This window comes from Paenarthrobacter sp. CAP02 (assembly GCF_040137855.1).
Taxonomy (GTDB): domain Bacteria; phylum Actinomycetota; class Actinomycetes; order Actinomycetales; family Micrococcaceae; genus Arthrobacter.
Window position 1 is genome coordinate 1 of the sequence record NZ_JBEEII010000007.1, and the last position, 114577, is coordinate 114577.

Annotated in this window: 114 protein-coding genes and 1 tRNA gene (1 of these 115 cut by a window edge); 34 read left to right on the forward strand and 81 right to left on the reverse strand. The window is 62.4% G+C overall.

The genetic code is table 11. From position 1 onward, the window contains the following. Positions 1–241 precede the first annotated feature (241 nt). The 3 genes from groL to ABHM97_RS13180 form a co-directional block, all read right to left on the reverse strand. The gene (groL, locus tag ABHM97_RS13170; RefSeq protein ID WP_235517053.1) at positions 242–1855 is read right to left on the reverse strand and encodes a chaperonin GroEL; all 1614 of its coding nucleotides are present in this window, start codon (positions 1853–1855) and stop codon (positions 242–244) included. Positions 1856–1939: 84 nt separating this feature from the next. After that, positions 1940–2236 (reverse strand): co-chaperone GroES, encoded by a 297-nt coding sequence (gene groES / locus ABHM97_RS13175; protein ID WP_011775524.1) that lies wholly within the window; start codon positions 2234–2236, stop codon positions 1940–1942. A 192-nt stretch (positions 2237–2428) separates the two neighbouring features. Then, positions 2429–2791: a hypothetical protein gene (locus ABHM97_RS13180; RefSeq protein ID WP_235517056.1), complete on the reverse strand. Its 363-nt coding sequence runs from the start codon at positions 2789–2791 to the stop codon at positions 2429–2431. A gap of 67 nt (positions 2792–2858) precedes the next feature. Between ABHM97_RS13180 and ABHM97_RS13185 the strand changes: the two genes are divergently transcribed. Continuing rightward, the gene (locus tag ABHM97_RS13185) at positions 2859–4085 is read left to right on the forward strand and encodes a THUMP-like domain-containing protein (protein ID WP_349471094.1); all 1227 of its coding nucleotides are present in this window, start codon (positions 2859–2861) and stop codon (positions 4083–4085) included. 3 nt (positions 4086–4088) lie between these two features. On the opposite strand, the gene ABHM97_RS13190 is transcribed toward ABHM97_RS13185, so the two are convergent. From ABHM97_RS13190 to ABHM97_RS13200, 3 genes are read right to left on the reverse strand one after another with little or no spacing between them, the layout of a single operon-like run. Next, on the reverse strand, positions 4089–4901 hold the full coding sequence (locus ABHM97_RS13190) for a shikimate 5-dehydrogenase (protein WP_349471096.1): 813 nt from the start codon (positions 4899–4901) through the stop codon (positions 4089–4091). Positions 4902–4940: 39 nt separating this feature from the next. After that, positions 4941–5063, reverse strand: coding sequence for a type B 50S ribosomal protein L36 (ykgO, locus tag ABHM97_RS13195; protein ID WP_011775528.1), 123 nt, complete (start codon positions 5061–5063; stop codon positions 4941–4943). 29 nt (positions 5064–5092) lie between these two features. Then, positions 5093–6244, reverse strand: coding sequence for a GTP-binding protein (locus ABHM97_RS13200; RefSeq protein ID WP_349471098.1), 1152 nt, complete (start codon positions 6242–6244; stop codon positions 5093–5095). 182 nt (positions 6245–6426) lie between these two features. Here ABHM97_RS13200 and ABHM97_RS13205 point away from each other — a divergent pair, with 182 nt between their 5' ends. After that, positions 6427–7578 (forward strand): glutamate--cysteine ligase, encoded by a 1152-nt coding sequence (locus tag ABHM97_RS13205; protein ID WP_235517064.1) that lies wholly within the window; start codon positions 6427–6429, stop codon positions 7576–7578. Between the two features lie 59 nt (positions 7579–7637). Here the strand turns inward: ABHM97_RS13205 and tsaD are convergent, their stop codons facing one another. The 6 genes from tsaD to ABHM97_RS13235 form a co-directional block, all read right to left on the reverse strand. Next, positions 7638–8795, reverse strand: a complete 1158-nt coding sequence (tsaD, locus tag ABHM97_RS13210) for a tRNA (adenosine(37)-N6)-threonylcarbamoyltransferase complex transferase subunit TsaD (protein ID WP_349471101.1) — start codon at positions 8793–8795, stop codon at positions 7638–7640. Further along, complete coding sequence (rimI, locus tag ABHM97_RS13215; RefSeq protein ID WP_257371272.1) at positions 8792–9262, reverse strand: ribosomal protein S18-alanine N-acetyltransferase; 471 nt, start codon at positions 9260–9262, stop codon at positions 8792–8794. The genes tsaD and rimI overlap by 4 nt, the downstream gene beginning before the upstream one ends. A gap of 14 nt (positions 9263–9276) precedes the next feature. After that, a complete protein-coding gene (gene tsaB / locus ABHM97_RS13220) occupies positions 9277–9948 on the reverse strand; it encodes a tRNA (adenosine(37)-N6)-threonylcarbamoyltransferase complex dimerization subunit type 1 TsaB (protein ID WP_349471103.1) in 672 nt (223 codons plus the stop codon). After that, positions 9948–10532: a tRNA (adenosine(37)-N6)-threonylcarbamoyltransferase complex ATPase subunit type 1 TsaE gene (gene tsaE / locus ABHM97_RS13225; protein ID WP_349471105.1), complete on the reverse strand. Its 585-nt coding sequence runs from the start codon at positions 10530–10532 to the stop codon at positions 9948–9950. The genes tsaB and tsaE overlap by 1 nt, the downstream gene beginning before the upstream one ends. Next, the gene (alr, locus tag ABHM97_RS13230; protein ID WP_349471107.1) at positions 10529–11779 is read right to left on the reverse strand and encodes an alanine racemase; all 1251 of its coding nucleotides are present in this window, start codon (positions 11777–11779) and stop codon (positions 10529–10531) included. The genes tsaE and alr overlap by 4 nt, the downstream gene beginning before the upstream one ends. Positions 11780–11847: 68 nt before the next feature. Next, a complete protein-coding gene (locus ABHM97_RS13235; RefSeq protein ID WP_349471109.1) occupies positions 11848–12942 on the reverse strand; it encodes a carbohydrate kinase family protein in 1095 nt (364 codons plus the stop codon). A 46-nt stretch (positions 12943–12988) separates the two neighbouring features. On the opposite strand from ABHM97_RS13235, the gene ABHM97_RS13240 reads away from it, so the two are divergent. Next, complete coding sequence (locus ABHM97_RS13240; protein WP_349471111.1) at positions 12989–14368, forward strand: 6-phospho-beta-glucosidase; 1380 nt, start codon at positions 12989–12991, stop codon at positions 14366–14368. 30 nt (positions 14369–14398) lie between these two features. Here ABHM97_RS13240 and ABHM97_RS13245 read toward each other — a convergent pair whose 3' ends face one another. Further along, a complete protein-coding gene (locus tag ABHM97_RS13245; RefSeq protein ID WP_235518583.1) occupies positions 14399–14917 on the reverse strand; it encodes a GNAT family N-acetyltransferase in 519 nt (172 codons plus the stop codon). Between the two features lie 111 nt (positions 14918–15028). Here ABHM97_RS13245 and mshA point away from each other — a divergent pair, with 111 nt between their 5' ends. Beyond that, positions 15029–16273 carry a D-inositol-3-phosphate glycosyltransferase gene (gene mshA / locus ABHM97_RS13250; protein WP_235517083.1) on the forward strand — a complete coding sequence of 415 codons (1245 nt, stop codon included), beginning with the start codon at positions 15029–15031 and terminating at the stop codon, positions 16271–16273. A 100-nt stretch (positions 16274–16373) separates the two neighbouring features. After that, positions 16374–18062 carry a formate--tetrahydrofolate ligase gene (locus ABHM97_RS13255; protein WP_349471113.1) on the forward strand — a complete coding sequence of 563 codons (1689 nt, stop codon included), beginning with the start codon at positions 16374–16376 and terminating at the stop codon, positions 18060–18062. A gap of 84 nt (positions 18063–18146) precedes the next feature. Here ABHM97_RS13255 and ABHM97_RS13260 read toward each other — a convergent pair whose 3' ends face one another. The 8 genes from ABHM97_RS13260 to glmS all read right to left on the reverse strand — a co-directional run bounded on the left by ABHM97_RS13260 (position 18147) and on the right by glmS (position 30861). Then, a complete protein-coding gene (locus ABHM97_RS13260) occupies positions 18147–19232 on the reverse strand; it encodes an inositol-3-phosphate synthase (protein ID WP_235517087.1) in 1086 nt (361 codons plus the stop codon). A gap of 166 nt (positions 19233–19398) precedes the next feature. Further along, a complete protein-coding gene (gene mgrA / locus ABHM97_RS13265; RefSeq protein WP_349471115.1) occupies positions 19399–20436 on the reverse strand; it encodes an L-glyceraldehyde 3-phosphate reductase in 1038 nt (345 codons plus the stop codon). 81 nt (positions 20437–20517) lie between these two features. After that, a complete protein-coding gene (treZ, locus tag ABHM97_RS13270; protein WP_349471230.1) occupies positions 20518–22290 on the reverse strand; it encodes a malto-oligosyltrehalose trehalohydrolase in 1773 nt (590 codons plus the stop codon). A gap of 58 nt (positions 22291–22348) precedes the next feature. Next, positions 22349–24661: a malto-oligosyltrehalose synthase gene (gene treY, locus ABHM97_RS13275; RefSeq protein ID WP_349471117.1), complete on the reverse strand. Its 2313-nt coding sequence runs from the start codon at positions 24659–24661 to the stop codon at positions 22349–22351. Then, positions 24658–26964, reverse strand: a complete 2307-nt coding sequence (glgX, locus tag ABHM97_RS13280; protein WP_349471119.1) for a glycogen debranching protein GlgX — start codon at positions 26962–26964, stop codon at positions 24658–24660. The genes treY and glgX overlap by 4 nt, the downstream gene beginning before the upstream one ends. A 68-nt stretch (positions 26965–27032) precedes the next feature. Next, the gene (locus ABHM97_RS13285) at positions 27033–28610 is read right to left on the reverse strand and encodes an NAD(P)H-hydrate epimerase (RefSeq protein ID WP_349471120.1); all 1578 of its coding nucleotides are present in this window, start codon (positions 28608–28610) and stop codon (positions 27033–27035) included. Between the two features lie 18 nt (positions 28611–28628). Further along, positions 28629–28976, reverse strand: a complete 348-nt coding sequence (locus tag ABHM97_RS13290; protein ID WP_235517100.1) for a holo-ACP synthase — start codon at positions 28974–28976, stop codon at positions 28629–28631. 4 nt (positions 28977–28980) lie between these two features. After that, on the reverse strand, positions 28981–30861 hold the full coding sequence (gene glmS / locus ABHM97_RS13295; RefSeq protein WP_235517101.1) for a glutamine--fructose-6-phosphate transaminase (isomerizing): 1881 nt from the start codon (positions 30859–30861) through the stop codon (positions 28981–28983). A 139-nt stretch (positions 30862–31000) separates the two neighbouring features. Between glmS and coaA the strand changes: the two genes are divergently transcribed. After that, positions 31001–31972 carry a type I pantothenate kinase gene (gene coaA, locus ABHM97_RS13300; protein ID WP_211711187.1) on the forward strand — a complete coding sequence of 324 codons (972 nt, stop codon included), beginning with the start codon at positions 31001–31003 and terminating at the stop codon, positions 31970–31972. A 64-nt stretch (positions 31973–32036) separates the two neighbouring features. Next, complete coding sequence (locus ABHM97_RS13305; RefSeq protein ID WP_349471231.1) at positions 32037–32819, forward strand: M15 family metallopeptidase; 783 nt, start codon at positions 32037–32039, stop codon at positions 32817–32819. A gap of 65 nt (positions 32820–32884) precedes the next feature. Here the strand turns inward: ABHM97_RS13305 and glmM are convergent, their stop codons facing one another. From glmM to rplM, 3 genes are all read right to left on the reverse strand, one after another. Continuing rightward, positions 32885–34249, reverse strand: a complete 1365-nt coding sequence (gene glmM, locus ABHM97_RS13310; RefSeq protein ID WP_257371251.1) for a phosphoglucosamine mutase — start codon at positions 34247–34249, stop codon at positions 32885–32887. 149 nt (positions 34250–34398) lie between these two features. Beyond that, a complete protein-coding gene (rpsI, locus tag ABHM97_RS13315; protein WP_235517104.1) occupies positions 34399–34908 on the reverse strand; it encodes a 30S ribosomal protein S9 in 510 nt (169 codons plus the stop codon). A 38-nt stretch (positions 34909–34946) separates the two neighbouring features. Beyond that, positions 34947–35390 carry a 50S ribosomal protein L13 gene (gene rplM, locus ABHM97_RS13320; protein WP_011775554.1) on the reverse strand — a complete coding sequence of 148 codons (444 nt, stop codon included), beginning with the start codon at positions 35388–35390 and terminating at the stop codon, positions 34947–34949. 287 nt (positions 35391–35677) lie between these two features. Between rplM and ABHM97_RS13325 the strand changes: the two genes are divergently transcribed. From ABHM97_RS13325 to ABHM97_RS13365, 9 genes are all read left to right on the forward strand, one after another. After that, positions 35678–36322: a prepilin peptidase gene (locus ABHM97_RS13325; protein WP_349471121.1), complete on the forward strand. Its 645-nt coding sequence runs from the start codon at positions 35678–35680 to the stop codon at positions 36320–36322. Positions 36323–36645: 323 nt separating this feature from the next. After that, entirely contained in the window at positions 36646–36840 is a 195-nt protein-coding gene (locus tag ABHM97_RS13330; RefSeq protein ID WP_349471122.1) for a Flp family type IVb pilin, read from the forward strand. A gap of 95 nt (positions 36841–36935) precedes the next feature. Beyond that, on the forward strand, positions 36936–37343 hold the full coding sequence (locus tag ABHM97_RS13335) for a TadE/TadG family type IV pilus assembly protein (protein ID WP_257371257.1): 408 nt from the start codon (positions 36936–36938) through the stop codon (positions 37341–37343). A gap of 71 nt (positions 37344–37414) precedes the next feature. After that, on the forward strand, positions 37415–38377 hold the full coding sequence (locus tag ABHM97_RS13340) for a pilus assembly protein TadG-related protein (protein WP_349471123.1): 963 nt from the start codon (positions 37415–37417) through the stop codon (positions 38375–38377). 53 nt (positions 38378–38430) lie between these two features. Further along, complete coding sequence (gene cpaB / locus ABHM97_RS13345; RefSeq protein WP_349471124.1) at positions 38431–39198, forward strand: Flp pilus assembly protein CpaB; 768 nt, start codon at positions 38431–38433, stop codon at positions 39196–39198. Next, positions 39195–40394, forward strand: a complete 1200-nt coding sequence (locus ABHM97_RS13350; RefSeq protein ID WP_349471125.1) for a CpaE/TadZ family protein — start codon at positions 39195–39197, stop codon at positions 40392–40394. The genes cpaB and ABHM97_RS13350 overlap by 4 nt, the downstream gene beginning before the upstream one ends. Further along, positions 40391–41833: a TadA family conjugal transfer-associated ATPase gene (locus ABHM97_RS13355; protein ID WP_349471126.1), complete on the forward strand. Its 1443-nt coding sequence runs from the start codon at positions 40391–40393 to the stop codon at positions 41831–41833. Before ABHM97_RS13350 ends, ABHM97_RS13355 begins: the two co-directional genes overlap by 4 nt. 2 nt (positions 41834–41835) lie before the next feature. After that, on the forward strand, positions 41836–42774 hold the full coding sequence (locus ABHM97_RS13360; protein WP_257371265.1) for a type II secretion system F family protein: 939 nt from the start codon (positions 41836–41838) through the stop codon (positions 42772–42774). Positions 42775–42784: 10 nt separating this feature from the next. Further along, a complete protein-coding gene (locus tag ABHM97_RS13365; protein ID WP_349471127.1) occupies positions 42785–43663 on the forward strand; it encodes a type II secretion system F family protein in 879 nt (292 codons plus the stop codon). A gap of 123 nt (positions 43664–43786) precedes the next feature. Here ABHM97_RS13365 and ABHM97_RS13370 read toward each other — a convergent pair whose 3' ends face one another. From ABHM97_RS13370 to ABHM97_RS13405, 8 genes are all read right to left on the reverse strand, one after another. Further along, positions 43787–44677 carry a tRNA pseudouridine synthase A gene (locus tag ABHM97_RS13370; RefSeq protein WP_349471128.1) on the reverse strand — a complete coding sequence of 297 codons (891 nt, stop codon included), beginning with the start codon at positions 44675–44677 and terminating at the stop codon, positions 43787–43789. A gap of 32 nt (positions 44678–44709) precedes the next feature. After that, positions 44710–45270 carry a 50S ribosomal protein L17 gene (rplQ, locus tag ABHM97_RS13375; protein ID WP_349471129.1) on the reverse strand — a complete coding sequence of 187 codons (561 nt, stop codon included), beginning with the start codon at positions 45268–45270 and terminating at the stop codon, positions 44710–44712. Positions 45271–45336: 66 nt separating this feature from the next. After that, positions 45337–46347 (reverse strand): DNA-directed RNA polymerase subunit alpha, encoded by a 1011-nt coding sequence (locus ABHM97_RS13380; protein WP_011775567.1) that lies wholly within the window; start codon positions 46345–46347, stop codon positions 45337–45339. 147 nt (positions 46348–46494) lie between these two features. Continuing rightward, positions 46495–46896 carry a 30S ribosomal protein S11 gene (gene rpsK, locus ABHM97_RS13385; RefSeq protein WP_014922380.1) on the reverse strand — a complete coding sequence of 134 codons (402 nt, stop codon included), beginning with the start codon at positions 46894–46896 and terminating at the stop codon, positions 46495–46497. Between the two features lie 51 nt (positions 46897–46947). Then, complete coding sequence (gene rpsM / locus ABHM97_RS13390; RefSeq protein ID WP_011775569.1) at positions 46948–47325, reverse strand: 30S ribosomal protein S13; 378 nt, start codon at positions 47323–47325, stop codon at positions 46948–46950. Positions 47326–47521: 196 nt separating this feature from the next. Next, positions 47522–47635 carry a 50S ribosomal protein L36 gene (gene rpmJ, locus ABHM97_RS13395; protein WP_011775570.1) on the reverse strand — a complete coding sequence of 38 codons (114 nt, stop codon included), beginning with the start codon at positions 47633–47635 and terminating at the stop codon, positions 47522–47524. A gap of 70 nt (positions 47636–47705) precedes the next feature. After that, positions 47706–47927 carry a translation initiation factor IF-1 gene (infA, locus tag ABHM97_RS13400; protein WP_011775571.1) on the reverse strand — a complete coding sequence of 74 codons (222 nt, stop codon included), beginning with the start codon at positions 47925–47927 and terminating at the stop codon, positions 47706–47708. 193 nt (positions 47928–48120) lie between these two features. Continuing rightward, positions 48121–49134: a P1 family peptidase gene (locus tag ABHM97_RS13405; protein ID WP_349471130.1), complete on the reverse strand. Its 1014-nt coding sequence runs from the start codon at positions 49132–49134 to the stop codon at positions 48121–48123. Between the two features lie 241 nt (positions 49135–49375). On the opposite strand from ABHM97_RS13405, the gene ABHM97_RS13410 reads away from it, so the two are divergent. Genes ABHM97_RS13410 through ABHM97_RS13420 form a run of 3 tightly spaced genes read left to right on the forward strand, consistent with a single transcriptional unit; the run spans position 49376 to position 52667 of the window. Next, positions 49376–50365: a carbohydrate ABC transporter permease gene (locus tag ABHM97_RS13410; protein WP_349471131.1), complete on the forward strand. Its 990-nt coding sequence runs from the start codon at positions 49376–49378 to the stop codon at positions 50363–50365. After that, on the forward strand, positions 50362–51270 hold the full coding sequence (locus ABHM97_RS13415) for a carbohydrate ABC transporter permease (protein ID WP_349471132.1): 909 nt from the start codon (positions 50362–50364) through the stop codon (positions 51268–51270). Before ABHM97_RS13410 ends, ABHM97_RS13415 begins: the two co-directional genes overlap by 4 nt. 50 nt (positions 51271–51320) lie before the next feature. Beyond that, complete coding sequence (locus tag ABHM97_RS13420; protein ID WP_349471133.1) at positions 51321–52667, forward strand: ABC transporter substrate-binding protein; 1347 nt, start codon at positions 51321–51323, stop codon at positions 52665–52667. 61 nt (positions 52668–52728) lie between these two features. Here ABHM97_RS13420 and map read toward each other — a convergent pair whose 3' ends face one another. The 23 genes from map to rpsJ all read right to left on the reverse strand — a co-directional run bounded on the left by map (position 52729) and on the right by rpsJ (position 65621). Further along, entirely contained in the window at positions 52729–53556 is an 828-nt protein-coding gene (map, locus tag ABHM97_RS13425; protein WP_349471134.1) for a type I methionyl aminopeptidase, read from the reverse strand. A gap of 196 nt (positions 53557–53752) precedes the next feature. Beyond that, a complete protein-coding gene (locus ABHM97_RS13430) occupies positions 53753–54322 on the reverse strand; it encodes an adenylate kinase (RefSeq protein WP_235518597.1) in 570 nt (189 codons plus the stop codon). 5 nt (positions 54323–54327) lie between these two features. Next, positions 54328–55638, reverse strand: a complete 1311-nt coding sequence (gene secY, locus ABHM97_RS13435) for a preprotein translocase subunit SecY (protein WP_257370553.1) — start codon at positions 55636–55638, stop codon at positions 54328–54330. Between the two features lie 186 nt (positions 55639–55824). Beyond that, on the reverse strand, positions 55825–56307 hold the full coding sequence (gene rplO, locus ABHM97_RS13440) for a 50S ribosomal protein L15 (protein WP_211712130.1): 483 nt from the start codon (positions 56305–56307) through the stop codon (positions 55825–55827). Beyond that, a complete protein-coding gene (gene rpmD, locus ABHM97_RS13445; protein ID WP_026539814.1) occupies positions 56307–56513 on the reverse strand; it encodes a 50S ribosomal protein L30 in 207 nt (68 codons plus the stop codon). Before rpmD ends, rplO begins: the two co-directional genes overlap by 1 nt. Before the next feature lie 2 nt (positions 56514–56515). Then, the gene (rpsE, locus tag ABHM97_RS13450; protein WP_204814929.1) at positions 56516–57187 is read right to left on the reverse strand and encodes a 30S ribosomal protein S5; all 672 of its coding nucleotides are present in this window, start codon (positions 57185–57187) and stop codon (positions 56516–56518) included. Positions 57188–57216: 29 nt separating this feature from the next. Further along, complete coding sequence (rplR, locus tag ABHM97_RS13455) at positions 57217–57600, reverse strand: 50S ribosomal protein L18 (RefSeq protein WP_167263521.1); 384 nt, start codon at positions 57598–57600, stop codon at positions 57217–57219. A 3-nt stretch (positions 57601–57603) separates the two neighbouring features. Beyond that, entirely contained in the window at positions 57604–58140 is a 537-nt protein-coding gene (gene rplF, locus ABHM97_RS13460) for a 50S ribosomal protein L6 (RefSeq protein WP_018776680.1), read from the reverse strand. Between the two features lie 18 nt (positions 58141–58158). Beyond that, entirely contained in the window at positions 58159–58557 is a 399-nt protein-coding gene (gene rpsH, locus ABHM97_RS13465) for a 30S ribosomal protein S8 (protein ID WP_142938374.1), read from the reverse strand. Between the two features lie 78 nt (positions 58558–58635). Next, positions 58636–59214 carry a 50S ribosomal protein L5 gene (gene rplE, locus ABHM97_RS13470; RefSeq protein ID WP_235517123.1) on the reverse strand — a complete coding sequence of 193 codons (579 nt, stop codon included), beginning with the start codon at positions 59212–59214 and terminating at the stop codon, positions 58636–58638. After that, complete coding sequence (rplX, locus tag ABHM97_RS13475; RefSeq protein WP_141281625.1) at positions 59214–59573, reverse strand: 50S ribosomal protein L24; 360 nt, start codon at positions 59571–59573, stop codon at positions 59214–59216. Before rplX ends, rplE begins: the two co-directional genes overlap by 1 nt. Positions 59574–59576: 3 nt before the next feature. Beyond that, positions 59577–59945 (reverse strand): 50S ribosomal protein L14, encoded by a 369-nt coding sequence (rplN, locus tag ABHM97_RS13480; protein WP_003803789.1) that lies wholly within the window; start codon positions 59943–59945, stop codon positions 59577–59579. A 352-nt stretch (positions 59946–60297) separates the two neighbouring features. Beyond that, a complete protein-coding gene (gene rpsQ, locus ABHM97_RS13485; RefSeq protein ID WP_142938371.1) occupies positions 60298–60594 on the reverse strand; it encodes a 30S ribosomal protein S17 in 297 nt (98 codons plus the stop codon). Continuing rightward, a complete protein-coding gene (gene rpmC, locus ABHM97_RS13490) occupies positions 60591–60911 on the reverse strand; it encodes a 50S ribosomal protein L29 (RefSeq protein ID WP_021472413.1) in 321 nt (106 codons plus the stop codon). Before rpmC ends, rpsQ begins: the two co-directional genes overlap by 4 nt. A gap of 2 nt (positions 60912–60913) precedes the next feature. Then, the gene (gene rplP, locus ABHM97_RS13495; RefSeq protein WP_003803795.1) at positions 60914–61330 is read right to left on the reverse strand and encodes a 50S ribosomal protein L16; all 417 of its coding nucleotides are present in this window, start codon (positions 61328–61330) and stop codon (positions 60914–60916) included. Next, entirely contained in the window at positions 61331–62152 is an 822-nt protein-coding gene (rpsC, locus tag ABHM97_RS13500; protein ID WP_011775589.1) for a 30S ribosomal protein S3, read from the reverse strand. Beyond that, positions 62153–62518 carry a 50S ribosomal protein L22 gene (rplV, locus tag ABHM97_RS13505; protein ID WP_018776683.1) on the reverse strand — a complete coding sequence of 122 codons (366 nt, stop codon included), beginning with the start codon at positions 62516–62518 and terminating at the stop codon, positions 62153–62155. Positions 62519–62557: 39 nt separating this feature from the next. Beyond that, a complete protein-coding gene (gene rpsS / locus ABHM97_RS13510) occupies positions 62558–62839 on the reverse strand; it encodes a 30S ribosomal protein S19 (protein WP_011775591.1) in 282 nt (93 codons plus the stop codon). Positions 62840–62851: 12 nt separating this feature from the next. Then, positions 62852–63691: a 50S ribosomal protein L2 gene (rplB, locus tag ABHM97_RS13515; RefSeq protein WP_011775592.1), complete on the reverse strand. Its 840-nt coding sequence runs from the start codon at positions 63689–63691 to the stop codon at positions 62852–62854. Positions 63692–63720: 29 nt separating this feature from the next. Further along, positions 63721–64026 carry a 50S ribosomal protein L23 gene (gene rplW, locus ABHM97_RS13520; RefSeq protein ID WP_011775593.1) on the reverse strand — a complete coding sequence of 102 codons (306 nt, stop codon included), beginning with the start codon at positions 64024–64026 and terminating at the stop codon, positions 63721–63723. Beyond that, positions 64023–64640 (reverse strand): 50S ribosomal protein L4, encoded by a 618-nt coding sequence (gene rplD, locus ABHM97_RS13525; protein ID WP_235517124.1) that lies wholly within the window; start codon positions 64638–64640, stop codon positions 64023–64025. The genes rplW and rplD overlap by 4 nt, the downstream gene beginning before the upstream one ends. Positions 64641–64644: 4 nt before the next feature. Then, on the reverse strand, positions 64645–65295 hold the full coding sequence (rplC, locus tag ABHM97_RS13530) for a 50S ribosomal protein L3 (protein ID WP_211712127.1): 651 nt from the start codon (positions 65293–65295) through the stop codon (positions 64645–64647). Positions 65296–65312: 17 nt separating this feature from the next. Then, positions 65313–65621: a 30S ribosomal protein S10 gene (gene rpsJ, locus ABHM97_RS13535; protein WP_003803825.1), complete on the reverse strand. Its 309-nt coding sequence runs from the start codon at positions 65619–65621 to the stop codon at positions 65313–65315. Positions 65622–66004: 383 nt separating this feature from the next. Between rpsJ and ABHM97_RS13540 the strand changes: the two genes are divergently transcribed. Beyond that, positions 66005–67438 (forward strand): GH1 family beta-glucosidase, encoded by a 1434-nt coding sequence (locus tag ABHM97_RS13540; protein ID WP_349471135.1) that lies wholly within the window; start codon positions 66005–66007, stop codon positions 67436–67438. A 31-nt stretch (positions 67439–67469) separates the two neighbouring features. Here ABHM97_RS13540 and ABHM97_RS13545 read toward each other — a convergent pair whose 3' ends face one another. From ABHM97_RS13545 to rpoB, 8 genes are all read right to left on the reverse strand, one after another. Beyond that, the gene (locus tag ABHM97_RS13545) at positions 67470–67598 is read right to left on the reverse strand and encodes a hypothetical protein (RefSeq protein ID WP_255773628.1); all 129 of its coding nucleotides are present in this window, start codon (positions 67596–67598) and stop codon (positions 67470–67472) included. A 28-nt stretch (positions 67599–67626) separates the two neighbouring features. After that, positions 67627–71808, reverse strand: a complete 4182-nt coding sequence (locus ABHM97_RS13550) for a hypothetical protein (protein ID WP_349471136.1) — start codon at positions 71806–71808, stop codon at positions 67627–67629. Positions 71809–71962: 154 nt separating this feature from the next. Continuing rightward, entirely contained in the window at positions 71963–73153 is a 1191-nt protein-coding gene (gene tuf, locus ABHM97_RS13555; RefSeq protein WP_167263535.1) for an elongation factor Tu, read from the reverse strand. Positions 73154–73384: 231 nt separating this feature from the next. Continuing rightward, complete coding sequence (gene fusA, locus ABHM97_RS13560; protein WP_235517127.1) at positions 73385–75499, reverse strand: elongation factor G; 2115 nt, start codon at positions 75497–75499, stop codon at positions 73385–73387. A 69-nt stretch (positions 75500–75568) separates the two neighbouring features. Then, positions 75569–76039, reverse strand: coding sequence for a 30S ribosomal protein S7 (gene rpsG, locus ABHM97_RS13565; protein ID WP_003803829.1), 471 nt, complete (start codon positions 76037–76039; stop codon positions 75569–75571). A gap of 1 nt (position 76040) precedes the next feature. Beyond that, positions 76041–76415: a 30S ribosomal protein S12 gene (rpsL, locus tag ABHM97_RS13570; RefSeq protein WP_009358312.1), complete on the reverse strand. Its 375-nt coding sequence runs from the start codon at positions 76413–76415 to the stop codon at positions 76041–76043. A gap of 415 nt (positions 76416–76830) precedes the next feature. Then, positions 76831–80730: a DNA-directed RNA polymerase subunit beta' gene (locus tag ABHM97_RS13575; RefSeq protein ID WP_235517128.1), complete on the reverse strand. Its 3900-nt coding sequence runs from the start codon at positions 80728–80730 to the stop codon at positions 76831–76833. Between the two features lie 104 nt (positions 80731–80834). Further along, entirely contained in the window at positions 80835–84341 is a 3507-nt protein-coding gene (gene rpoB / locus ABHM97_RS13580; RefSeq protein ID WP_235517129.1) for a DNA-directed RNA polymerase subunit beta, read from the reverse strand. A 407-nt stretch (positions 84342–84748) separates the two neighbouring features. Between rpoB and ABHM97_RS13585 the strand changes: the two genes are divergently transcribed. Next, complete coding sequence (locus tag ABHM97_RS13585) at positions 84749–85948, forward strand: acetyl-CoA C-acetyltransferase (RefSeq protein WP_235517130.1); 1200 nt, start codon at positions 84749–84751, stop codon at positions 85946–85948. Between the two features lie 11 nt (positions 85949–85959). Further along, positions 85960–86442 (forward strand): aminoacyl-tRNA deacylase, encoded by a 483-nt coding sequence (locus ABHM97_RS13590; protein WP_235517131.1) that lies wholly within the window; start codon positions 85960–85962, stop codon positions 86440–86442. Between the two features lie 126 nt (positions 86443–86568). Here the strand turns inward: ABHM97_RS13590 and rplL are convergent, their stop codons facing one another. The 9 genes from rplL to ABHM97_RS13635 all read right to left on the reverse strand — a co-directional run bounded on the left by rplL (position 86569) and on the right by ABHM97_RS13635 (position 93084). Next, positions 86569–86946 carry a 50S ribosomal protein L7/L12 gene (gene rplL / locus ABHM97_RS13595; RefSeq protein ID WP_018776695.1) on the reverse strand — a complete coding sequence of 126 codons (378 nt, stop codon included), beginning with the start codon at positions 86944–86946 and terminating at the stop codon, positions 86569–86571. A 76-nt stretch (positions 86947–87022) separates the two neighbouring features. Then, on the reverse strand, positions 87023–87625 hold the full coding sequence (gene rplJ, locus ABHM97_RS13600; protein WP_235517132.1) for a 50S ribosomal protein L10: 603 nt from the start codon (positions 87623–87625) through the stop codon (positions 87023–87025). Between the two features lie 300 nt (positions 87626–87925). Further along, a complete protein-coding gene (locus ABHM97_RS13605) occupies positions 87926–89095 on the reverse strand; it encodes a GNAT family N-acetyltransferase (RefSeq protein ID WP_502921288.1) in 1170 nt (389 codons plus the stop codon). Then, positions 89074–90183, reverse strand: coding sequence for a GNAT family N-acetyltransferase (locus ABHM97_RS13610; protein ID WP_349471138.1), 1110 nt, complete (start codon positions 90181–90183; stop codon positions 89074–89076). Before ABHM97_RS13610 ends, ABHM97_RS13605 begins: the two co-directional genes overlap by 22 nt. Before the next feature lie 107 nt (positions 90184–90290). Next, positions 90291–90998 carry a 50S ribosomal protein L1 gene (gene rplA, locus ABHM97_RS13615; RefSeq protein ID WP_235517135.1) on the reverse strand — a complete coding sequence of 236 codons (708 nt, stop codon included), beginning with the start codon at positions 90996–90998 and terminating at the stop codon, positions 90291–90293. Between the two features lie 131 nt (positions 90999–91129). Then, positions 91130–91561, reverse strand: a complete 432-nt coding sequence (gene rplK, locus ABHM97_RS13620) for a 50S ribosomal protein L11 (RefSeq protein ID WP_011775609.1) — start codon at positions 91559–91561, stop codon at positions 91130–91132. Positions 91562–91691: 130 nt separating this feature from the next. Continuing rightward, positions 91692–92546, reverse strand: a complete 855-nt coding sequence (nusG, locus tag ABHM97_RS13625) for a transcription termination/antitermination protein NusG (RefSeq protein ID WP_349471139.1) — start codon at positions 92544–92546, stop codon at positions 91692–91694. A gap of 103 nt (positions 92547–92649) precedes the next feature. Then, positions 92650–92931, reverse strand: a complete 282-nt coding sequence (gene secE, locus ABHM97_RS13630) for a preprotein translocase subunit SecE (RefSeq protein WP_235517137.1) — start codon at positions 92929–92931, stop codon at positions 92650–92652. Positions 92932–93011: 80 nt separating this feature from the next. Next, positions 93012–93084: transfer RNA gene (locus ABHM97_RS13635), tRNA-Trp, on the reverse strand. 255 nt (positions 93085–93339) lie between these two features. Here ABHM97_RS13635 and ABHM97_RS13640 point away from each other — a divergent pair. Further along, on the forward strand, positions 93340–94569 hold the full coding sequence (locus tag ABHM97_RS13640) for a pyridoxal phosphate-dependent aminotransferase (protein ID WP_349471140.1): 1230 nt from the start codon (positions 93340–93342) through the stop codon (positions 94567–94569). A gap of 116 nt (positions 94570–94685) precedes the next feature. On the opposite strand, the gene ABHM97_RS13645 is transcribed toward ABHM97_RS13640, so the two are convergent. Next, positions 94686–95360, reverse strand: coding sequence for a LuxR C-terminal-related transcriptional regulator (locus tag ABHM97_RS13645; RefSeq protein WP_235517139.1), 675 nt, complete (start codon positions 95358–95360; stop codon positions 94686–94688). Next, positions 95357–96853, reverse strand: coding sequence for an ATP-binding protein (locus tag ABHM97_RS13650; protein WP_349471141.1), 1497 nt, complete (start codon positions 96851–96853; stop codon positions 95357–95359). The genes ABHM97_RS13645 and ABHM97_RS13650 overlap by 4 nt, the downstream gene beginning before the upstream one ends. Before the next feature lie 125 nt (positions 96854–96978). On the opposite strand from ABHM97_RS13650, the gene ABHM97_RS13655 reads away from it, so the two are divergent. The 5 genes from ABHM97_RS13655 (at position 96979) to ABHM97_RS13675 (ending at position 101118) form a co-directional block, all read left to right on the forward strand. Continuing rightward, the gene (locus ABHM97_RS13655) at positions 96979–98463 is read left to right on the forward strand and encodes a PspC domain-containing protein (protein ID WP_349471142.1); all 1485 of its coding nucleotides are present in this window, start codon (positions 96979–96981) and stop codon (positions 98461–98463) included. Between the two features lies 1 nt (position 98464). Further along, entirely contained in the window at positions 98465–98839 is a 375-nt protein-coding gene (locus ABHM97_RS13660) for a hypothetical protein (RefSeq protein ID WP_349471143.1), read from the forward strand. A gap of 48 nt (positions 98840–98887) precedes the next feature. Beyond that, positions 98888–99136, forward strand: coding sequence for a PspC domain-containing protein (locus ABHM97_RS13665; protein WP_235517143.1), 249 nt, complete (start codon positions 98888–98890; stop codon positions 99134–99136). Between the two features lie 189 nt (positions 99137–99325). Continuing rightward, positions 99326–100351, forward strand: coding sequence for a 6-phosphofructokinase (locus tag ABHM97_RS13670; protein ID WP_018776708.1), 1026 nt, complete (start codon positions 99326–99328; stop codon positions 100349–100351). A 17-nt stretch (positions 100352–100368) separates the two neighbouring features. Next, on the forward strand, positions 100369–101118 hold the full coding sequence (locus ABHM97_RS13675; RefSeq protein ID WP_257370567.1) for a GNAT family N-acetyltransferase: 750 nt from the start codon (positions 100369–100371) through the stop codon (positions 101116–101118). Between the two features lie 77 nt (positions 101119–101195). Here the strand turns inward: ABHM97_RS13675 and ABHM97_RS13680 are convergent, their stop codons facing one another. The 7 genes from ABHM97_RS13680 to ABHM97_RS13710 form a co-directional block, all read right to left on the reverse strand. Next, positions 101196–102704 (reverse strand): DHA2 family efflux MFS transporter permease subunit, encoded by a 1509-nt coding sequence (locus tag ABHM97_RS13680; protein ID WP_349471144.1) that lies wholly within the window; start codon positions 102702–102704, stop codon positions 101196–101198. Continuing rightward, positions 102688–103317 carry a PadR family transcriptional regulator gene (locus tag ABHM97_RS13685; protein WP_349471145.1) on the reverse strand — a complete coding sequence of 210 codons (630 nt, stop codon included), beginning with the start codon at positions 103315–103317 and terminating at the stop codon, positions 102688–102690. Before ABHM97_RS13685 ends, ABHM97_RS13680 begins: the two co-directional genes overlap by 17 nt. A 103-nt stretch (positions 103318–103420) precedes the next feature. Next, positions 103421–103831 (reverse strand): ankyrin repeat domain-containing protein, encoded by a 411-nt coding sequence (locus ABHM97_RS13690; protein WP_235517148.1) that lies wholly within the window; start codon positions 103829–103831, stop codon positions 103421–103423. Further along, positions 103828–104913 carry a CAF17-like 4Fe-4S cluster assembly/insertion protein YgfZ gene (gene ygfZ / locus ABHM97_RS13695; protein ID WP_349471146.1) on the reverse strand — a complete coding sequence of 362 codons (1086 nt, stop codon included), beginning with the start codon at positions 104911–104913 and terminating at the stop codon, positions 103828–103830. Before ygfZ ends, ABHM97_RS13690 begins: the two co-directional genes overlap by 4 nt. 22 nt (positions 104914–104935) lie before the next feature. Then, positions 104936–105658, reverse strand: coding sequence for a flavodoxin family protein (locus ABHM97_RS13700; protein WP_349471147.1), 723 nt, complete (start codon positions 105656–105658; stop codon positions 104936–104938). A gap of 67 nt (positions 105659–105725) precedes the next feature. Beyond that, the gene (locus tag ABHM97_RS13705) at positions 105726–106325 is read right to left on the reverse strand and encodes a nitrobindin family protein (RefSeq protein ID WP_235517151.1); all 600 of its coding nucleotides are present in this window, start codon (positions 106323–106325) and stop codon (positions 105726–105728) included. Positions 106326–106491: 166 nt separating this feature from the next. After that, positions 106492–107226, reverse strand: a complete 735-nt coding sequence (locus tag ABHM97_RS13710) for a permease (RefSeq protein ID WP_235517152.1) — start codon at positions 107224–107226, stop codon at positions 106492–106494. 261 nt (positions 107227–107487) lie between these two features. On the opposite strand from ABHM97_RS13710, the gene ABHM97_RS13715 reads away from it, so the two are divergent. From ABHM97_RS13715 to ABHM97_RS13740, 6 genes are all read left to right on the forward strand, one after another. After that, positions 107488–108186: a winged helix-turn-helix transcriptional regulator gene (locus ABHM97_RS13715; protein WP_090817688.1), complete on the forward strand. Its 699-nt coding sequence runs from the start codon at positions 107488–107490 to the stop codon at positions 108184–108186. A 236-nt stretch (positions 108187–108422) separates the two neighbouring features. Next, positions 108423–109394 (forward strand): mycothiol synthase, encoded by a 972-nt coding sequence (mshD, locus tag ABHM97_RS13720; protein WP_349471148.1) that lies wholly within the window; start codon positions 108423–108425, stop codon positions 109392–109394. Positions 109395–109484: 90 nt separating this feature from the next. Then, positions 109485–111734 (forward strand): RNA degradosome polyphosphate kinase, encoded by a 2250-nt coding sequence (locus ABHM97_RS13725; RefSeq protein ID WP_349471149.1) that lies wholly within the window; start codon positions 109485–109487, stop codon positions 111732–111734. An 8-nt stretch (positions 111735–111742) separates the two neighbouring features. Then, positions 111743–112711: an NUDIX hydrolase gene (locus tag ABHM97_RS13730; protein WP_349471232.1), complete on the forward strand. Its 969-nt coding sequence runs from the start codon at positions 111743–111745 to the stop codon at positions 112709–112711. A 71-nt stretch (positions 112712–112782) separates the two neighbouring features. Further along, the gene (locus ABHM97_RS13735; RefSeq protein WP_349471150.1) at positions 112783–114435 is read left to right on the forward strand and encodes a hypothetical protein; all 1653 of its coding nucleotides are present in this window, start codon (positions 112783–112785) and stop codon (positions 114433–114435) included. Further along, a protein-coding gene (locus tag ABHM97_RS13740; RefSeq protein WP_284986457.1) for a thymidylate synthase crosses the window boundary here: on the forward strand, positions 114432–114577 show its 5' portion. It continues 658 nt past the right edge of the window; the window shows 146 of its 804 coding nt (coding positions 1–146); its start codon is at positions 114432–114434; its stop codon lies off the right edge, out of view. Before ABHM97_RS13735 ends, ABHM97_RS13740 begins: the two co-directional genes overlap by 4 nt.

Consider the following 114577-nt stretch of genomic DNA (forward strand, 5'->3'; position numbering starts at 1 on the left):
ACAGGCGGAACGTGAGAGAGCGTCAGGCCAAAACAGGCGGAACGTGAGAGAGCGTCCCTGCCAAACAGGCGGAACGTGAGAGAGCGTCGCTGCCAAACAGGCGGGACGTGAGAGAGCGTCCCTGCCAAACAGGCGGGACGTGAGAGAGCGTCGCCGCCAAAAGGGTGGAACGTGAGAGAGCGCGCACAGCAAAAAACCCCGGCCACGAATCAACGTGGCCGGGGTTTTTGGCGCAGACAGCTTAGTGCTGGTGACCTGCGTGTGCGTCTTCGTCCTCAGCCGGCTTTTCGGCAACCAGGGTCTCGGTGGTGAGAACCAGGGCAGCGATGGAAGCGGCGTTGCGGAGTGCGGAGCGGGTGACCTTGACGGGGTCGATCACGCCAGCGGCGATCAGGTCCTCGTACTCGCCGGACTTGGCGTTGAAGCCGTGGTTGGCTTCGAGCTCGGAGACCTTGGCCGTCACTACGAAGCCGTCGAAGCCGGCGTTCTGTGCGATCCAGCGGAGCGGCTGAACCAGTGCGCGGCGGACAATGCCAACAGCTGCTGCCGCGTCACCTTCCAGTGCCTTGACGGCCGGGGACTCGTCCAGCGCCTTGAGGGCGTGGATGAGTGCGGAACCGCCACCGGAAACGATGCCTTCTTCAAGGGCTGCACGCGTGGAGGAAACGGCGTCCTCGATGCGGTGCTTCTTTTCCTTCAGCTCGACCTCGGTGGCTGCGCCAACCTTGATCACGCCGATGCCGCCGGCGAGCTTGGCGAGGCGTTCCTGCAGCTTTTCCTTGTCCCAGTCGGAGTCCGTCCGGGTCAGTTCGGCACGCAGCTGTGCAACGCGGTCGGCCACGTCCTGGGCGGAGCCAGCGCCGTCCACGATGGTGGTGTTGTCCTTGGTGACCGTGATGCGGCGTGCGGTACCGAGTACCTCGAGGCCAACGGAGTCCAAGGTCAGGCCGAGGTCCGGGGAAACAACCTGCGCGCCGGTGAGCGTGGCGATGTCCTGGAGCATGGCCTTGCGGCGGTCGCCGAAGCCCGGGGCCTTGACGGCCACAACGTTGAGCGTGCCGCGGATGCGGTTGACGATCAGCGTGGAAAGGGCTTCGCCTTCGATGTCTTCAGCAATGATGAAGAGCGGCTTGTTGGCCTGCAGAGCCTTCTCCAGAAGCGGCAGGAAGTCCTGCAGCGAGGAGATCTTGCCCTGGTTGATCAGGATGAGGGCGTCCTCGAGGACGGCTTCCTGGCGCTCAGCGTCGGTGACGAAGTACGGGGACAGGTAGCCCTTGTCGAACTGCATGCCCTCAGTGAGGACCAGCTCGGTCTGCGTGGTGGAGGACTCTTCAATGGTGATGACACCGTCTTTGCCCACCTTGCCGAAAGCTTCGGCCAGCAGTTCGCCAACCTCGTCGCTCTGGGCAGAGATAGCGGCAACGTTGGCAACCTGGGTGCCTTCGACTTCGCGGGCGTTCTCCAGGAGGCGGGCAGCCACGGCTTCAACCGCAACCTCAATGCCACGCTTGATCTCGCCGGGAGCGGCGCCGGCTGCAACGTTGCGCAGGCCTTCCTTGACCAAGGCCTGGGCCAGCACGGTAGCCGTGGTGGTGCCGTCGCCTGCGACGTCGTTGGTCTTGGTGGCTACTTCCTTGGCCAGCTGTGCGCCAAGGTTCTCGTAGGGGTCGTCAAGCTCGACTTCGCGGGCGATGGTGACGCCGTCGTTGGTGATCGTGGGAGCGCCCCACTTCTTGTCCAGCACGACGTTGCGGCCGCGCGGACCAAGCGTCACCTTGACAGTGTTGGCGAGCTTGTCGATACCGGCCTCAAGAGACCGGCGGGCAGCATCGTTAAAAGCAAGCTGCTTTGCCATGGTTGTGTCCTTTCAAGACAGAAAACCCGCACCGCTGACGGGTCGGAATGATTCCAACGCGGCGGCGGTGCGGGCTCCGGGAAGTTACTTTACGACGATCGCGAGGACGTCGCGGGCGGACAGAACGAGGTACTCGTTGCCACCGGTCTTGACTTCGGTTCCACCGTACTTGGAGTAGATGACGACGTCGCCAACAGCTACGTCAACCGGTACGCGGTTTCCGTTGTCATCGAAGCGGCCGGGGCCGATTGCAACAACTTCGCCTTCCTGCGGCTTCTCCTGTGCGGAGTCCGGAATAACCAGGCCGGAAGCCGTGGTCTGCTCTGCTTCGAGCGGGCGAACAACAATACGATCCTCAAGAGGCTTAATCGAGACCGACACTCGGACTCTCCTTTTCATGAGCTGATTCATGGACTAAGAACTGGGGTGCCGGGGCGTGCAACCGTCGTCGCGGTGCCGGAGGAACGCCTGGCGTGGTTAGCACCCTCCGGGGGAGAGTGCTAATAAGACTCTATGTAAGCGTTAGCACTCGGTCAAGGTGAGTGCCAGCATTTCGTCATGGGTGAACTCCGGTCACCTGCCGGTGAGGTCGTCCAGGCCGTAGTCCTCGCCGTCGTCGTCCCCATCCACGGGGGCATTGCCGCGGTTCCGGTACAGCACCACTGCGGACAGGACAGCCACGACGCCGGAAATCACCAAGCCGATGATCCCGCCCATCCAGGCGCCGCTGTAGAGGTCACGGATCTCCCGCGCCTCGTCAGTGGCATCGTTGACACTCTTGCCGGTGACGGAGTATGCGGCAGCATTGAAGGAGTCCAGGGCAAGGATGATGATGAGCAGGGCTATGCAGACCACGGCTATCACGATGCCCGCAATAAGTGCGGGACGGGCATATCTGGTGATGCGGGACGGCTGTGCGGCTGCGTTGTCTTCCATGAAAACAACCCTATCTGGCTGATTCCCAAGTCACGCTGTCATATCCTGCGACGTTAGGCTTGATCCCATGCCTCACGCACCGCAGGAACAGATCGCGCCCTTGCTGACCACCGAAGGATGGGAACTTCTTGCCTCACTTGGGCCTTACAAAGAAGCCGCCGCTTTCAGCGTCAACGCCGACCTCCGGAAAGCGGGCCACTCCCCCGAACTCGTCGCTGCCGTCCTGACGCAGTCCCGCCTCCGGACCCGGGCAGAGGCCAAGTTCGGCGAATTTGCCCGCCAAATGCTGTTCACCCAGGCCGGGTTGGAGCAGGCGACCCGGTTGAACGTCGCCGCCCGGCACGCCGAGCGCTTTGCACAAGCCGGCGTTTCGCATGTCGCGGACCTCGGTTGCGGCCTGGGAGCTGACTCGATGGCCATGGCGTCCATGGACATCGCCGTGACTGCCGTGGAGATGGACGAGACGACTGCTGCCTGCGCCACGATCAACCTGATCCCCTTCCCGCACGCCACAGTGGTCCATGCGGACGCTACCTCCGTTGAGCTGGACGGTATCGATGGAGTGTGGCTGGATCCCGCCCGACGCACCACCTCCACCTCCGGAACAAAGCGGATCTGGGACCCCGAGGCCTTCTCTCCCCCTTTGTCGTTCGTGGAAAACCTGGCTGCCACGGGCCGCGCCGTTGGCGTCAAGATGGGTCCGGGCATCCCGCACGATTCGGTGCCCGCAGGTTGCGAAGCTCAGTGGGTTTCCGTCGGCGGCGATGTCACCGAGGTCACGCTGTGGTTCAACGCGGTGGCGCGCCCCGGGGTACGGCGCGCAGCGCTGGTCCTCGGCAGCCAGGGCGCTGCCGAAATCACCAGCGGCGAGGATTTCGACGGCGGTCCGGTAGCCGCCGTCGGTCCGGTGGAAGGATTCCTGTACGAACCGGATGGGGCGGTGATCCGCGCGGGCCTGGTGGCCGATGTCGCTGAACGCCTCGGCGGTCACTTGGTGGACGAGCACATCGCCTACATCTGCGCCCCGGCGTTACACGACACCCCGTTCGCCCGCGCCTACAAAGTGCTTGAAGTCATGCCGTACAACGTCAAGGCCCTGAAAGCCTGGGTGAAGACCAACGGCATCACTGTGCTGGACATCAAGAAACGCGGTACGGCAGTCACCCCAGAAGAGCTGCGGAAGCAGTTGCTTCCCGCCAAGCCCGGCAAGGGCCAAGCGAAAACAGCCACCCTGGTCCTCACCAGGATCGGCGAGGAGCGAGTGGCTGTCGTGGTGAAGCCGGTCACTGCATAGCAGTCAGCGGCGCGAGAATTCAGAAGCTTCGCGCACCTGGCCGGGGGTCGGACGCACCCCTGTGTAGAGGACGAATTGTTCTTCGGCCTGGATGGCGATGACTTCGGCGCCCGTGATCACCGGTTTGCCGGCTGAACGCGCAGCGGTGATAAGCGGCGTCTCGGAAGGCAGCGCAACGACGTCGAATACCACCTGCGCGGCGGCGATGGTGGCATCGTCAAAGGACTGGGCGGTTTCATCCGCGCCGGCCATCCCCAAGGGTGTGACGTTGATGATGAGATCCGCGGTGGCTCCGTTGACGTCGTCCTGCCAGCCGAAACCGTAGAGGTCGGCGAGGGCGCGGCCGGCGGTTTTATTACGGGCCACGATGGTGACGGCGGTGAAGCCCGCGTCGCGTAGCGCTGCCGCGACGGCCTTGGCCATGCCGCCCGCTCCACGGAGGAGCACGGTGTGGCTGCTGGGGACCTCATGGTCCTTCAAGAGCCGCGCTATGGCGATGTAGTCGGTGTTGTAGGCGGTGAGGACACCGTCGTCGTTCACGATGGTGTTCACCGAATCAATGGCTTTGGCCGACGGATCCATCACGTCAACCAGCGGGATGACGGCTTCCTTGTAGGGCATGGACACCGCGGCGCCCCGGATGGGGAGACCGCGGATGCCCGCCACCGCGAGGGTGATGTCAGCCGGTGCGAACGCCTTATAGACAAAGTTCAGGCCGAGCAGATCGTACAAATAATTGTGGAACCGGGTGCCGATGTTGCTGGGCCGGGCCGCGAGCGAAATGCACAGGGACATGTCTTTGTTCAGGATTGGCATCCACCCATTAAACAACGGACTGTCGGCCCAGCACCGGGATCAGCCCTGCCGCGCCTTCATCCGCGGGTTGTTCTTGTTGATGACGAAAGTGCGTCCACGCCTCCGGACGATCTGCGCTCCGGGGATCTTCTTGAGCGCACGCAGTGAGTTCCTGACCTTCATGGTGTTTCTCCTTTTGTTGGTGGTGCGGATCAGAGGGCGTCGCTGAGTTCCAGGGGATCGTCCCAGACGCCGAAGTCCAGTTCCATTTCCGCCTCCGTCAGCTGGCATTCATCAAGGAGGCTGCGGATTTCCCCGGCATCGATGTCATCGGAGCGCCCGGTCAGGGCCAATACCGTGCCTCGGTCGCCGTGGCTCGGATGCCAGTCAAGGACAGAGTCGACGTCGGCAGCCGGCTGCCCTGCGGACGTGCCAGCGGGTGCCACGTCGGCCGAATCCGCGAGCCATTTCCCGGTGCTTTCGAGCCATACCCTCGGTCCGATTCCCTGGACGGCGATCCGCGTGGCGGGAGCAGAGGCAATCCATAGCCGGCCACGCATCCAATGCGTACCCGCGGCCAACTGTGGCAGTGCATCACGGAAGCGGCCCGGATGCAGTGGGCGGGGCGCTTTGTGAAGCACCGTCCGGAAAGAACCTGGCGTTTCACTTGCAGGCACACGCACGACGCCGGGACGGTTACGTGCCGCTGTTTCGGCCTGGTCGAAGCAGCCCGGACGGTAGGGGTCGGCCGCACCGACGACAGCGGCATGCGGTGCCAATTCGACGAGCAATTCCATGCCGGTCGCCCATGACGCCGATCCTTCAGGGTGGGCCCCTGTCAACGTTGCGCTCAGTCCCGGATACACCATGACGGTGTCCACGTGGCCGAACTCCCCGATAAGGAACTCACCGCTGGTGCGGTCATCCTGCGGCATGGACGTGAAGCCGGACTCGAACAAGGTGTGGCGGTCCCAGATGTGGTCATCGAGGTCTGCGGGGTCCAACGCCAACACGGCATTGTCGATGACAGCCGGGCGGCTGAGGCCCTGGCGAAGCCCGGCAACGGCCATCCCGGCGGCGACGCCCGGCGGCAAGCCAAGCACAACATGGTCGAAGCCGCATGCGGCGAGGCGTTCCGCCGTCGGTACGACGTCGAGCCGAACGGTGCAGCTGAGGCAGCTGTGCTCCAGGACTTTCGTTTCGCGTTCAACCAGGCGTCCATCCCGGTAAACCCTGCGCAGGACCAGCGAACCATCCAGCAGGTCATGGAGAACCACAGCCGAGTTGGCGTGGGTTCGACCCAACCTCCCCGTGGCTGCTTCCCGGCATTGGCTGTCGAGGGAACTGACGACTGTGAGATGCATGCGTTCATACTAATGAGAATCATTCTATTTAGCAAATGACGGCTCATTGTGGGCCTGGGCCCCTCGATATCACGGGTGTTCCGGCTGCATTAGACTTGATTCGACCGCTGGCGGCCCCGCAGCGGGGAATCGTGTCCGGCTGACACAACACAAGGCCGGAAAGTACAAATTGAGGGGACTACGTGCAGATTGATTTTGCGCCATCCAGGCAGTCGACACTGGGTGTGGAATGGGAGTTGGCGCTCGTCAATGCACGCACCGGGGAACTGGTATCGGTCGCAAACGATGTCCTGAAGGGCGTCGCCGCGAACCATCCGGACCTCAATGAGGACGACGAACACCCCCATATCAAGCGCGAACTGCTGCTGAATACCGTGGAGCTTGTCACCGGGATCTGCGAAACGGTCAAGGACGCCAAAGAGGACCTCAGCCGCTCACTTGCAGCTGTCCGCGAAGTCACCGACCCCATGGGCGTTGAGGTGTTCTGCGCAGGCAGCCACCCCTTCAGCCCTCCCCTGCTCCAGCCTGTCACGGACAAAGAGCGCTACGCGAAGCTCATTGAGCGGACCCAATGGTGGGGACGCCAAATGGTCATCTACGGCGTCCACGTCCACGTGGGCATCGATCGCCGGGACAAAGTCCTGCCCATCCTCGATGGCCTGGTCAATTACTTCCCGCATTTCCAGGCATTGTCTGCCTCCAGCCCCTACTGGGCAGGCGAGGAAACCGGCTACGCCTCCCAGCGGGCCCTGATGTTCCAACAGCTTCCCACGGCCGGGCTGCCCTTCCAGTTCGAAACCTGGGAGGCCTACGAGTCCTACGTCCAGGACATGTTCACCACCGGGGTTATCGACGCCACCTCGGAAATCCGATGGGATATCCGGCCGGTCGCCAACCTGGGCACCATCGAAATGCGCATCTGCGATGGCCTGGCCACCCTCGAAGAAGTTGGAGCCATCGCTGCACTGACCCAGTGCCTGGTGGACGAATTTTCCTCCATCCTGGACGCCGGCGGCAGCATTCCCACCATGCCACCCTGGCATGTGCAGGAGAACAAATGGCGTGCCGCCCGCTACGGCATGGAAGCCATCATCATCCTGGACGCCGACGGCAACGAACAGCTCGTCACCGAGCACCTCGCGGAAACAGTAGCCCGGTTGGAACCGGTAGCTGCCAAGCTGGGCTGCTCCGAAGAGCTGGCCGACGTCCTCCGGATCATCGAGCGCGGCGCCAGCTACCAGCGCCAACGCCGCGTCGCAGCCGAGCATGACGGCGACTTGAAAGCAGTGGTGATGGACCTGGTGCAGCAAATGCGCAAGGGCCCCGACGCCTAACTTCCGGCTTGGTGGCATGCCTGGGTTAACACCCCGGGGTCAATACCCTTTGGGCTGGATTACGCCTGGGCAGGCAGGGACACCGAAGTGACCGGCATGGACGAGTCCGGCGCGAAGGCAAGACCGCTCGGCCCGATGCCCGCCATGATCAACTGCGAACCCAACGCCGCCACCATGGCGCCGTTGTCAGTACACAGGTCCAAGGGCGGGACGTGGAGGGTGATCCCGGCTGAGGTACAGCGCTGCCGGGTCAATTCGCGCAGCCGCGAGTTCGCCGCGACGCCGCCGCCCAACAGGACATCGGTGATGCCGTTCTCCTTGCAGGCAAGGACCGCCTTGGAACTGATGACATCCACCACGGCTTCCTGGAAGGCCGCCGCAATGTCGGCCACGGGCACTTCCTCGCCTCGGGCCTCGAACTGCTCCACACAGCGGGCCACGGCTGTCTTCAGTCCACTGAACGACCAGTCGTAGCGGTGTGGGCCCTTGTCCTCGGCGGTCCCCATGTACTTGGGCTGCGTCAGTCCCCGCGGGAAACGGATGGATTTCGGATTACCCTGGCGGGCCAGCTTGTCGATGGCGGGGCCACCGGGATAGCCAAGGCCAAGGATGCGGGCCACTTTGTCGTAGGCCTCGCCGGCCGCGTCATCGATGGTTGAGCCCAGCAGCTCAACGTCGTCCGTGATGCTCCTGATCCTGAGGATCTCCGTGTGGCCGCCCGACACCAGGAGCGCGCCAAGGTTCTCCGGCAACTGACCGGCGCCCAAGCCGGCCGCAGCACCAGCGCCCAGGCCGGCGGCAGCACCGGCGTCGGGCTTTCCATCAAGCAGGCCGACGCCCACGTGGGCCACCAGGTGGTTGATCGCGTACAGCGGCTTGCCGGTGGCCAGAGCCAGAGCTTTCGCGGCACAAACGCCCACCATCAGGGCGCCGGCAAGGCCAGGTCCTGACGTGACTGCAATGGCGTCGATGTCCTCCAGCGTGACACCGGATTCATGCAATGATTCCTGCAGCGTGGGAACAAAGGCATCCAGGTGGGCGCGGGAAGCGATCTCGGGTATGACACCACCGAAGCGCACATGCTCGTCCATGGATGAAGACACCGTGTTGGTCAGCAACGTGGTCCCCCGGACGATCCCGACACCGGTTTCATCACACGAAGACTCAATGCCGAGTACCAGCGGCTGCTTCAGTTCCTGCGGAAAAGTCGCGGTCATGCCGGAGCTCCTTCAGAAGAAGTGGAATCGGTCAGCGGGAGGCGCATGATCAGGGCGTCGGTGCCATCCCGGTAATAGCGCGGGCGGACGTGGATCTGTTCGAACCCGAAACGTACGTACAGCCTCTGGGCGCGCGGGTTGTCCGCGCGGACCTCCAGGAGTACGTCCGCGGCCCGGCGGCGCCGCGCCTCCTCGATGAGTTCGGTCAGGACCGCTGAGCCAATGCCTTGGCCTTCGAATTCAGGCACGACGGCGATCGTCTGGACATCCGCGATGGGCTCGATGCACATCAGCCCGGCGTAGGCCACGATCTCCCCTGCGACCTCTGCCACCACGTAGCGGCGGGTCTCGGGTTGGGCCAATTCGTCGAAGAACATCTGCAACGGCCAGGCATCCACGGGGAACAACCGACGCTCCAACGCCTCGACCACGGGAATATCGGCCTCGGTCATGTCGCGCAGCAACATCTCAGCGGACCCGGTCACAGCGCACGCTTCCGGGGGCCCGGGACCTGGGCGTCCGATTCCCGCAGGTAGAGGGGCGTTGAGTCGAGGAGCGACTGTCCCGCGGCGAGCCGGGCCAAGGCGAACTGACCCAGGGATGCGGCGTTGGGCTGTGTTCCGGCGAAGTCCGGGTCCGCGCTGAGGACGTCGGCGTACAGACCTGCGCCTGCCCCAAACACGGGCAAGTCCGGCAGCTCAGAGGCGAAACCCACGTGCGGCCCGTCCACGAGTTCCGGGAGCCGGCCATCGGTCACGGTGTACCGGGCCCAGTAGACCTCTTTGCGCCGGGCATCGGTAGCCACCAGGAACTCGGAAGCCGACACCGTGGATTCCGCAACTTCCAGGGCAATCGCGTCCAGGCTCATCAGTCCGTGCAGCGGTTTGTTCCACACGAATGCGAGGGTGCGGGCCGTGGCAATACCGGAACGCAGCCCAGTGAAGGGACCAGGACCTACCCCGGTGACGATCGCATCGATGTCAGCTCCGGTAACATCTGCCCCAGCCAAGAGCTTCTCAATGCCCGGTGCAAGGACCTCGGCGTGGCTGCGGGTGTCCTCGGTGGCGAAGGAATCCACCACGCCTTCCATGGCATCATCGGAGATCAGGGCCGCGCTGGCAACAGCGGAGGTGTCAATGGCCAGGATCAGCATCAGTTGCCTCCTTCTTCGGCAGGGTGGGATCCCGCTTCGTCCAGCAGGCCAGGTGCTACGGTCCAGCGGGGACCAAAGCCCCGGAACACAATGGTGCGGGGCTCGTCGTCGTCCTCGGTATCGAAATCCAGGACACCGCCGGTCTCTGCGGCACTGTTGCCGCCCACGGACCTGTGCAAATCGACTTCCAGGCGGCTCTCGGAGAGATGCTCCACCCGGTCCCTGCCCCACTCCACCACTGTCACAGCGGAGTCCATGGTGTTCTCGAGATCGATGTCGTCCACCTCCGCGGCCGAGTCGAGCCTGTACGCATCCACGTGGACCAGATCCGGACCACCGGGCCTGGGACCATCAGGAAGGTTCGGGTGGATCCGAACCAGAACGAAAGTGGGCGAGATGATTCCTGCGCGGACGCCCAGCCCTTCCCCGAGTCCTTGGGTAAACGTGGTTTTGCCTGCACCCAGTTCACCGGTCAGCACCAGGAGGTCCCCCGCTTCAAGCACCCCACCAAGGGCCGCCGCAAGAGCGTGGGTCTGGTCCGCCGTCGTTACCGTGACTGTGCGTTCCCACTGGGGTTGGTTCACAGCGCCGCCGTTTCGGCGTCGACGGCACCTGCAGGTGCCGCTGGACCGGTGGCGAGCTCGTTGACGTAGCTGCGCGGAACCCGGGAACTGATGCGGGTGACAATCTCGTAGTTGTTGGTGCTTGCTGCGGCTGCCCAATCATCCGCCGTCGGACCACCGTCGGCGCCGTCACCGAACATGACAGCTTCCGCACCCTTGAGGGCATTGGCGTCCTCGACTGTCATGGGGCCAAGATCGATCACCATCTGGTCCATGGCGATCCTGCCCACCACGGGGTAGTTGGTGCCGTTGACACGCACGGGGCCGCCCGTGGCAATCCGCGGGACACCGTCGGCGTAGCCCAGCGGCACGAGGCCCAGCGTACTTTCGCCGGTGGTGCGGTAGTTCAGCCCGTACGACACTCCCTGGCCTTCGGGGACCTTCTTGCAATTGGACAGCAGCGTGCGGACCGTCATTGCCGGATGCAATCCAAGGTCAGCGGACGTGGCGCCCTCGAACGGCGAGAGCCCGTACACGCCAAGACCCACACGGACCAGGTCGAAATGCGAGTCGGGGCGGGACAGCGTGGCGGGCGTGTTGGCGATGTGGCGGACCTCGGTGTCCACGCCTGCGTCCTCGGCCATGGCGATCGCCTCACGGAAGACAGTGAGTTGCTCGTCGGTTTCAGGACGGTGCGGTTCGTCGGCCACGGCGAGGTGCGAGAAAATACCCACAACGCGCAGAAGCCCCTGGTCCTGGTAATCCATTGCCTGGCCCACCAACTGGTCCCAGTCCTCGATGGTGCAGCCGTTGCGGCCAAGCCCGGTGTCCACCTTCAGGTGCACCCGCGCCGGCCGTTCCTGTTCCCGGGCAGCAGCTACCACTGCGTCGAGTTCCCAGCCGGAAATTCCGACGTCGACGCCGGCGGCGACTGCCGCTTGGAAGTTGCTTTCGCGGGTGTGCAGCCAAGCCAGCAGCGGCGCATCCACCCCGGCAGCGCGCAAGGCGAGCGCCTCGGAAATGTGCGCGACACCGAGCCAGGCCGCTCCGGCGTCGAGCGCGGCGCGGGCCACTTGGACGGCACCGTGGCCGTAGGCATCAGCCTTGACCACCGCCATCACGGAGGCCGGCGAGGCGATGGCGACGAACTGGCGGACATTGTGCCGCACAGCGTCGAGATCGATCACAGCCGAACGTTCCAGCAGGGCCGACCTTGTTATTGAGGCCTTGGATCCGATCCCGATATCTGCTGCTGCTTCGTAAGTCACCCTAGAGATTCTAGTGGTGCCAGTTGAATTCGGGTTAACTGCGGTGGGCCGCGGCGGGCGTCCGCGCGCTACTGGGCGTCGGACAAGTGGGCGATGGTGGCGCGTGCCCGGCGTTGCGCCTCCGCCGGGATGTCCTTGACGATCGGTTCCAGGAACGCGAAGCGACGGACCCACTGGCTGGATTGGCGCTCCTTGCGCGCGTTTGCCCGGTGCCACCAATCGGCGATGTCACCCCATCCGGGCGCAGCCAGCGATCCTCCGACTTCCTGGACTGCCAGCGAGGCACAGAGGTTCGCGAAGCGCAGCCTGTCCCCCAGCGTCCATCCCGCAAGGCAGCCCACAATGAAGGCCGCCCCAAAACAATCCCCGGCGCCCGTAGGGTCGGAAGCAGAAACCGGCAGGGACGGAACCCACTCCTCTTCCCCGGTTTCCGAATCCACTGCCACAGCTCCTTGCGGGCCAAGGGTCACCACTGCGACGGGCACCCTATCGGCCAGCGAGTACAGGGCAGCCCACGGGTCTGCCTTGCCGGTGAACGCCATCGCTTCGGGCGCATTGGGCAGGAAGGCATGGAAGTTCCCGAGTTGTTCGAGCCGGCGCTCGGACCATTCACCGGTGGGGTCCCACCCCACGACGCCGAAGAGTTTGGTTCCCGCTGTCTTCGCGGCCATCATCCACGGCTCCAGTTCCTCGCCGAGGTCCGCGACGGCGGCGAGCGCCCTGGGTGGCTGCCCCACCAGTTCGGATGCACTGATGGGAGCCGGGTGGCCGTGGGTCACCATGGACCTGTCCTGGTTCACGCACATGGACACCGTGACCGGAGAGTGCCAGCCTGGAATTCTCCTGGACAGGGACAGGTCCACGTGTTCCTGGCTCTCCAATATCTGCCAGTTGTAGTCGCCGTAGCCGTCGTCCCCGAAGGTCGCGGCAAGGTTGGTCCGCAGTCCCAGCCTTGCGGCGGCGATGGCCTGGTTGGCCACGCCGCCCGGGCAGCTTCCCATGCCTTCGCTCCAGACTTCCGTGCCGGGTTCAGGTGCATGCGGCAAGCCCGTGAAAATAATGTCCTGGAACACCGTGCCGGTCAGAAGGAGGTCGCATTGGTGATCGCCGTCAGACCTGACGGCGGCAAGGGGATCGTATCGTCGCTGGGGCATAGCGTCCATGCACGGCAGACTACGCTGCACCCTCCGGGCTGCATAGACTCGGACCATGCGGCTCATGATCGCCGGTGGTGGCGGATTCCGGGTTCCCCTGGTGTACAGGGCGTTGTGCGCGGGCCCCTTCGCGGGGCTTGTGGACTCACTGGTGCTTTACGACGTCGACCCGTTGCGGGTTGCGGCCATTGAGGCCGTACTCCGCGATATGCCCACCGCGGCAGGTTCCCGGCCCGGCGTCGTGGTTTCAACGGACCTGGCACAGGCACTTGAAGGTACGGATGTGGTGTTCGCGGCGATGCGCCCCGGCGGAACGGCGGGCCGGATCGCCGACGAGCGCGTTGCCCTGGACTTGGGTCTGTTGGGGCAGGAGACCACCGGGGCGGGTGGTATTTCCTATGCGCTGCGCTCCATTCCCGGGATGCTTGAACTGGCAGAGGCCATGCGTCGCCACTGTCCGGATGCGTGGCTGATCAATTTCACCAACCCCGCCGGGATGGTCACCGAGGCGCTGCGTCCAGTGCTGGGCGGGCGGGTGATCGGGATCTGCGATTCCGCTGGCGGCCTGGTGCAGCGGGCGGCCCGCGCCGCAGGGGCGCCGCTGAAGGACGGAATGCTCGACGGCGTGGGCTACTTTGGGCTGAACCACCTCGGCTGGCTGTACCGGCTGGCTCCGGACGGGACTGACCTGTTGCCCGGCCTGCTCGACGACGAGAGGGCCCTTGGGTCCATGGAAGAGGGCCGGCTGTTCGGCCGCAAGGTCCTGAAGAGGCTCGGCTGCCTTCCCAACGAATACCTTTACTACTACTACCGAACCGCGCAGGCCACTGACGCCATCAGGGCCCAACAGGAAACCCGGGGCACCTCCATCCACCAGCAGCAACGCTCGCTGTACCCGGCGTTGGTGGGCTCCGACCACGCCTACGCGCTGTGGGATGCCGCTCGACGGTCCCGGGAGGAAGGCTATTTGGCCGAAGCCCGCACCCACGGCGAACAACGGGATGAGGAAGACCTGGCCGGTGGCGGCTACGAGCGGGTGGCGCTGGCCCTCATGAAAGCCCTTTTCGGGGGCGGGAGGACCCAGTTGATCCTGAACGTTCCCAACTCTCCGGTGTCTGCCGCCGGTGGCCCGGCCACAGCGGATGGTGCGGTGCCCGGCCTTCCCGGGGACGCCGTCGTCGAGGTTCCCTGCGAGGTAACGCCCGACGGCGCCCTGCCGCTTGCGCAGGAGCGTCCCGGCAGGCAGTTCCTCACTTTGATGAAACGCGTCAAGGAGGTGGAGAAACTGACCATTCGTGCTGTCAGGGAGGGCGACCGGGAATCCGCCGTACGGGCCTTCGCCGCGCATCCGCTGGTGGGTTCCGCATCGCTGGGGAAGGAACTGTTGGATCGGTACGAGCAGGCTTTCCCCGAACTGCGCGGGGTGTGGTCCTAGGGTTTCTGTGGTCCTAGAGTTTCTGTGGTCCTAGAGTTTCCGGTACATCACGTGCAGTCCGACGTACCCGATCTCGGGGTGGTTGAACGCTTCAGGCACGGTGGCGAGGATGGTGAATCCCATGGATTGCCAGAGCCAGACCGCGCGGACGTTGCTCTCCACCACGGCGTTGTACTGCATGGCGTAGAAGCCGGCTGCCTTGGCTTCCGCCAACGAGTACGCACACAGGGCCCGGGCAATGCCCTTGCCGGAGTGCTTGGCCCCCACCATGTACCCGGCGTTGGCCACGTGGCTGCCACCACCGCCCTGGTTCGCATGGAATTCGCCGGTGCCCAGCACCTCGCCGCTCCCCCGGTCGACGGCCACGAAGGTCTGTCCCGGAGCCTCCTTGAACCATTTGGCCCGCGCTGTCTCTTCCGGGGTGTCACGGTCCCAGGTGAAGGTTTCACCGTCCCGGATAACGGGTTCCAGCACGGCCCAGATGCCCGGCCAGTCCGCTGCTGTTGCTTCTCGAATATCGAAAGTCTGTTCATCGGTCACAGCGGCCACGCTAGCAGCGTTGTCCACATAGCGGGGTTGCTTCAGCTCGGCCATGGCAGGCAGGAGTAGTGTTTTCTGCAGGGCAAACAGCATTTGCCCCGTCTTGTCAGGAGGAATGCCATGCCATTGATTCGTCGCGTGGCATTCCTGTCCTTGCACACCTCCCCCATGGAGCAGCCCGGCGCCGGGGACGCCGGCGGAATGAACGTCTACGTGCGCGCCCTGGCCATGGCCTTGGCTGAGACCGGCGTGGAAGTGGAAATCTTCACGCGCTCCACCAAAGCCAACCAGCCCGCCGTCGAGCATCCCGGGCCAGGTGTCTGCGTCCACAACGTCATGGCGGGACCCCGCCGGAAAATTCCCAAAGAAGAGCTGCCCGAGCTCCTCCACCAGATGGTGGGCGAGATAGACCGGATCCGGCACCAACAACTGCACGGCCGCTACGATGCCATCCACTCCCACTACTGGGTGTCGGGGGTGGCAGGGCTGGAACTGTCGGAGCTTTGGGGCGTTCCCATGGTTCACACCATGCACACCATGGCCAAGGTCAAGAACCTGGTGCTGCAGTCCGGCGAGCGCCCCGAACCCCGTCGACGGGAAGAAGGCGAGCAAAGGATCGTCGACGGCGCAGCCCGCCTGGTCGCCAACACCCCCGCGGAGGCCGAGGAACTCGTCTCCCACTACGGGGCGGACCGCGACCGCATCGACATTGCACCGCCCGGGGTCGACCTGAACGTCTTCACACCGTCCTTCCGCAGGAAATCCCGCGCCCTCCGGGGGGTGCGCCCGGACAGTTTCCATATCCTCTTCGCGGGCCGGATCCAGCGGCTCAAAGGTCCGCAGGTGTTCGTGAAGGCCGCCGGAATCCTTCGTCGGCGACGCCCGGACATCGACCTCGAAATGACCATCCTGGGATCCCTGAGCGGATCGAAGGACTTCAACCTCAAGCAGATCATCCACGATGCCGGGCTCGACGACGTCGTCACCCACCGGCCGCCGGTGGTGGCTCCCGAGTTGGCCAGCTGGTTCCGCTCCGCCGATGTCGTGGTCATGCCCTCCTTCAGCGAGTCGTTCGGCCTGGTCGCCTTGGAAGCACAGGCGTGTGGCACACCCGTCGTTGCCACCAACGTCGGCGGCCTCTCCCGCGCCATTTCCGACGGCCGCACCGGACTCCTGGTGGATGGGCACGACCCCTCGGACTGGGCGGACGCCCTGGAAGACCTCTACGACGACGTCCAGACCCGCGAAGGCATGGGACGGCTTGCCGCCACCCATGCCGAGTCATTCGGGTGGCAGCGGACGGCCGCGATCACCCTGGAGAGCTACCGGGAAGCAGTCAGCGGTTTGTTGGTCCCCAGGCGCTGAGTCCTCGCCTGTTTGGCTCAACGGTGCTGGTAGATTGTCGCGCACAGCGCAAGTACGCCCGGCCCGCAGCACCCTGTATGGCCACAGCCGAAGGACAACGATGTCTGAACAGAAGGTCCTGAGTGACCTGGAAATCGCCCACAAAGCCACCATGCTGCCCATCGAGCAGATCGCCGAACGGGCAGGAATCCCTGTGGCCGCCCTTGAGTTGTACGGGCCCTACAAAGCCAAAATCAATCCGGCCAAGCTGCAACTCCCCGAGGGCAGGAAACCGGGCAAAGTGGTGCTGGTATCGGCCATGTCACCCACCCCGGCGGGCGAAGGCAAATCAACAACCACCGTGGGGCTCGCCGATTCCCTGGCACGCACAGGGAACAACGTGATGATCGCACTGCGTGAGCCCTCGCTTGGTCCAATCCTGGGGATGAAAGGCGGGGCGACGGGAGGGGGCTACTCCCAGGTCCTGCCCATGGACGACATCAACCTGCATTTCACCGGGGATTTCCATGCCGTGACGTCGGCCAACAACGCCCTCATGGCTTTGGTGGACAACCACATCTTCCAGGGAAACGCCCTGGGCATCGATCCTCGCCGGATGACCTTCAAACGGGTGCTGGACATGAACGACCGCGCGCTGAGGGAGGTCGTTATCGGGCTTGGCGGACCGGCACAAGGAGTGCCCCGGCAAGACGGCTTCGACATCACCGTCGCCTCCGAAATCATGGCAGTGTTCTGCCTTTCCACGGATCTGGATGACCTGCGAAGCAGGCTGGGTCGCATTACGTTCGGCTACACCTTCGACCGGTCCCCGGTGACCGTCTCCGACCTCGGCGTGGAGGGCGCGCTCACCATGCTGCTCAAGGACGCCATCAAGCCCAACCTGGTCCAAACCATCGCGGGCACCCCGGCACTGGTCCACGGCGGCCCGTTCGCGAACATAGCCCACGGCTGCAACTCGCTGATCGCCACCGGCACTGCCATGGAGCTCGCAGACATCGTCGTCACCGAGGCGGGGTTCGGGGCAGACCTTGGCGCCGAAAAGTACATGGACATCAAGGCGCGCATCGCAGATGTGGCGCCCTCCGCCGTCGTCATTGTTGCGACCATCCGCGCGCTCAAGATGCAGGGCGGGATTCCCAAGGACCGGCTCAACGAGCCCAACGTCGAGGCTCTGGCAGCCGGAGTGGAGAACCTGAAGCGGCACATCGGCAATGTGGCAAAGTTTGGCATCTCCCCCGTGGTCTCCATCAACAGGTTCGCCTCTGATACTCCCGAAGAACTGGACTGGCTCCTGGCCTGGTGCGCAGCCGAAGGCGTGGTCGCAGCCGTCGCCGACGTCTGGGGGCGCGGCGGCGGAGGCGACGGCGGTGATGAGCTCGCAGCCAAGGTAGCCGCCGCGCTGGAACGGCCCTCGGACTTCCACCATCTGTATCCGCTGGAGCTCTCCGTCGAGGAAAAGATCCAAACCATTGTCCAGGAAATCTATGGGGCGGACGGCGTGGACTTTTCCGTACCGGCGCTCAAACGCCTCGCCGAGATCGAGAAGAACGGCTGGTCAGGACTGCCCGTGTGCATGGCCAAGACCCAGTACTCCTTCACCGACGACGCCTCCCGGCTGGGCGCGCCCAAGGGTTTCAAAGTGCACGTACGGGATCTGATCCCCAAGACCGGCGCAGGGTTCATTGTGGCCCTGACCGGTGCGGTGATGACCATGCCCGGCCTCCCCAAGGAGCCGGCGGCCATGCGGATGGACGTCGACGCCGACGGCAACCCCACGGGCCTCTTCTAGTCTCTGGCACAAACGCATGCTTAACGACAAGCGCCCCCGCTCCCAGGTGTTGTTCACCAGGTGCGGGGGCGCTTGTTGAGGGCTTTAGCGCTCGATGTCGCCGCGGATGAAAGCCTCAACCTTCTCGCGGGCGAGGTCGTCGTTGAACTGCTCCGGCGGGGACTTCATGAAGTAGCTGGAAGCGGAGAGCAGCGGGCCGCCGATGCCGCGGTCCAGGCCGATCTTGGCAGCGCGGATGGCGTCGATGATCACGCCGGCCGAGTTCGGGGAGTCCCATACTTCAAGCTTGTACTCCAGGGAGACAGGTGCGTCGCCGAAGTTGCGGCCCTCAAGGCGGACGAAAGCCCACTTGCGGTCGTCGAGCCAGGCAACGTAGTCGGACGGTCCAATGTGGACATCGTCGGCGTGCAACTCAGCCTCGACGTTGGAGGTCACGGCCTGGGTCTTGGAGATCTTCTTGGACTCGAGGCGGTCGCGCTCCAGCATGTTCTTGAAGTCCATGTTGCCACCGACGTTCAGCTGGTACGTCCGGTCCAGGGTGACGCCGCGGTCTTCGAACAACTTGGCCATGACCCGGTGCGTGATGGTGGCACCGATCTGGCTCTTGATGTCGTCGCCAACAATCGGAACACCGGCCTCGGTGAACTTGTCAGCCCACTCCTTGGTGCCGGCGATGAAGACGGGCAGGGCGTTGACGAATGCGACGCCTGCGTCGATGGCGCACTGGGCGTAGAACTTCGCGGCCTGCTCGGAGCCCACGGGCAGGTAGCACACCATGACGTCAACCTTGGCTTCACGGAGGGCTGCGACGATGTCCACGGCCTCTTCGGGGGCTTCGACGATGGTCTCGCGGTAGTACTTGCCCAAGCCATCCAGGGTGTGGCCGCGCTGGACGGTGACACCGGTGGCCGGGACGTCGGCGATCTTGATGGTGTTGTTTTCGCTGGCACCGATGGCGTCGGCCAGGTCCAGTCCAACCTTCTTGCTATCGACATCGAAAGCAGCGACGAACTGGACGTCATTGACGTGGTACTGACCGAACTCAACGTGCATCAGACCCGGGATCGTGGCCTTCGGGTCAGCGTCGCGGTAGTACTGGACACCTTGGACCAGCGATGCGGCGCAGTTTCCTACACCAACAATGGCAACACGAATCGGATGTGAAGACACGGAACTCCTTTGAGAAATAACCTCAGGTGCCAGGCGGGTCCCTGACCGTGTCAGAGAGCGGCTGATTGGCACGGCGCCATTCGGCGCACACTTGCATTGTAACCAACACAGCTGGGGCCGGTTTTGTTCCTTTCCCGGCCCCAGCTGTTTGTGTCAGTTGCCAGGACTACTTCTGCGCCCAGAGGTTGATATCGGATTCCACAGCGAACTCGTCGATCGCCGTCAGCTCGTCCTTGCTGAACTCCAGGTTGTTGATAGCGCTAAGGGTGTCCTCGAGCTGCGCAACGCTGGACGCCCCCACGAGCGCAGAGGTCACGGGCGAGCCCTTCGGCTGCTCGCGCAGGATCCACGCAATCGCCATTTGGGCCAGGGTTTGCCCACGTCCTTCGGCTATCGCCTTGAGTCCGCGCACACGGTCCAGTTTTTCTTCCGTCAGCGCGGACTCGGAGAGGAACCTTTCCTTGGCAGCGCGGGAATCCGCCGGGACACCGTTGAGGTACCTGTCGGTCAGCATCCCCTGGGCGAGGGGCGAGAACGCGATGGAACCTGCCCCCACCTGATCCAGTGCCTCATAGAGGTTGGGTGAGCCATTCTCCGTCCAGCGGTTGAGCATGGAGTAGCTGGGCTGGTGAATGAGCAGCGGCGTGCCGAGTTCCTTCAGGATCCGGGCGGCTTCGAGCGTCTGCTCCGGAGTGTAGGAGGAGATGCCGGCGTAGAGGGCCTTGCCGGAGCGGACTGCGTAGTCCAGTGCCCCCATGGTCTCTTCCAGCGGGGTTTCAGGATCGGGGCGGTGGCTGTAAAAGATGTCCACGTAGTCCAGGCCCATCCGCTCCAGCGACTGGTCAAGGCTGGAGATCAGGTACTTGCGGGAACCCCACTCACCATAGGGTCCGGGCCACATGTAGTAACCGGCCTTGGTGGAGATGATGAGTTCGTCCCGGTACGGCTTGAAGTCGTCTTTGAGGTGGCGCCCGAAGTTCGTCTCGGCGGACCCGTCCGGTGGCCCGTAGTTGTTGGCGAGGTCAAAGTGGGTGACCCCCAGGTCGAACGCCCGGCGCAGGATGGCGCGCTGTTCGTCGAACCGCTTGTCGTCGCCGAAGTTGTGCCATAGGCCCAGCGAGATGGCGGGAAGCTTCAGTCCGCTGCGTCCGACACGGCGGTAGGGCATGGTTTCGTAGCGGTTCTCCGCAGCCGAATAAGTCATACGTTCTATCCTGCCACTGCCCGATCCAAGGGTGACGGCGCGTCCGCTATGTGGGCGCCGTCACCCTCGGGTCAGGCGAGGTCAGTTGACACGCACGACGACGGCGCTACCGCCAGGAAGCGTCAACGTCCCGTCGTCCAGGGCTGCTTCGTGGTCGGTGGCCAGCAGCACAGAGCCGTCCAGGGGTGTCGCGAGTGCTTCGTCCCCGAAGTTGCAGACAACCCGTACATCGCCGCGGGACATCTGCAGCCAGCGTTCGTCGTCGTCGAACTCAACCGATGTATCTCCAAATCCGCCGTCCGCCAGTTCCGGGGTGTTATGGCGCAGCTGTGCCAAATCCTTGTACAGCTGCAGCAGGCGGGCGTGGTCTCCCTCTTCTGCTTCCTCCCACTGGAGCTTGGAGCGCTGAAACGTTTCCGGGTCCTGGGGGTCGGGAACTACCGCAGGGTCCCATCCCATGCGTTCAAACTCCTTGATCCGGCCTTCGGCTGTGGCCTTGCCCAGCTCCGGTTCCGGATGCGAGGTGAAGAACTGCCAGGGTGTGGACGCGCCATATTCCTCACCCATGAACAGCATGGGCGTGAAGGGGGACGTCATGGTCAGCACGGCACCAATGGCCAGTTTCCCGAAGGACAGCGACGCGGTGAGTCGGTCGCCAATTGCCCGGTTCCCGATTTGGTCGTGGTTCTGCAGGCAAACCACCAGTGCTGACGGGTGTGCCAGGTCATGCCGGATGGGTCGGCCGTGGTGCCGCCCGCGGAAGCTGGAGTAGCTGCCATCGTGCAGGAAGCCATGTTCCAGGACCTTGGCCAGCACAGCCAAGGAGTCGAAATCCGAGTAGTAACCGGTGGTTTCGCCGCTGAGGTTGACGTGCACCGCGTGGTGGAAGTCGTCGCTCCACTGTCCCTCCAGGCCGTATCCGTTGTCCTGGCGCGGGTAGATGAGGCGCGGGTTGTTCAGGTCCGATTCGGCGATCAGTGTCTTGGGAATACCCGTCTCGGCTTCGATCCGGTCCGCCAACGCCCCAAAGTCCTCCAGGAGGTGGACGGCCCGTTCGTCGCGCAGGGCATGAACAGCATCCAGGCGCAGCCCATCCACGTGGTAATCGCGGAGCCACATTTCTGCGTTCTCCAGGATGTAGCGGCGGACATCGTCCGAGCCGGGACCATCCAGGTTCACGGAGTCACCCCAGGTATTGCCCTCCCCCGATTTCAGGTACGGGCCATACTTGGGCAAATAGTTTCCACTGGGTCCAAGGTGGTTGTAGACAACGTCCTGGATGACGCCCAAACCTGCTGCGTGGGCAGCGTCGACGAACCGCTGGTATGCCGCGGGTCCGCCGTATGGTTCGTGCACGGCGTACCAAAGGACGCCGTCGTAACCCCAGTTGTGGACACCGTTGAAGCCGTTGACCGGCAGCAACTCGATGAAATCCACGCCAAGGTCCACAAGGTAGTCCAGTTTCCCGGCGGCCGCATCCAGCGTCCCTTCCGGGGTGAAGGTGCCCAGGTGCAGCTCGTAAATGACTGAGCCCTTGAGTGTCTTGCCCTTCCACCCGGCGTCCTGCCATTGGTGGACGTCGGGATCGAAGATCGCCGACAGGCCGTGGACACCTTCGGGTTGCCGGCGGGAACGGGGGTCCGGGAATGGACCTTCCCCGTCCACAAGGTAACCGTAGGAGTCACCGTCCGCTCCCTGTGCCACCGCTTCAGCCGGGGCGCGCCACCAACCGGTGGCCGCGCCGTCGTGCTGTTGTTCCATGTCGTACTCTTGACCGCCTGCAACCAGCCGCACCGAACCAGCGTTCGGCGCCCAGACGTCATAGCGGTTTTTCCCAGCAGCGTGCTCCAGCATCATGCTCCCTTTAGGTGTTCAAGCGTGCATTGCAGTGACGACGTTGGTCGTTCCGGAATCAGGTGGCAGGCACCAGCAGTGCCACGGGGTAACGCTCCAGCAGCCGGGCAACCGGCACAGCCCCGGCACGGTAGGACGCACCAGTCAGTTGGTCGGTGCTGTCCACCGTGAGGTCGATGACGGTGTCCCGCCACCCGCCATCACGTTCGAGCCGTCTGGGCAGCCGCGTGGCAACCGTGAGGGCTCCCCGCTTCTCCGCTCCCCTGTCGAAGGCCACCACATGGCCAGCTGCCGGTCCCCGTGCTGCCACCGGCAGGTAGCCGGCGAACAGCTCCGGCTGATCGCGGCGCAGCCTTAGGGCGCGGGAGAGCACCAGCAGCTTGGCCGATTCCTCCGTGAACGCCGGCTTGGCACCGGCGTCCAGCTCGGCGAGTGCCGCGATGCGGGCCTGGAAGTCCACTGGCCGCCTGTTGTCCGGGTCGGTCAGCGAACCATCCCGGAATTCCGTGCCCTGGTAGACGTCCGGGACGCCGGGCATGGTCAGCTGGATCAGCTTCGCCGACAGCGAGTTCGACGTCCCGAAGGGTTCAAGCTCGGCCACGAAGTTGTCCAGCGCGGCCGCAACTTCGGGGACATCAAAAGCGGCGTCGACGGCGGCAGCCAGGTGTCGTTCGAACTCGGCATTTGGATCGGTCCAGTTGGTCGAGTTTCCTGCTTCCCGCGCCGCTTTCAGGGCGTAGGACTGCAGGCGTTCACGGTCAGCCGGCCAGGCCCCGACGATTGACTGCCATAGCAACGCTGCGAGGGGGCCGTCCGGAATCGGAGCGAGTTGCTGAACCGTTCCCAGGAACAACTCCCACTCCGGAACAGCCTCCGAAATAACCGAAATCCGGGCGCGGGCGTCCTCGCTCCGTTTGGTGTCGTGCGTGCTCAGCGTGGTCATCGACAACGGCAGGAGCTGTTGACGACGTGCCATGCGCTCGTGGAAAACCCCTGCGGGGATTGAGAACTCGGTAGGGTCGGCTCCCACTTCCGTGAGCGTCCCCAGCCGGGTGTAGCGGAAGAACGCAGTGTCTTCCACGCCCTTGGCCATGACCATCCCGGAGGTCTGCTGGAAACGCCGGGCCAGCGGGCCGGATTCATCAAGTAGCAGTGGCTCCAAGCGACGCAGTACGGTGTCAAGGTCCGGACGATGCCGTGCTGCTTCTTCTATGGACTGGCTCAGGACCTTGGCACCGTAGGGCAGGTAAGTCCTGTAGATCGGGAAGCAGCAAATAACCTCAGCGAGGGCATCCGCGACTTTCCCATGGGGAAGTTCCAGGGATTCTGGAATCAAACGCGCCAGCCGCAGTATCTCGGAGCGCAGGATCCCATCGGCAATGCGTCGCTTGGTCCCACGGATCATGGCGTGGTAATCAGCTGGCGCATCCGTTCCACGAAGCCGGGCGTCGAGGGAGTCAAGGTACTCCTCGGCCGTAGGGTCCACGAAGAGACGGTCCACATCAGCCAGTGCGTCATAGCCTGTGGTGCCTTCACAGTCGAAGGTCTCCGGAAGCTGTTCGCCCGGTTCAAGGATTTTTTCCACCAGCAGGTATGCCCCGCCGGTAGCTTCCCGCAGCCTGGCCAGGTAGCCCTCCGGATCAGCCAAGCCATCGGGGTGGTCAATCCTCAACCCGTCAACCAGGCCCTCACGGAACCAACGGACAATTTCCTGGTGCGCTTCATCGAAAACCCAAGGGATTTCGACCCGCACGCCAGCCAACGTGTTGACCGCGAAGAATCGCCGGTAGTTCAGCTCGGCATCGGCACGCCGCCAGCCGACCAGCTCGTAGTGCTGCCGGGCATGCACATCTTTCGGACTGTCACCTTCGGCGTAAGTTTCCTCTGCCAGCGGAAAGGCATGATCGTAGTAACGCAGTTCACCGTCAACGACCCTGAGTTCGTCGAGGTCGTCATCGCTGCCCAACACGGGAATACGGATCTTGCCGCCGCCAAAGTCCCAGTCGACGTCGAAGGCTTCGGCGTACTTGGAACCCTGACCCTCCTTCAGGAGCTGCCACCACCAGGAGTTTTGCTTGGGTGAAGCTACTCCCATGTGGTTTGGCACGATGTCAGCCAGGATGCCAAGGCCCTGTTCGCGGGCTGACCGGGCCAGTGCGTCGAGCCCCTCAGGGCCGCCGCGGGAGGCATCCACGCTTGACGGATCGGTGACGTCGTACCCGTGGTCGGAACCCTCTTCGGCTGTCAGGATCGGCGAGACGTAGACCCAGTCGACTCCCAAAGAGCGCAGATAACCGGTAAGGCCGGCTGCATCCTGGAGGGTGAAGCCTGGACGGATTTGCAGCCGATACGTGGAGATGGGAGTCTTCACGCCTGGTCCTCCTCTGAAGCCGGCTCAGCCTCAGCGTCAGCGCCCTGTCCGCTCTCCGGTGTGCCGGGTCCCTCCCCCTTGTAGTCGAAAGGCAAGGACGTTACTGCAGGAGCAGTGATGGACGCCGTTTCCGGTGTGCTGGTCTGGGTCAGCGCGGCCAGGGAAGCAGCCACGGAATGATCGGGCTCAACCTCGGGCGTGCTGTGGGCGCGGAGGACCACTAGGGACTTGCCGCTGACCTTCAGGTGCTGCTCGGGCTTGATGACGCCGGCTTCGGCGCCCTGCCCTGCAGTGTCAATCATGACGTCCCAAGCAGGTGCGTACTCATCGGAGGGGATCTGGAAGTCCACGTCTTCCTGGTCGGCGTTGAAGTAGAGCAGGAAGTTGACGTCAGTGATGCGCCGGCCCTGGGTGTCGCGGCCATTGATACCGTCTCCGTTGAGGAACACGCCCACGGAGCGGCCGAAGGCTTCGTCCCAGTCGGACGGGCTCATGGTGGTGCCGTCAGCATCCAGCCATACGATATCCGGTAGCCGCTCACCTTCGCCACGGAGGACCGGGCGTCCGTCGAAGAAGCGGCTGCGGCGCAGGCTGGGGTGTTTGGCGCGCAGGGCACTCACCGCCGCCGTGAATTCGATCAGCGGCTGGTCCACGTTGTCCCAGTTGATCCACGTGAGCTCGGAGTCCTGGCAGTACCCGTTGTTGTTGCCGTTCTGCGTCCGCCCAAGCTCATCGCCGTGGAGCAGCATCGGTACACCCTGTGAGAGGAACAGGGATGCAATGAAGTTGCGCTGCTGGCGTGCCCGCAGCGCAAGCACTGTGGGATCTTCCGTGGGCCCTTCCTCGCCGCAGTTCCATGAGCGGTTGTGGGATTCGCCGTCGTTGTTGTCCTCGCCGTTGGCCTCGTTGTGCTTCTCGTTGTAGGACACAAGGTCCATCAACGTGAAGCCATCGTGTGCCGTGACGAAGTTGATCGAGGCGTAGGGCCGGCGTCCGGAGTGCTCGTAAAGGTCTGCCGATCCCGTGAGGCGGGAAGCAAACTCGCCCAGGGTTGAGGGCTCGCCCCGCCAGAAATCGCGGACGGTATCGCGGTACTTGCCGTTCCATTCGGTCCACTGAGGCGGGAAGTTACCCACCTGGTAGCCGCCCGGGCCAACATCCCAAGGCTCGGCAATGAGCTTCACCTGGGAAACAACCGGGTCCTGCTGAATGAGTTCGAAGAACGTGGAGAGCTTGTCTACATCGTAGAACTCGCGTGCCAGGGTGGACGCGAGGTCGAAGCGGAAGCCATCAACGTGCATTTCGGTGACCCAGTAGCGGAGTGAGTCCATCAACAACTGGAGGGAGTGCGGGCTGCGAACGTTGAGCGAGTTTCCGGTGCCCGTGTAGTCCATGTAGTACTTCTGGTCGTCCTCCACCAGCCGGTAGTACGCGGAGTTGTCGATGCCCTTGAAGGAGAGGGTGGGTCCCAAGTGGTTGCCTTCGGCCGTGTGGTTGTACACGACGTCAAGAATCACTTCGATGCCGGCGCTGTGCAGTGCGCGGACCATGGCTTTGAAGTCCTGGACCTGCTGCCCGGTATCGCCCTTGGAGCTGTAGCTGTTGTGGGGCGCGAAGAACCCGATGGTGTTGTAGCCCCAGTAGTTGCTCAGGCCTTTGTCCTGCAGGATGCCGTCATTGACGAACTGGTGCACGGGCATGAGCTCGATCGCTGTGATGCCGAGCTTCTGCAGGTGTGAAATCACGGCGGGGTGGGCAACGCCCGCATACGTGCCGCGTTGCTCCTCGGGCACCTCCGGATGGGTCTGGGTCAGGCCCTTGACGTGTGCCTCATAAATGACGGACTTGTGGTACGGGATCCGCGGGAGCTTGTCGCCGTCCCAGTCGAAGAACGGGTTGATCACCACACCGAGCATCATGTGCGCGGCGGAGTCCTCGTCATTCCGGGACTCCGGGTCACCCATGTTGTAGGAAAACAATGATGGGTCCCAATCGATCTGCCGGTGGACAGCCTTGGCGTAGGGATCAAGGAGCAACTTGTTGGGGTTGAATCGGTTACCGGCGTCGGGGTCGTAGGGCCCGTGCACGCGGTATCCGTACTTCTGCCCGGGTTGAACCTGCGGCAGGTAACAGTGCCATACATAACCATCAACCTCGGTGACATCTACGCGGACTTCCCCGCCGTCGTCGTCGAAGAGGCACAACTCCACTTTTTCGGCCTTCTCGCTAAACAGCGCGAAGTTGGTGCCGGTGCCGTCAAAGGTGGCACCCAGCGGATAAGCCGATCCGGGCCAGACTTCCATGCGTTCTCCTCTTGATGATGCGAACAACTGTTGCAAGACTACAGAGAACCCCGACAACGACAGTAACCTTAGGGTCTTGTGTGGTCGTATTCCGCGCTGAGCGAACCAATGACGGCTGGAACGGCGTTCATGATCGCTGAGGCTGTAATGGGTCCACCGTCAAAAATGGCAGATGCGTTGGCTCCTGCCCTGCCATGGATGCTCGCCGCCACGGCCGCCACAGCAGCCCAGCGGTCGGCTTGGTCCAGGCCCAAGGCGGCATATGCGCCGTCGTCGTCCCTGATCTCTTCGGCGGACTGCGCCACCAAGGCACCCAAAACGCCGGCCAGGACATCACCGCTCCCCGCGGTGGCCATCCGCGCCGCGCCCTCCGATTGACTGAAAACAACGCCCGACGGCGTGGCCACCAGTGTGGTGGCACCCTTCAGCAGCACCGTGGCGCCGGTCAGTTCGGCGGCCAGCCGTCCGAAATGCAGTGGGCGGGCTTCCACGTCGTCGCGGGTCACTGCGATCTCACCCATGGCCGGAAGTGAATCGAGCAGGGAGGCCAGCTCCCCCGCGTGCGGTGTCAGGATCCAATGTGGCGGACAACGGTCCGGCAGGACGCCCAGCGCTCCGGCATCAACCACCACGGGCAATCCGGCTTCCATGGCTTTCTTCGCCGCGTCCCCGGCGCGCCGCAGTTGTTCATCCCCATCCACCCCTGGCCCCAGCACCCAGGCCTGGACGCGACCAGGATCGCCGGACTCCCACAAGGCCTCAGGGGTCAGGGCCAGCACAGCCTTCGCTGCGGTGTCCGGGCCCAGGTAGCGCACCATGCCCACACCGGAAAGTGCTGCAGCGTGGACACTCAGGACGGCGGCACCAGCGAACCGGGCAGACCCTGCCACCACCCCAAGGACACCACGTGAGTACTTGTGCGCGCGGCGATCCGGTGTCGGAAGCAGGCGTCCGAGGTCGCCGGCAGTGAGGCGTCGCAGCTCCGGGCTCACGGAACCAAGCCCGGATTCGATGCCGATTGGCACCAGTTCAACCCGACCCGCACAGCCCTCCCCCGGGTCAGTCATCAGGCCGGCCTTGATGCCGCCGAAAGTGACCGTCACGTCCGCATCCAGCACGGGCCAGTGGACTTCCCCTGTAGCTGCGTCCAGTCCACTGGGAAGGTCGCAGGCTACTACCAGGGAGGGGCGCAGTTCCTGCAAGGCAGCAACCAGCTCGGCTGCAGCCCCACGCAAGCCTCCACGGGCCCCCGTACCAAGCAGGGCATCGATGACTGCATCGTCGCCGGCGCACATGACGGCGAGTTCCTCGGCGTTCCCGGGCTCCAGGCGCAGGGTCCGACCACCGGCGGCGGTAAAAGCAGCCAGTGCCCCGGGATGGACTTCCGGGGCGGCGAGGACCGCCGTCGTGCGCATTCCGCGACCGGCAAGGAAGGCTGCGGCGAAAAGACCGTCTCCACCGTTGTTTCCCTTGCCTGCAAGGACCGTGACGCTGGCGCCGCTCAGCTTGCGTTTCCTTTTGACCTGCCGGACTACCTCTTGCGCCAGCCCGTAGGCTGCCCGCTGCATAAGAACAGCGCCCTCACCGGAGTCCAGGAGCGGTTGTTCCGCATCCCTGATCTGTTGTCCGGTGAAGGCGCTGATCATTGTTCTGTTATGCCTGCCCTAGCCCTCGGCAATAACGGTGGCCGTAGCGATGCCGCCGTCGTGGCTGATGGACAAGTGCCAGCGCTTGACGCCTTTGGCCTCAGCCACGGCAAGTACCGTGCCCTTGACCTGAACGGTAGGCCCGTTTTCGTCCAGCCCGATCCAGCAGTCCTGCCAGTTCATTCCCGCAGGCGCGCCGAGCACCTTGGCCACGGCTTCCTTGGCCGCGAACCGGGCAGCCAAAGAGCGGGTGTTGAGCTCGCGTTCCGCGGGAACAAACAACCGGTCCCGGAGGCCGGGGGTCCGCTCCAGCTGCTTGCCGAACCGTTCGATGTCTACGACGTCTACGCCAATGCCAACAATCATGCCGTTATTCTACGGTCACGCTCTTGGCGAGGTTACGCGGCTGGTCGACGTCGTAACCCTTGGCACCGGCAAGTTCAGCGGCAAAGATCTGCAGCGGAACCGTGGTGAGCAGCGGCATCAACAGGGTGGGCGTCTCAGGAACGTAGAACACCTGCTCTGCGTAGTCCTTGACCGACTCGTCGCCTTCCTCGGCAATCACCAGGGTGCGGGCGCCACGTGCGCGGACTTCCTGGATGTTGCTGACGACCTTGGAGTGCAGGGAGTCTCGGCCACGCGGGGAAGGCACCACGACGAAGACGGGCTGGCCGTCGTCGATCAGGGCGATCGGGCCGTGCTTGAGCTCGCCGGCTGCGAAGCCTTCTGCGTGGATGTACGCAATTTCCTTGAGCTTCAAAGCACCTTCGAGGGCTACCGGGTAGCCGACGTGGCGGCCCAGGAACAAGACGGACTTTTCGTCCTTCATGCTGCGGGCGAGCTCGCGGAGGGGGCCTGCGTTGTCCAGGATGTGCTGGATCTTGGCCGGGATCTTGGACAGGTCCGCGAGGACGTCCTTGATCTGGCCGGAGAAGATGTTGCCGCGCAGCTGGGCCAGGTACAGGCCCAACAGGTAAGCGGCAGTGATCTGCGCCAGGAACGCCTTGGTGGACGCGACGGCGATCTCCGGGCCTGCGTGCGTGTAGAGCACGGCGTCGGATTCACGCGGGATGGTGGAACCGTTGGTGTTGCAGATGGAAATGGTCTTTGCGCCCTGTTCGCGGGCGTAGCGGACGGCCATCAGCGTATCCATGGTTTCGCCGGACTGGCTGATGGAGACCACCAGCGTGTTGGAATCGACGATCGGGTCGCGGTAACGGAACTCGTGTGCGAGCTCCACTTCCGTGGGGATGCGGCACCAGTTCTCGATCGCGTACTTGGCAACCAGGCCGGCGTAGGCCGCGGTGCCGCAAGCGAGGACGATGATCTTGTTGACCTGCTTAAGCAGCTCCGGGTCGATGCGGAGCTCATCCAGGGTCAGCTTGCCGTCAAGGTCCGAACGTCCTAGGAGGGTCTGCGCTACGGCGTCAGGCTGGTCGTGGATTTCCTTCTCCATGAAGGAGTTGAACCCACCCTTTTCTGCCGATGCCGGGTCCCAGTCAACGTGGTATTCCTTGCCTTCGGCCGGCGCGCCGAAGAAGTCGGTAATCTCCACCGAATCAGCCGAGATGGTGACGATCTGGTCCTGGCCCAGTTCCACGGCACGGCGGGTGTAGTCGATGAAGCCGGAAACGTCGGAGCCGAGGAAGTTCTCCCCCTCGCCCAGGCCTACGACCAGCGGGGAGTTGCGGCGGGCGGCCACGACGACGTCGGGCTGGTCCGCGTGGACGGCCAGGAGGGTGAAGGCACCCTCAAGGCGCTGGCAGGCGAGGCGCATGGCCTCGGTGAGGCTGCCGCCGTCGTTGAGTTGGGTACGGAAGATGTCGCCGATGAGCGCAGCCGCTACTTCGGTGTCGGTTTCCGATTCGAAGGTGACGCCCTTGCCGAGGAGCTCCTGCTTGAGCTCGGCGAAGTTTTCAATGATGCCGTTGTGAATCACGGCCAAGCGGCCGCCGTCGGAGAGGTGCGGGTGCGCGTTACGGTCGGTTGGTCCGCCGTGCGTCGCCCAGCGGGTGTGACCGATGCCGGTCAGGGACTCCGGGATGGGGTTTGCTTCGAGCTCGCCAATCAGGTTGCTCAGTTTTCCGGACTTCTTACGGGACGAGATGGTGCCGTCAGCCACCACTGCGACGCCGGCGGAGTCATAGCCGCGGTACTCAAGACGACGCAGCCCCTCCACAACGACGTCCAGGGCGCTGTGACCAGCTGCCTTACGGGACGAATTGCCAACATAGCCTACGATTCCACACATGGGCTCAAGCTTAGCGGCTCATGCAAACAACTGATGTGGGACGTCCCAGCTCTTAGGCTATATGACGAGAGCCAAGTCACTCGCAATTCACCCTACCGTCGTCGCGCATTTCCTGATCCGCCCCGCGGAGGGCAGAATCATGAGCGTGACTTTGCAACGCACCGAAGCTAATGGCGACGGCGCTTCCCCGTTTGTTGAGCTGGACCGCCAGACCTGGTCCAGGCTTGCAGCACAGATGGAGCAGCCCCTCAACGAAGAGGACATATTCCGTCTCCGGGGCCTCGGCGACCCCCTCGACATGAAGGAAGTCCGGGAGGTTTACCTCCCCCTTTCGCGGCTCCTCCACCTGTACGTGCAGGCCTCCCACCAACTCCACGCCGCCACCACCACGTTCCTGGGCGAGCAGACACAGCGCACTCCCTTCGTCATCGGCGTCGCAGGTTCCGTTGCCGTAGGCAAGTCGACCATCGCCCGCGTGCTCCGGGAAATGCTCAGGCGCTGGCCCGGTACGCCCAATGTGGAACTCATCACCACTGACGGCTTCCTCTACCCCCTGGCTGAGCTAAAACGGCGCCACCTGCTCGAACGCAAGGGTTTCCCCGAGTCCTACGACCGCCGCGGGCTCCTCCGCTTCGTTTCGGAGGTCAAGGGAGGTGCGGAGGAAGTCCGCGCGCCCTGGTACTCGCACGTCACGTACGACATCGTGCCCGGTAAGGAAGTCGTGGTCCGGCGTCCCGATGTCCTGATCGTCGAAGGCCTGAACGTCCTTGCACCGGCGCGCCCCCGCATGGACGGCAAACAGGGATTGGCCGTCAGCGATTTCTTCGACTTCTCCATCTATGTGGACGCCAAAACCTCATACATCGAGGAATGGTACGTGGACCGTTTCCGCAAGCTCCGCAGTACGGCTTTCGCGCAGCCCGAATCCTATTTCCACCGTTACGCCACGCTCTCCGACGACGACGCCGAATCGACGGCCCGCGGCATCTGGAAGCGAATCAACGAGCCGAACCTTGAGGAGAACGTGCTGCCTACCCGTGGACGGGCCCAACTGGTGCTCACCAAGGATGCAGACCACTCAATCCGCCGTATGCTCCTCCGGAAGGTCTAAGCCGTTGGCTACCCCACAACCAAGCCGCAGGGCCTTCACAGGCCTGCTAACGGCCGGCGCCGGGATGCTCGCACTGTCAGCCTGCACGCCGGATAACGCTACACCCCCCACCGCCGTGGCCGATGCCTCCACTGGATCTCCGAGCCCCACCGTGACGGCCACGTCCGCGTCGCCTGCCGTCGCCCCCACCGACGTCGCGGCAACTCCGCTACCCAGCGCCACGCCGTCGAGCGCTGCCGCCCCACGATTCTCCCTCACCGACCCCACCAGCCCCTGGGTGGTGGTGAACAAGCACCGGCCGCTGAACCCGCAGAACTTCGTGCCCGCGGATCTCGTGCAACCCAACATCCGGCTCGCCGTCAGCGGCGAAGCGTCATTGGTCAACAGCACGACGGCGGCTGCCGCAGAGAAGATGTTCGGCGCCGCAGCCGCGGAGGGCGTCATCATGACGTTGGCATCGGGATACCGCTCCTATACCACCCAAGTAGCCACCTACAACGGCTATGTCGCCAGCACGGGGCAAGCAGCCGCCGACCGCGCATCCGCCCGCCCCGGACACTCCGAACACCAAACAGGCTGGGCCTTCGACATCGGCGACGGTGGGGGCGCCTGCAGCTTCCAGCCGTGTTTCGCTGAACAGCCCGCCGCCGTGTGGGCCAAAGCCAACGCAAGCAAATTCGGCTTCGTGGTCAGGTACCCGTGGATGTTCCACGAAACCACCGGCTATTTCTACGAGTCCTGGCACCTGCGTTACGTCGGCGTGGAAGCGGCAACGGGTATGGAGGCACGCGGTATCGCCACCTTGGAGGAGTACTTCGGGCTCGAAGCGGCGCCGGACTACCTCTGAGTGTTTGTGTTTTAAAGAAGAATGGCCCGCTCCCCGATGAATCAGGGAGCGGGCCATTTCGTTTCTTAGACAGCCAATTCGCTGGAAGCGCCCAATCGTTCGCGGACAACAGCTGCAAGACCCGTACAGATCCGCTCAGCAGTTTCCATGTCGGCGGCCTCCACCATGACGCGCACCAGGGCTTCGGTACCGGACGGGCGAAGCAACACGCGGCCGGTTTCACCCAATGCGAGTTCCGCAGCGGCAACCGCAGCAGCAACGCCTTCATCGGTACCTGCACGGGCCTTGTCCACGCCCTTGACGTTGATCATGAGCTGCGGGAGCTTGGTCATCGCGGTGGCCAGTTCCTTGAGGCTGCGACCGGTCAGTGCCACCTGCGCTGCAAGCTGGAGGCCGGTCAGGACACCGTCGCCCGTAGTTGCGTAATCGGAGAAGATCACGTGGCCGGACTGCTCGCCACCGAGGTTGTAGCCGCCGTCGCGCATTCCTTCAAGCACGTAGCGGTCGCCCACTGCCGTTTCGAGGATGGTGATTCCGGCTTCGCGGAGGGCGATTTTGAGGCCAAGGTTGCTCATGACTGTGGCTACCAGGACGTTGTCCTTGAGCTTCCCTGAGTCCTTGAGGGCGAGGGCCAGGATCGCCATGATCTGGTCACCGTCCACCTCGTTGCCTTCGTGGTCCACTGCCAGGCAGCGGTCGGCGTCGCCGTCGTGCGCAATGCCGAGGTCAGCCCCGTGCTTTACAACAGCTTCCTTCAGCGGGCCCAGGTGAGTGGATCCGACGCCCTCGTTGATATTCAGGCCGTCCGGCTCAGCACCAATCACCACAACATCAGCACCAGCGTCCTTGAACACCTGCGGTGAGCACCCGCTGGCTGCACCGTGGGCGCAGTCGAGAACGACCTTCAAGCCGTCAAGGCGCTTGGGCAAGGTTCCAAGGAGGTGGACGATGTAACGGTCTTCGGCGTCGGAGAAACGCTGGATGCGTCCGACGTCGGCACCTACCGGGCGCTGCGGCTCCTGACCTAGCTGGGCCTCGATGGCGTCCTCGACGTCGTCGGGGAGCTTCTGGCCGCCACGGGCGAAGAACTTGATCCCGTTGTCGGGCGCGGGATTGTGGGAGGCCGAGAGCATGACCCCAAAGTCAGCGTCCAGGTCTGCAACCAGGTAAGCGGCGGCGGGGGTCGGCAGGACACCGGCGTCGTAGACGTCGATGCCGGAGCTGGAAAGCCCTGCTTCGACGGCCGCGGCGAGGAACTCACCGCTCGCCCTGGGGTCCCTGGCGACGACGGCGCGGGGCCGCTTGCCGTTGGTTGCGCGGTCATGGCCGAGTACGACGGCGGCGGCCTGGGCAAGCTGCATAGCCAGCTCAGCAGTAAGCAATCCGTTCGCGAGACCGCGCACGCCATCTGTTCCAAATAATCTAGACATCGGCTCAAGTTTAGACGACGACGGGACGCCATCAGTTCAGGGACGCATCGGAGAGTCACACTGGAACCCGAATCCAGGCGCCCGTGGGCCGCCTTAAACGGCGAAAGCCCGCCCCGCCACAGTGGCGGAACGGGCTTTCGTGCAGCGAATTAACGCTTGGAGTACTGCTGAGCCTTACGTGCCTTCTTGAGACCAGCCTTCTTGCGCTCGATGACGCGGGCGTCACGGCTCAAGTAACCGGCCTTCTTGAGGGTTGCGCGGTTGTTGTCGACGTCGATCTCGTTCAACGAGCGAGCAACACCGAGGCGCAGTGCACCGGCCTGGCCGGAGATGCCACCGCCGTGGATACGGGCGATGACGTCGTAGGCGCCTTCAAGGTCAAGGATCTTGAAGGGTTCGTTGACGTCCTGCTGGTGCAGCTTGTTCGGGAAGTAGTTTTCCAGCGTGCGGCCGTTGATGGTCCACTTGCCGGAGCCCGGTACGACGCGAACGCGTGCAACGGCTTCCTTGCGGCGGCCAACAGCTGCGCCGGCAACGGTCAGTGCCGGGCGCTCCTTCTTGGGAGCATCGTCAGCAGCGGCGCTGCTTTCAGAGGTGTAGCTGGTGAGGGTTTCCTCGGCCTCGACGGCTTCGGCGGTCAGTTCTTCGTTCTGAGCCACGGTTCTCCTTGTAATGAAAAGTTGGTTGGTGGCCAGGACTACTGGGCGACCTGGGTGATTTCGAAAGTCTTCGGCTGCTGTGCAGCGTGGGGGTGCTCCGGGCCTGCGTAGACCTTGAGCTTGCCCAGCTGCTGAGCTGCGAGGGAGTTCTTGGGGAGCATGCCCTTGATGGCCTTCTCAACAGCGCGAACCGGGTTGGATTCCAACAGTTCGGCGTAGTTGACGGAGGTCAGGCCGCCCGGGTAACCGGAGTGGCGGTATGCGCGCTTCTGCTCCAGCTTGGCGCCGGTGAGGGCAACCTTTTCAGCGTTGATGATGATGACGAAGTCGCCCATGTCCATGTGGGACGCAAAGGTCGGCTTGTGCTTTCCGCGCAGCAGTGTTGCGGTCTGGCTGGCAAGACGACCAAGGACAACGTCGGTGGCGTCAATGACGTGCCACTGGCGGTTGATATCGCCGGGCTTCGGGGTGTACGTACGCACGGTTTTGCCTCGTTCTTGTTCTGGCGTTCATGTTTTAGGCGACACGCAATAAGGCGTGTACCTACTATGTATGCGCTACCGGAGCAGAGGTGAGGGCTCTATGTACCAGTCATCCCAGGATCTCGAAATGCCTCAGGAGTTAGCGATCCTGCAACTGGATCCCCCAAAAGGCATGTGTCATCGAGATAGGACACGCACAACGACTCTAAACAATACCTTCAACGGGGCGCCCGGGTCAAAATGGGGTTACCGCACATGGGGGTACCTGTGTTAATGAGGGGGAACACGTGACCGATGGACTTGCCTTGCCGCTCCTGCTTGCCCTGTCCGGCATACTGCTGAGCCCACTGGCGGAGTCCCTCATCCACGCTTGGCTGCCGCGGCTTGGCGGACTCCCCTCCCCCAGGGTCCGGATCACGACGTCGGCCGTCACCGCCTTGCTGTTTGGCTTGCTCGCGTGGCGGTTCGGCTTCTCTGCCGAATTGCCGGCTTTCCTTTTTCTGGCGCTTTTTGGAGTACAGCTTTCCCGTATTGATTTCACGCTGCATTTGTTGCCGAACCCACTTGTCCTGAGCTTATTGGGTGGTGGTGCGGGCCTTCTGGCGGCCGCCGCAGCACTCACCCCTGCGTGGAACGAGCTGCTCCGGGCCCTTGCCGGAGGCGCCGTCCTGTTCGCCGGCTACCTGATTTTGGGACTTTTTTCGCCGGGAAGCATCGGAATGGGCGACGTGAAGCTTGCGGCCCCCCTCGGCCTGTACTTGGGTTACTTGGGTTGGGCCCAGGTACTCTACGGCGGACTGCTGGGATTCGTGGTGGGCGGGGTGCTCACGGTGCTGATGTTACGCCTGCGACGCGGGGAAAAGCCGAGGGAAACTGCTCATGGGCCAGCCATGGTCATCGCCGCCCTGGCCGTTGCCATGGTCATGGTTTAGCCCTACCTGAGTACACACTAATCAAGGTTGACTACCCTTTCGCAATTAGTAAGGCCACTGGCAAAACCAAGTAGTTTGAGCCCTTTGCACCCCAAAAACTGAGTACTTACGAGCTCGGCCGCGCCCCGCCAAGTAGAGCCCCCACCAGGAAATCGAGTACGGCTACGCATTGTCGCCGCCGCCATCCAGGGTGAATTCTTAGGACATCGAATTCCGAACCGCTAAAGGAAACATGGGGGTAGTTCGGAAGTCGAAGCAAATTCCGATAATTTGCTGGACCTATAACCTATTTTGCATTCACTTTTTCTGGGAAGGATTATCCAATGTCATCTCTTATGTTCACCATTACCTCGTACATCGCCGGCGTCAAGGACCGCTTCACCAAGGAGGAGAAGGGCGCCACGATGGTTGAATACGGCATCATGGTCGCCGCTATCGCCGTGGTGGTCGGCGGCGCAGCGTTCCTGCTTGGTGGCCGGGTTCTGGCCCTTTTCAACGGCATCACGTTGGCGCCGTAGCGAGTCAAGGGACGGTCGGTCGTGAGGCTGAAATGCCATCACGACCGGCCAACGCCCTTTAAGGCATCGTTCTTTCTGGCTCTGGGAGAATAACAATGAAAGCGAGAACCACGGAAAAAGGAGCAGTTGCCGTTGAAATGGCAATTGTCCTGCCCCTACTGCTGCTGATCCTTCTTGGCATCATGGAGTTTGGCCGTGCCTACAACGTCCAGGTGTCCCTCACCGAAGCGGCTCGTGAGGGTGCCCGGTATGCGGCGGTTCATTACAAAGAGGGCAGCCTCAATGTCACCGGCACGGCGCTGGCTGCGGCCCCGGGGCTCAACGGCCTGGGTGTGACTGTCACCAACAACGCCGCAAGCTGCGCACCCGGTTCAAACGTCACGGTGACCACCCGTGTTTCGCTTCGTTCCATGTCCGGTTTCCTGGACTCGGGCTTCTTTGGAGCTCCGGGCATCTTCCCGATCACCATGACAGGAGTGGGGGTCATGCGATGCGGCGGATAACTTGTTCGCCGGCAAATGCCCCTGCCGCCGGTGAACCCCCCTGCGAGGACAATCAGCGGGGTGCCGTCTCCGTGCTGGTTGCACTGATGATGGTGGTTCTGCTCGGTTTCGCGGCCCTCGCTGTGGATGTGGGCGCGGTCTATGCCGAGAAGGCCCAGCTCCAAAACGGCGCCGACGCTGCCGCTTTGGCTATCGCTACGGACTGTGCGGAAGGCACATGCGGAAGCAGCGCCGCCACCGGGAGTCAATTCGCCAACAGCAACGCGAACGACAACTCCAGCGGTGCCGTTGTCACATTCCCGGCCGCTACCAGAGTCCGCGTGGTAACCAACGCCCGGGATGCCCGAACCGGTGCCAACAGTTTCTCGTTAATGTTTGCCCGGGCGCTGGGCGTCCAAACTGCCCAGGTAGGGGCTACGGCCGAAGCCACATGGGGTTCGCCAACAAGCGCCACAACGCTCCCGTGGACCGCCAGCGAGTGCGTCTTCAAAAAGTACCTCTCACCCGCACAACTGGCATCCCTGAATTCGACTGGCAACTTCTCGGGCGACCCCATCCCTACACATGTGACCCTTCGGTACGACACGAATGCACCGGCCGTAGGGGGCTGCGTTGCACAGAACGGCTATCAGCCAGGAGGCTTTGGCTGGTTGGAGACCAACTCCGGGTGTTCGACTGACATCAGCATCAGCGCCGTCGTGATCGGTCAACCGGGAAACCACTTCCCGAATGGAAGTACCTGCAATTCCGTCCTGGCGCACATCATGGACGCGCCCGCGCTGATACCGCTCTTCAAAACGGCTGCTCAAAACGGCAGCAAGACCAAGTACACGTTAGTTGGTTTCGCCGCATTCCAGGTCACAGGCTACAAATTCGACGGCGGCCAAAAGCTGGACCCGGCGGCGCCCAGCTGCACCAACAATTGTCGAGCCATCCAAGGCTACTTCTCCCGTTTCGTATCTCTCGACGAGGGTTCTCAAGCAACGGGTGGCATTCCGAACTACGGAGCATCTGTTGTGACGCTCACCAAGTAGGCACCCAAGAGTGCCTGCTAATAACCACGCAAGAACCCGAAAGGAGCTACAAAGTGAAAACACGCCTACTGGGAGGCATAGCTGCACTGCTTCTGGCAGTCATTGGCACAGTCCTGCTGGTCACCTACGTTCAGGGAGCCGACAAACGTGCACAAGAGGGGCTCGATCCCGTAAGTGTCCTGGTGGTGAAGGAACGCATTCCTGCCGGCACCAAAGCGGAAGAGCTTCAGTCCAAAGTAAAAACCGAAACTTTGCCTCAATCAGCAGTCGCGCCCGGGTCAATAAGCGCTCTCGCCGATCAAACAGGCAAGGTCACCGCCGCTGACATGCAGCCCGGCGAACAACTCCTGGGAATGAAGCTGGTGAGTCCAAAGGATCTGGCACCTGGCACCGTGCCGGTCCCGGAAGGGCTGCAGGAGTCCACTTTCGTCCTTTCGCCCGAGCGCATCCTCGGGGGCCGTATCGAGGCCGGCGACACCGTCACGGTATACGCATCTTTCAAAGTGGATGACGCCGTAGCGGCTGGGGCAAATCTTCCAGCAAGTGTGACGGGCTGGAAGAACTTCACCAAGCTGCTTTACCACGATGTCCTGGTTACTGCAGTTCAACAAGCCGCCCCCGACGCTGAGAAGTCAGCGGGCACCGAAAAGGCGGTGGCACTGCCAAACGGATCCGCTTATGTAACTGTCGCCCTCAGCGACGCCAACGCTTCAAAGATGGTCTTTGGTGCGGAGTTCGGAACCTTATGGCTCTCGAAGCAAACTGAGAAGACCGCCAAGAGCGATCCCCCAACCACCACCTTTGGAGGGCTGCTCCAATGAGCCGATTCGTAGCCATCACCGCCGTCAGGGACTTTGAAGCCCGCGTACGCCAGGCCATCACTGGGGCCCTTCACGGCGACCTGCAAACACTCTCGCCCGATGTCTTGCACTCCGGCACAGACGGGATTTTCAAGCACCTGACCGGGGCACCACCTGAAGTCATGATCCTCGGCCCAGGAGTCAATCCGGACGATGCATTCAAGCTGGCCACAGTGATCGATCTGCAGTACCCGGAAATCAGCCTGCTGATGGTGGCAGAGCCGAGTGCGGACATCGTCTTGAAAGCCATGCATGCTGGCGTCAGGGATGTCGTAGCCCCGGACGCCGAAGTCAACGAGCTTCGCATCCTCCTGGAGCGTGCATGCCTGGCGTCCGCCAGTCGGCGGCGAGGAATGCAGCCCGCTGCGGACCCGGCTCAAGAAAAGGGGCGGGTCATAGCCGTCATGTCGCCCAAGGGCGGCGTGGGAAAAACAACTGTCGCCACCAATCTGGCCATAGGACTCGGGGCTCTGGCCCCAATGAGCGTGGTGATTGTGGACCTGGACCTGCAGTTCGGGGATGTCGCCTCCGGCCTGCTCTTGGAACCGGAGCACTCCATCACGGAGGCAGTTCACGGTGCAGCCGCTCAGGACTCCATGGTCCTCAAGGCGTTCCTGACCGTCCATCCGGCTGGCATCTACGCACTCTGCGCACCACAGAAGCCTTCCGAGTCGGACTACATCACAGCCGATCATGTGACCCGCCTCCTCAATCAGTTGGCCACGGAGTTCAAGTACGTCGTCGTGGATACGGCACCGGGCTTGGGCGAACACTGCCTCGCCACGCTGGAACTGGCCACCGACGGTGTCTGGGTCTGTGGGATGGATGTGCCAAGCATTCGGGGACTGCGAAAATGCTTCAGCGTATTGAAGGAACTACAACTCCTGCCGCAAGGCCGACACACTGTACTGAATTTTGCAGACAGAAAGAGTGGTCTTTCAGTCCAGGATGTTGAGGCCACCATCGGTGTCCCGATTGACACAGTGATTCCGCGGTCCCGGACCCTTCCGTACTCGACGAATCGGGGCGTACCGGTCCTTCAGGGAACGGCAAGGGACACGGCGATCAAGGGGCTGCGAAAGTTGGTTCAGCGTTTCGATCCGCGATTGGAATCGACACCGCAGAACAAGCTCCACCGCAGGGTGGTGGTGTCATGAAACTGTCCGAGAGGTTGACAAGGAATAATCCGCTTGCTGCGGCCAGCTTTACCGATTCGCACTCGCCCGAAAGCACCTTGGCTGGTGAGGGGACGGTAGCAACGCTGGCTTCGGGTCCTATCTTGGGTGGAACTCCGGCACTCCCCGCTGTTGATGCCTTGGCAGGCCTCAAGCAACGTGCGGCCTCGGCCCTTTTTGAAAGGATGGGGAACAGGACCGGTGACACCTCGTCCTCAGAAGAGGAACTGCGTTCTTTCGCTGTAGACGAGCTTTCAGCGGTCATCGACGACGAGCAGGTCCCTTTGTCACCCGAGGAACGGCGTCGCCTCATACGCGAAATAGCTGATGAAGTTATGGGCTTTGGGCCTCTTCAACGTCTGCTGGAGGACCCATCGGTTACTGAAGTGATGGTGAATGGATTCGACCAAATCTACGTGGAGCGGCATGGACATCTGGCCCTAACCGATCTGCAGTTCAGCTCCGATGCCCACCTTCGGAAAGTCATTGAGCGGATCGTCTCCAAGGTGGGTCGTCGAATTGACGAGTCTTCGCCACTTGTCGATGCCCGGTTGGAAGACGGATCCCGTGTCAACGCCATCATCCCTCCACTGGCAGTCAACGGTCCATCGCTGACAATCCGAAAGTTCAGCCATATCCCCATTACAGTACGGAACCTCATCGAGTGGGGCTCCGTAAGCCAGGAGATGGCGGAGCTTTTAAGCGCTTGCGTGCAGGCACGGCTCAACATCATTGTTTCGGGAGGCACTGGTACAGGTAAAACGACGTTGCTGAATGTCCTGTCGTCGTTCATCCCTGAGTCGGACCGCATTGTCACTATCGAGGATGCTGTAGAACTCCAACTGCAGCAACAACATGTGGTCCGATTGGAGAGCCGTCCACCGAACATCGAGGGAAAGGGTGCTATCAGCATCCGCGATCTCGTCCGAAACTCCCTCCGCATGCGTCCCGACCGCATCATCGTTGGCGAAGTGCGCGGCGGCGAATCTCTGGACATGCTGCAGGCAATGAATACGGGCCACGACGGATCGTTGTCCACAGTCCATGCCAACTCCCCCCGTGACGCCATAGCCCGTTTGGAGACCCTCGTACTGATGGCCGGCATGGACCTTCCCCTGCGTGCCGTCCGGGAACAAGTTTCCTCAGCAGTCGACCTTATTGTTCAGGTCACTCGACTGCGGGATGGCAGCCGCAGGGTAACTCACGTGACCGAGGTCCAGGGCATGGAAGGAGACGTTGTGACCTTGCAGGATGCTTTCCTCTTCGACTACTCGGCAGGCCTTGACGCCCAGGGACGCTTTCTGGGCAAAGCACTTCCCACTGGCATCCGGCCCAGGTTCCTTGACCGGTTTGTTGAGTTGGGAATTTCGGTTTCACCATCCACCTTCGGCGTAACGACATTGCCCCTAGGGAGGAGGTAGCCGTGGAGACTTGGGTGTTCTTTACAGCAATCGGCCTGTGCGTAGGCTCACTGATGCTGTTTGTGGTTGTGGTCCTGAAGCCGAAGAATGCGGCTATTCCGATTGAACGCCGGCGTATCGAAACAACGTTGGACCCTTCAGCCGTGGGACGTGTTTCCGAGTCGGCCGTCCGCTGGGTTGATGGCGCGATTGGCAAGTCCGGTGGGCCCTTTAACAGGGCCGTTCTGTACAACGCGGGGGTCAAACAGACCCCGGCTGACGTCACGGTGGTGGTTGGCATCGCCCTCCTGATCCTGGGAGGTTTCGGATGGCTGTTCATCAGCCCGATCATCGGCGTCCTTCTGGCGATTGCCGTCCCCTTCGGCGCCAGGTTCATACTGATCGCCAAAACGGCGAAGCGACGGGCCGCGTTTGAGGACCAACTAACGGACACCATTCAGATGTTGATCGGCGGACTCCGTGTGGGCCACAGCATCATGCGTTCGTTGGAAGCGGCAGCACGCGAAGCACAAGTGCCCACATCCGAAGAGCTGGCGCGGGTAGTCAACGAGGTCAGAATAGGCAAAGACCCCCGGCAGGCCCTCGAAGATGTTGCGACACGAATGCAAAGTGAAGACTTTCGATGGATTGGCCAGGCCGTCCAGATAAACCGCGAAGTGGGTGGCGACTTGGCAGAAGTCCTTGAACAGGTGTCAGGAACAATTCGCGAACGCAGCGAGATCAAGGGACACGTGCGGTCGCTCAGCGCAGAAGGCAAGATGTCTGCCCTGATCCTCATGGCACTGCCTGTTGTAGTGGCGCTTGCCGTAGCCGTCATGAATCCGACATATATGCGTCTCTTTGTAGACCACCCATTGGGAATAGCCATGACTGTCCTTAGCTGTCTGCTGTTCGTCGTCGGTGGTTTCTGGATGAGCCGCACCATAAAGATCAAATTCTAGGAGGCCCATCATGACTCCGCTTGCATGGCTTTTTATCGCACTCATTGTCACGCCGTTGGCGTACTTCGCCTGGTCCCTGGCATCGGTAGACCGGAAAGGGCTCGTGTCCATCCAGTCCAACCTTGGCTCCGGGTTCGGCCGCGGCGACGGGGCCAAGAACCAACGCTCCCCGTTCATGCTTGGAGCGGCCAAAAAGCTGATGCCCGGGAGCTACGAAGCCAAACTGGACCATTGGTTGGCCTTGGCTGGACGGCCCAGTTCCATGCCGCTCAGCAAGGTCATTGCTTTGAAACCATCGCTTGCCCTCATTGGCGCACTCTCGGGCGTCATGTTGGTTCTAGCCAGTGAGAACGGTGCAGCGTCGGTCTTCGGTATGTTCCTGGCTGTGCTCCTGTACTTCCTCCCGGATCTTCTGATCGTCAACATCGGGATCAAACGACAGGACGCCATCAAGCTGGAATTTCCCAACACCCTCGATCAGATGCTCATTTCAGTTGAGGCGGGGCTGGGTTTCGAGTCCGCCATGGAGAGGGCGTCGATTCACGGCGAAGGACCGCTCGCCGTGGAATTGGTCCGGACGCTCCAGGATATGCAGGTCGGACGACCACGGGGTGAGGCCTACGAGGCGTTGGCTGATCGCTGTGCTGTACCAGACGTTCGCAGCTTCGTCCTCGCCGTCATCCAAGCCGACAAGTACGGTATCGGCATCGCGAACGTCCTTCGTGCACAAGCCAAGCAAGCCCGAGTCAAGCGGCGGCAGAATGCGGAAGAGAAGGCCATGAAGCTCCCAGTGAAGGTGCTCTTCCCACTGCTGTTCTGCATTTTCCCGGTGCTGTTCATAGTCCTTCTGGGCCCTGCCGTCATCAAGATCATGCAAACCTTCAGCTGATCCTTCCCGCAGGGATATAGACCGGCACTTCGCGGATCCCAGACCACGGAGTGCCACAACGGCCCCCTTCCGGTACCCAGAGCCGGGAGGGGGTCCTCCAACGTCCGGGCCCCAACCAGCGAGCTACTCCCGGCGCGCCCGCGTCAGTTCAGCCCGGGCCAACAACTCGCTGTCCAAGGGGTAAGCGACCTCTTCCAGCACCAACGGGTGCGGGGCGGCAAGGACGGACTTAGCGTCGCGTTTTCGTTCCAGGAGCCTGGCATGCAGCCACTCGGGAGACTCCAGTCCCCCGCCCACCCTGAGGGCAGAACCAACCAGTGAGCGCACCATGTTGTGGCAGAAGGCGTCCGCCTGGACGGTCGCGACAATGACTCCGTCGCTCCCCCGTTCGAACGAGAACTTCTGCAATTCACGAACTGTGGTGGCACCCTCGCGGGGTTTGCAGTAGGACCTGAAATCCTGGAGTCCCAGCAGTGCCTGCACCCCGTGGTTCATCACGGAGACATCCACCGCAGACTTATGCCACAGGGTAATGCTTCGAAGGACGGGGTCCCACCGCTCCGGACCGTCGGCGATCCGATAGCTGTACCTGCGCCACAACGCAGAGAAGCGGGCGTCGAAACCTTCAGGTGCCAGGCCGGCGTCGTGCACCTCCACAGCGCCGGTCAGGTCGCCAAGAATCCGGCTCAACGCACCACGGAGACGACGCAAAAGCGCGACGGCGGGATCGAGTTCGTGCCCTCGCGGCAGTGCCAGCCACTCGGCTTCGGTCAGGTCCAGGTGAACTACCTGCCCACGGGCATGGACCCCGGCGTCAGTCCTGCCGGCAACCGTCACGCGGACGGGCCGCTGCAGCAGGAGCGTCAGAGCTTCCTCCAGCGAACCCTGCACCGTGCGAAGACCAGGCTGCAGCGCCCACCCGCTGAAGGGGCCGCCGTCGTACGAGAGATCCAGCCGGACACGCAAAAACCCGCCGCCCCCCATAACGGGGGCAGCGGGTTTTCGTTCGTTCATAGACTTAAGTCTACTGTGAAGAATTCAGTGAATTACTTCTTGTCCTCAGCGGCCGGAGCCTCTTCGGTTTCAGCAGCTTCAGCTTCAGTAGCCTCGGCCTCAGCAGCCGGAGCTTCTTCGGTTTCAGCAGCTTCGGTCTCTACGCCCTCTTCCTCGGCAGCCGGAGCTTCAGCAGCCGGAGCAGCCTTGGCAGCAGCGTTGGTTGCTTCCGCAACAACGGCCTGCTTCGGGGAAACCGGCTCGAGAACGAGCTCGATGACAGCCATGGGAGCGTTGTCGCCCTTGCGGTTGCCGATCTTGGTGATGCGGGTGTAGCCACCATCGCGGTTGGCAACGGCGCCGGCGATGTCGGTGAACAGCTCGTGGACAACGCCCTTGTCGCTGATCAGGCCGAGAACGCGGCGGCGGGAAGCGAGGTCGCCACGCTTGGCGAAGGTGACCAGACGCTCTGCGTACGGCTTGAGGCGCTTGGCCTTGGTAACCGTGGTGGTGATGCGCTTGTGCTCAAACAGAGCAGCTGCCAGGTTCGCGAGCATCAGGCGCTCGTGAGCCGGGCCGCCTCCGAGGCGCGGACCCTTAGTGGGGGTAGGCATAGTTATTTCTCCTGTTGTGTAAGCCGGTCAGGTCCATTGCTGGACCCGGCGGCCAAGATCTGCTGTTTAGAGCTCGTCGTCGCTGAACGCGGCGTCGTCCTCTTCGATGGCTGCGGCGCGGGCTGCGAGATCGAAACCGGGAGGGGAGTCCTTGAGGGACAGACCCAGTTCGACGAGCTTTGCCTTGACCTCGTCAATGGACTTCGCACCGAAGTTACGGATGTCCATCAGGTCAGCCTCGGAGCGGGCAACGAGTTCACCCACGGTGTGGATGCCCTCACGCTTGAGGCAGTTGTAGGAACGGACCGTGAGGTCCAGATCCTCGATCGGCAGAGCCATGTCGGCTGCCAGGGCAGCGTCCGTCGGCGACGGGCCAATCTCGATACCTTCAGCTGCGGTGTTCAGCTCACGGGCCAGACCGAACAGTTCCACCAGGGTGGTACCTGCGGAAGCAACAGCATCGCGGGGAGCGATTGCCTGCTTGGTCTCGACGTCGACAATGAGCTTGTCGAAGTCGGTGCGCTGCTCAACACGGGTAGCTTCCACGCGGAAAGTTACCTTCATGACCGGCGAGTAGATCGAGTCAACCGGAATACGGCCGATCTCGGAGTCGCCGGACTTGTTCTGAGCTGCCGAAACGTAGCCACGGCCGCGCTCGATGGTCAGTTCGAGTTCGAACTTGCCCTTCGAGTTCAGAGTGGCAATGTGCAGATCCGGGTTGTGGAATTCGACGCCGGCCGGCGGAGCGATGTCCGCGGCGGTGACGACTCCGGGGCCCTGCTTGCGCAGGTAAGCAACAACCGGCTCATCGTGCTCGGAGGAAACCGAAAGGTTCTTGATGTTCAGGATGATCTCGGTGACATCTTCCTTGACACCCGGAACCGTGGTGAACTCGTGCAGCACGCCATCGATCCGGATGCTGGTTACAGCGGCACCGGGGATGGAGGAGAGCAGGGTACGGCGGAGGGAGTTTCCGAGGGTGTAGCCGAAGCCCGGCTCCAGCGGTTCAATGATGAAACGGGAGCGGTTCTCGGATACAACTTCTTCGGACAGGGTGGGGCGCTGTGCAATGAGCACTTAGGTTTCCTTTCGGCGAGCATCCGCTATATGACGCAACACAGGTGGTGGAAATCGGCTTCGGTTTCCAGCCTGACCAGCCGGGCCATGCTTATGGATGGAAGACCATCCACAGCAGGCCCGGCCGGTCAGGCAGGGAAGACCTAATTAGACGCGGCGACGCTTCGGGGGGCGGCAACCGTTGTGGGCGCTGGGGGTGACGTCCTGGATGGAGCCAACCTCGAGGCCAGCGGCCTGAAGCGAACGGATTGCGGTTTCGCGTCCGGATCCCGGGCCCTTGACGAATACGTCAACCTTGCGCAGACCGTGCTCCTGAGCGCGCTTTGCAGCAGCTTCGGCAGCCATCTGGGCAGCGAACGGGGTGGACTTACGGGAGCCCTTGAAGCCAACCTCACCGGCGGAAGCCCATGAGATGACAGCACCGTTCGGGTCCGTGATGGACACGATGGTGTTGTTAAAGGTGCTCTTGATGTGCGCCTGGCCAAGCGCAATATTCTTCTTATCCTTGCGACGCGGCTTACGAACCGCTCCACGAGTCTTCGGGGGCATTGTTTCTCCTACAGAAAGTTATCGGGGGAAAACCAGGTCAATCCCGAGGGATTAACGTCCGGCCTTCTTCTTGCCGGCGACGGTGCGCTTCGGACCCTTGCGGGTACGTGCGTTGGTCTTCGTACGCTGTCCGCGTACGGGCAGGCCCTTGCGGTGGCGCAGGCCTTCGTAGCTGCCGATCTCAACCTTGCGGCGGATGTCAGCGGCTACCTCGCGGCGAAGGTCACCCTCAACCTTGTAGTTGCCTTCAATGTAGTCACGCAGCTGGACCAGCTCGGCGTCAGTCAGGTCCTTGACGCGAACGTCAGCGCTGATGCCGGTGGCAGCCAGGGTTTCGTGTGCACGGGTCTTGCCCACGCCGTAGATGTAAGTAAGCGCAATTTCCAACCGCTTTTCGCGGGGAATGTCTACGCCAGCGAGACGAGCCATAGTGGCGGTACTCCTTGAATAAACCGGAGGTCGTAGGCAGTACACCCACACGTTCCGTGTGGCCCCAGCCTCCGACCGGGGGTTCGCTGACCAGGCTCTGTAATGCAGTCCTGGCACAGCTTGTGCTGCCTTTATTTACTTGCGTGGGCTAGCAACCCAGGTTTGCCCTTGCGGGCGCTGATTCCCGGAAGGGGAATTAGCCCTGGCGCTGCTTGTGGCGCGGGTTCTCGCAGATCACCATGACCCGGCCGTTACGGCGGATCACTTTGCACTTGTCGCAGATCTGCTTGACGCTCGGCTTGACCTTCATGGCGTTCCTTTGCGTGTTTTGCAGTTGATCTGCTGGAGCGGCTTGGCACTATTGCCTGCCGCCCAGCAATTTACTTGTAGCGGTAGACGATACGACCACGTGTGAGGTCGTATGGGCTCAGCTCAACCACTACCCGGTCCTCGGGGAGGATTCGAATGTAGTGCTGTCGCATCTTCCCAGAGATGTGTGCGAGAACGACGTGCTTGTTGGTGAGCTCAACACGAAACATCGCGTTGGGCAGCGCCTCAGTCACAACGCCCTCGATCTCAATGACCCCGTCCTTCTTGGCCATATCCTCCGCTAACTGTTGTTTGCCACCGTCCTCCAGTAGGCACCGAAGGTCCAGCGGACGTTTTTTGTTTGCTTGGCTCCCTTGGAACCACGACACTAAAAGGGCGTGGCTGCACAGACAACCAACAAATAACTCTACGCCAATGGAGCCGGAAAGTTAAATCCGACAATGGTAGCGCACGTATCGCAGCCCGTCACTCCCCCGCCGGCCGATAGGCCGGGAAGTCACCCGCCGGCGTCGAGACGCTTTCCGCGGCCAGGACGCCGTCGAGAATCGCCAGCCGAACGGCTTCCGCCGCGGCGCTTTGGAGCGTAATCAGCGAGACTTGCCGCGCCTGTTCAGTACTGCGGTCAAGCCCGACGGCGCCAGTCGCCAACGCGAACACGGTGTCACCGTCAGCGAGGGTATGAGACGGATCCAGCGCCCGCGCAAGCCCGGCATGCCCGGCAGATGCGGTCCGCTTGCACTCGGCCACATCCAGCACGGCATTCGTAGCGATCACGACGAGTGTAGTGTTCAGGCCCGGCTGTTCTGCCTGCGCTGGCTGGTCCTCGGCCTGCGGGCCTGGAGCCCGGCCGCGCGCGTCTAAGGGAGGAACGACCGAGCGCGCAGAGGGCTGCAGGTCCGCAGGCCCAAACCGGGGCGAACCCAGCGCATTCACCACGGCGATGGCCCCTACAATCACGCCGCCGTCGAGTTCGATCGAGGACGTACCGATCCCGCCCTTGTACTGGCCGCGGGCTATGACGGCACCGGTACCGGCACCAACGTTTCCACGCCCGACGGCGGCATGGTCACCGGAGGCGAACGCTGCGGCAGCTGCCTGGTAGCCCATGTCGGCGTCGGGCCGTGCGTGTACGTCGCCACCACGCCCGAGGTCGAAGATCGCTGCGGCCGGAACAATTGGCACCACGGTTCCCGGGACGGCGAAGCCACGCCCCTGTTCTTCACACCAGCGTTGGGCGCCCGCCGCGGAGACCAGCCCGAAGGCGCTGCCACCGGTCAACACCACGGCATCAACGGTTGATACCAGTGTGGTGGGATCCAAAGCGTCGGTCTCGTGGGTCCCGGGCCCTCCACCGCGTACATCCACCGACCCCACGGTTCCGGGCGGCGGCAGCACCACGGTCACCCCGGACAGCCACCCATCCCCGGCCCTCTGCACATGCCCAACCTGTACGCCCGCAACATCGGTGATCGCATTCATGGCTCCATTCTCCACCGGCCTGGGCAACGCCTCGCCCTGGACTGGAACTGGGAGTTGAGCCTCAAATACGAACTTGCGGGGAACACCACGTAAACGGGTTGGGAAGTGTCAGACAACTATCACTCAGGGAAGCCTTTTTGGTCCCGACAGGCCACTTGGGTGTGGTGAGCTAGGCCTGTCTTCGCCGCCCCGGTCCGGGCGCTGGCGAACCCCCTCAATCACCCGAGAACGTTAGTGACCCATGACTGCCCCTTTGATTCACAAGAGCAGCACCGCGCCCGCGGACGGCCCGGACACAGCGGCCCCCGCCCCGCCGGTTGCCACGCCCGGGAGAAACCGGGAGAGACGGCGCTGGTCCGGCCGCAGCCGCAAGGACTTTGTTGTCTTCCTGGCCATGGCCCTTCCCAACCTGGTGCTGATTGGCACCTTCACGTACTGGCCGCTGATTAACAACATCTACTACTCCACGTTGGATTGGACGCTGGGATCCGCTTCAGCCACGGTTGTTGGGCTGCAGAACTACGTCACGTTCTTCACCGGCGATGACGCCTCGAAAGTCCTCGGCACCACGGCGGTCTTCACGCTTGTTACAGTGGGCGGCTCCATGGTCCTGGGCTTGCTTGTTTCCTTGGCGTTGAATGCGAAGGTTCGCGGCACCACGTTGGCCCGGTCCGCGGTGTTTGCGCCGTACGTGCTCTCCGGGGTGGGTGTCGGTTTGGTGTGGTTGTTCATCTTCGATCCCGGCTACGGTGTCCTGGCTTGGATCCTTCGTGGGCTCGGTCAGCAGAGCCCACAGTGGATCAACGACCCCCAGCTTTCGTTGGTGATGGTCATCATTGTCTACGTCTGGAAAAACCTGGGCTATTGCGCCGTGGTTTATCTGGCCGGGCTGCAGTCACTTCCGCGGGACGTGATGGAAGCCGCGGCCCTCGACGGGGCGAACGGTGTACGACGGTTCCTCAGCATTTCGTTGCCGTTGCTCTCCCCCACCACGTTCTTCCTGCTGATCACCACCATGCTGAGTTCGTTGCAGGCATTCGACCTGATCCGCATCATGACACCGCTGGGCAATGGCACCAGCACGTTGATCTACGAGGCCTACCTCCAGGCTTTCGGCGCCTACAACAGGGCGGGCTACTCCGCGGCGATCTCAGTGATCCTCTTCGCCATCCTGCTGATCATCACGGTCCTCCAACTGCGGTTCGTTGAGCGAAAGGTCCACTACTCATGAGCGCACCGTCACCAGCCGCCGTCGTCGTTTCCCAGCAGGACGCTGAGCCGGACCGTCGGCACAGGCCCTTGTCGCCTGCGAACCTTCTCCAGACAGTCGCCGCGGGCTACGTTCCGCTGATCGTCGCCACGCTGGTGGTGGCCCTGCCATTGCTGTGGATGCTGCTCAGCTCTTTCAAGCAACCGGGCGAAATCGTCACCATGGACCTGAAAATCCTGCCGGAGTCCTTGAACCTGGAGAACTATGCCACAGCCATGACGACGGTTCCGTTCGCCCAATTTTTCGCGAACAGCCTGATAGTCACAGTGGTTGGTTCCACCGTCAAAGTCATCCTGGCGATCCTGACCGCCTACGCCCTGGTGTTCGTGCGCTTTCCGTTCAAGAACGTCATCTTCGTCCTGATCCTGGTGGCCCTGATGGTTCCGGCGCAGGTTTCCATCCTGCCCAACTACATCCTCATTGCGGGCATGGGAGGCAAGAACACCCTGTGGGGCATCATCCTTCCGGGACTCGGCACTGCCTTTGGTACTTTCCTCCTTCGGCAGCACTTCCTGACCCTTCCGCCGTCGATCCTTGAAGCGGCCGAGATCGATGGCGCCGGCCATGGGCGACGCTTGTGGCAAATCATCGTGCCCGTGTCGGTACCGTCCATCGCGACCGTGGCATTGGTGACAGTGGTCAGCGAATGGAATGACTACATTTGGCCGCTCATCATCACCGATCGTCCAGAAACCATGACCCTGCCAGTGGGGCTCACCTTGTTGCAGAACTCCGAAAGCAACGGAGCAGGCTGGGGAATCCTCATGGCCGGGGCCGTCCTGGTGATCGTTCCGATCCTGCTGGTCTTCGCCGCACTCCAGCGCTACATCGTTGCCGGCCTGACGCAGGGAAGCGTCACCGGTTGATTCTCCCACCGCACCAATCGCATCGAAGTACGTTATTGAAAGGAAGCACCATGCGCACCAACCTTGACCGCCGACATTTCCTGGGACTTGCAGGCCTCGGAGCCGGAGCAGCGGCCCTCGCCGCATGTGGTGGACCCTCGACGGCGGGCACGGCAGACGCCGTCGACCCCGCAACGATCGACTTCAGCGGCGTGAAGCCTGCCGCCTCCATCGATTTCTGGACCAACCACCCGGGCAAGTCGCAGGACGTGGAAAAGGCCATCATCGACAAGTTCCACGCCAAGTTCCCTGACATCAAGGTCAACCTGGTCACGGCTGGGGCGAACTACGAAGAGATTGCCCAGAAGTTCCAGACGTCGCAGGCGGCCAAGACCGGGCTCCCCGGCTTGGTGGTCCTTTCCGACGTGTGGTGGTTCCGCTACTTCTCCAACGGCAGCATCATTCCCCTTGACGGACTCGTGAAGCAGCTGGACATCAAGATCGACGATTTCCAGAAGTCCCTCGTTGACGACTACAAGTACGACAACAAGCAGTGGGCCCTGCCCTACGGCCGGTCCACCCCGCTGTTCTACTACAACAAGGACCACTTCAAAGCCGCAGGACTTCCGGACCGTGCTCCTGCAACCTGGCAGGAATTCGCTGAGTGGGCACCCAAGCTGAAGGCAAGCTCCGGCGCCCAGTACGCCTACATCTACCCGGCGTTGGCTGGCTACGCCGGCTGGACCCTGCAGAACAACCTGTGGGGCTGGGGCGGAAGCTGGTCCAAGGACTGGGACATCACCTGCGACTCCAAGGAATCCGTGGCTGCCCTGCAGTGGGCGCAAGACTCCATTTACAAAGACGGATGGGCTGGCGTCTCGTCCAAGGAAGCTGCTGACGACTTCGCCGCCGGCCTTACCTCGTCGACCATCTCCTCCACCGGCTCCCTGTTGGGTGTCCTGAAGGCTGCCAAGTTCAACGTCGGCGTCGGGTTCCTCCCCGGCGGTCCCCAGGTTACCAGTGGCGTTTGCCCGACAGGAGGCGCGGGGCTGGGCATTCCGAGCGGGATCAGCAAGGAAGAGCAGTTGGCCGCTGCATCCTTCCTCAAGTTCATGACCGAACCCGAGAACACGGCTGCGTTCTCCGCTGCCACCGGCTACATGCCTACGCGGCTATCCGCGGACATGTCTACCGTCCTGGCCACCACGCCGCAGATCAAGATCGCCATGGACCAGCTCGCAGCCACCAAGGTCCAGGACAACGCAAGGGTCTTCCTTCCGGGTGCGGACCAGGAAATGGCCAAGTCTGCTGCGAAGATCCTCACGCAGCAGGGCGATGTGCAGGCCACCATGACGGAGCTGAAGAAGACGCTCGAGGGCATCTACACCAAGGACGTCAAGCCTAAACTGAAGGCATAAACTCCGCCGAGCATGAAGAGAGCCGGGCTGCTTCAGCAGCCCGGCTCTCTTCTTATGTCAGCTACGGGATGGGGACAGGCACGACGCCGAGCGGCGCCAGCTGCGCTGCTCCGCCGTCCGGGGCAGACAGGACCCAAATGCCCTTTTCATGTACGGCTACTGAATGCTCCCATTGGCAGGAGCGCTTGCCGTCGGTGGTGACCACTGTCCAGTCGTCGTCGAGGGTTGCGGTTTCAATGTCCCCGCGAACCAGCATCGGCTCAATGGCAAGGCACAGGCCTGGACGGATCTTCGGGCCGCGGTGGTTGGTCCTGTAGTTCAGCACATCGGGCGCCATATGCATTTCAGACCCGATACCGTGGCCTACATAGTCTTCGAGGATGCCGAGGGGCTTGCCTTCGACGGACGATACGTAGTCGTCGATGGCGTTGCCGATGTCCCCCACGAACTTTCCGGTGGCCAAGGCAGCGATTCCACGCCACATGGCGGCCTCCGTGACATCGGAGAGGCGCTGGTCTTCGGGATCCGCGGTTCCAACGATCACTGTCCGCGCGGAATCAGAATGCCAGCCGTCCACAATGCAGCCGCCGTCGATGGAGATAATGTCGCCGTGCTGCAGGACACGGCCCCCCGGGATACCGTGAACAACTTCTTCGTTCACCGAGGTACAGATGGTGGCCGGAAAGCCGTGGTATCCGAGGAAATTCGACTTCGCGCCGGCCTCGTTGAGGACTGCGGCGAATACATCATCCAGGTCCTTGGTGGTGACTCCGGCCTTAGCCGCCGCAACGGCAGCGTCCAGGGCACGGCTCAGCACAAGGCCTGCCTGGTGCATGGTGCGCATTTGCTCGTTGGACTTGTATTCAATACGGGGCTGACCGAACGCCATGTTCTCCTTTGGAAGGTTGCTGGTGGGACCCGCCTGGCCCCGTGCTTCAATTATTTTCCCGTATCCGTGGGCAGGACCGAAATTGGCTGGCACCCACCCCATGACAGGGAACGAAAAAGGTGGGCCCCACACCAAACGGTACGGGACCCACCCATCACTCCCATGCCGGTACTCCGGCTATGTGGAGAACGTACTGCTAGACAGCCTTGGCCGACTCGATCGCCGTGAGCACACGGTCGGTAACTTCGTCGATACCGCCGATGCCATCAACCTGTGTCAGGATGCCACGCTCGGAGTACTTGGCTACGACGGCTTCGGTCTGCTCGTGGTACAGGTCAAGACGGTGTCGGATCACAGTCTCGTTGTCATCGGAGCGGCCGGTTTCCTTGGCACGGCCCAAAAGGCGGGCAACCAGTTCTTCGTCGTCGGCAGTCAGCTGGAGCACGACGTCGAGCTCCTGCTGGCCCTCAGCGAGGATCTGGTCCAAGTAGTCAACCTGCGCCGTTGTGCGCGGGTAGCCGTCCAACAGGAAGCCGTTCTCGACGTCGTCCTGGCCGAGGCGGTCGCGAACCATGTTGTTCGTGACGCTGTCCGGAACGAAATCACCGGCGTCCATGTACTTCTTGGCCTCAATGCCCAAGGGGGTTTCACCCTTGACGTTGGCACGGAAGATGTCGCCGGTGGAGATGGCGACTACGCCGAGGCGCTCGGAAATGCGCTCGGCCTGCGTACCCTTACCCGAACCGGGAGGTCCAATGATCAGCATTCTCGTCATCGCAAAAGCCCTTCGTAGTGACGTTGTTGTAGCTGCGCATCAATCTGCTTGACGGTCTCCAGGCCAACACCCACCATGATCAGGATTGATGTGCCACCAAACGGGAAGTTCTGGTTGGCATTGATCAGGACGAGTGCGACCAGCGGAATCAACGCCACGAAGCCAAGGTAGAAGGCTCCGGGAAGAGTGATCCTGGAAAGCACGTACTGCAGGTAGTCCGCGGTCGGTTTACCCGCCCGGATGCCCGGAATGAACCCGCCGTACTTCTTCATGTTGTCCGACACTTCTTCAGGGTTGAAGGTGATGGCTACATAGAAGTACGTGAAGAACACGATCATGGCGAAGTAGAGCGCCATGTAGATGGGGTGGTCGCCACGGGTGAGGTTGTTGTTGATCCACTCGACCCATGGAGCAATCTGCTCCCCCGGCTTGGGCTGGTTGAACTGCGAGATCAGGCCCGGCAGGTACAGCATGGAGGAAGCAAAGATGACAGGCACGACGCCGGCCATGTTCACCTTGATGGGGATATAGGTGCTGGTCCCACCCACGGTGCGTCGACCGATCATACGCTTGGCGTACTGGACCGGAACACGGCGCTGGGACTGCTCCACGAAGACCACCAGAGCCACAGTCAGCAGTCCAATGGCAAGAACGATGAAGAACGTTCCGGGGCCCTTGGTCTCCCAGATGGAACCCAGTGAACGGGGGAAGCCGGCAGCGATGGAGGTGAAGATCAGGAGGGACATGCCGTTGCCGACGCCGCGCTCGGTGACGAGCTCGCCCATCCACATGATGAGGCCGGTGCCTGCAGTCAGCGTGATGATCAGCAGGAGGGTGGTAATGATGCTCTCATCGGGAATGATGGGCAGGTTACAGCCCGGCAGCAACTGTCCGGATCGGGCCAGCGACACCAAAGTGGTGGCGTTCAACAAGCCGAGAGCGATGGTGAGGTACCGGGTGTACTGCGTCAGTTTTGACTGCCCGGAGGAACCTTCCTCGTAGAGCTGCTGGAACCGGGGAATAACCACCCGAAGCAACTGCACGATGATGCTCGCCGTGATGTAGGGCATGATGCCCAGGGCAAAGATCGATACCTGCAGCAACGCGCCGCCGCTGAACAAGTTCACCAACTGGTAGATGCCCTGCGAGGTGTCACCGTTGTTCAAGCATTGCTGGACATTCTGGTAGTTCACACCAGGCGAGGGGATGAAAGCTCCCAAGCGGAAGATTGTGATGATTCCCAGCGTGAACAACAACTTGCGTCGCAAATCAGGCGTCCGAAACGCCCGGCCGAATGCGCTTAGCAAGCGTCCTCCTGAGTAGAAAGTACAAGGATGTGATGGGGCTCAATGAAACCCAACAACCGAGTCTAACCGCTGGTGACGCCGTCTTAATAATCGAGAGTCCACAATCAGGCAAAAAAATCCCGGTATACGGGGCCGAAGCCCCGCATACCGGGATTTTTTTACAACGGGCTTTCGCCCCACTGGCTCTTAGAGAGCAGTGGTGCTTCCGCCTGCTGCAGCAATCTTTTCCGTCGCGCTGGCGGAGAATGCGTGGGCGGTGACGTCAACCTTGACGGTGATGTCGCCGGTGCCCAGCACCTTTACGGGCTGGTTCTTGCGAACGGCACCCTTCTCAACCAGGGATTCAACGGTGACAGCGCCACCTTCCGGGAACAGCTCGTTGAGCTTCTCCAGGTTTACAACCTGGAACTCAACCCGGAACGGGTTCTTGAAGCCGCGCAGCTTCGGCAGGCGCATGTGCAGCGGCAGCTGGCCGCCGGCAAAGCCAGCCTTTACCTGGTAGCGGGCCTTCGTACCCTTGGTACCGCGACCAGCGGTCTTACCCTTGGAGCCTTCACCACGACCAACACGGGTCTTGGCGGTCTTGGCACCCGGGGCGGGACGCAGGTGGTGGACCTTCAGAGCGTTCTGCTTCTCAGCAGCCTCTGCGGCGGTCTTGTTCTCTGCCATTACTTCGCCTCCTCTACATTCACGAGGTGCGGAACCGTGTTGAGCATGCCAACGGTCACGGCGTCAGCGGTACGGACAACGGTGTGTCCGATGCGCTTGAGGCCGAGGGACCGGAGGGTCGCAATCTGGTTCTGCTTGGCGCCGATGACGCCCTTGATCTGGGTGATCTCCAACTGGGCGTCGGAGGGAGTCAGGTTCTTAGCCATGACTAAACACCTGCCTTCTGGTTCTGGAGCGCGCGCACCAGAGCAGCAGGAGCAACCTCGTCCAGCGGCAAGCCACGGCGGGCAGCCACGGAAGCGGGCTCTTCGAGCTGCTTCAGAGCGGCAACGGTCGCGTGAACGATGTTGATCGCGTTGGAAGAACCGAGCGATTTGGAGAGGATGTCGTGGATACCCACGCACTCCAATACCGCGCGGACCGGACCACCGGCGATAACACCGGTACCGGCGGAAGCCGGACGCAGCAGGACGACGCCTGCAGCAGCTTCACCCTGCACGCGGTGCGGGATGGTGCTGCCAACGCGGGGAACGCGGAAGAAGGACTTCTTGGCCTCTTCAACGCCCTTCGCGATTGCTGCGGGAACTTCCTTGGCCTTGCCGTAGCCGACGCCGACCATACCGTTGCCGTCACCGACGACGACGAGTGCGGTGAAGCTGAAGCGACGACCACCCTTGACGACCTTGGCAACGCGGTTGATGGTGACAACGCGCTCTACGAACTGGCTCTTCTCGGCTTCACGACCGCCGTCGCGGCCACCACGGCCACCACGGTCGCCGCGGCCCTGGCCACGGTCGCCACGCTCGCCGCGACGAGCGCCACGGCGGTCATCGGCAGCGGGTGCGGTCTCAGTTGCTTCAGCAGCTACAGCTTCAGTCACCTGAATGTCCTTTTCGTTGTTTTCAGCGGTCACAGTGCCAGCCCACCTTCGCGAGCACCGTCAGCGACGGCGGCGATGCGGCCGTGGTACTTGTTACCGCCACGGTCGAAGACAACAGCCTCGACGCCTGCAGCCTTGGCACGCTCGGCAACGAGCTCGCCGACGCGCTTGGCCTTTGCAGTCTTGTCTCCGTCGAATGCGCGAAGGTCAGCTTCCAGGGTGGAAGCGTAAGCCACGGTTACACCCTTGCTGTCATCGACAACCTGGACGAATACGTGACGTGCGGAGCGGTTGACGACCAGACGAGGACGTACAGCCGTGCCGCTGATGCGCTTGCGGATACGAAGCTGGCGACGGCTGCGTGCAGCAGACTTGCTCTTGTTCGAACGCTTCTTGTTAATTGCGATGGCCATGGTTTACTTACCAGCCTTTCCGACCTTGCGGCGGATGACTTCGCCGGCGTAACGGACACCCTTGCCCTTGTAGGGGTCGGGCTTGCGCAGCTTGCGAATGTTGGCAGCAACCTCGCCGACCTGCTGCTTGTTGATACCCGCAACAGAGAGCTTGGTCGGACCCTCTACTACGAAGGTGATGCCTTCGGGTGCAGAGACGTTGACCGGGTGGCTGTAGCCCAGAGCGAACTCCAGGTCAGAACCCTTGGCCTGAACGCGGTAACCGGTACCAACGATTTCAAGCTTCTTCTCATAGCCCTCGGTAACGCCCTGGATCATGTTGGCGATCAGGGTGCGGGTCAGGCCGTGCAGCGAACGCGAGTTGCGCTCGTCGTTCGGGCGGGTGACCGTGAGAGTGTTCTCTTCGAGGGAGACCTCGATCGGGCTGGCCACAGTGTGGCTCAGCTCGCCTTTGGATCCCTTGACGCTGATGACGGAGCCATCGAGCTTGACCTCAACTCCGGCAGGAACGGTGATGGGGAGACGTCCAATACGTGACATTATTCTCTTCCTTTCCCGTTACCAGACGTACGCGAGGACTTCGCCGCCCACGCCCTTCTTACCGGCCTGCTTGTCAGTCAGGAGGCCGGAAGAGGTGGACAGGATTGCGATACCCAGGCCACCCAGCACGTGCGGCAGGTTGGTGGACTTCGCGTAAACGCGGAGACCCGGCTTGGAGATGCGGCGGACACCAGCGATCGAACGCTCGCGGTTGGGACCGAACTTGAGGTCGATGGTCAGCTTCTTGCCAACCTCAGCTTCCTCTTCCTTCCAGCCGGCGATGTAGCCCTCGGCCTTCAGGATGTCGGCAACGCGTGCCTTCAGTTTGCTGTACGGCATGGACACGGTGTCGTGGTATGCCGAGTTTGCATTGCGCAGACGCGTAAGCATGTCTGCGACAGGATCTGTCATAGTCATTTGGGCTATAGCCCTTCCTCGTACCGGTTTCCGCTGCGCTTGGTCTCAAGAACAAACGCGGACGGACCTGTCACGTAGTTAGTTTTCGGTTTTGAACGGGAACCCAAGCGCCTTGAGCAGCGCGCGGCCTTCGTCGTCGGTCTTGGCAGTGGTAACGACCGTGATGTCCATACCGCGAACGCGGTCGATGGAATCCTGGTCGATTTCGTGGAACATAACCTGCTCGGTCAGACCGAAGGTGTAGTTGCCGTTGCCATCGAACTGCTTGCCGTTGAGGCCGCGGAAGTCACGGATACGCGGCAGTGCCAGCGAAACCAGACGGTCCACGAATTCCCACATACGGTCGCCACGCAGGGTAGCGTGTGCACCGATGGGCATGCCTTCGCGCAGCTTGAACTGTGCGATCGACTTACGGGCCTTGGTTACCTGCGGCTTCTGGCCGGTGATCAGGGTGAGGTCGCGGACAGCGCCGTCGATCAGCTTGGAGTCCTTGGCGGCATCTCCAACACCCATGTTCACAACAACCTTCACCAGGCGGGGAACCTGGTTCACGTTCGCGTAGTTGAACTCGTCCTGCAGGGACTTCTTGATGGTCTCTGCATACTTGGTCTTCAGACGCGGAACGATCTTCACTGGAGTCTCGAGAGTCTCGCTCATTAGATGTCCTTCCCGGTGGCCTTGGACACGCGGATACGGACAGTCTTGGAACGACCATCCTTCTCAACGGTGTCGAGACGGAAACCAACACGGGTCGGCTTCTTGGTCGACGGGTCAACCAAAGCAACGTTGGAGACGTGGATCGGGGCCTCAACGACCTCGATGCCGCCGGTCTTGGTGCCGCGCTGCGACTGACCGACCTTGGTGTGCTTGGTGACGCGGTTGATGCCCTCTACCAACACGCGGTTGGTGTCCGGGAATACGCGCAGGACTTTGCCCTGCTTGCCGCGGTCTCCGCCACGTTCCTGCTTGGCGCCGGTGATGACCTGAACGAGGTCACCCTTCTTGATCTTAGCCATGGACTAAAGCACCTCCGGGGCCAGCGAAACGATCTTCATGAACTTCTTGTCGCGAAGTTCACGACCAACCGGGCCGAAGATACGGGTACCGCGGGGGTCACCGTCGTTCTTCAGGATCACAGCTGCGTTTTCGTCAAACTTGATGTAGGAACCATCCGCACGGCGGCGTTCCTTCTTGGTACGAACGATGACAGCCTTGACGACGTCACCCTTCTTTACGTTGCCGCCAGGGATAGCGTCCTTGACGGTTGCGACGATAACGTCGCCAATGCCTGCGTAGCGACGGCCAGATCCACCGAGAACGCGAATGGTAAGGATTTCCTTAGCACCCGTGTTGTCGGCGACCTTCAGTCGCGACTCCTGCTGAATCAATTTCTACTCCTTGCGTCGCGCCGGTTCTCAGACCGAAATCATGCATACGGAATGAGCCTTGCGGAACGGTTGATCGGGGTGTCTCTTGACCTGCCTGGATTTTGCCAGAACAGGCCTAAACGCCCGTGCCACAAGCATCAGCTTCCCTTGCAGAAAACTCTGCGCGGGGCAGTATGCAGCGGCACGATTGTTTACGAGGTAGTGGACGACGCACAAGTGGCGCCATACAAACTCAATATCCTAGCACGTTTACGGATCGAATCCGAACCGAGGGCCAACGCGGGAAGGCCCGCATTCCCAAGGGAATACGGGCCTTCCGTTGAATCCTGCCAGGCGATGCCCGGCGTCGGATTTACTTTGCCTTTTCGAGGATCTCCACCAGGCGCCACCGCTTGGTAGCGGAGAGCGGGCGGGTTTCAGAGATGAGAACGAGGTCGCCGATGCCGGCGGTGTTCTCTTCGTCGTGAGCCTTGACCTTCGAGGTGCGGCGAATAACCTTGCCGTACAGAGCGTGCTTCACGCGGTCTTCAACCTGAACAACGATGGTCTTTTCCATCTTGTCAGAGACAACGTAGCCGCGACGCGTCTTACGGTAACCGCGCTGTTCAGCGCTGGCTGCTGCTTCCGTCACAGTTTCCTTCTCGCTCACTTGGCGTCCTCTCCAGCTTCAACCTCGGCCGTTTCAGCCTTGGCAGCCTTCTTGGACTTCTTTTCTTCCTTGGCTTCCACAACCGGTGCGGCAACCTCGGCACGAATGCCCAGCTCGCGCTCACGGAGAACGGTGTAGATGCGTGCGATGTCCTTCTTTACCGCGCGCAGGCGACCGTGGTTCTCCAGCTGTCCGGTGGCGGACTGGAAACGCAGGTTGAACAGCTCTTCCTTGGACTTGCGGAGTTCTTCAACGAGACGCTCGTTGTCGAAACCGTCCAGCTGTGCGGGTGCGAGATCCTTCGACCCTACTGCCATTTCTATTCACCACCTTCGCGACGCACAATGCGTGCCTTCAACGGCAGCTTGTGGATTGCCAGGCGCAGGGCCTCGCGAGCTACCTCTTCATTGACACCGGAGAGTTCGAACAGAACCCGGCCCGGCTTGACGTTTGCGACCCACCATTCCGGAGAACCCTTACCGGAACCCATGCGGGTTTCAGCAGGCTTCTTCGTCAGCGGACGGTCCGGGTAGATGTTGATCCAGACCTTACCGCCACGCTTGATGTGGCGGGTCATCGCGATACGGGCGGACTCGATCTGACGGTTGGTTACGTATGCCGGGCTGAGAGCCTGGATACCGTACTCACCGAAGCTGACCTTGGTGCCACCCGTAGCAGCGCCGGAACGACCCGGGTGGTGCTGCTTACGGTGCTTGACTCGACGTGGGATAAGCATTTAAGCCTGTCCTCCTTCTGCTGCGGGTGCAGCAGCTTCAGCGGCCGGTGCTTCAACGGCAGCAGGTGCTGCCTCAGCTGCCGGACGGTCGTTACGACGACGGCGGTCGCCACCCGGGCGGCCCGGACGGTCTCCTGCACGGCCACGGGACGGAGCAGCAGCTGCCTGCTGAGCCAGTTCCTTGGCGGTGACGTCACCCTTGTAGATCCAAACCTTTACGCCGATACGGCCGAAGGTGGTCTTGGCTTCGTAGAAGCCGTAGTCGATGTTCGCGCGGAGGGTGTGCAGGGGCACACGGCCTTCGCGGTAGAACTCCGAGCGGGACATTTCTGCGCCACCCAGACGGCCCGAGCAAGCAACACGGATGCCCTTGGCACCTGCGCGCTGCGCGGACTGCATTGCCTTCTTCATCGCACGGCGGAAAGCCACGCGGGAAGTCAGCTGCTCAGCGATGCCCTGGGCAACAAGCTGTGCTTCCATCTCGGGGTTCTTGACCTCGAGGATGTTCAGCTGAACCTGCTTGCCGGTGAGCTTTTCGAGCTCGCCGCGGATGCGGTCTGCTTCAGCGCCGCGGCGGCCGATAACGATACCGGGGCGTGCCGTGTGGATGTCCACGCGGACACGGTCGCGGGTGCGCTCGATTTCGACCTTGGCGATGCCGGCGCGCTCCATGCCAGTGGACATGAGCTGACGGATCTTGATGTCCTCGCGGACGAAGTCCTTGTAGCGCTGTCCGGGCTTGGTGCTGTCAGCGAACCAGTGCGAAACGTGGTCGGTGGTGATACCGAGTCGGAACCCGTGCGGGTTTACTTTCTGTCCCACTTAGCGAGCCTCCTCTTTCTCCGGGGTTGCCACGACCAAAGTGATGTGGCTGGTCCGCTTCCTGATGCGGTAGGCGCGGCCTTGGGCACGCGGCTGGAACCGCTTCATGGTCGGGCCTTCATCAACGAATGCTTCGCTGATGAACAGGTCGCTGTCGTCGAATGCAACGCCGTCACGGTCCGCGAGGACACGTGCGTTGGCCATTGCCGACTGAAGTACCTTGAATACCGGCTCCGAAGCTGCCTGGGGGGCAAACTTCAGAATTGCCAGAGCCTCATTCGCTTGCTTACCACGAACAAGGTTGACGACGCGCCGGGCCTTCATAGGCGTTACGCGGATGTGACGCGCAATAGCCTTGGCTTCCATTGCTTTCCTTCTCTCGTCTAAGACGTAAAGTCAGGCGCCTTAGCGGCGCTTGCCCTTACGGTCGTCCTTAACATGGCCGCGGAATGTCCGCGTGGGAGCGAATTCGCCGAGCTTGTGCCCGACCATCGACTCAGTGACAAACACCGGGATGTGCTTGCGTCCGTCGTGTACGGCGATCGTGTGCCCGAGCATGTCGGGGATGATCATCGAACGGCGGGACCAGGTCTTGATGACGTTCTTGGTGCCCTTATCGTTTTCCCGTGCGACCTTCACAAAGAGGTGCTGGTCAACGAAAGGACCTTTTTTCAGGCTGCGTGGCATGTGTCCAGGCTCCTATCGCTTGTTCTTGCCAGTACGGCGGCGACGAACAATAAGCTTGTCGCTCTCTTTGTTCGGACGGCGGGTACGGCCCTCGGGCTTGCCGTTCGGGTTGACCGGGTGACGTCCACCGGAAGTCTTACCTTCACCACCACCGTGCGGGTGGTCAACCGGGTTCATGGCTACACCACGGACGGTCGGGCGAACGCCCTTCCAGCGCATACGGCCGGCCTTACCCCAGTTGATGTTCGACTGCTCGGCGTTGCCGACCTCGCCGACGGTTGCGCGGCAGCGCACGTCAACGTTGCGGATTTCGCCGGAGGGCAGACGCAGCTGGGCGAAACGGCCTTCCTTTGCAACGAGCTGTACCGAAGCACCTGCGGAACGTGCCATCTTGGCGCCGCCACCCGGACGCAGTTCAACTGCGTGGATTACGGTACCAACCGGGATGTTGCGCAGCGGCAGGTTGTTGCCCGGCTTGATGTCAGCGTCGGGACCAGCCTCGACGAAGTCACCCTGGGACAGCTTGTTCGGAGCGATGATGTAACGCTTGGTGCCATCAACGTAGTGCAGGAGTGCGATGCGAGCCGTACGGTTCGGGTCGTACTCGATTTCGGCAACGCGGGCGTTGATGCCGTCCTTGTCGTGACGACGGAAGTCGATCAGACGGTACTGGCGCTTGTGCCCACCACCCTTGTGGCGGGTGGTGATCTTACCGGAGTTGTTACGGCCGCCAGTCTTGTGCAGCGGACGAAGCAACGACTTTTCCGGAGTCGATCGCGTGATTTCAGCGAAGTCGGCTACGCTCGAGCCACGACGGCCCGGGGTAGTCGGCTTGTATTTACGGATTCCCATAATTTATTTCCTCGTTAAAGTGGTCTCCGCTACGCGAGCGGACCGCCGAAGATGTCGATTGTGCCTTCTTTGAGGGTGACAATTGCACGCTTGGTGCTCTTGCGCTGTCCCCAGCCGAATTTGGTGCGCTTGCGCTTACCGGCACGGTTGATGGTGTTGATCGAGTCAACCTTGACCGAGAAGATCTTCTCGACGGCCAGCTTGATCTCGGTCTTGTTCGAGCGAGGGTCCACCAGGAAGGTGTACTTGCCTTCGTCGATCAGACCGTAGCTCTTTTCCGATACGACGGGTGCAAGCACGACGTCGCGCGGGTCCTTGATGGTGGTTACGCTCACTTGGAGGCCTCCTCGTTCTTTGCCTTGTCAGCGACGAACGCCTCGAAAGCAGCCTTGGTGAAGACCACGTCGTCGGAGATGAGCACGTCGTAGGTGTTCAGCTGGTCTGCGTACAGAACGTGAACATCCTGGAGGTTGCGCACGGACAGTGCAGCAACATCGTTGGCGCGCTCGATTACGACGAGCAGGTTCTTGCGCTCGGTGACGGAGCGCAGCGAAGCCAGTGCTTCCTTGGCGGACGGCTTGGTGCCGGCTACCAGTTCAGCGATGACGTGGATGCGGCCGTTGCGGGCGCGGTCAGACAGGGCGCCGCGGAGTGCAGCAGCCTTCATCTTCTTGGGGGTGCGCTGGCTGTAGTCACGAGGGGTCGGACCGTGGACAACGCCACCGCCGGTCATGTGAGGAGCACGGATGGAACCCTGACGGGCGCGGCCGGTACCCTTCTGCTTGAACGGCTTGCGACCTGCACCGGAAACCTCGGCGCGGGTCTTCGTCTTGTGGGTACCCTGGCGTGCGGCAGCGAGCTGTGCGACGACGACCTGGTGCAGCAGCGGCACGTTGGTCTGAACGTCGAAGATCTCTGCAGGCAGGTCTACCTTGACAGTGCTAGTCATTTAACTAGGCTCCCTTCACGGCGGTGCGTACGAGTACGACCTGGCCGCGGGCACCGGGGACGGCACCCTTGATAAGGAGCAGCGACTTCTCAGCGTCAACAGCGTGAACCGTGAGGTTCAGCGTGGTGTGACGCTCGGCGCCCATGCGGCCGGCCATTTTCAGGCCCTTGAAGACGCGGCTCGGGGTGGATGCGCCACCGATGGAGCCAGGCTTACGGTGGTTCTTGTGGGCACCGTGGGAAGCGCCAACGCCGTGGAAGCCGTGACGCTTCATAACACCGGCGAAGCCCTTACCCTTTGAGGTGCCGACGACGTCGATCTTCTGGCCGGCTTCGAAGATCTCAACAGAGAGCTCCTGGCCCAGCTCGTAGGATGCAGCGTCTGCGGTACGCAGTTCGACGACGTGGCGACGAGGGGTGACGCCAGCCTTTTCGAAGTGGCCAGCCAGCGGCTTGGTGACCTTGCGGGGATCGATCTGGCCGTAGCCGATCTGGACGGCGACGTAGCCATCTACCTCTGCGTTGCGCAGCTGGGTGATGACGTTGGAGTCAGCCTGGACGACAGTTACCGGGATGAGCTTGTTGTTCTCGTCCCAGACCTGGGTCATGCCGAGCTTCGTGCCCAACAGGCCCTTTACGTTACGGGTTGCGGTCATAGTCTCTCAGCACCTCCCTAGAGCTTGATTTCGATGTTCACGTCGGCAGGCAGGTCGAGACGCATAAGCGAGTCAACGGCCTTCGGCGTGGGGTCGATGATGTCGATCAGACGCTTGTGAGTACGCATTTCGAAGTGCTCACGGCTGTCCTTGTACTTGTGAGGAGAGCGAATAACGCAGTAAACGTTCTTCTCCGTGGGCAGCGGCACCGGGCCGACTACCGTTGCGCCTGCGCGCGTGACCGTCTCAACGATCTTCCGCGCTGAAACATCAATGACCTCGTGGTCATATGACTTCAGCCGGATGCGGATTTTTTGTCCCGCCATGTCGCCTGACTCTCTTTCAGCTAGTGCTGCTCTAGTTAGGGCTGCTCTGTTTACTTACCTGTTGATGTGGCCGCCGAGGCGTTTGAGGATTTACCACCACACGCCGCACAAGCTGAATCCGGATATTCCGGGTTCCTCAACCTGCCGGCGCACCGACCCCCGCGGTCGGGCGTGTCGCGATTTCCACGCAGACTCGACCGCATTCCATGGGGTTCAGGGTTATGTTTGGGCTTCGACCTGGACCCTGACACCCGGCATTATCCGGATCGGGACACGAAGAAGCGCTTGAACAACTCATCCAGTATGGCGGAAAGTTGGGGCAAAGGCCAATCGGCCCTGCAAAGGCCATTGCCCCGCCACCCACGTCTGAGGAAGATTGGGACATGACGGTCCAGGATCAAGGTTCGGTGGAGGATCTCGCAGCCCGCCTCCGTCCGGGTTTCGTGCTCGGCGTCGCGGCAGCCGCATTCCAGATCGAGGGGTCGCTGACCGCGGACGGTCGAGGACCGTCAGGATGGGATGCCTTCGCGGAGAAGCCAGGAGCAATCGTCGACGGCGGCTCCCCCGCCATAGCCTGCGACCACTACAACCGCGCGGATGAGGATATCAGCCTGATGCAGGAGCTCGAGGTGGATTCCTATCGGTTCTCGCTGTCATGGCCACGCATCCAGCCCGGTGGTAAAGGCGCCGTCAACCCAAGGGGCCTGGACTTTTACGACCGCCTGATCGATAAGCTGCTGGCCGCCGGGGTCTCACCCATGGCCACGCTGTACCACTGGGATACCCCGCTTGAACTTGAGCACGCCGGTGGCTGGATGAATCGGGAAACGGCCGAACGCTTCGCCGTCTACTGCGCGGCCGTGGCAGAACGCTTTGGCGACCGAGTTGATCGTTGGGTGACCATCAACGAACCCGTGTCTGTGACAGTGCAGGGGTATGCGTTGGGCGTCCACTCCCCGGGCCTGCAGCTTTTGTTCGATTCCCTGCCTGCGGCGCACCATCAGCTCTTGGGTCATGGCCTTGCGGTACAAGCACTCCGAAGCGCAGGGGTCAAAGGACAGATCGGGGTGTCGAATATGCACTCCCCTGTGCAGCCGGCTTCGAACAGCCTTCCCGACCGTTTGATGAGCGAAGCTTTGGACCACATCCTCAACCGCATTTATGCTGACGCCCTCCTGCTGGGCAGCTACCCGAAACCGCCGTGGCCCATGAGGCCGTGGTTCCGTTCGCTGGGCACCGTGGAGGACGGAGACATGGAGATCATCAGCCAACCCTTGGATTTTTATGGACTCAACTACTACTACCCGGTCAAGGTTGCCGCTGGCCCGGGTCCAGCTGAAATCCCCACGGGAACGTCACCCGAGATGGCCAAGGTTCCCTTCCATTTGGCCGCATACCAGGAATACGAGACCACCGGTTTCGGATGGCCGGTGGCCCCGGAATACCTTGCCTTGCTTCTGCGTGAAATGAAGGACCGCTACGGCGACGCGCTGCCACCCCTGTTCATCACTGAGGGGGGAGCAAGTTTCCCCGAACCTGCCCATGTGGACGGGCCTCTCGAGGACACCAACCGCATCGCCTACCTCGCCGAGCACCTGGGTCACGCCCTGACGGCAACAGGCCCAGGCGGCATAGCTGAGGGCGTAGACCTTCGCGGCTACTACGTGTGGACGTTGCTGGACAACTTTGAATGGGCGGCCGGCTACTCCCAGCGCTTTGGACTGGTGCACGTGGATTTTGACACCTTGGAGCGGACCCCCAAGAGCTCGTTCTATTGGTACCGCGCCCTGGGTCGCGCCCGAGCCCACGGGATATAGCCCGCGGCGGTTAAATAGCAGTGGTAGGGCGTTACCGGTTGTTCTTGTTGGCGCGCCTGATGCGCTTGGCCCGGTCGATTTCGTTGCGGAAGTTCTTCCGTCCCCAGACCACACCGCCACCAATTGCTGCAACGACTGCGAGGAATATCAGGAATTCCATGCGTGGCTCCTCTCCGTAGACTGCAACATTATCGGATTCCGCCCTTGGCCTGCGACGGGACATCACCCGGGTTGTTGTTCGGGCCTTCGTCCGCCACACCAGCGTGGGGTCGCTTGTTCAGCCGCCAGACCGCCAACACAATCAGCCCCAGCGCAACGAGGGCCAGCATGGCAAAGGCGTAAGAACGCAGCGCCCACATGATACTGAGCGCAACGCCGACGGCGCCCCACCACACGATGACCCGTTCGGCCAGCAGCAGGCCAACTGCAAGAAGGACAACGTGCGCTACCAGCACATAGAGTTGCTGGGCCGGAGTGCCGCCGAAGATCGTGCCCAAGGATGTCACCGACAACAAACCTGCTGCCACGCAGAGCCGGAGCAGTCCGTCGCTCCGTTGCCCCCTGAAGTAGCGCAGTCCTGCCAGAACAGCCAAGGCGATCACGTACCACTGCATCGCCCAGAACCAGTCGGGCCGGGAATTGTCCACAAACAGCAGCGCGCGCTGCAAAGCGGCCACCGAGAGCACCCCCGCCACCTCAGCGGCCAGCCATTTGTTGTACGGAATTTCAACAACCACCAGCACACCCGCCGCGATGACCAGTGCCGCTCCGGCCAAGGCCGTCCCGTCCCGTAGCAGGCCCACCGCTGCAGCGGAAACCAAGCCGACGACGGCGGTCCCCGTCAACGCGTTACGGCGCCACAGCACGCCGGCAACCTCCCGGCCTCCGAAAAGTTTCGCGGAGTACAAGAGGACTGACGAGCCAACCCCGCCCACAAGCCAAGGCATGAATGCGGCCCAGACACCCATGGGGTGCCCATCGAGCAAACCATCGACGGTGATTATCGAGCCCACCAGCACAGCCGGTGCCGCCGCAGCGTAGAGGGACGGGACCCTCTCGATGTGTGAGGTGGCAAAGAGCGCCAAGGCCAGGACCAGCATCGACAGTCCGGTGAGGGACAGCGAGACGCCGATCGAGAAGAGGCCGCCGGCAACGACGAAACCCAGTGCCGCAGATAGCCAGAACCATCGGCCCCTCCCCTGCTTAGAGGCAGGGGCGCCGGACCCCCGGGCGACGAAGATGCACCGCACCACGGTGCTCAGGGTGGACAACGCAAGCAGCACCATGGGCACCTGGTACTTGTCCAGGAGGGGCTGATGCAACCAGGTCGCGGTGGGAAAACGGGCGGCAGGGCCAGCGAGGACCACGCCGAGTCCCGCGGCGGCGATGACGAAGTACTCTGAGCCAGGCACCTTGAGGTAACGCCAGGCGATCGCGGCACAGGCCAGGACCAGCGCCAACTCGACGAGGACCACCCACCGGCCACCGCCGTCGAAATTCCGCATCAGCAGGTAACCCACCGGGAGGGCGAGCTGAACACCCAGGGTGGCCCACACCGTTAACTGCTGGAAGGCGACATCGGTACCCCGGCTGCGCACGGTCAGCCCAGCCACATGCTGGAGCACCAGGGTAAAGGCGATCACCAAGGACACGGTCGTGGCAGAGTCAGAGACATCGGCCGCGACCACGCCCGCGAACGCGGTCGCAAGGACACGGACACCCAACAGGTATCCCCCACGGGCCCGACGCTCACGGATAACGGACACCATGTATCCGCAGTACGCCGCGAAGATGCCCAGGAGTATTTCGACGTCACGGATATTCGCCATCCGAAGGGCCAAAAGCAGTGCAAGAGACACCGGGGCGAAGATCCAAGCGGCGGAGTTGCGGCGAAGCACCACTCCGCAGGCAACAGCGGCCAAGGCCGTGGCCGTTGCTGTAAACCCTGGCTGCCACCCATGCTTTGGAAGGAGTCCTACGCTGCCTGCGAGCGTCAGGATCGAGGTGGCGGCAGCCATGACTGTCAGGACGACCCCTGCATCAGCCATGGAAGCTTGCGGGTAGCGTCGGCGCATGCCCGGCAGGAGCGGGAGGGCAAGCTGAAGTGCGCCCATGGCGACGACGACAACCGCAACCGACGGCATTTCCCCTGCTATCCGCAAGCCTCCGTTGTCGCGAGTGGCGTCGTAGGTTGCTGATGCCGCCAGCAAAGTAGCCGACGCCCGGACCAGCCACCAGTAGCACTGACGATGCAAGGACGGGGCGAGCCTCAAAGCAGTGAGGCAGAAATACCCGATCCCGACCAGGAGAACCACGTTGCCCAGGGCGAGGGACACCGACACCGCGCCCACCACCCCGGCGACGAGGACCGCACCCGGGGCAAGGAACTCCCACATAGCCGGTCGCCGCGAACCGTCACCTTCAGCGTCCCGACGGAAGAGCAAGAATCCGGAGGCGACGCCTGCCAGCAGGACCAAGTAGACAGCCGTGACCACGGCAGGCCGTCCTGCCACGTGATCGACTACCGGCAGGATTAGTAGCCCCGCCATCCCGGAACCGCCGAAGGCTGCGGTCGACACCCACGGCGCCAAGAGCCGGACTCCACCTCCCATCAGGAGGGCATTGGCTACTTGCTGAAGGACGGCGGCACCGACGAACGCCAGCACAGAGGCGGCAAACCGGTTGTCACTGTCTTCGAAGATTCCGGCCGCCACTGCGGGCGCACCCAGCGTCAGGGCGATACGTCCGGTAAGAATCAAGTGCTCGCGAAATGCACCCGGTTGAATGGCACCCCGGAGGAACCAGTACAACCCGGCAGATATCAGGAGGCCTGAGAGGGCCCACGAGCCCAGCACCCCCATGAAGGGGAGGGCCACAGCCACGACGACCCCCGGCGCGAACTCCACACGGCCGCCTGCCTTCCACCCCACCACCATGGCGGTCAGCATCGCGGCAAACAGTGGCAGGTAAGGGACAAGATCGAACTCACCGATTCCCAGGACCACCGTCAGGGCTGCTGCCGCCACCAGTTGCAAGCCCAAGCACGACACGGCATCGTTCCACCAGAACCGCGGGGCAAGCCTCTCCCCCGCGAACGCGATCCCCAGCGACTGGACGCCGAGGCAAACAACGGCGGCGAACATCACCAGGCTTACGTCCTCAGACAGGTCCCACACGACTCCCAGCAGCGCCAAAGTGAAGGCGAGCCGGGCAGCATAGGCGTTTTGGAGCCGGAAAAGTCCGCCGGGGACAAAGGCCATCACCGTGAAGTAGGTGCCACATACGGCCATGACCAATGCGTACTCGCCTCTGGACAGAAGCGCCGGAGTCACTGTCACAGCTACGGCGACCGCTGGCACCACGAAGGGATGCAGCATCATCAGCGGACGGATATAAAGGGGCGGTATCCAACGCGGACGCAACAACGCACCCAAAGTCAGCAGGACGGCCACCCCGATCATCGCGATGAAGTACCACACCAGGGCACCCCCAAGGACGGAAACACCTGACCAGGCCGTAGAGACGACAAAGCTGAGGGAAAGAAACGCCAGGACCTTGTTATCCAGCCGAACGGCGGTATAGGAGTAGATCGCCATGCCCAACAACGACGTCACCAACCAGGCTGCAGGACCATCGTGAAGGGCGAAGTTGTACATCGCCAGCCCCGTCACCGGGATCAGAGCCAGCCCCGTTCCTACAAAAGCTACAGCGGCCGGACGAAGCCGGGGAACCTTGGCGTGGATGATGAGTCCGGCGATATAGAAGAGGGCCGTGATGAACCAGATACCGATGAAGCGGAAAACTCCAGGCAGGCTTGTACCCACAAACAAGGCACCCGCAGCTACCAGTAAAAGGCTTGCAACATAGAGCGTGATGTTGATGTTTTGCTGGTCCCGCTTCTCCTTGCGGGCTGCCGCAGCTTCCGGCGTCTCCCGAGGGACAGGTGCCTGCTGGACCCTGGCAACGACGGGTTGGCGTGGCGCTTGATGCTGGGGTGCGGGCTGGTAGGGCCCCTGCTGCCGGGGCGCCGGCGGAACCATGGAATACGGACCTGTGACGGAGGTCGGCGGTTGCAGAGGCATCGTCGGCGTTGGGTTGACTCTTGGAAACGGAGCCCCAACGTGGGGGTCCGGTACCTGCTTGGTCGTCTCTGCGGCAGGATCCCGACGGGCTTCGGCGTCACGCCAGCCCGCCATGTGCCCGGCCAGGTAACCCGCGCGGTAGGCATCCGCTCCGGCAACCGGATCCGTTCCCGAGGAGTCATTGCTGCCGGGTTGAGGCGACCGGCTCTTGCTTCCACTCCTAAGCCCCAGGGCATAGGCGATCGCCCCGGTCATTGCCAGGAGCACCAAAACGAGCAATCCATTCATGGAAGGTCCTTAGATCTGTCGGCCTCGATCCCGCCGCGTTTATCCATTCGTTAGAGAAATCATAGCAAAGAAGAGCCCCACCGCAGAAGCGGTGGGGCTCTTCCTGTGCGTAACTACCGGCTGGGCCGGAAGGTCACTGATCTACAAGCAGAAACTACTTGATGATGCTGGTGACACGTCCCGAACCAACGGTGCGGCCGCCTTCGCGGATAGCGAAGCCGAGGCCCTCTTCCATAGCGATCGGCTGGATGAGCGCAACGGTCATCTCAGTGTTGTCGCCAGGCATAACCATTTCCGTGCCTTCCGGCAGGGTGATAACGCCGGTTACGTCCGTGGTGCGGAAGTAGAACTGCGGGCGGTAGTTGGAGTAGAACGGGTTGTGACGTCCGCCTTCGTCCTTGGAGAGGATGTAGACGTTAGCCTCGAAGTCGGTGTGCGGGGTGATGGAACCCGGCTTGACGACAACCTGGCCACGCTCGACATCGTCGCGCTTGAGACCGCGGAGCAGGAGGCCACAGTTCTCGCCGGCCCATGCTTCGTCGAGCTGCTTGTGGAACATCTCGATACCGGTAACCGTGGTCTTCTGGACCGGGCGGATGCCGACGATCTCGACCTCGGAGTTGATGGCGAGGGTTCCACGCTCGGCGCGGCCCGTTACAACGGTGCCACGACCGGTGATCGTGAAGACGTCTTCGATCGGCATCAGGAACGGCTTGTCGCGGTCACGTACGGGGTCCGGAACGGACTCGTCGACAGCTGCCATCAGGTCCTGTACGGACTTGACCCAAACCGGGTCGCCTTCCAGAGCCTTGAGGCCGGAAACGCGAACAACCGGAGCCTCATCGCCATCGAAGCCCTGCGAGCTCAGGAGCTCACGAACTTCCATTTCGACGAGGTCGAGGAGTTCTTCGTCATCAACCATGTCGGACTTGTTCAGTGCGACCAGCAGGTAGGGAACACCAACCTGGCGGGCGAGCAGAACGTGCTCACGGGTCTGAGCCATCGGACCATCGGTTGCGGCAACCACGAGGATTGCGCCGTCCATCTGGGCAGCACCGGTGATCATGTTCTTGATGTAGTCAGCGTGACCGGGGGCGTCTACGTGTGCGTAGTGGCGCTTCTCGGTCTGGTACTCCACGTGGGAGATGTTGATGGTAATACCGCGCTGGCGCTCTTCCGGAGCGGAGTCGATCGACGCGAAGTCGCGCTGCTCGTTGAGATCCGGGTACTGGTCGTACAGCACCTTGGAAATGGCGGCAGTCAGCGTCGTCTTACCGTGGTCAACGTGACCAATGGTGCCGATGTTGACGTGCGGCTTAGTCCGCTCGAACTTTGCCTTTGCCACAGGTTCCTCCTAGAACGATTTCAAGTGAAGTGCTCCTCGGCCGCGCTTTTCGCGGCAGAAACTTTAGCAAGTCTACTTGGGGGCTTGGTTTTGGTGAAATTGCAGATTCAGGAACCAATCTTAGTTCCTAGAGCCTGTTTGCGCAGGGGCCGGGCTGCAGCTTCCGCTGCAGCCCCACCTCATACGCTTAGATGCCTTCCCGGGACCGGAATTGCATCCGTTACCGGGAGATTACTCGCCGCGGGTTTTCTGGATGATCTCGTCGGCTACTGCCTTCGGGACCTCCGCGTAGCTGTTGAACGTCATGGAGTACACAGCGCGACCCTGGGTCTTGGACCGCAGGTCACCGATGTAGCCGAACATGCCGGACAGCGGAACGTGTGCACGGATAACCTTCACACCTGCTGCGTCCTCCATGGACTGCATCTGGCCACGGCGGGCGTTCAGGTCACCAATAACATCACCCATGTATTCCTCAGGTGTGCGGACCTCAACATCCATCAGCGGTTCGAGCAGAACAGGGTTCGCCTTGCGCGCAGCTTCCTTGAAAGCCATACGTCCAGCGATCTTGAACGCCATTTCCGAGGAGTCAACATCGTGGGACGCGCCGTCAATCAGCGTGGCCTTGATGCCGACAACCGGGTAACCGGCCAGGACGCCGTCGTTCAGTGCATCCTGGATACCGGCGTCAACGGACGGGATGTACTCGCGGGGAACGCGGCCACCAGTGACCTTGTTCTCGAACGCGTACAGCTCGCCTGAAGCGGTGTCCATGGGCTCGATCGCGATCTGGATCTTTGCGAACTGACCCGAACCACCGGTCTGCTTCTTGTGCGTGTAGTCAAGGCGCTCGACGGCGCGCTTGATGGTTTCGCGGTAAGCAACCTGCGGCTTGCCCACGTTTGCCTCGACCTTGAATTCGCGGCGCATGCGGTCCACCAGGATGTCCAGGTGGAGCTCGCCCATGCCGGCGATGATGGTCTGGCCCGTGTCTTCGTTGAGGGAGACCTGGAAGGTCGGGTCCTCAGCGGAGAGCTTCTGGATGGCCGTGGAGAGCTTCTCCTGGTCACCCTTGGTGTTGGGCTCGATGGCAACCGAGATCACGGGCTCCGGGAAGCTCATGGACTCAAGGACGATCTGGTTGTTGGCATCGCACAGGGTGTCGCCCGTGGTGGTGTCCTTCAGACCGATAGCTGCGTAGATGTGGCCGGCGGTAGCGCCCTCAACGGGCATTTCCTTGTTGGCGTGCATCTGGAACAGCTTGCCGATACGTTCCTTCTTGCCCTTGGTGGAGTTGACCACCTGGGCGCCTGCTTCGACGTGACCGGAGTACACGCGGACGAACGTCAGCTGGCCGAAGAACGGGTGCGCAGCAATCTTGAAGGCGAGGGCCGAGAACGGCTCGTCTGCAGAAGGCTTACGGGTCAGTTCCTTCTCTTCGTCGCGGGGATCGTGACCGATCATCGGCGGGACGTCGAGCGGGTTCGGCAGGAAGTCGACAACAGCATCCAGCATCGGCTGAACGCCGCGGTTCTTGAAGGCAGAACCACAGAAGACCGGGTAGAGCTCAGAGTTGATGGTCATCTTGCGGATGCCGGCTTTGATCTCTTCGAGGGTGAGTTCTTCACCTTCGAGGTACTTCTCCATGAGTTCTTCGGAAGATTCGGCCACAGTCTCAACGAGCTGTGCACGGTACTCCTCGGCCTTGGCCTGGAGGTCCGCCGGGATTTCCTGTACTTCGTAGGAAGCACCCATGGTGACGTCACCCTTAGCGTCGCCAGGCCAAACCAGGGCACGCATTTCGAGGAGGTCGACGACACCGATGAAGTCGTTCTCGGCACCGATGGGCAGCTGCATGACCAGCGGCTTGGCACCAAGGCGGGAGATGATGGTGTCTACGGTGAAGTAGAAGTCAGCACCCAGCTTGTCCATCTTGTTGACGAAGCAGATACGCGGAACGTTGTACTTGTCAGCCTGGCGCCAAACAGTCTCGGACTGCGGCTCCACGCCTTCCTTGCCGTCGAACACTGCGACTGCACCGTCGAGGACGCGCAGGGAGCGCTCAACCTCAACCGTGAAGTCCACGTGGCCCGGGGTGTCGATGATGTTGATCTGGTTCTGGTTCCAGAAACAGGTCACGGCGGCAGACGTGATGGTGATGCCGCGTTCCTTTTCCTGTTCCATCCAGTCAGTCGTCGAAGCGCCGTCGTGCGTTTCGCCGATCTTGTGGTTCACACCCGTGTAGAACAGGATGCGCTCGGTAGTGGTGGTCTTGCCGGCATCGATGTGGGCCATGATGCCGATGTTGCGGACCTTATTAAGGTCGGTAAGCACGTCCTGTGCCACGGGGTCTCCCTTTCGGATGGACTACACGTTCGCCGCCGACTCTGTTGAGCCGGCGGCGTCCGGGAAGTTTTACCAGCGGTAGTGTGCGAAGGCCTTGTTGGACTCGGCCATCTTGTGGGTGTCTTCGCGACGCTTCACAGCGGCACCAAGACCATTGGACGCATCCAGGATTTCGTTCTGGAGACGCTCGGTCATGGTCTTCTCCCGGCGGGCCTTGGAGTAGCCCACGAGCCAACGCAGAGCGAGGGCGGTGGAGCGGCCCGGCTTGACCTCAACCGGAACCTGGTAGGTGGCGCCACCAACACGGCGTGAACGCACCTCGAGGGAAGGCTTGACGTTGTCCATGGCCTTCTTGAGGGCGGCAACGGGGTCGCCGCCGGACTTGGCACGTGCACCTTCGAGTGCGCCGTAAACGATGCGCTCTGCGGTGGACTTCTTGCCGTCAACCAGAACCTTGTTGATCAGCTGCGTGACCAACGGGGAGCCGTAAACGGGATCGGAAACTAGCGGCCGCTTCGGGGCCGGACCCTTGCGAGGCATATTACTTCTTCTCCATCTTTGCGCCGTAACGGCTGCGGGCCTGCTTGCGGTTCTTGACACCCTGGGTGTCGAGTGCGCCACGGACGATCTTGTAGCGGACACCCGGAAGGTCCTTCACACGACCACCACGGACGAGCACGATGGAGTGCTCCTGGAGGTTGTGGCCAACACCGGGGATGTAGGCGGTAACTTCAACGCCACCGTTGAGGCGTACACGTGCCACCTTACGAAGAGCCGAGTTCGGCTTCTTGGGGGTGGTGGTGTAAACGCGGGTGCAAACACCGCGGCGCATCGGGCTGCCCTTCAGCGCGGGAGCCTTGGTCTTGGAGACCTTCGGCGTGCGGCCCTTGCGGACCAGCTGGTTAATCGTAGGCACTTTCGTGTTCTCCGTTGTTTGATCTCTGCCCCCACACAACGGCGCCAGCCGGTGTAAACGTGGGAACTTTGGCGTTGCTCGTGCAGCCGGCCGAAACTCCGGTAGGCGTGCAAAAGTGCGGCATTCGTTGCGCATGTTGCCCGCAACCCGGAAACAGGCTCCACCCAGCACCATGAGAACAAAACCAAAATGATGCTGCGGCGGCCTTCATCCACTGCCACACAGAACAATTACCAAAAGTCTAGCACGGCTTGATCTGGCGCCTTAATCGGGTGTATGGAGGACGACGGCGGAAGCCGGCAGCCGCCGTCGTCCTCCACTCCCCCGGGTCACCCCAGCGGAAGGCGGGTTAAACGGGTCAGGTCCCGCACTCGAAAGTGCGGGACCCGACCGTCAAGGCGCTGACAACCGTTTTTTAGCGGAAGTCGTTGCCGAGATCGTAGTCATCCAACGGGATGGCGTGGAACTCGGGAGCACCGTCGCCGCCCAGGGCGTCATAGGAGAAATCGGTGAAAGCGCTGGGGCCCGTGAACAGGCTTGCCTTCGCTTCTTCCGTCGGCTCCACAGTGACCTCTGTGTAGCGGGGCAGACCCGTACCAGCCGGGATGAGCTTACCGATGATGACGTTTTCCTTGAGGCCGAGCAGAGGATCGCTCTTGCCTTCCATGGCCGCCTGCGTCAGGACGCGGGTGGTTTCCTGGAAGGAAGCAGCCGACAGCCAGGACTCGGTAGCCAAGGAAGCCTTGGTGATACCCATGAGTTCCGGACGGCCGGAAGCCGGTGCCTTGCCCTCGGACACGACGCGGCGGTTCTCGTCCTCGAAGCGGGCGCGCTCTGCAAGCTCACCGGGGAGCAAGTCGGAGTCGCCGGACTCGATGACAGTCACGCGGCGCAGCATCTGGCGGACGATAACCTCGACGTGCTTGTCGTGGATACCAATGCCCTGGCTGCGGTAAACGCCCTGTACTTCGTCCACGAGGAACTTCTGTGCAGCACGCGGACCCATGATGCGCAGAACCTGCTTCGGGTCCACCGGACCGTTGATCAGCTTCTGGCCGACGCTGACGTGCTCGCCATCCTCGATGAGGAGGCGGGAACGGCGCAGCACCGGGTAGGCAATCTCTTCGGAACCATCGTCCGGAGTGATGACCAGTCGCATCTGGCGCTCGGACTCTTCGATGGTGATGCGGCCGGCTGCTTCAGCAATCGGTGCGACACCCTTCGGAGTACGGGCTTCGAAGAGCTCCTGGATACGGGGCAGACCCTGGGTGATGTCGTCGCCACCACCGGCGGAGACAGCACCACCGGTGTGGAACGTACGCATGGTCAGCTGGGTACCCGGCTCACCGATGGACTGTGCGGCGATGATGCCCACGGCCTCGCCGATGTCCACGGTCTTACCCGTAGCCAACGAACGGCCATAGCAAAGTGCACAGGTACCGACCTTGGACTCACAGGTGAGTACGGAGCGGACCTTGACCTCGGTGATGCCTGCAGCAAGCAGCTGGTCGATGACAACGTCACCACAGTCGGTGCCGCCGGCAGCCAGGACATTGCCCTGGGCATCGACGACGTCGACAGCCAGCGTACGTGCGTAGGCGCTGTTCTCGACGTTCTCGTCCATGACGAGTTCACCATTGGCGTCCGGCACGGCGATCGGGGTGACCAGGCCGCGCTCGGTACCGCAGTCCTCTTCGCGGACAATGACGTCCTGCGAAACGTCCACCAGACGACGGGTCAGGTAACCCGAGTTGGCGGTACGGAGAGCGGTATCGGCCAGACCCTTACGGGCACCGTGCGTGGCGATGAAGTATTCCAGAACCGACAGGCCCTCGCGGTAGGAGGACTTGATCGGGCGAGGAATAATCTCACCCTTCGGGTTGGCCACAAGACCACGGATACCCGCGATCTGGCGGACCTGCATCCAGTTACCACGTGCACCGGAGGACACCATGCGGTTGATGGTGTTCATCGGGGACAGGCTGTCACGCATCGCCTGGGCGATCTCGTTGGTTGCCTTGTTCCAGATCTCGATCAGTTCCTGGCGACGCTCGTCGTCGTCGATCAGGCCCTTGTCGTACTGGCCCTGGATCTTGGCAGCCATGCCTTCGTAACCGGCAAGGATGCCCGGCTTGGAAGCCGGAACCTCGATGTCGGAGATGGCAACCGTGACACCCGAACGGGTGGCCCAGTAGAAGCCGGCGTCCTTCAGGTTATCCAGCGTTGCAGCCGTGACAACCTTCGGGTAGCGCTCAGCGAGGTCGTTGACGATCCGGGACAGTTCGCCCTTGTCGGCAACAGCCTCAACCCACGGGTAATCCTCGGGCAGCGTCTGGTTGAAGATGACCTGGCCCAGGGAGGTTTCGACGAGAGCCGGCTGACCGGGCTCCCAACCTTCCGGAGCTTCCCAGCCTGCGTACGGCACGAAGTCGTCAAGGCGGATCTTGATCTGCGAGTTCAGGTGCAGGTCACGGGCGTCGTACGCCATGATCGCTTCTGAAACCGAGGAGAAGATGCGGCCCTCGCCGGCGGAACCGACGCGCTTGGTGGTCAGGTGGTACAGGCCGATGATCATATCCTGCGAAGGCAGGGTCACCGGACGACCGTCGGACGGCTTCAGGATGTTGTTCGAGGACAGCATCAGGATGCGTGCTTCGGCCTGGGCTTCCGGGCTCAGCGGCAGGTGGACTGCCATCTGGTCGCCGTCGAAGTCAGCGTTGAAGGCGCCACAAACCAGCGGGTGAAGCTGGATTGCCTTGCCTTCCACAAGCTGCGGTTCGAAGGCCTGGATGCCGAGGCGGTGCAGGGTAGGTGCACGGTTGAGCAGCACCGGGTGTTCGGTGATGATCTCTTCCAGCACGTCCCAAACCTGCGGACGGTAACGCTCGACCATGCGCTTTGCCGACTTGATGTTCTGGGCGTGGTTGAGGTCAACCAGGCGCTTCATGACGAACGGCTTGAAGAGCTCCAGGGCCATCTGCTTGGGCAGACCACACTGGTGCAGCTTCAGCTGCGGGCCGACGACGATGACCGAACGGCCGGAGTAGTCAACACGCTTGCCGAGGAGGTTCTGGCGGAAACGACCCTGCTTGCCCTTGAGCATGTCGCTCAGGGACTTCAGCGGACGGTTGCCCGGACCCGTGACCGGACGGCCACGACGGCCGTTGTCGAAGAGGCTGTCAACAGCTTCCTGAAGCATGCGCTTCTCATTGTTGACGATGATCTCCGGAGCACCCAGGTCAAGCAGGCGCTTGAGTCGGTTGTTGCGGTTGATCACACGACGGTAGAGGTCGTTGAGGTCGGAGGTCGCGAAGCGGCCACCGTCCAACTGGACCATCGGGCGCAGTTCCGGCGGGATCACCGGGACGGCGTCGAGAACCATGCCGAGCGGGCTGTTGTTGGTGGTCAGGAACGCGTTGACAACCTTCAGGCGCTTCAGGGCACGCGTCTTGCGCTGGCCCTTGCCGTTCTGGATGGTGTCGCGCAGTGACTCAGCTTCAGCCTGCATGTCGAAGGTCTCAAGGCGCTTCTTGATGGCCTCGGCGCCCATGGAGCCCTCGAAGTACAGACCGTAACGGTCGCGGAGTTCGCGGTACAGGCCCTCGTCACCTTCGAGGTCAGCGACCTTCAGGTTCTTGAAGCGGTCCCAGACCTGCTCAAGGCGCTCGATGTCGGCGTCGGCACGCTTGCGGACGTTCGCCATCTGGCGGTCGGCAGAGTCGCGGGCCTTCTTCTTGTCGGCAGCTTTGGCGCCTTCGCCTTCAAGACGGGCAAGCTCGTCCTCAAGGTCGCGGGCGATCGTGGCGATGTCGCTGTCGCGGTTGTCGATCATCTGCTTCTTCTCGAGGTCGTGCTCGACCTGGAGGTTCGGCAGTTCGGCGTGACGGCTTTCAGTGTCAACGCTGGTGATCATGTAGGCAGCGAAGTAGATGACCTTCTCAAGGTCCTTCGGTGCCAGGTCCAAAAGGTAGCCCAAGCGCGAGGGAACGCCCTTGAAGTACCAGATGTGGGTTACAGGCGCGGCCAGTTCGATGTGGCCCATGCGCTCACGGCGTACCTTGGCGCGGGTAACTTCCACACCACAACGCTCGCAGATGATGCCCTTGAAGCGCACGCGCTTGTACTTACCGCAGTAGCACTCCCAGTCGCGGGACGGTCCGAAGATCTTCTCGCAGAAAAGGCCGTCCTTCTCAGGCTTGAGCGTGCGGTAGTTGATGGTTTCCGGCTTCTTGACCTCACCGTAAGACCATCCGCGGATGTCTTCCGCGGTGGCGAGGCCGATCTGCATGAGGCCGAAGGAGGATTCGCTGGACATATGGTCCCTGTTCTCTCTTGTTCTCTAAATTCTGAAGTCTTGGTTACGGGAAGAGGGAGCTGTTCCGGCGGACAGTGGTTGATCACCGCCCGCCGGAACCGCTGCTAAACCTCTTCTACGGAACTGGGCTCTGCACGAGACAGATCGATGCCCAGTTCTTCCGCAGCCGTGAAGACTGCGTCATCAGAGTCACGCATTTCGATCGTGGTTCCGTCCGTGGAAAGAACTTCCACGTTCAGGCACAACGACTGCATTTCCTTGATCAAGACCTTGAAGGACTCGGGAACGCCAGGCTCAGGGATGTTTTCGCCCTTGACGATGGCTTCGTAGACCTTCACACGGCCATGGATGTCATCCGACTTGATCGTGAGGAGTTCCTGAAGGGTGTAGGCGGCACCGTAAGCTTCGAGCGCCCACACTTCCATTTCACCGAAGCGCTGGCCACCGAACTGCGCCTTACCACCCAGCGGCTGCTGCGTGATCATGGAGTACGGGCCGGTGGAGCGCGCGTGGATCTTGTCGTCCACCAGGTGGTGGAGCTTCAGGATGTACATGTAACCGACGGAGATCGGGTCCGGGAACGGCTCGCCGGAGCGGCCGTCGAACAGACGGGTCTTGCCGGAGGAATCGATCAGGCGGTCGCCGTCACGGGTCACGTTGGTGGAGTCAAGCAGGCCAGTGATTTCTTCTTCACGGGCGCCATCGAACACCGGGGTGGCAACGGTGGTCTGGCCGGTTTCACGGGGCAGGTTGGGCAGGTTCTTGACCCACTCCGGCTCGCCTTCGATCTTCCAACCGGTCTTGGCAACCCAACCGAGGTGGGTTTCCAGGACCTGGCCAACGTTCATACGACCCGGAACACCAAGCGGGTTCAGGACGATGTCCACCGGGGTACCGTCTGCAAGGAAGGGCATGTCCTCGATCGGCAGGATCTTGGAGATAACACCCTTGTTGCCGTGACGGCCGGCGAGCTTGTCGCCGTCGGTGATCTTACGCTTGGCTGCAACGTAGACGCGGACCAGCTGGTTCACGCCCGGGGGCAGTTCGTCGTCGTTGTCGCGGTCGAAGACGCGCACGCCGATGACCGTACCGGACTCGCCGTGGGGCACCTTCAGCGAGGTGTCACGGACTTCGCGGGACTTCTCACCGAAGATGGCACGCAGCAGGCGCTCTTCCGGGGTCAGCTCAGTTTCACCCTTGGGGGTGACCTTGCCTACCAGGATGTCGCCGGCTTCAACCTCGGCACCGATGTGGATGATGCCGCGCTCGTCCAGGCCTGCCAGGACTTCCTCGGACACGTTGGGGATGTCACGGGTGATTTCCTCGGCACCAAGCTTGGTGTCGCGGGCATCAATTTCGTGCTCCTCGATGTGGATGGAGGAAAGAACATCCTCAGCGACGATGCGCTGGGACAGGATGATGGCGTCCTCGAAGTTGTGGCCTTCCCATGACATGAATGCCACGAGCAGGTTCTTACCGAGGGCGAGCTCACCCTGGTCCGTTGCGGGACCGTCAGCGATGATGCCGCCAACTTCCAGGCGCTGGCCTTCGTTGACCAGGACGCGGTGGTTGTAGCAGTTGCCCTGGTTGGAACGGGCGAACTTGTTGATGCGGTAGTTGGTTTCGGTGCCGTCGTCGTTGATCATCACAACGAGCTCGGCGGAAACCTCGGTAACCACACCTGCCTTCTTCGCGATGACAACGTCACCGGCGTCGACGGCGGCTGCACGTTCCATGCCGGTACCCACGAAAGGAGCCTCGGAACGGACCAGCGGCACAGCCTGGCGCTGCATGTTGGCACCCATGAGTGCGCGGTTTGCATCGTCATGCTCAAGGAACGGAATAAGGGCCGTTGCCACGGACACCATCTGGCGCGGGGAAACGTCCATGAACTGGACCTCGCCTGCGGGAACCAGGACGGGCTCGCCTCCACCACCACGGGCACGGACAAGGACGGTCTCTTCGGAGAACTTCTTGTCAGCATCCAGCGGAGCGTTGGCCTGTGCAATCAGGACCTCTGCTTCGTCGTCGGCGGTGAGGTACTGGACCTCATCCGAGACAACACCGTTGGACACCAAGCGGTACGGCGTCTCGATGAAGCCGAACGGGTTGATGCGGCCGTAGGAAGCCAACGAACCGATCAGACCAATGTTCGGGCCTTCAGGGGTTTCGATGGGGCACATACGTCCGTAGTGGGACGGGTGAACGTCTCGGACTTCCATGCCTGCACGGTCGCGGGACAGACCACCCGGGCCAAGTGCCGACAGGCGGCGCTTGTGGGTCAGACCCGAGAGCGGGTTGTTCTGGTCCATGAACTGCGACAGCTGGGAGGTTCCGAAGAACTCCTTGATGGCTGCAACAACGGGACGGATGTTGATCAGTGTCTGCGGCGTGATGGCCTCGACGTCCTGCGTGGTCATGCGTTCGCGAACAACGCGTTCCATACGGGACAGACCGGTGCGGACCTGGTTCTCGATCAGTTCGCCAACGGCGCGGATGCGACGGTTGCCGAAGTGGTCGATGTCGTCGATGTCGACGCGGAGCTCGTGGTCCTGGCCATCGCGCTTGCCCATGAGGGTCTTCTCGCCGGCGTGGAGCGCAACGAGGAACTTGATCATGGCAACGATGTCTTCAACGTGCAGGACCGAAGCTTCCTTGTCGCCAAGGGAGCGGTCGATGCCGAGCTTGCGGTTGATCTTGTAACGGCCAACCTTGGCCAGATCGTAGCGCTTGGCGTTGAAGTACAGGTTGTCCAGCAGGGACTGGGCAGCCTCGACTGTGGGCGGCTCGCCCGGACGCAGCTTGCGGTAGATGTCCAGAAGGGCGTCTTCGCGGGTTTCGGTGGCGTCCTTCTCCAGGGTTGCACGCATGGAGTCGTACTGGCCGAACTCTTCCAGGATCTGGCCTTCGGTCCAGCCGAGGGCCTTCAGGAGAACCGTGACCGACTGCTTGCGCTTACGGTCAAGGCGAACGCCGACCTGGTCGCGCTTGTCGATTTCGAGTTCGAACCATGCGCCACGGGACGGGATGATCTTCGCGGTGAAGATGTCCTTGTCACTGGTCTTGTCTGCGGTGCGCTCAAAGTAGGCGCCCGGCGAACGGACCAGCTGGGAGACGACGACACGCTCGGTGCCGTTGACGACGAACGTTCCCTTCTCGGTCATGAGGGGGAAGTCGCCCATGAACACGGTCTGCTGCTTGATCTCGCCCGTGTTGTTGTTCATGAACTCGGCCTTGACGTACAGCGGGGCCGAGTAGGTGGCGTCACGGTCTTTACATTCGGCCATGGTGTACTTCGGGTCAGCGAACTCCGGCTCGGAGAAGCTCAGGGACATGGTGCCCTGGAAGTCCTCGATAGGGGAGATCTCTTCGAAGATGTCGGCAAGTCCGGAGGTGGTGGCGACGCTGAGGTCGCCCTCCTCGACAGCCTTCGCTACCCGCGCCTGCCAGCGTTCGTTTCCGACCAGCCAGTCAAAGCTGTCAGTCTGCAGGGCGAGAAGATTCGGAACATCAAGGGGTTCGTGAATCTTTGCGAATGAGAGGCGGCGGGTGGCACCATCGGTGCTTGCCGTGTTAGCGGTTTCGTTATTAGAGGTGCTCGAGGCGACCAAGAGGGATCCTTCCACAGACCTTCAGGCGTTTTCAGATCTCCCCCGTTTGCATTCCGCGGAGTGCTCCGCAGGATACTTGTTCCGGTTCCGCTATATGACCCGGACCCAGCCTGCCCAAGGCCGTGCACGTTGAGGAACGGCACGTCAATGACGCAGCTGAGAGGTAAAGCCCACCGCTATATGAAGGCTGAAGGTTAACAGGGAAGACGCAAATATCTACAATACGGGAAAACAGCCTTCCTGTCTACCCCAGATCGTCCGGGATTGCAAGCACCGTTGCTGAAGGCACCTACATGCCCACGCATGATGCGCAAGGAATGCCTTGATGGGCGCCTTCGTTGAAGGGAGTAGGTTCACGCTTGCCCGCGATAGCCTTGCTACACCACTCCCGGATCGGAAGAGAGACCATGACCAACTCCGCTGACGACAATGATGTTGTCATTCTTGCTGCTTCCCGAACCCCACAGGGTCGGCTCAACGGGCAACTGGCGGGATTCACCGCCGTCGACCTTGGTGCGCACGCCATAACAGCCGCCTTGGCAGCCAGCGGCGCGAAAGCCGAACAGGTGGACGCCGTCATTATGGGCCAGGTACTGCAGGCCGGCGCCGGACAGAATCCGGCCCGCCAGAGCGCCATCGCCGCAGGTATCGGGTGGAACATCCCGGCCGTAACCATCAACAAAGTGTGCCTCTCCGGATTGACCGCAGTGATCGATGCTGCGCGCATGATCCGCAGCGGGGACGCGACAGTGGTGGTTGCCGGTGGCCAGGAATCCATGAGCCGCGCTCCCCACCTCCTGCCGGGTTCCCGGCAGGGATGGACCTACGGAGCCATCCAGGCCCTGGACGTCGCCGCCCACGACGGCCTCACCGATGCCTTCGATGGCCAGTCAATGGGTCTTTCCACCGAAACCAAGAACGTCACGCTCGGCATTGACCGCACCTCCCAGGACGAGGTCGCGGCCGCTTCACACCAGCGGGCCGCCGCGGCCATCGCAGACGGGACGTTCGACGTCGAAATCGCTCCGGTCAGCGTGAAGCAGCGCAAGGGCGATCCGGTGGTCCTCACCACGGACGAAGGAGTGCGGCCGAACACCACCGTGGAAACGTTGGCACCCCTCAAGGCAGCCTTCGCCACGGACGGCACCATCACAGCCGGCAATTCCTCTCCCCTGTCCGACGGCGCCTCCGCACTGGTGCTGGCAAGTCGCCGCTTCGCCGAGGACAACGGTTTGGAGTACCTGGCCGTGGTCGGTAAGCCGGGCCAGGTGGCCGGACCTGACAATTCCCTGCACTCCCAGCCGTCCAATGCGATCGCCCAGGCGCTGAAGCGGGCGGGGTGGACGGCAGAGGACCTGGACTTCATCGAGATCAATGAAGCGTTCGGTTCAGTGGCTGTCCAGTCTTTGAAGGACCTCCGCTATCCCCTGGAAAAGTGCAACATCCACGGCGGCGCCATCGCACTCGGGCATCCCATCGGCGCCTCCGGTGCCCGGTTGGCCCTCCACGCAGCCCACGAACTCAAGCGCCGGGGGACGGGCAAAGCCGCCGTTTCCCTGTGCGGTGGCGGCGGGCAGGGCGAGGCCTTGCTCCTGTACCGCGACTGATAGGAGACAGCATGTCTGAAAACGTGATGGACGGAGCCGAGCGCTTCCTAAAGGATGCCGCCGCCCGCGGACTGGACGTCGACGTCGTCGAACGTCCCGCTGCCCGCAGCCTCGAAGAGGCGGCTGGCATCCTGGGCATCAGCCCCGCGGACATCGTGAAGTCGCTGGTGGTCAAACACCGCGATGGGAGCTTCCTGTTCGCCCTCATTCCTGGGGATCGCCAGATTTCCTGGCCGAAGCTGCGCGCATTGGTGGGCGTCAACAAGCTCTCGCTCCCCCACGCCGACATCGCTTTGGCTGCCACCGGCTACGAACGCGGAACCATTACGCCCTTGGGCAGTACCACCGCGTGGCCGGTGTACGCCGACGCCACCATCACGGGGCGTCGAATCTCTATGGGCGCGGGCGCGCATGGCCGCAGCGCTTTCGTGGACGCCGACTCGCTTACTGCGGCACTCGGGGCGACCGTGGCGGACATCAGCGAACCTTCCTAGGTCAACGCGGGGTCACTTACGGCCGGTAAATCCCCCTGGGGATGGGCCGCAAGTGACCCCGCGTTGGTGCTTAAAGCAGGAAGCCCCGCCCGGCGAACCGAACGGGGCTTCCACAAGCAAAACGAGTTACTTGAGGGTAACCGTTGCGCCAGCTTCTTCGAGCTGAGCCTTTGCCTTCTCGGCAGCTTCCTTGTTGGCGCCTTCGAGAACAGCCTTCGGTGCGCTGTCAACCAGGTCCTTGGCTTCCTTGAGGCCGAGGGAGGTGATGGCGCGAACTTCCTTGATCACTGCGATCTTCTTGTCGCCAGCAGCTTCGAGGATGACGTCGAAGTCAGTCTTCTCTTCAGCAGCTTCAGCAGCACCGCCGGCAGCGGGGCCAGCAACTGCAACAGCAGCAGCCGTAACTTCGAAGGTCTCTTCGAAGAGCTTGACGAACTCGGAGAGCTCGATGATGGTCAGTTCCTTGAAAGCTTCAATGAGCTCTTCGTTGCTGAGCTTCGCCATGGTGGCGTCCTTCCATTAGTTGGTGCGGATCCGGGCTAAACCGGTCCAGGCACCAGAGTTTGATTGAGGGGAGAACTTAGTTCTCTTCGGTTGCAGCTTCGGCAGCGGCCGGTGCTTCTTCAGCAGCCGGAGCTTCCTCTGTTGCAGCCTCTTCGGCGGCCGGGGCTTCTTCAGCGGCCGGTGCAGATGCGCCGCCCTCTTCTTCAAGCTTGAGGCGCAGAGCGTCGATGATGCGTGCAGCAGCGGATGCGGGAGCCTTGAGGACACCAGCAACGCGGGCAAGCTGCAGTTCGCGGGACTCGAGGGCTGCCAGTGCGGCAACTCCTGCTGCGTCCAATGCCTTGCCTTCGAAGACGCCGGTCTTGATGACCAGCTGCTTGTTGGCCTTGGCAAAGTCCGTCAGGCTCTTTGCAGCAGCAACAGCGTCACCCTTGATGAAGGCGATTGCAGTGGGGCCGGCAAGCTGATCGTTGAATGCTTCAACTCCAGCTTCCTTGGCTGCAATGGCGCTCAGGGTGTTCTTGACGACCGAGAACTTGGTGTCCTGGCCGAGTGCAACACGCAGTTCCTTGAGCTGTGCAACAGTGAGCCCGCGGTATTCGGTCAGGACAGCCGCGTTCGATTCCTTGAAATCGTTGGTGATCTCTGCAACTGCGGAGACCTTGCTAGGCGTTGTCATAACCCTCCTTCCGGGGATAAAAGCCGATCTTCCGGGTCCCCGCTCACGAGAGCTAAAACTAAAAACGCCCCGCGCAGATGCACGGGGCTTGGCTCAACATGGTTTGATCCATGGAGACTTGCTTCGTTCACCTGCGCCGGCCGCCCTATGTTCAGGGTCCTTCGTCAAGGAATTCACTTGTGCCTCAGGGGCGCAGCTGCAGAATTGAGCTGGGCTCGAAAGAGTGGATTCCCATCAACCGACGGTCTTTGGTACTTCAAGATTACGGGAGACTGTGCAGCAAACCAAATCGGGGGCTGCCTACTCGGACGTCGTTGCTCCGGATGCCCGCCCCGGAAGTTCCTTCTGCCACAAACCCGTGACACCCGCCGTCGCGAATCCAAGCTGCTTATTCACTGTGAGGAGGTAGCGGTTCTCGGGCGCATTCCACGTGTAGATCACCCGGGCATCAGGGAACTGCTCGCTGAGCCTTTCCATGTTTGCCACCTTGATCAGCAGGCCCAGCTTGTTGCCCCGGTGTTCCTGCAGGACCAGCGTGTCGTCCTGGAACACCACATCCTGGCGGTGCGCCAGGACACTGATGGTGGTCAGGCCCACGATGCGTCCGCTCTCCACATGCTCGACGGCGGTCACCACCGTTCGCCGGCCCTGCGCCAATGCTGCGTCCTCGGTCTCCCGCAGGACGACGGGATCGAACACCATGCCCGTGGGTTCAACACCGGGGGCTTCGCTGTCCTCGTCGTCGCGGACCACCTCCCCGGCGGCGTTCTCCAGGGCGGCAACGGCCTCCAACCAGGGCTCAGGGCACCGGTCCGTCCAGTGGTGCAGTGCGTAGCGGCCGCCGTTGGCCTCGTCTGCTTCCAACTGGAGGGTGGCCGCCAGTTTGGAATCGAGCGGCAAAATGCAGGAACTGAACTGCTCGATGTGCTGCAGCGTGTAGCCGGCTCGTTTCGCGAAATCCACCTCACGGCTGCTGACCGGAACGAAGCCCGCACCACTGCCGGGGATCAGCTGGTCCTCGGGAATCTCCGTCAGGGATGTGGCCGGGTGGTTGGTGTCCACCAGGACCATGGTGCGGCCTTCGGCCCGCGCCAGCTCCTCGGCTGCTTCCAACAACTGGCGTCCTACGCCGCGGCTCTGGAACTCAGGAAGGATGTCCAGGGTGAACTCGGCCAGGTCCATGTTGTCCGCCAGGGGCAAGGCAATATCCACGGTGCCCACAATGTCGCCGTCCACTTTGGCCACCAGGATGATCTGGCGCTCGTAAGGATCGGAAAACTCCAGCAGCTTCTCCAAGGGGGTGTACGCGAGATCGTCACTCCCCCATGTCTCCATGCGGACCCTGCGCCCAACTTCCACGGCGGCCAGGAAATCATTGGCATCAGGGCTGTCCAGGGTGTCAGGCACCCACAGCTGCTCGATCTGAACGGTCTTCGCCTCGTCTACAGTCATCCCAGCCGTTTCTGCCATTCGCCTTCAAAGCCGGAGGGCTTGAATCCCAGGGCGATATTTATGGCCAGCATATGCCGGTTTTCATTGGCGTTCCATGTCAACACCGATGTGGCGTCCGGCCAGGAGTCCTTGGCGCTCCGCAGGTTGGCGATCTTCACCATCATTCCCAAGCCATGCCCCCGGTGTCCCGGAGCCACCAAGGTGTCCTCCTGGTAGATCACGGCAGGCCTCGCGTCACGGTAAGTGAGAACCGTGTAGGCTGCCAGTTCACCCGTGGCATCGTGCCGGGCCGCCGCCGTCAGCGAGTCCCCACCACTTGCTTGCCATGTGACTTCGTCCTGGCGCACCCGCGCAGCGTCCCACTCTTCACCCTCCCAGCCCAACCCGGCAATCGGGACCTCTGTGCTCATCAAGCCCTTGAGCCTGGCAAAGGTGTCCACCAGGTCCTCCGGGCAGCTCCCCCGCCACGTTACGAGGCTGTAGCCCAATGCTTTGGGCGCCACTTCCGCTTCGCACTTCCGGAGCAGTGCTTCCGGCGCCGGGAAGGGCAGCAGGCTGCTCGTTTCGACCTGTTCCAACGAATAGCCGTGGTGCAGGGCGAACCGGGTTGGCGCAGCGTTCAAGGGCACGCAACCTGCACCCGATTTCGACTCCAGGACTTCCGTGCCAGGCGCTACAAGCTGAATGGGCGCACCACAATACGCATCGAAGGACACACGTCCCAGTCCCTTCGCAATGCCCTCCAATTCTTTGAGGATCAGCGACCCAAAGCCACGCCGCCGATAAGGCGCGCTGACCACGACGTCCACGCCCGCCGTCGTCGTGTTCTCGCTCAAGGGCAGTGTCAGGGTTCCACTACCCACAACGGTGCCGTCCAGGCGGGCCAGGAAAACCTGCCGTTCTTCGTAGCTGTTGCCCTGCCAGAAGAGCACCGCCTCGGCAAAGGTGGCGCAGCGGTCCAGGTTGCCCCACAGCTCCAATTCGTGGGCTTCCGCCAACTGCTGGAAAGCGCTGAAGTCGGCCGACCCACCGGCCGCTGGACTCTTGGGGACGGCGATCCGTTCTACGGACAGCTCCCCACGTGCTGAAATGTTCGACGTCGACACGCACCACAGCCTACGGCCCACCTCCCGCAAGGAACAGGCATGACAACAAAAGGACCGCCCGGCTAAGCCGGACGGTCCTTCATGTTCAGAGCAAGGGCTCCTGAAGCTTACGCTTCGGTGAGGACCTTGGTGACGTTCGGGTCAACGGTGATGCCCGGACCGAACGTGGTGGCAACGGTAGCCTTCTGGATGTAGCGGCCCTTGGAAGCGGACGGCTTCAAACGAAGCACCTCTTCCAGTGCAGCTGCGTAGTTCTCGGCCAGCTTGTTGGCGTCGAAGGACACCTTGCCGATGATGAAGTGAAGGTTGGAGTGCTTGTCGACGCGGAAGTCGATCTTGCCGCCCTTGATGTCGTTGACAGCCTTGGTGACGTCCGGGGTAACCGTACCGGTCTTCGGGTTCGGCATGAGGTTACGCGGGCCGAGGACCTTACCGAGGCGGCCAACCTTGCCCATGAGGTCAGGGGTTGCCACTGCGGCGTCGAAGTCGGTCCAGCCGCCTGCGATCTTTTCGATCAGGTCATCGGAACCAACGAAGTCGGCGCCGGCAGCGATTGCTGCTTCAGCCTTGTCACCGGTTGCGAAAACGAGGACGCGGGCGGTCTTACCGGTGCCGTGCGGCAGGTTGACGGTGCCACGAACCATCTGGTCGGCCTTACGCGGGTCAACGCCCAAACGGAAAGCTACCTCAACGGTTGCGTCGAACTTGGAAGGGTTGGTGTCCTTCGCGAGGTTGATAGCTTCGACCGGGGCGTAGATCTTGCCAGCCTCGATCTTGGCTACGGCTGCCTCATATGCTTTGCTGCGCTTTGCCATGCTGCTGTTTCTCCTTGTGCAGTTGTGGTCTGCGGACCGCGCTGGGTCCTGCCACAGTCATGGGATCCGGCAAGGATCCTCACGACATTTCAATGTTCAAATGCCGGTTGCCCGGCGGGTGAAAGCTGGGATCAGCCCTCTACCGTGATGCCCATGGAACGGGCGGTGCCTGCGATGATCAGGGCAGCTGCCTTGATGTCGTTGGCGTTGAGGTCTTCCATCTTGGTGGAAGCGATCTCTTCAACCTGTGCCTGGGTCAGCTTGGCAACCTTGACGGTGTGCGGGGTAGCCGAACCCTTGGCAACGCCTGCAGCCTTCTTGATGAGCTCTGCAGCCGGCGGGGTCTTGGTGATGAAGGTGAAGGAACGGTCTTCGTAAACCGTGATTTCAACCGGGATAACGTTTCCGCGCTGGGATTCCGTTGCAGCGTTGTACGCCTTGCAGAATTCCATGATGTTGACACCGTGCTGGCCAAGCGCAGGACCGATCGGCGGAGCCGGGTTAGCGGCACCTGCCTGGATCTGCAGCTTGATGAGGCCGGTGACCTTCTTCTTGGGAGCCAATGTAGGGTCCTTCTCTCAATAGCTTCCTGGGACACAGGAGCGCGTCCCAGGTTGGTGGCCGCCATGGCAAGGCGGCCGGCCGCTCCCGAACTGCTAAGCAGGCAGGGCTGGAGCGAAATTTGTGAATCAGCTAGATCTTTGTGACCTGGTTGAATGCGAGCGTCACCGGGGTTTCGCGCTCGAAGATCGAGACCAGCACCACCAGGGTCTGGGACTCGGGCTTGATCTCGGAGATCGTGGCCGGGAGGGTCTCGAAGGGGCCTTCCTTGACGATGACAGATTCGCCGACCTCGAAGTCGACGGCCACGGGAGCCTGGTTCTGCTTGTTGACCGGCTTGCCCTGCTCTGCCTGCTCTTCTTCGAAGACCGGGGCGAGCATGGAGAAGACCTCGTCCAAGCGCAGCGGAACCGGGTTGTGGGCGTTGCCCACGAAGCCGGTGACACCGGGAGTGTGGCGGACGGCGCCCCAGGAAGCGTCGGTCAGGTCCATGCGGACCAGGACATAGCCGGGGATGCGAACGCGGTTGATGACCTTGCGCTGCGCGTTCTTGATCTCGACAACCTCTTCCATGGGCACCTGGATTTCGAAGATGTAATCTTCCATGTCCAGGGTCTGGATGCGGGTCTCAAGGTTGGCCTTCACGCGGTTCTCGTAACCGGCGTAGGAGTGGATGACGTACCAGTCACCCTCCTGGCGGCGCAGCTTGCCCTTGAATTCCTCGGCGGGATCCACGGGTGCTGCAGCAGCAGCGGCAGCCAGGGCGTCGCCGTCGGAATCTTCCGCAGCGTCGTCTTCGTCCTCGACATCGGCGGATGCGTCATCCGACTCGTCATCCACGTCAGCCTCGAAAGCGTCTTCGGAATCGTCGGCGTCGGCAGATTCGGGCGCAGCGGAATCAACCTCGGACTCTTCCACAGCTTCAGCTGCGGCGTCGTCAGTTGCTTCCAGCTCAGTCTCGTTTACCTCGAGCTCCTGCTCAGACACTTGGTCTCCTGCTTCCTCATTGCCTAACATGCCTATTTAAATGGCTCAATTCCGCAAACCCTGTCTATCCGGAGGAATTGACACAGTTTGCGGACAGATCCGCTTAGCGGTCCTTGATGCCTGACCCACCGAAGACCCAGCTGGCACCGGTCCCGAAGGCGATATCCAGCAGGCTGACGATGACCATCATGATGACCACGAACACCAGCACCACTAGCGTGTAGTTGATCAGTTCCTTGCGGGTGGGGGCAACAACCTTCTTCAGTTCACCAATGACCTGGCGGACGAAGAGTGCAATACGGGCGAAGAAGCCGCGATCGGCCTTCTTGGCGGGACGGCCCTTTGAGCTGCTGGCAGCTGTTTCGGTCACCTGGTCCTCACTCACCTTGCAAAGTCGTTGACCCGACTCTGATCAGAGCCATGGTTGCTGCGCGTGTTCCGGCGTTTCCGCCGGAACAGCTTGCGCAGGGCAGACAGGACTCGAACCTGCAACCTGCGGTTTTGGAGACCGCTGCGCTACCAATTGCGCCACTACCCTATGGAACGAATCCATGTTTCAGGCCGCACTTCAGCCTGTGGTGCTTTTCAACACCGGTGAACCAGTCTACGCAAGAATTTCGCGATAGTCGAACCGGCCTGTTCAAGCACCTCCGGATCCTGGATAAAGCCTGTGACCAGCAACATCAGTCACAAACTCCGGCAGGCACCCGGGAGCTCCGCAGAACAGCATAAGGTAGTTTACGTCGAATCCCATCATCCAGCCCATGAGCTGCCTGCGAAGAACGGTACCTAGATGTCAGCCGGAACAACTGCCGCCCGCATTTCACAGCGAATCTCCGCCATTGCCGAATCCGCCACCCTTGCCGTTGATGCCAAGGCCAAGGCATTGAAGGCCGCTGGACGTCCCGTGATCGGGTTCGGCGCGGGCGAACCCGACTTTCCTACGCCGGACTACATTGTCCAGGCAGCCATTGAAGCGGCCAGCCAGCCGAAGTACCACCGCTACTCCCCCGCAGGCGGTCTTCCCGAGCTGAAGAAAGCCATTGCCGACAAGACCCTGCGGGACTCCGGCTACAAGGTTGATCCTTCCCAGGTCCTGGTCACCAATGGTGGCAAGCAGGCCGTGTACAACACCTTCGCAACCTTGGTTGACCCGGGCGACGAAGTCATCATCCCCACCCCGTTCTGGACCACCTACCCGGAAGCCATCCGCCTCGCAGGCGGCGTGCCTGTGGAAGTTTTCGCCGGCCCCGAGCAGGGCTACCTGGTGACGGTTGAGCAGCTGGAAGCGGCGCTCACGGACAAGACCAAGATTTTGCTGTTCGTTTCTCCGTCCAACCCCACCGGTGCTGTCTACAGCCCGGAGCAGGTTGCGGAAATCGGCAAGTGGGCTGCGGCCAAGGGCCTGTGGGTGGTCACCGACGAAATCTACGAACACCTCACCTACGACGGCGTTGAGTTCACCTCGATCGCCACTGCGGCCCCGGAGCTCGGTGACAAGGTGGTCATCCTCAACGGTGTCGCCAAGACCTATGCCATGACTGGCTGGCGCGTCGGTTGGATGATCGGCCCGGCAGATGTCATCAAGGCCGCGACCAACCTTCAGTCGCACGCGACGTCGAACGTTTCGAACATCATGCAGGTCGCGGCCGCCGCTGCCCTCACGGGCCCGCTGACCGCCGTCGACGAAATGAAGGTGGCCTTCGACCGCCGTCGCAAGGCGATCGTCGCCGGACTGAACGCCATTGAAGGCGTTGAATGCCCGACGCCGACAGGCGCCTTCTACGTCTACGCTGACGTGCGGGGCCTGCTTGGTAAGGAATTCGAAACGTCCAACGGCCCTGTCCGCCCGGAAACCTCCGCTGAACTGGCGGCGCTCATCCTCGACGAAGTTGAAGTTGCCATCGTTCCGGGCGAAGCTTTCGGCCCCTCCGGCTACGTCCGCCTGTCCTACGCACTCGGAGACGAAGACCTCGCCGAGGGCGTCCGCCGCATCCAGGAATTCCTGGGTAAAGCCAAATAACGGTCCGTCCTGACGGCGAACGCTCTTCCAACCCCGGCGGGTGGAAGAGCGTTCGCGTTTAAGCAGGCGGGACGTGAGAGAGCGTTCGGCCCAAGGGGGCGGGACGTGAGAGAGCGTCAGAGGAGGCGGCGCTCGGCCGCCCACTTGGTGAGCTCATGCCGGCTGGAGAGCTGCAGCTTCCTCAAGACCGCGGACACATGCGTTTCAACGGTCTTGATGGAAATGAAGAGTTCCTTGGCCACTTCCTTATAGCTGTAACCGCGCGCGATAAGCCTCATGACTTCCAGTTCCCGGGCAGAGAGCTTGTCCAGTTCATCGTCCGCGATGTCCGCCGGAGCCGTCCCAAAGGCATCGAGCACGAAGCCCGCCAGCCGTGGCGAGAAGACGGCGTCACCGTCGGCCACCCGGATCACGGCGTCGGAAATCTCCTTGCCCGAAATGGTCTTGGTAACGTAGCCGCGCGCGCCGGCGCGAATCACGGAAACCACGTCCTCGGCTGCGTCGGAGACGCTGAGGGCCAGGAAGCTGGTGGTACCCAGCAGAGCGTTCGAACCGGCGATGACTTCCCGGCCGCCCCCACCCAGGCCACCCGGAAGGTGCACGTCAAGCAGCACCACCTCCGGGCGCTTCTCCGCGATAACAGCGATGGCTTGTTCCACGGTGCCGGCCTCGCCCACCACGTCCATGCGTTCGTCGAGGTCGGCTTTGAGCCCGGAGCGGAAGATGGTGTGGTCATCCACGATGACCACCCGCACCCTGCGTCCCGCGTCACTGTCAGGGTTGGTATTCATTGCTTCGATTCTCCATTCCGAGCATCACTGGTCCGTTGTTCCCCGGCTTCCACGGTTGCCGAAGGGAGCGCCAAGCGGACTTCCGTGCCTGCACTGCTGCTGGTGATTACCGCTGTACCGCCGTGCCGCTTCATGCGGCCGATGATCGATTCTTTGACACCCAACCTGTCTTCGGGGACAGCATCGGGATCGAAGCCGGGGCCGCGATCCTTAATGAAAATCTCCGTGCTGCCTGCCGTACTTTCCATGTACACAGAGACCGTTCCGCCACCATGCCTCGCAGCATTGAGCATCGCTTCCCTGGCAGCCTGGACCAGGGCTTCATGCCGCTCCGTCATGGCGGTATCCCCAACAGTTACCACCTCGACCGCCTGGCCGTGGGAATCTTCCACCTCGGCCGCCACGGATTTTATGCGGTCAGCGAGGAGCCCGGATTCCTTGGCCGCGTCGCTGAAGAGCCAGGCACGGAGTTCGCGTTCCTGCGCCCTTGCCAGGCGCACCACGTCCTGTTCGGAACCGGCCCGGCGTTGGATCAGGGCCAGGGTCTGGAGGACAGAGTCGTGCAGATGCGCCGCAATCTCGGCCCGCTCCGTCTCGCGTACCCGTCCGGCCCGTTCAGTTTCCAGGTCCTTCCAAAACTTAAGGCCCCATGGCAGGAGCACCAAGGCCACCCCACCCAAAACAGCCACGGATGCCAGCAGCGCCAGCCACGTTTGCTCCCACGAACCCGAACCGGACACCATCACCAGGACGCCGGCCACCACCAGCGCCAGGCCTGCTGCCAAACGAACCCAGCCGCCGGCTTGGTCGGCTTTCGTCTTGTCTACCAGGCCTGCCCTGCGGGTCTCGTCCAACTGCATCCAGGCGATCGCCGCACCACCCAGGATGGCCGCAGCCGGGATCAGCGTTCCCAAGGGGACGTCCACGCCGAACTGGCGCGCGATCAGGATGGCCGCCACCAGCAGCAAGGCGGCGCCCAACAGGATTTCCTTGCCGTACTGGATCCGCCGGAAGGAGAACCACGATGCCAGCGCTGTCCCGCCCCACCGGTCTTCAGCGGAGGCAGCGCCGAAGCCATACGGTGCTCCAGCCGGGCTGGCGGTACCTCCAGCCGCTGGTCCGGCCGTTGGTCCGGCAGCGGCCGTGCCACCGGCAGAACGGTCACCGGGCACGGTCGCCGACCCTCCGGCGTCGTACGCTGCTGTGGCGGGGCCGACGCCGGGTACCGGCACGGGCGGCAGGCTCACCGCCGGGGCAATGGGCGACGCCGGTCGGCGGGCGTTGCGCTTGGCGTTCTCATCCGCGGTGGGAACCATGGTCCACAGCCACGCGTAAAAGGCCACGCCCGCCCCACCGGCGAAGCAAGCCAAAATCATGCCGAGCCGTACGTATTTGACGGGCCAGCCCAGGTGGTCGGCCAATCCACTGCAGACGCCCGCGATCATGCGGTCGCTGCTGCGAACCAGCGCGGGGCGTTGTACAGCGGTTGTCATGTACCAATCCAAGCACGGATCAGGGTGCCCCGGACCGGGAACCAGCGTGGTTCGGGGGTCTCTCAGGGATCATTCAGGGTATCCCCCAGTAGAGGGCATGGGGCGCGGAACGGCAGGATCGAAGTATGAACGCGAACAGCATGAACCCAGAGGAACCCGGAACGCCTGGCAATGCCGGCCCGTCCGGTTCCAGTGCCTACACCGGTGCTCCTGCGGGCACGGGTCCCGAGGGCGGAAAGGGCGCTCCCACCATCGGGGACACGTCCCCTGCCCAGCAGAACTTCTTCGACTGGATCCGCAGCCAAGGCATCCGCCGCGGTCCGGACCGGTGGATCGGCGGCGTCGCGAGCGGCGTAGCCCACAGGTTCGGCATCGACCCCCTGATCGTGAGGGGCATCTTCATTGTCCTGGCGCTCTTTGCCGGCGTGGGCGTGCTCCTCTATGGCGTTGCCTGGGCACTCCTGCCGGAACCCGATGGCCGGATCCACGTACAGGAAGCTGCAGCGGGCCGCTGGTCCGGTGGCATGACGGGCGCACTGATCACTACCATCATCGGCCTGCCGGGCCTGGGGCGCGGTTTCTGGGGCTGGGGATGGGATGGACTGCCCGGCCTGTTCTGGACCCTCTTCTGGGTGGGCGGCGTCTTCTACCTGATCTACTTCCTGGTCCAACGCAATAAGGCGTCGAAGGGGACTCCGCCCGCAGGGCAGCAAAACTACGCAACGGCTCCGGGCAGTTCGCCCGCCTACGGCACGCCCACCACTTACAGCGCCGCGACGGCGACGGGCACCAACACCGGCGTTCCTGTTTACGGCCCGGCCCAAGCCGGCACCACGCACCACGGGCGTCCGAATCCGTCCGGCAGCTACGGCTCGGGCCCTGTTCCGCCCTCCGGCCCGTTCGGCCCTTCGGACCCGCGTCCGCCCTACGGACCTACTCCCCCGCAGGGCTGGCAGCCAAAACCCGCTGCCCCGAAGCGTAAAGGGCCCGGTCCCGCGATCGTCGCAGTCTCTGCCGGTGCTGCGCTGCTGGCCGGCGGAACGTTAAAGGCGCTCGACGCCGGCAACGTCATTGAGCTGGGCAGCTCCGCCAACGCCGTGGTTTGGGCCACGGGTGCGGCAGTCCTTGGCATCGGCATCCTGGTGGCAGGTCTCCGTGGACGGACATCGGGGTTCCTGGGATTCATGGCAATCGTGGCACTCATCATCGGCGGAATCTTCAACGTGGTTCCGCGGAACGGCGACCGCTTCAGCTTCCACGACGTGAACTGGACACCCACCAGCCTGGAGCAGGCGCGCCAGGGCATCAATGTCACCGGAGCCCAAGGCCGCTTGGACTTGAGCAATATGACCCTGGCTACGCCCCTGATCTCCGAAGTGGTGGTCCCCGTGGACGCCACCGCCAGCAACGTGACCGTTGTTATTCCGGACAACGTGCCCGTGGAGGTCAAGGCGGACATGACCTTCGGAAACCTCAACGAACGCGGCTCTGACCGCGGCGGCCGCCTCAAGGACGACACCACCGTCTACAACACGGACAAGCCCGGAGCCAACCTTGTGGTGAAAATTGACGGCACGTTCAGCAACGTGACCATCCAGGAAGGAAACTGACATGGGTACCAATGAGCCAGGCGAGGCACGCGACGCACAACCGACCGAGGCCCTGCCCAAGGAAACCCGTCCCACTCAGGCCCTGCCCAAGCCGCAGCTCCAGCAGATTCCCTTGACGCCACCGCTGGAACCCACGTACCGGGTGGAGCCCAAGGACGACGATGAGCCCCACCAGGCCAGGATCGGAACAATGGTGTGGGGTTTGATCGTCATCGCCTTGGCCGCCCTGATCGTCGTTTCCACTCTTGGCTGGGTGGCACTGAACGGCACCTATGTGCTGATCGGCCTCATGATTGGAGCCGGTGCGGCATTGATAGTCGGCGGCCTCTTGTCCGCCCGCAAGGGTTCAGCCAAATCAAAGAGTTCGGCCCGGTGACTTGGCCGTGCACGTGACAAAGCATCCACAACAAGGAAGTGTGTAGCCATGGACAAGTTCTTCAGCATCGTCAGGGGTTTCGGCCTGAAGCGTGGGCCACAGCGTTGGCTGGGCGGCGTCTGCGGAGGGATCGCAGCCAAGCTCAACGTGGACGTGGCGTACGTCCGCGTCGCGTTCCTGCTCTTCTGCTTGCTCCCGGGGCCCGCATTCGTGGTCTACATCCTGGCTTGGCTCATCCTGCCGGACCAGCAGGGCAAAATCGCCCTCGAATCCTTCATTAGCCAGCGTTCCAGGTAATAGCCTGAATCGCAGAGAAGCGCCCTGCCTGCCGGCAGGGCGCTTTTGCTTGTTTTCAGGCAGGTTTCCAATACCGCACGGCCAGGTTAAAAAGTAACCGTTTGTGTCCCACCCCACATGCCCGTCTACAATCATGGGGAGCTCAGCGTGGCGCTCTGACGTATTCCTCCAAGCCATGAGTGAGCAAACATGAAAATTGGCATTCTTACCAGCGGCGGCGACTGCCCCGGCCTCAACGCAGTGATCCGCGGTGCAGTCCTCAAAGGCATCGCGATCCACGGCCAGGAGTTTGTGGGTTTCCGCGACGGCTGGCGTGGAGTTGTTGAAGGTGATGTCATCGACATCCCGCGCACCATGGTCCGCGGTATCGCCAAGCAGGGCGGAACCATCCTGGGCACGTCCCGGACCAATCCTTTCGAAAACGGCGGCGGCCCGGACGTCATCAAGGCGCACATGGAGCGCCTGGGCATTGACGCGATCATCGCCATCGGCGGCGAAGGAACCCTGGCTGCTGCCAAGCGGCTCACGGATGCCGGCCTGAAAATTGTCGGCGTCCCCAAGACCGTCGATAACGACCTCGACGCCACCGACTACACCTTTGGTTTCGACACGGCCGTGCAGATTGCCACTGAGGCCATCGACCGGCTTCGCACGACCGGTGAATCCCACCACCGCTGCATGATCGCCGAGGTCATGGGCCGCCACGTCGGCTGGATCGCCCTGCACGCCGGAATGGCAGCCGGTGCCCACGCCATCCTGATTCCGGAACAGAAGGCGAGCATCGAACAGATCACCGAGTGGGTCCAGGAAGCCCACGACCGCGGCCGTGCCCCGCTGGTGGTCGTGGCCGAAGGCTTCGTACCTGACCACATGGAATCCCCGCACTCCGAGCGCGGCCTGGACACCTTCGGCCGCCCGAGGCTTGGCGGCATCGCCGACCAGCTCGCCCCCGAGATTGAGGCCCGCACGGGCATCGAGACACGTGCCACGATCCTGGGCCACATCCAACGCGGCGGCGTCCCCACCGCCTATGACCGTGTCCTGGCGACCCGCCTTGGCATGGCCGCCATCGATTCCGTGGTTGAAGGCCGCTGGGGCACCATGGTCGCCCTCAAGGGAACGGACATCTCGCACGTCGGTTTCGAGGAAGCCCTGGGCAAGCTCAAGACTGTGCCCCAGCACCGCTACGACGAAGCGTCAGTGCTGTTCGGCTAGTCCGCTAGGCTGAATCCATGACATTAGAGCCCACGTCCGCTGCAATTATCCAGCTGGCGTGGGCTCGCCATTTAGGGCTCGACGACGACGCTTTCGCCACCGCCGCTACCAGGCTCGCCTCTACCGGGGCTGCCCCGGGAGAACCTGCCCACAGAATCACCCGTGTGGACGAGTCCGCCCGGGACGTTGTGTTTCTGCGGTTGTTCGGGGTGTCAGCCCTGGTGGGACCGCAATGGGCACTGGACGCGGCAGCAGGGATCCCGGACACGGACCTTGCACAGCATGTGACGCTGTTGACCCTCACCCGTTCACATGGGGGGCACGGACTGGGATCGTCGGCTTTGTTCTTCGCCGACGATCTGCCGCTCCAACAGCCCTCGGACGACCTCATGGTCTCGCCGGGCAACCCCGAAGCCATCCTCCTGGAAGGGCTGTGCCCTCCGGATGACGTGAACGAAGTGGGACTCCAAGGCCTTGAACACCGGTTCACCATCATGAATCCGGCAGATGAGCAATCCACGCCTGTGGCCTGCGGAGCCTACTCCGAGTGGGAGGGGATACTGGCCGACATGGGTGTGCTGGTTGCTCCGCCATGGCGCCGGCGCGGCCTGGGAACACTGGCTGCTTCCATCGCCGCCCACGAAGCCCTCGCAGCTGGCCTTACGCTCCAATGGAAGTCCGACGTCAGCAACACCGGAGCACTTGCGATGGCCCGCCACCTTGGCTTCGCCACGGGCGGTCTCCACGCAAGCGTTCGGCTCGGCTGACTCCTCGCGGAAGTATTGTACAGCTGACGGCCCAAAGAAGCGCCAATGAGCACGTCAGCTGCACAAGAACACCACTGCTAGCTCTGGAGTTCGGCGTTCGCTTCCTCGGCTTGTGCAGGAGCCTTGCCACCCCAACCTGATACGGACTTCGGCTTCGCGAAGAACAACGCCACGATGGCGCCGACCAGGACGGCAAAGGCGGGCAGCAGGATTGACTGGCTCATCGCCGTCGAGAATCCTGCGTGGAGGAAGTCCGGCAGGACGCCGCCCATGGACGCTTCGCCGGCCGGTGCTGCCGGCAGTTCCGCGGCCAGACGGGATTGGATCAAGGCAGCGATAGCGGCCGAACCCAGTACAGCGCCAATCTGGCGGGTGGTGTTGAAGACACCTGAACCAGCACCAGCCTGGCGGGGATCCAGATTGCGTGTGGTGGCATTGGAGACCGGGCCCCAAATGAAGCCATTGGCAACACCCTGCAGAGCGCTCGGCAAAAGGAACATCCAGATGGGCGTATCAGGACCCAGCAGGGACGCCGTCCAGAACAAGGCACCCGACAAGCACAGCAAGCCGAAGGCTGCGAACCACCGCGGGTTGGCACGGTCGATCAGCTTGCCCACGAACGGCGCCAGCGCACCGGAAATCACGGCCATGGGGATCATGAGCAGCGCCGACTGCGTAGGCGTCAGGCCGCGAACCGTCTGGTAGTAGAAGATAGTAGGCAACGGAAACGCGGTCACAGTAAAGCCAACGACCATGATGGTGGTGTTGCCCAGCGAGAAGTTCCGGTCCTTGAACAGGCCCAGCGGAAGCAATGGCTCACCGCCGCGGCGCTCAAGAATCCACTGCCATGCGACAAAGAGGGCCAGCACAACAAGTCCCGTGATGATGAGTCCCCACACCGAAATGACACCGGAAACGGTGCCCCACTTGTAGGTCTGTCCCTCCTGGATACCAAAGACCAGCAGGAACATGCCCACGGCGGAAAGCAGCACGCCGACGACGTCGAAGGTGTGGCTGTGCGTGGTCAGCTTCGGCACGAAACGGGTCACCAGGATGAAGGCGACGAGTCCGATGGGAACGTTGACGAAGAAGATCCACTCCCATCCGAGGCTGTCCACCAGGACACCACCGAGGATGGGGCCCACGAGGACTGCCATGCCTGCAGTGGCACCCCACAGGCCCATGGCGGCACCCCGACGGTCCGGCGGGAAGATCCTGGTGATGACGGCCATGGTCTGGGGTGTCATCATGGCAGCACCCAGCCCCTGGACTGCACGGGCGGCGATCAGCATGGTGACATCACCCGAGAGGCCGCACCACAAGGAAGCCAGGGTGAACACCACCAGGCCAATCAGGTAGAGGTTTTTGGGACCGAACCGGTCACCCAACCTGCCGGTGATCAGCAGGGGCACCGCATAGGCCAGCAAGTAGGCACTCGTGACCCAGATGACGGCGTTGATGTCGGTGTTGAGGCCCTCCATGATGCGCGGATTCGCGACCGACACAATGGTGGTGTCGATGAGGATCATGAAGAACCCCACGACGAGTGACCACAGCGCGGGCCACGGTTTAGCTACGTTTTCCAAGGGATTCCTTAGGCTTGTTTGAAAGTTCGACAGGAGTTGGCCGGGGTTCATCCCAGGGCAGTTGCCCGCTGCTCAACTCCTCGAGGAGACCGCGGATCCACGCAATCTCCGTACGGCGCATGGCCTGTTGGTACGAGATATCAATCCAGTACTTACGGTCCAGTCCTTTGCCAGTCACGACGTCCTCGGCATGGACCAGGAAGTCGAGGTCGGCGGTGAGTGCCACCACCCGTTGTTCCAGCAATTCGGCCACCACCTGGGCCGGCAGGTGGTGGGCTTCGGCGATGGCGTGGGGGAAAACCGGATACTCATTGACGGGCGTAGACAGCATGGCCTGCAGCCGCGAGTCCAAGGCCTGGTGGCCGGCATCCGTAATCCGATACGTCGTCCGCTCGGGCCGGTTACCTTCCCGCTCGGTTCCGGTGGCCTCCACGAGTCCGTTTTCCTCGAGGCGGCCGACCGAGTGGTACAGCGTACCCGGACGAACCTTGACCAGCCGGTCTTCATGGCGGGCCATGAGCAGCTGGTACATCTCGTAGGGATGCATTGGCCCTTCGGCCAGAAGAGCCAACGACGCCACACCGAGTGGCGTCAATTCTGCAGCTTTGGGCATCCAGCGCCTTCCCCTCATATATTCCACAACAACTATTCCACGTGGAATAGTAGGGCGCAAGAAGGCCCGGCCGCCATGGCGACCGGGCCGTTCTAGTGGTGGTTCAGCCCAGGAGTGCCAGAATCTCCGCCCGGGCAAACATCGCGGCAGCCTCGCGGGCGGTGGGCCGACCGGCGTCGGGGTCCGCACCCGCATCCAGCAGGACCCGTGCGACGCTGGTGTAGCCCTTGAAAACAGCGCCGGCAAGTGGGGTCTGGCCGCGGTCGTTGGCCGCATTGACGTCAGCGCCGTGATGGAGGATCAGCTGCACGGCCTCGTCGTGGCCGTGGTAGGCGGCCAGCATTAAGAGGGAATCCCCTGCAGCATTGGTCAGGTTCGCCGGAGCACCGGCATCCAAGTAGCCCCTCAGTAAGTCCGTGTTTCCTTCACGGGCAGCATCGAACAGAGCGTGCGCGAGTGCCAAGGCGTCGTCGTCTGCGCCGCCCTCGGTACCGGCGTTGGTGGGTTGGCTCATCGGTGGGGTCCCTTCAGGAATCCGGTCTGGCGCCCGACGACCTGGCCGGCGTCGGGGGCGACGATCACTTCCTGGGCAGCGGTGTAAGGCTCGTCACCGTCCATCACTGTCAGGGCTTCTTCAGCCGACACTGAACGCTTGATGACAGCCAAGGCCACTGGCCCCATTTCGAAGTGCTGCGCCACAGATGTCAGGGTACCCACCTTGCGTTCCCCGGCAAATACGACACTGCCGACTGCCGGCAACGTGTGCTGCGAACCGTCCAACTGCAGGAACACGAGGCGCCGCGGCGGGTGCCCCAGGTTATGGACCCGCGCGATGGTCTCCTGGCCCTTGTAGCAGCCCTTGTTCAAATGGACGGAGGTGCGGAGGAGATCCAATTCGTGGGGAATGGTCTTCTCGTCAGTCTCAGCGCCAAGCCTCGGCCGCCACGCAGCAACACGGAGGGCATCCGCGGCCATCGCGCCCGCCAACGGCAGGCCATCCACGGCATGTTCCAGCTCAGCGGACGGCACCAGGTACTCGAACCAGGGCCGCTCGAGGCCCGGGTGGGACTCCTCCGGGACGATGCTGTAGGCATAGCCGCCCGGGCTGACATGCGGCCACGGATCTTCCCACACCAGGCTCGACGACAACTGCTCTACGGGCTTGGTAGCACCCACCACCGCCCACTGCTCAGAGACGTCATCGATGTCGACACGGAGCATGAACTTCATCTTGTTCAGCCACTCGGCCAAGGGACCTGCTTCTGCCGCCTCGACGATCAGCCAAGTGGTCGCGCCGTCGTCAATGACCCGGGCATCAAATTCAATGCGGCCTTGGACACTGAGGAGCAGCAACTCGCTTGAGACGCCGGCCTGCAGATTGGTGAGCTGCTGCGACGACAGCGTGTTGAGCCAGCTGAGCCGGTCCGGGCCGGACACAGTCACCACCCCGCGATGCGAGAGATCGACGACGGCGGTTCCGGTCGCCAGGGCGCGCTGCTCCCGCAGGGGTTCGCCGTAATGCGCCGCGACACCGGCGTCGAGGCCGGTATCTTCGACCGCGCCAGGGCGCGACAACAGGGGGCTCTTGTAAGTCATATGTAGTAGAAGTCCTTGAGGCTTAGCGGTATTCCGGATTCTCGAAATCAAAACGGGTGCCGGCTTTCCACTCCGCCGGAAGGTTGCCGTACGCGGGGATCCCGCCGGCATCCCGAAGGATCTTGGCCATGTGCAGGAGGTTCCACGTCATGAACGTGGTGTTCCTGTTGGTGAAATCACTCTCGGGGCCACCCGATCCTTCGTCCAGGTAGCTGGGGCCCGGACCCACGGGACCGATCCACCCGGCGTCGGCCTGGGGCGGGATCGTGAAGCCGACGTGCTGGAGGCTGTACAGCACGTTCATGGCGCAGTGCTTGATGCCGTCTTCGTTGCCAGTGATGAGGCAACCGCCGACTTTCGGGTAGAACGCCCACTGGCCCTGGCTGTTCAACTCGCCGGAATGGGCATACAGGCGTTCGATCAGTTTCTTGGTCTGCGATGAATTGTCACCCAGCCAAATGGGACCGGCAACCACCACAATGTCGGCATCGCGCACTGCGGGGTAGAGTTCGGGCCATTCGTCCGTCGCCCAACCATGTTCCCGCATGTCCGGGTAGACGCCGCTGGCGATGTCGTGGTCCACCGTGCGGATGAGCGTGGTGGAAACGCCCTGCTTTTCCATGATGGCGCGGCTGATGCTGATAAGGCCGTCGGTATTGCTCAACTGCGGCGAAGGATTAAGGGTGCCATTGAAGAAGACGGCCTTCAGGCCCTCGTAGCCCTGGGGCTTGAGGTGGGTGTTCACTATCTGCTCCTTTTGCTGGTTGCTGGGCGGAACGTACAGTGAGACCTCTTGTCAGGAAGACCTCTTGTCAGGAAACCCTGTTGAGGAAAGCCGAGGCGTGCGCTTCGAGGGCCTTGCCACTGGCAGCAACATCCCAGCGCCATAGCAGGTTGCCATCAACCAGGCCAAAGATCCGGGTAGCTGCGGTGTACTCCTTGGAGTGGCTCCCGCGCATCACCATGTCGGTGCTGAGCTGGATCTGGGGCCCCTTGATCTGGCCATAGTAGAGCTCGGTGATGCCACCGGGATGGGCAATCGACACCGAGATGTCGAAGCCGCCGTCGTCGTTCCGGCGCTCCTCCACCTCGTCCGCGGTCTTGAGCACAGGAACGATGTCGGCCGGAATCAGTCCCGGGCCGCCGTCGCCCTCTTCAAGCTTTCGCTCCAAGGCCCAGAAACCCGTCTCAACCGTCAACGGGCGCAGCTTTGCGCCGGCGTCGTCACTGAGCCAGGTTTCGGCCCTGTACTGCAAGTACGGAAGGCCGTTGTGGGTGAAGGAGACATGCTGGACGAAGTGCTCGGAATCCTCGTCTCCACTGCCTAGCCGTCCACGGCCTTCCCACTCACCAATGAGCCAGGAAAGGGGGACGAGTTCAGGCGTCAGGTCAGTTGGGATCTCAATAGGCACAGCGGCAACCTTGCTGGGACTGCAGGACCAAAGGTCCTACTTCTGTCCCTGGAACAGACGGTATACGACATAGCCGGCAAACCATGCCATCGCGACACTTGCCAGGCCGAGGAGAACGAGGAAGAAGATTTCATATGCGAGAACAGACATGATGCCATCCTAACCGTTAGTAGATGAGAAGTTTGTCGATGAAGTAAGCCAAGGCGCCCACGGCCCATACGGGTGCGACACCCATGCCAATCGCGGCAGCAAGGTTAAGCCGGCCGCGCCGCAACGTGGTCATCCGCCGGAAGCTGACCAGCACCGATCCGACGACAACACCCACCAGCGCTGCGGGAAGCACTGCAATGTCCGAGAAGACAAGGCCGGCCAACGGACCCATCAGGGCCGCCATGACCACGCCGAGCGGGGCCACGATACGGTCAGGCCAACGGATGATTCCCACCAGCAGGGCAACCGCAGCGCTCAGCCCTGCCACGAGGACCATTTCCTTGACCCCGTTGAAACGGGCACCGGCAATCCAGCCTGCGCCGAGGCAGTTCAGCAGGACGCCGGCGCAGCAGCCAAGGGTCGATTCGAGGCGTTGGGCCTGGCCCGTGCCCCGGACAAGCTGAACAACGAAAACTGCCATGACGCCCAAAGCCACGAAAGCGGGCGTGCCATCCAGGAAACCCGGTGCCGGCATGTAAGCCGCGGCCACAGCCGACCCCACACCCGAAAGCCCAATGACGGCAGCCAGGGTCTTCTTGGCCGGAACTGCCAGGAAATGCGGCCACCCGATGCCCACGGCTGCAGAGGCCACGATGCCCACGCCCACCATGGCTTCCCGGGAAACGAAGGTGCTGGCCACGATGGCTGCGAGCGCCACGAGTCCGAATACCCCGATGCTCCAAGACTTCACTGTGTGCCGACCTCAATCCGATGCGCCTTACGACCTCTCGACAATCCTGCCTTAACCCAGGCCAATATGTCGTAATTCCGCCCCCTGCCCGTCACGAATCCCTGTCTGGCCGGGCCCAGGTAGGTATACTCAGACTTCAACGGCGCACAGTGTATGCCTTGATCCCGTTACAACGGGAAGAGGCGGCCTGCGTGCTGTGACCGACCGGTGAGACTCCGGTTTCGACGCCCGATGATGCGCGTAAAGCCCATTGGAGGAACTATGTCGCACATCCTGCTCCTAACGAACAGCACCGGCTCTTCGGTGGACATTCTGCCTGCCTTGGAACTGTTGAACCACCGTGTGCACATCCTCCCTGCAGAACCCACAGCCTTGCTGGAAACGGACCCCACGGACATCGTCTTCCTGGATGCCCGTAAAGACCTGGTGGGTGCCCGCTCGCTGACCCAGTTGCTGAAGGCCACCGGCCTCAGCGCACCCCTGATGCTGATCCTCACCGAAGGCGGCATGGCTGCCGTCTCGTCTGCGTGGGCTGTTGATGACATCGTGCTGGACTCCGCGGGACCGGCCGAGGTCGAGGCCCGCATCCGCCTGGCCATGGCGCGGGCCGTCACCGGCGAAGAGGAAACCCAGACAGAGATCCGGGCGGCCGGCGTCGTTATTGATGAGGCGAGCTACACAGCGCGCGTCAACGGCCAACCGCTCAACCTGACTTTCAAGGAGTTCGAACTCCTCAAGTACCTGGCACAGCACCCAGGGCGCGTGTTTACCCGCCAACAGCTGCTGACCGAAGTGTGGGGCTACGACTACTACGGGGGCACCCGGACTGTGGACGTCCACATCCGGCGCCTTCGCGCCAAGTTGGGCGTGGACCACGAAAACCTGATCAGCACCGTCCGCAACGTCGGCTACCGGCTGACGTTGGTTCGCCTTCCCGACGACGAACTCTCCGAAGCCTGAGCACGTTTTGATGCGGACCTGATACAGAAAAGGCCGGAATCCCTGCGGATTCCAGCCTTTTCCTTGCTCTGTTGTGGAGGACATACGGGTCGAACGTATCGAGGCCACCCCACTGGTGGATCCCCCTCGCGTTCACTGCTGCGGGCTACCGCAAAGCCGAACGAGATATAGAGACTATCCCTGTTTAGCGGTTACTTCAAATCCCGCTGTTTGCCCGTGGCGTATAGCCTTGCATCATGAGTCACGCGCATCCGGAGAACTGGCCCGTCCTGATCGTCAACGGCGCGTTGGACGCCGAACTCCTCAAGGACTTCACCACCCTTGCTGCTGCGGCAGAGGAATCCGATGGGAATCCTCCCCTCTCGGAGCAGACCTTGGTGATGTTGCGCGGCGCCGACTCGGGTGAATCTTCCGTTCTGTCGTTCGCCATCTATGCCCCTGACGAGGATTCAGATCCGGCGACCGGAGAAGATCTGGCGGGGATCGCCGTCGTGGTTGAAGGCCCCGACGGCAGCGGCGTGCTGGAGCTGGCGGTCCACCCGAGCTACCGCAACCAAGGGGTGGCGGGCCGGCTGCTGGCCGCGCTCCAGGAAAAGCGGAGCCTGGACGGCCTCAGCGCCTGGTCCCACGGAAACCATGAAGCCGCTGCCGGGCTTGCCACCCGTTTCGGTTATCGGCCGGTGCGTGAGCTGTGGAAAATGCGGCTCATGTCTTCTGCTTCTGCACTGCCCGACGCCGGCCTTCCGGACGGGGTCTCGCTGCGCGCCTTCGTCCCGGGCCAGGATGAGCAGGCATGGCTGGACGCCAACCGGGCGGCGTTCTCACACCACCCCGAGCAAGGTTCGATGACTCTGGCGGACCTTGAGGCCCGCAAGTCCGAGGACTGGTTTGACCCACAAGGCTTCCTGCTGGCCGTCAATGGTGACGGCGAACTGCTGGGCTTCCACTGGACCAAGGTCCATCCGCGGCAGGGTCCGCACCCGGCCATCGGCGAGGTGTATGTGGTGGGGGTGACCCCGGCAGCCCAAGGCCTGGGCCTCGGCAAGGCCCTCACCGTGGCCGGGATCACCTATCTCCAGGACAAGGGCCTGCACGCTGTGATGCTTTACGTGGACGCCGACAATGAGGCTGCGGTAGCCCTGTATCAGAAGCTTGGCTTCGTTCGATGGGACACCGATGTCATGTACGGTCCGGTCGCCAAGGATTAACCTGGTGCGAATGCCGGGACATCTTGGATTCGGGCACCCGAATTGCTTGTAATGTGGGAGGAAACCCTGTCCTGAGCTTAGGAGAAACCCATGCAGCCGGACCCCGTCGGCACCGCCGGATCCACCTCGAAGGGCGCTACGTTGCCTCCGCGCTTCGGATCATCGGAGGTCCCGGCCTCGCGTGCCACACAAGACCGCATCGATATTCCTGAGTTCGCACCAAGCCTGGAGCCTGAAGGGGACATCTCCCCGGACCGTTTCCTTGATCGCGAGCTGAGCTGGCTGGCGTTCAACTCCCGCGTCCTGGAACTTGCCGAAGATCCGGACCTTTACTTGCTGGAACGCGTCAATTTCCTCTCCATTTTTGCCTCCAACCTTGACGAGTTCTTCATGGTTCGCGTGGCTGGCCTCAAACGGCGTATCGCTACCGGGCTTGCCGTCCCGTCCCCCGCCGGGCTGAGCCCCATCGAGGTACTGGAGCAGATCGGCGAGGAGGCCCACAAGCTGCAGGAACGCCATGCGCGGGTCTTCGCTGAACAAATCCGCCCCGCCTTGGCCTACGAGCACATCCACATCATGCACTGGGATGAACTTGATGAGGATGCCCGCCACCGCATCAGCGCCATGTTCCAGGAGAAGGTCTTCCCCATCCTGACCCCGCTGGCCGTGGACCCCGCCCACCCGTTCCCCTACATCTCCGGGCTCTCCCTGAACCTTGCTGTCATTGTCAGTAACCCGGTCAGCGAGAAGGAACTCTTTGCCCGTGTCAAGGTTCCGGACCAGCTCCCCCGGCTGATCTCCGTGGACGGTCCGCGTGCCGGCGCCATCCCCGGACGCGTGGCCCGGTTCATCGCCCTCGAAGAAGTTATTGCCGTGCACCTGGACAAGCTCTTCCCCGGCATGGAAGTCCTGGAGCACCACACCTTCCGCGTCACCCGCAACGAGGACCTCGAAGTTGAAGAGGACGACGCCGAGAACCTCCTCCAGGCCCTGGAGAAGGAACTGCTGCGCCGGCGTTTCGGTCCTCCCGTGCGCCTGGAAGTCACCACGGACATCAACCCGAACATCAAGGCACTGCTCATCCGTGAACTCGGCGTCGAGGAGTCCGAGGTCTACTCCGTGCCGGCACCCTTGGACCTGCGTGGGCTGTCAGCGATCAGCGGCATCGATCGCGCCGACCTCCACTACCCCAAGCACGTGCCACACACGTCGCGGTACCTGAACGAATCGGAAACGTCCAAGGCAGCCAACGTCTTTGCCGCGATGCGCCGCAGGGACATCCTGCTGCACCACCCGTACGATTCGTTCTCCACCTCGGTCCAGGCCTTCCTGGAGCAGGCTGCGGCGGACCCCAAGGTGCAGGCCATCAAGCAGACCCTGTACCGGACGTCCGGCGACTCCCCCATCGTGGACGCCCTGATCGATGCCGCAGAGGCAGGCAAGCAGGTTCTGGCCCTGGTTGAGATCAAGGCCCGCTTTGACGAGCAAGCCAACATTTCCTGGGCACGGAAGCTGGAACAGGCAGGCGTGCACGTGGTCTACGGCATCGTCGGACTGAAGACGCACTGCAAGTTGTCGCTGGTAGTCCGCCAGGAGGTGGACGGCCTGCGCCGTTACTGCCACATCGGAACGGGCAACTACCACCCGCGCACCGCCCGGTACTACGAGGACCTGGGGCTGCTCACCGCCAACGAACAGGTCGGCGAAGACCTGTCCAAGCTGTTCAACCAGCTCTCCGGCTACGCGCCCAAGTCAACGTTCAAAAGGCTGCTGGTGGCGCCCCGCTCGGTGCGTGCCGGGTTGGTGGAACGGATTGAAACCGAAATCCGCAATGCTCGTGCAGGTATCCCCGGCCTGGTGCAGATCAAGGTCAACTCGATGGTGGACGAAGCGATCATCGATGCCCTGTACCGCGCCTCGCAGGCTGGCGTGAAGGTCGACGTCGTCGTCCGCGGTATCTGCTCGTTGCGTCCCGGGGTTCCGGGACTCAGCGAGAACATCACCGTCCGCTCCATCCTTGGCCGGTTCCTGGAACACTCCCGCGTATTCGCTTTCGGGAACGGTGGCGAGCCCGTGGTGTACATCGGTTCGGCCGACATGATGCACCGCAACCTGGACCGTCGCGTGGAGGCCCTGGTGCAGTTGGCAAGCAAGGAAGACATTACGACGGTCATGGACCTGATGCGCCGCTACGTTGACGACGGAACAGCGAGCTGGCACCTGGACAACCAAGGCCACTGGACGCGTCATCACCTGGACGCCGACGGCAAACCGCTGTTGGATATGCAGTCATGGCTCCTGGAATCGCGTTCCCGGCAGCGAGCATCGGCACGGCGGTAGAGAAGCAGTTGAACAGCGATACCCCCGTGGCCGATCAAACAGATCACCCTGGCGAGTCGGTGGCCGTTGTTGCGGCCGGAGGCATCCCCTGGCGGCTCAACAAGGGTGCCCTTGAGGTGCTCCTGATCCACCGGCCGCGCTACGACGATTGGTCCTGGCCCAAAGGAAAGCTCGACGCCGGCGAAACGGTTCCCGAATGCGCCGCACGCGAAGTCTGGGAAGAGATCGGGCTTCAGGCCACCCTGGGCATCCCGCTCCCACCCATCCACTACCACGTGGCTGCCGGGCTGAAGGTGGTCCGGTACTGGGCCATCAAGGTCAATGGTGCGCAGCTGCGCCCTGATGGGAAAGAGGTGGACAGCGTCATGTGGTGTACCCCGGACCGGGCCGCCACATTCCTGAGCAACCCGAGCGATGTGGAGCCACTGGAATACCTCCAAAAGGCGCACGTCCGTGGCGAGCTGGACACGTGGCCTTTGATCCTGATCCGTCACGCCAAAGCAAAGCCCCGGTCCTCGTGGACCAAGGCCGAAGGTGACCGGCCGCTGGCGGCAACCGGCCAGCGCCAGGCTGTGGCCGTCCAGCGCCTCCTTGGCGTGTGGAAGCCCCAGCGTGTCGTCACCAGCCCATGGGTGCGGTGCGTTGCCACCATCGCGCCCTACGCCAAAGCCAGTGGGGCCAAGGTGAAGCTGGTGGAAGCCCTCACGGAACACCACCATCAGCGCTCCCCCAAAAAGACGGCGGCCGCTGTTGAGGCGTTGTTCGACAAGCAGGTACCCATCGCCGTGTGCACGCACAGACCCGCACTGCCTACGGCTTTGAAGCAATTGGGACAGCACATGCCTTCGGCTTTGCGGGCAGTCCTGCCGAGCGCGGACCCTTACCTGGCCCCCGGCGAGGTCATCGTGTGCCAGGTAGCGCGGGGGGCCGAACGGAAGATCGTCTCCGTGGAGCAGGTCAAACCCTTCGACGACTGACGTATGACTTGACCCCCGACTCTTTGTGACGAATCGTAGGAACTTCGTTTCAAAGACTTGGGGGTCTTGTTGTGGTTGCAGTGCTGGGACCGGGTATCGGGGCTGTCGTGGTGTACCTGTTCCTTCGGATGCTGGTGTGGTCAAAGCCCGATGCCCGGTCCTTGGCCTCGCATGGGCTCTGGGTGGGAATCACCGGCTGGATGGCCAGCTCACTCCAAGGGTCCATGAACGCCGGGATCCTGCCCGGAAACCCGACCGTGCCGGCTGCTCAAGCAACTCCTGAACAGATCGGCACCGCCCTGGCATGGCCCATCCTCGCCTGCCTCGCCATCCATGCCCTGGGTCAGTCCAGCTATCCAACGGCCAAGGGGCAACGCAGGTTTACCGAACGCTTGGGCTGGGAGTTCCTCCCCCGACTGCTCGCTTGGACCACCACATCGATATTCGCCTTCACGGCCGTGGTCTTAGCGTGGGTTGCCACCCTTCCCGGACACACCCCGGTTGCCCCTTCAGCTACCCCGCCACAGTCCCAGGCCGTCGACACCGGGTACTACGGTCAAGGACAGGACGGCAGGATTCCGGGCTGGGAGCTGGCCGCGTGGCTCGGAGGCGCGCTGCTGGTCCTCGCCTCCGGCACCCTGCTGTTGCTGTGGTTGATCGGGCGCCGCCGCCAGCTGGAAGCGCTCGACGCCGACGACGACCGAACCCTCCGTGGCATCGCAGCCAACCGGCTCCTGCGCACGGTGGCAACCATTGCGGCCGGCCTTGCCACCATTGCCGGGAATTTCGCGGCACAACCAGAAACCGGATCCGCGTGGCAATCGTCCTGGTTCAATGCCCTGGGCGTGGTCAATATGGCGGTACTGCTGGTGATGTTGTTGTGGCCGGTTCCCCGCATGCCTTCGCTCTGCACTGCAGGGCAGTCCACCAGCGTATGGGCCCTCCGTGCTCACCCCGGAACTCACGGAGCAGCCCGGCTAACCATCAGCATCGGCGTTGCGCTCGGCACGCTTGGAGGGCTGGCGGCCGCCGTGGGTTTCGTTGCAATGTACGCGCTGACCCAACCCCAAAATTCGTGGGTGGCACCCCTTGCGCTGGGGCTGGTGGCGGCACTCCTCCTGGCAACCATTTGGGGAGGAGACGTTCTCATCGGACGAAATTACGGAACCCTGGAGGCACCCGTCAGGTGGCCGTTACGACCAGTATCCCGCGGGCTGTCGTCTTTCGCGTTGGCCAGTGCGCTGCTGTTCGTTGCGTCCCTCACCTTCGTCGTGGCCATCCACGCCGGGCAACCATTCGCTGCGGCGACATGGCCGGCTGCCGTAACCGGGACCTTGCTGGTCGCTGCGGCAGGTGCCGTTGCTGTCCTTGCTGCCCGCCGGCGTCGTGGTATTCCCGAAGACGACGGCGACACCGGCTTGGACGCCGCCCTGAGGGCAATCTCCATGTACCGCATCATCAGGACGTTGAGCGCCTACTGCCTCGGGCAATCGGCCCTTCTCCTCATGACTTCAGGCGATGCCTGGTACCGGCTGTTCGTGCCCGCCACGGGGATCTATCCGCTCGCGCCAAGCCCCGCGGTTACCCTCGGAATGGTGCTGGCAGCGATCGCCGTCATTACCGCTGTGACCCCTGTTAGGGGACTTATCCAGGCTATTCCCCGCCCTCGACATGCCACCTCCGTGATGGCCAACCCGCCCCGGCAAAGTAAGCTGGACCCGTGAGTATCCCCACCCCCTATGAAGACCTTCTGCGCGACGTCATGGCCAACGGCACGCACAAGTCGGACCGCACCGGAACCGGGACGCGCAGCGTCTTCGGCCGTCAGTTGAGGTTCGATCTTGCCGAAAGCTTCCCCCTCATCAC

Bases quoted from the DNA above. Each gene is read 5' to 3' on its own strand.
- ABHM97_RS13430 (WP_235518597.1), bottom strand. From the start codon at position 54,322: ATGCTGATCATTGGACCTCCCGGTTCGGGTAAGGGTACGCAGGCCGAG.
- ABHM97_RS13420 (WP_349471133.1), top strand. From the start codon at position 51,321: ATGCGCACCAACCTTGACCGCCGACATTTCCTGGGACTTGCAGGCCTC.
- rpsG (WP_003803829.1), bottom strand. From the start codon at position 76,039: ATGCCTCGCAAGGGTCCGGCCCCGAAGCGGCCGCTAGTTTCCGATCCC.
- rpsK (WP_014922380.1), bottom strand. From the start codon at position 46,896: ATGCCCCCGAAGACTCGTGGAGCGGTTCGTAAGCCGCGTCGCAAGGAT.
- infA (WP_011775571.1), bottom strand. From the start codon at position 47,927: ATGGCCAAGAAGGACGGGGTCATTGAGATCGAGGGCGTTGTGACTGAG.
- ABHM97_RS13670 (WP_018776708.1), top strand. From the start codon at position 99,326: ATGAAAATTGGCATTCTTACCAGCGGCGGCGACTGCCCCGGCCTCAAC.
- ABHM97_RS13540 (WP_349471135.1), top strand. From the start codon at position 66,005: ATGACGGTCCAGGATCAAGGTTCGGTGGAGGATCTCGCAGCCCGCCTC.
- rplB (WP_011775592.1), bottom strand. From the start codon at position 63,691: ATGGGAATCCGTAAATACAAGCCGACTACCCCGGGCCGTCGTGGCTCG.
- ABHM97_RS13645 (WP_235517139.1), bottom strand. From the start codon at position 95,360: ATGAATACCAACCCTGACAGTGACGCGGGACGCAGGGTGCGGGTGGTC.
- rplQ (WP_349471129.1), bottom strand. From the start codon at position 45,270: ATGCCTACCCCCACTAAGGGTCCGCGCCTCGGAGGCGGCCCGGCTCAC.
- rpsJ (WP_003803825.1), bottom strand. From the start codon at position 65,621: ATGGCGGGACAAAAAATCCGCATCCGGCTGAAGTCATATGACCACGAG.
- ABHM97_RS13405 (WP_349471130.1), bottom strand. From the start codon at position 49,134: ATGAATGCGATCACCGATGTTGCGGGCGTACAGGTTGGGCATGTGCAG.
- rplX (WP_141281625.1), bottom strand. From the start codon at position 59,573: ATGGCTAAGATCAAGAAGGGTGACCTCGTTCAGGTCATCACCGGCGCC.
- ABHM97_RS13190 (WP_349471096.1), bottom strand. From the start codon at position 4,901: ATGCCAATCCTGAACAAAGACATGTCCCTGTGCATTTCGCTCGCGGCC.
- rplP (WP_003803795.1), bottom strand. From the start codon at position 61,330: ATGCTTATCCCACGTCGAGTCAAGCACCGTAAGCAGCACCACCCGGGT.
- ABHM97_RS13415 (WP_349471132.1), top strand. From the start codon at position 50,362: ATGAGCGCACCGTCACCAGCCGCCGTCGTCGTTTCCCAGCAGGACGCT.
- rpmJ (WP_011775570.1), bottom strand. From the start codon at position 47,635: ATGAAGGTCAAGCCGAGCGTCAAGCAGATCTGCGACAAGTGCAAAGTG.
- rpsM (WP_011775569.1), bottom strand. From the start codon at position 47,325: ATGGCTCGTCTCGCTGGCGTAGACATTCCCCGCGAAAAGCGGTTGGAA.
- rpsH (WP_142938374.1), bottom strand. From the start codon at position 58,557: ATGACTATGACAGATCCTGTCGCAGACATGCTTACGCGTCTGCGCAAT.
- ABHM97_RS13585 (WP_235517130.1), top strand. From the start codon at position 84,749: ATGACCAACTCCGCTGACGACAATGATGTTGTCATTCTTGCTGCTTCC.
- ABHM97_RS13550 (WP_349471136.1), bottom strand. From the start codon at position 71,808: ATGAATGGATTGCTCGTTTTGGTGCTCCTGGCAATGACCGGGGCGATC.
- ABHM97_RS13330 (WP_349471122.1), top strand. From the start codon at position 36,646: ATGTCATCTCTTATGTTCACCATTACCTCGTACATCGCCGGCGTCAAG.
- glmS (WP_235517101.1), bottom strand. From the start codon at position 30,861: ATGTGTGGAATCGTAGGCTATGTTGGCAATTCGTCCCGTAAGGCAGCT.
- ABHM97_RS13335 (WP_257371257.1), top strand. From the start codon at position 36,936: ATGAAAGCGAGAACCACGGAAAAAGGAGCAGTTGCCGTTGAAATGGCA.
- mgrA (WP_349471115.1), bottom strand. From the start codon at position 20,436: ATGACTTATTCGGCTGCGGAGAACCGCTACGAAACCATGCCCTACCGC.
- treZ (WP_349471230.1), bottom strand. From the start codon at position 22,290: ATGCTGGAGCACGCTGCTGGGAAAAACCGCTATGACGTCTGGGCGCCG.
- ykgO (WP_011775528.1), bottom strand. From the start codon at position 5,063: ATGAAGGTCAGGAACTCACTGCGTGCGCTCAAGAAGATCCCCGGAGCG.
- rplD (WP_235517124.1), bottom strand. From the start codon at position 64,640: ATGACTAGCACTGTCAAGGTAGACCTGCCTGCAGAGATCTTCGACGTT.
- rplO (WP_211712130.1), bottom strand. From the start codon at position 56,307: ATGGCAGAGAACAAGACCGCCGCAGAGGCTGCTGAGAAGCAGAACGCT.
- ABHM97_RS13675 (WP_257370567.1), top strand. From the start codon at position 100,369: ATGACATTAGAGCCCACGTCCGCTGCAATTATCCAGCTGGCGTGGGCT.
- rpmD (WP_026539814.1), bottom strand. From the start codon at position 56,513: ATGGCTAAGAACCTGACTCCCTCCGACGCCCAGTTGGAGATCACCCAG.
- ABHM97_RS13185 (WP_349471094.1), top strand. From the start codon at position 2,859: ATGCCTCACGCACCGCAGGAACAGATCGCGCCCTTGCTGACCACCGAA.
- ABHM97_RS13370 (WP_349471128.1), bottom strand. From the start codon at position 44,677: ATGAACGAACGAAAACCCGCTGCCCCCGTTATGGGGGGCGGCGGGTTT.
- ABHM97_RS13240 (WP_349471111.1), top strand. From the start codon at position 12,989: ATGCGGCTCATGATCGCCGGTGGTGGCGGATTCCGGGTTCCCCTGGTG.
- ABHM97_RS13715 (WP_090817688.1), top strand. From the start codon at position 107,488: ATGTCGCACATCCTGCTCCTAACGAACAGCACCGGCTCTTCGGTGGAC.
- ABHM97_RS13605 (WP_502921288.1), bottom strand. From the start codon at position 89,095: ATGGCAGAAACGGCTGGGATGACTGTAGACGAGGCGAAGACCGTTCAG.
- ygfZ (WP_349471146.1), bottom strand. From the start codon at position 104,913: ATGACTTACAAGAGCCCCCTGTTGTCGCGCCCTGGCGCGGTCGAAGAT.
- groL (WP_235517053.1), bottom strand. From the start codon at position 1,855: ATGGCAAAGCAGCTTGCTTTTAACGATGCTGCCCGCCGGTCTCTTGAG.
- rplA (WP_235517135.1), bottom strand. From the start codon at position 90,998: ATGGCAAAGCGCAGCAAAGCATATGAGGCAGCCGTAGCCAAGATCGAG.
- ABHM97_RS13350 (WP_349471125.1), top strand. From the start codon at position 39,195: ATGAGCCGATTCGTAGCCATCACCGCCGTCAGGGACTTTGAAGCCCGC.
- mshD (WP_349471148.1), top strand. From the start codon at position 108,423: ATGAGTCACGCGCATCCGGAGAACTGGCCCGTCCTGATCGTCAACGGC.
- coaA (WP_211711187.1), top strand. From the start codon at position 31,001: ATGAGCGTGACTTTGCAACGCACCGAAGCTAATGGCGACGGCGCTTCC.
- rplF (WP_018776680.1), bottom strand. From the start codon at position 58,140: ATGTCACGTATTGGACGTCTCCCCATCACCGTTCCTGCCGGAGTTGAG.
- rplJ (WP_235517132.1), bottom strand. From the start codon at position 87,625: ATGACAACGCCTAGCAAGGTCTCCGCAGTTGCAGAGATCACCAACGAT.
- rplL (WP_018776695.1), bottom strand. From the start codon at position 86,946: ATGGCGAAGCTCAGCAACGAAGAGCTCATTGAAGCTTTCAAGGAACTG.
- ABHM97_RS13655 (WP_349471142.1), top strand. From the start codon at position 96,979: ATGAACGCGAACAGCATGAACCCAGAGGAACCCGGAACGCCTGGCAAT.
- ABHM97_RS13255 (WP_349471113.1), top strand. From the start codon at position 16,374: ATGTCTGAACAGAAGGTCCTGAGTGACCTGGAAATCGCCCACAAAGCC.
- ABHM97_RS13575 (WP_235517128.1), bottom strand. From the start codon at position 80,730: ATGTCCAGCGAATCCTCCTTCGGCCTCATGCAGATCGGCCTCGCCACC.
- ABHM97_RS13200 (WP_349471098.1), bottom strand. From the start codon at position 6,244: ATGCATCTCACAGTCGTCAGTTCCCTCGACAGCCAATGCCGGGAAGCA.
- ABHM97_RS13355 (WP_349471126.1), top strand. From the start codon at position 40,391: ATGAAACTGTCCGAGAGGTTGACAAGGAATAATCCGCTTGCTGCGGCC.
- tsaB (WP_349471103.1), bottom strand. From the start codon at position 9,948: ATGCTGATCCTGGCCATTGACACCTCCGCTGTTGCCAGCGCGGCCCTG.
- ABHM97_RS13725 (WP_349471149.1), top strand. From the start codon at position 109,485: ATGCAGCCGGACCCCGTCGGCACCGCCGGATCCACCTCGAAGGGCGCT.
- ABHM97_RS13690 (WP_235517148.1), bottom strand. From the start codon at position 103,831: ATGAGCCAACCCACCAACGCCGGTACCGAGGGCGGCGCAGACGACGAC.
- rpsS (WP_011775591.1), bottom strand. From the start codon at position 62,839: ATGCCACGCAGCCTGAAAAAAGGTCCTTTCGTTGACCAGCACCTCTTT.
- tsaD (WP_349471101.1), bottom strand. From the start codon at position 8,795: ATGACCGCGACTTTTCCGCAGGAACTGAAGCAGCCGCTGGTACTCGGC.
- ABHM97_RS13640 (WP_349471140.1), top strand. From the start codon at position 93,340: ATGTCAGCCGGAACAACTGCCGCCCGCATTTCACAGCGAATCTCCGCC.
- ABHM97_RS13285 (WP_349471120.1), bottom strand. From the start codon at position 28,610: ATGATCAGCGCCTTCACCGGACAACAGATCAGGGATGCGGAACAACCG.
- rpmC (WP_021472413.1), bottom strand. From the start codon at position 60,911: ATGGCAGTAGGGTCGAAGGATCTCGCACCCGCACAGCTGGACGGTTTC.
- ABHM97_RS13590 (WP_235517131.1), top strand. From the start codon at position 85,960: ATGTCTGAAAACGTGATGGACGGAGCCGAGCGCTTCCTAAAGGATGCC.
- ABHM97_RS13660 (WP_349471143.1), top strand. From the start codon at position 98,465: ATGGGTACCAATGAGCCAGGCGAGGCACGCGACGCACAACCGACCGAG.
- ABHM97_RS13545 (WP_255773628.1), bottom strand. From the start codon at position 67,598: ATGGAATTCCTGATATTCCTCGCAGTCGTTGCAGCAATTGGTGGCGGT.
- glgX (WP_349471119.1), bottom strand. From the start codon at position 26,964: ATGGAAGTCTGGCCCGGATCGGCTTATCCGCTGGGTGCCACCTTTGAC.
- ABHM97_RS13685 (WP_349471145.1), bottom strand. From the start codon at position 103,317: ATGCCCAAAGCTGCAGAATTGACGCCACTCGGTGTGGCGTCGTTGGCT.
- ABHM97_RS13665 (WP_235517143.1), top strand. From the start codon at position 98,888: ATGGACAAGTTCTTCAGCATCGTCAGGGGTTTCGGCCTGAAGCGTGGG.
- rimI (WP_257371272.1), bottom strand. From the start codon at position 9,262: ATGTTGCTGCGCGACATGACCGAGGCCGATATTCCCGTGGTCGAGGCG.
- ABHM97_RS13410 (WP_349471131.1), top strand. From the start codon at position 49,376: ATGACTGCCCCTTTGATTCACAAGAGCAGCACCGCGCCCGCGGACGGC.
- rplV (WP_018776683.1), bottom strand. From the start codon at position 62,518: ATGGAAGCCAAGGCTATTGCGCGTCACATCCGCGTAACGCCTATGAAG.
- rplE (WP_235517123.1), bottom strand. From the start codon at position 59,214: ATGAGCGAGACTCTCGAGACTCCAGTGAAGATCGTTCCGCGTCTGAAG.
- ABHM97_RS13235 (WP_349471109.1), bottom strand. From the start codon at position 12,942: ATGGACGCTATGCCCCAGCGACGATACGATCCCCTTGCCGCCGTCAGG.
- ABHM97_RS13305 (WP_349471231.1), top strand. From the start codon at position 32,037: ATGCTCGCACTGTCAGCCTGCACGCCGGATAACGCTACACCCCCCACC.
- ABHM97_RS13650 (WP_349471141.1), bottom strand. From the start codon at position 96,853: ATGACAACCGCTGTACAACGCCCCGCGCTGGTTCGCAGCAGCGACCGC.
- glmM (WP_257371251.1), bottom strand. From the start codon at position 34,249: ATGTCTAGATTATTTGGAACAGATGGCGTGCGCGGTCTCGCGAACGGA.
- map (WP_349471134.1), bottom strand. From the start codon at position 53,556: ATGGCGTTCGGTCAGCCCCGTATTGAATACAAGTCCAACGAGCAAATG.
- rplR (WP_167263521.1), bottom strand. From the start codon at position 57,600: ATGGCCATCGCAATTAACAAGAAGCGTTCGAACAAGAGCAAGTCTGCT.
- ABHM97_RS13365 (WP_349471127.1), top strand. From the start codon at position 42,785: ATGACTCCGCTTGCATGGCTTTTTATCGCACTCATTGTCACGCCGTTG.
- ABHM97_RS13290 (WP_235517100.1), bottom strand. From the start codon at position 28,976: ATGATTGTTGGCATTGGCGTAGACGTCGTAGACATCGAACGGTTCGGC.
- ABHM97_RS13180 (WP_235517056.1), bottom strand. From the start codon at position 2,791: ATGGAAGACAACGCAGCCGCACAGCCGTCCCGCATCACCAGATATGCC.
- rplC (WP_211712127.1), bottom strand. From the start codon at position 65,295: ATGACCGCAACCCGTAACGTAAAGGGCCTGTTGGGCACGAAGCTCGGC.
- mshA (WP_235517083.1), top strand. From the start codon at position 15,029: ATGCCATTGATTCGTCGCGTGGCATTCCTGTCCTTGCACACCTCCCCC.